The organism is Mesorhizobium sp. M0140, assembly GCF_040322475.1.
Lineage (GTDB): Bacteria > Pseudomonadota > Alphaproteobacteria > Rhizobiales > Rhizobiaceae > Mesorhizobium.
Window position 1 is genome coordinate 1 of record NZ_JAMYTM010000005.1, and the last position, 114,869, is coordinate 114,869.

At 62.9% G+C, this 114,869-nt stretch carries 104 protein-coding genes (1 of these 104 running past the window's edge); 36 read left to right on the forward strand and 68 right to left on the reverse strand.

Going from position 1 to position 114,869, the window contains the following annotated elements:
- Positions 1-146 precede the first annotated feature (146 nt).
- The 3 genes from NKJ37_RS06790 to NKJ37_RS06800 form a co-directional block, all read right to left on the reverse strand.
- A complete protein-coding gene (locus tag NKJ37_RS06790) occupies positions 147-896 on the reverse strand; it encodes an enoyl-CoA hydratase-related protein (RefSeq protein WP_013533649.1) in 750 nt (249 codons plus the stop codon).
- A gap of 14 nt (positions 897-910) precedes the next feature.
- Positions 911-1,549, reverse strand: coding sequence for an acyl-homoserine-lactone synthase (locus NKJ37_RS06795; protein ID WP_352773348.1), 639 nt, complete (start codon positions 1,547-1,549; stop codon positions 911-913).
- A gap of 96 nt (positions 1,550-1,645) precedes the next feature.
- Positions 1,646-2,377 carry a helix-turn-helix transcriptional regulator gene (locus tag NKJ37_RS06800; RefSeq protein WP_023811347.1) on the reverse strand — a complete coding sequence of 244 codons (732 nt, stop codon included), beginning with the start codon at positions 2,375-2,377 and terminating at the stop codon, positions 1,646-1,648.
- Between the two features lie 248 nt (positions 2,378-2,625).
- Between NKJ37_RS06800 and NKJ37_RS06805 the strand changes: the two genes are divergently transcribed.
- On the forward strand, positions 2,626-3,474 hold the full coding sequence (locus tag NKJ37_RS06805; protein WP_352773351.1) for an ABC transporter substrate-binding protein: 849 nt from the start codon (positions 2,626-2,628) through the stop codon (positions 3,472-3,474).
- Between the two features lie 61 nt (positions 3,475-3,535).
- Here NKJ37_RS06805 and NKJ37_RS06810 read toward each other — a convergent pair whose 3' ends face one another.
- Positions 3,536-3,985 (reverse strand): tellurite resistance TerB family protein, encoded by a 450-nt coding sequence (locus NKJ37_RS06810; protein ID WP_352719733.1) that lies wholly within the window; start codon positions 3,983-3,985, stop codon positions 3,536-3,538.
- A gap of 123 nt (positions 3,986-4,108) precedes the next feature.
- Here NKJ37_RS06810 and NKJ37_RS06815 point away from each other — a divergent pair, with 123 nt between their 5' ends.
- A complete protein-coding gene (locus NKJ37_RS06815; protein WP_352773354.1) occupies positions 4,109-5,755 on the forward strand; it encodes a lysine--tRNA ligase in 1,647 nt (548 codons plus the stop codon).
- Here NKJ37_RS06815 and NKJ37_RS06820 read toward each other — a convergent pair.
- From NKJ37_RS06820 to NKJ37_RS06855, 8 genes are all read right to left on the reverse strand, one after another.
- On the reverse strand, positions 5,721-6,572 hold the full coding sequence (locus NKJ37_RS06820) for a thermonuclease family protein (protein ID WP_352773357.1): 852 nt from the start codon (positions 6,570-6,572) through the stop codon (positions 5,721-5,723). The genes NKJ37_RS06815 and NKJ37_RS06820 overlap by 35 nt on opposite strands.
- A 9-nt stretch (positions 6,573-6,581) precedes the next feature.
- Positions 6,582-7,250 carry a S24 family peptidase gene (locus NKJ37_RS06825; RefSeq protein ID WP_352773360.1) on the reverse strand — a complete coding sequence of 223 codons (669 nt, stop codon included), beginning with the start codon at positions 7,248-7,250 and terminating at the stop codon, positions 6,582-6,584.
- Positions 7,251-7,365: 115 nt separating this feature from the next.
- Positions 7,366-7,920 (reverse strand): thioesterase family protein, encoded by a 555-nt coding sequence (locus tag NKJ37_RS06830; protein WP_352610729.1) that lies wholly within the window; start codon positions 7,918-7,920, stop codon positions 7,366-7,368.
- 65 nt (positions 7,921-7,985) lie between these two features.
- Positions 7,986-10,205, reverse strand: a complete 2,220-nt coding sequence (locus NKJ37_RS06835) for a 3-hydroxyacyl-CoA dehydrogenase NAD-binding domain-containing protein (RefSeq protein WP_352773363.1) — start codon at positions 10,203-10,205, stop codon at positions 7,986-7,988.
- A 14-nt stretch (positions 10,206-10,219) separates the two neighbouring features.
- Positions 10,220-11,428: an acetyl-CoA C-acetyltransferase gene (locus NKJ37_RS06840; protein WP_127295300.1), complete on the reverse strand. Its 1,209-nt coding sequence runs from the start codon at positions 11,426-11,428 to the stop codon at positions 10,220-10,222.
- A 33-nt stretch (positions 11,429-11,461) separates the two neighbouring features.
- Positions 11,462-12,631: an acyl-CoA dehydrogenase family protein gene (locus NKJ37_RS06845; protein WP_023811355.1), complete on the reverse strand. Its 1,170-nt coding sequence runs from the start codon at positions 12,629-12,631 to the stop codon at positions 11,462-11,464.
- Positions 12,632-12,752: 121 nt separating this feature from the next.
- Complete coding sequence (locus tag NKJ37_RS06850) at positions 12,753-14,564, reverse strand: acyl-CoA dehydrogenase (protein WP_352439632.1); 1,812 nt, start codon at positions 14,562-14,564, stop codon at positions 12,753-12,755.
- 270 nt (positions 14,565-14,834) lie between these two features.
- Complete coding sequence (locus NKJ37_RS06855) at positions 14,835-15,293, reverse strand: MerR family transcriptional regulator (RefSeq protein ID WP_128304373.1); 459 nt, start codon at positions 15,291-15,293, stop codon at positions 14,835-14,837.
- Positions 15,294-15,747: 454 nt separating this feature from the next.
- Between NKJ37_RS06855 and NKJ37_RS06860 the strand changes: the two genes are divergently transcribed.
- The 4 genes from NKJ37_RS06860 (at position 15,748) to NKJ37_RS06875 (ending at position 23,241) form a co-directional block, all read left to right on the forward strand.
- Entirely contained in the window at positions 15,748-19,809 is a 4,062-nt protein-coding gene (locus NKJ37_RS06860; RefSeq protein ID WP_352773367.1) for a peptidoglycan-binding protein, read from the forward strand.
- A gap of 191 nt (positions 19,810-20,000) precedes the next feature.
- The gene (locus tag NKJ37_RS06865) at positions 20,001-20,924 is read left to right on the forward strand and encodes a sulfite exporter TauE/SafE family protein (RefSeq protein ID WP_023811359.1); all 924 of its coding nucleotides are present in this window, start codon (positions 20,001-20,003) and stop codon (positions 20,922-20,924) included.
- Positions 20,924-21,715 carry a TIGR02186 family protein gene (locus tag NKJ37_RS06870; protein ID WP_027161734.1) on the forward strand — a complete coding sequence of 264 codons (792 nt, stop codon included), beginning with the start codon at positions 20,924-20,926 and terminating at the stop codon, positions 21,713-21,715. Before NKJ37_RS06865 ends, NKJ37_RS06870 begins: the two co-directional genes overlap by 1 nt.
- 269 nt (positions 21,716-21,984) lie before the next feature.
- Positions 21,985-23,241 carry an Hsp70 family protein gene (locus NKJ37_RS06875; RefSeq protein WP_352673599.1) on the forward strand — a complete coding sequence of 419 codons (1,257 nt, stop codon included), beginning with the start codon at positions 21,985-21,987 and terminating at the stop codon, positions 23,239-23,241.
- A gap of 144 nt (positions 23,242-23,385) precedes the next feature.
- Here the strand turns inward: NKJ37_RS06875 and NKJ37_RS06880 are convergent, their stop codons facing one another.
- Entirely contained in the window at positions 23,386-24,288 is a 903-nt protein-coding gene (locus tag NKJ37_RS06880) for a LysR substrate-binding domain-containing protein (protein ID WP_352439635.1), read from the reverse strand.
- A gap of 278 nt (positions 24,289-24,566) precedes the next feature.
- Between NKJ37_RS06880 and NKJ37_RS06885 the strand changes: the two genes are divergently transcribed.
- The 5 genes from NKJ37_RS06885 (at position 24,567) to NKJ37_RS06905 (ending at position 30,058) form a co-directional block, all read left to right on the forward strand.
- A complete protein-coding gene (locus NKJ37_RS06885) occupies positions 24,567-27,497 on the forward strand; it encodes a molybdopterin oxidoreductase family protein (protein ID WP_352773371.1) in 2,931 nt (976 codons plus the stop codon).
- Complete coding sequence (locus tag NKJ37_RS06890) at positions 27,494-28,228, forward strand: 4Fe-4S dicluster domain-containing protein (RefSeq protein ID WP_023811364.1); 735 nt, start codon at positions 27,494-27,496, stop codon at positions 28,226-28,228. The genes NKJ37_RS06885 and NKJ37_RS06890 overlap by 4 nt, the downstream gene beginning before the upstream one ends.
- A 3-nt stretch (positions 28,229-28,231) precedes the next feature.
- Positions 28,232-29,167, forward strand: coding sequence for a dimethyl sulfoxide reductase anchor subunit family protein (locus NKJ37_RS06895; RefSeq protein WP_352773374.1), 936 nt, complete (start codon positions 28,232-28,234; stop codon positions 29,165-29,167).
- A 117-nt stretch (positions 29,168-29,284) separates the two neighbouring features.
- Positions 29,285-29,908: a tetratricopeptide repeat protein gene (locus tag NKJ37_RS06900; RefSeq protein ID WP_352773377.1), complete on the forward strand. Its 624-nt coding sequence runs from the start codon at positions 29,285-29,287 to the stop codon at positions 29,906-29,908.
- A gap of 12 nt (positions 29,909-29,920) precedes the next feature.
- On the forward strand, positions 29,921-30,058 hold the full coding sequence (locus tag NKJ37_RS06905) for an SEL1-like repeat protein (protein WP_352773530.1): 138 nt from the start codon (positions 29,921-29,923) through the stop codon (positions 30,056-30,058).
- A 25-nt stretch (positions 30,059-30,083) separates the two neighbouring features.
- On the opposite strand, the gene pdeM is transcribed toward NKJ37_RS06905, so the two are convergent.
- From pdeM to NKJ37_RS06930, 5 genes are all read right to left on the reverse strand, one after another.
- A complete protein-coding gene (pdeM, locus tag NKJ37_RS06910) occupies positions 30,084-30,800 on the reverse strand; it encodes a ligase-associated DNA damage response endonuclease PdeM (RefSeq protein ID WP_352439639.1) in 717 nt (238 codons plus the stop codon).
- On the reverse strand, positions 30,797-33,346 hold the full coding sequence (locus tag NKJ37_RS06915; protein ID WP_352773381.1) for a ligase-associated DNA damage response DEXH box helicase: 2,550 nt from the start codon (positions 33,344-33,346) through the stop codon (positions 30,797-30,799). The genes pdeM and NKJ37_RS06915 overlap by 4 nt, the downstream gene beginning before the upstream one ends.
- A gap of 67 nt (positions 33,347-33,413) precedes the next feature.
- Positions 33,414-34,274: a C40 family peptidase gene (locus tag NKJ37_RS06920; protein WP_352631063.1), complete on the reverse strand. Its 861-nt coding sequence runs from the start codon at positions 34,272-34,274 to the stop codon at positions 33,414-33,416.
- A gap of 30 nt (positions 34,275-34,304) precedes the next feature.
- Positions 34,305-34,655, reverse strand: coding sequence for a MarR family winged helix-turn-helix transcriptional regulator (locus NKJ37_RS06925; protein WP_013533675.1), 351 nt, complete (start codon positions 34,653-34,655; stop codon positions 34,305-34,307).
- A 72-nt stretch (positions 34,656-34,727) separates the two neighbouring features.
- Positions 34,728-36,092, reverse strand: a complete 1,365-nt coding sequence (locus NKJ37_RS06930) for a leucyl aminopeptidase family protein (protein WP_352773384.1) — start codon at positions 36,090-36,092, stop codon at positions 34,728-34,730.
- Between the two features lie 116 nt (positions 36,093-36,208).
- On the opposite strand from NKJ37_RS06930, the gene NKJ37_RS06935 reads away from it, so the two are divergent.
- Positions 36,209-37,030, forward strand: coding sequence for a tetratricopeptide repeat protein (locus NKJ37_RS06935; protein WP_127295366.1), 822 nt, complete (start codon positions 36,209-36,211; stop codon positions 37,028-37,030).
- A gap of 84 nt (positions 37,031-37,114) precedes the next feature.
- Here NKJ37_RS06935 and NKJ37_RS06940 read toward each other — a convergent pair whose 3' ends face one another.
- From NKJ37_RS06940 to NKJ37_RS06980, 9 genes are all read right to left on the reverse strand, one after another.
- The gene (locus NKJ37_RS06940) at positions 37,115-38,137 is read right to left on the reverse strand and encodes a type II secretion system F family protein (protein WP_023811371.1); all 1,023 of its coding nucleotides are present in this window, start codon (positions 38,135-38,137) and stop codon (positions 37,115-37,117) included.
- 9 nt (positions 38,138-38,146) lie between these two features.
- Entirely contained in the window at positions 38,147-39,160 is a 1,014-nt protein-coding gene (locus NKJ37_RS06945) for a type II secretion system F family protein (protein ID WP_352439644.1), read from the reverse strand.
- A 29-nt stretch (positions 39,161-39,189) separates the two neighbouring features.
- Positions 39,190-40,692, reverse strand: a complete 1,503-nt coding sequence (locus NKJ37_RS06950) for a TadA family conjugal transfer-associated ATPase (RefSeq protein WP_352439645.1) — start codon at positions 40,690-40,692, stop codon at positions 39,190-39,192.
- A gap of 29 nt (positions 40,693-40,721) precedes the next feature.
- A complete protein-coding gene (locus NKJ37_RS06955; protein ID WP_032909185.1) occupies positions 40,722-42,011 on the reverse strand; it encodes a CpaE/TadZ family protein in 1,290 nt (429 codons plus the stop codon).
- A 38-nt stretch (positions 42,012-42,049) separates the two neighbouring features.
- Complete coding sequence (locus NKJ37_RS06960) at positions 42,050-42,787, reverse strand: CpaD family pilus assembly protein (RefSeq protein ID WP_352439646.1); 738 nt, start codon at positions 42,785-42,787, stop codon at positions 42,050-42,052.
- 14 nt (positions 42,788-42,801) lie between these two features.
- Positions 42,802-44,322 carry a type II and III secretion system protein family protein gene (locus NKJ37_RS06965; protein ID WP_023811376.1) on the reverse strand — a complete coding sequence of 507 codons (1,521 nt, stop codon included), beginning with the start codon at positions 44,320-44,322 and terminating at the stop codon, positions 42,802-42,804.
- Positions 44,319-45,131, reverse strand: a complete 813-nt coding sequence (gene cpaB / locus NKJ37_RS06970) for a Flp pilus assembly protein CpaB (RefSeq protein ID WP_352773387.1) — start codon at positions 45,129-45,131, stop codon at positions 44,319-44,321. The genes NKJ37_RS06965 and cpaB overlap by 4 nt, the downstream gene beginning before the upstream one ends.
- Positions 45,132-45,345: 214 nt before the next feature.
- The gene (locus tag NKJ37_RS06975; protein ID WP_023811378.1) at positions 45,346-45,864 is read right to left on the reverse strand and encodes an A24 family peptidase; all 519 of its coding nucleotides are present in this window, start codon (positions 45,862-45,864) and stop codon (positions 45,346-45,348) included.
- A gap of 172 nt (positions 45,865-46,036) precedes the next feature.
- Positions 46,037-46,219, reverse strand: a complete 183-nt coding sequence (locus NKJ37_RS06980; protein ID WP_023811379.1) for a Flp family type IVb pilin — start codon at positions 46,217-46,219, stop codon at positions 46,037-46,039.
- A 323-nt stretch (positions 46,220-46,542) separates the two neighbouring features.
- Here NKJ37_RS06980 and NKJ37_RS06985 point away from each other — a divergent pair, with 323 nt between their 5' ends.
- The 3 genes from NKJ37_RS06985 to NKJ37_RS07000 all read left to right on the forward strand — a co-directional run bounded on the left by NKJ37_RS06985 (position 46,543) and on the right by NKJ37_RS07000 (position 48,339).
- Complete coding sequence (locus NKJ37_RS06985; RefSeq protein WP_013533687.1) at positions 46,543-46,965, forward strand: pilus assembly protein N-terminal domain-containing protein; 423 nt, start codon at positions 46,543-46,545, stop codon at positions 46,963-46,965.
- Between the two features lie 137 nt (positions 46,966-47,102).
- The gene (locus NKJ37_RS06995) at positions 47,103-47,684 is read left to right on the forward strand and encodes a TadE/TadG family type IV pilus assembly protein (protein WP_023811380.1); all 582 of its coding nucleotides are present in this window, start codon (positions 47,103-47,105) and stop codon (positions 47,682-47,684) included.
- 37 nt (positions 47,685-47,721) lie between these two features.
- Positions 47,722-48,339, forward strand: coding sequence for a TadE/TadG family type IV pilus assembly protein (locus NKJ37_RS07000; RefSeq protein ID WP_352773391.1), 618 nt, complete (start codon positions 47,722-47,724; stop codon positions 48,337-48,339).
- Between the two features lie 30 nt (positions 48,340-48,369).
- Here NKJ37_RS07000 and NKJ37_RS07005 read toward each other — a convergent pair whose 3' ends face one another.
- Complete coding sequence (locus tag NKJ37_RS07005) at positions 48,370-49,299, reverse strand: phosphate/phosphite/phosphonate ABC transporter substrate-binding protein (RefSeq protein ID WP_352773394.1); 930 nt, start codon at positions 49,297-49,299, stop codon at positions 48,370-48,372.
- Positions 49,300-49,531: 232 nt separating this feature from the next.
- On the opposite strand from NKJ37_RS07005, the gene NKJ37_RS07010 reads away from it, so the two are divergent.
- From NKJ37_RS07010 to NKJ37_RS07050, 9 genes are all read left to right on the forward strand, one after another.
- The gene (locus NKJ37_RS07010; protein WP_023811383.1) at positions 49,532-50,773 is read left to right on the forward strand and encodes a phosphopentomutase; all 1,242 of its coding nucleotides are present in this window, start codon (positions 49,532-49,534) and stop codon (positions 50,771-50,773) included.
- A complete protein-coding gene (mutM, locus tag NKJ37_RS07015; protein ID WP_023811384.1) occupies positions 50,766-51,656 on the forward strand; it encodes a bifunctional DNA-formamidopyrimidine glycosylase/DNA-(apurinic or apyrimidinic site) lyase in 891 nt (296 codons plus the stop codon). Before NKJ37_RS07010 ends, mutM begins: the two co-directional genes overlap by 8 nt.
- A gap of 134 nt (positions 51,657-51,790) precedes the next feature.
- A complete protein-coding gene (locus tag NKJ37_RS07020) occupies positions 51,791-52,564 on the forward strand; it encodes an enoyl-CoA hydratase (protein ID WP_352439648.1) in 774 nt (257 codons plus the stop codon).
- Positions 52,565-52,746: 182 nt separating this feature from the next.
- Positions 52,747-53,013: a 30S ribosomal protein S20 gene (gene rpsT, locus NKJ37_RS07025; protein ID WP_013533694.1), complete on the forward strand. Its 267-nt coding sequence runs from the start codon at positions 52,747-52,749 to the stop codon at positions 53,011-53,013.
- A 924-nt stretch (positions 53,014-53,937) separates the two neighbouring features.
- Positions 53,938-55,413 (forward strand): chromosomal replication initiator protein DnaA, encoded by a 1,476-nt coding sequence (gene dnaA, locus NKJ37_RS07030; protein ID WP_023811386.1) that lies wholly within the window; start codon positions 53,938-53,940, stop codon positions 55,411-55,413.
- A 304-nt stretch (positions 55,414-55,717) separates the two neighbouring features.
- Positions 55,718-56,836, forward strand: a complete 1,119-nt coding sequence (gene dnaN / locus NKJ37_RS07035) for a DNA polymerase III subunit beta (RefSeq protein WP_023811387.1) — start codon at positions 55,718-55,720, stop codon at positions 56,834-56,836.
- Positions 56,837-57,020: 184 nt separating this feature from the next.
- Positions 57,021-58,166: a DNA replication/repair protein RecF gene (recF, locus tag NKJ37_RS07040; protein WP_023811388.1), complete on the forward strand. Its 1,146-nt coding sequence runs from the start codon at positions 57,021-57,023 to the stop codon at positions 58,164-58,166.
- 31 nt (positions 58,167-58,197) lie between these two features.
- Entirely contained in the window at positions 58,198-58,953 is a 756-nt protein-coding gene (locus NKJ37_RS07045) for a molybdopterin-synthase adenylyltransferase MoeB (RefSeq protein ID WP_023811389.1), read from the forward strand.
- 4 nt (positions 58,954-58,957) lie between these two features.
- Positions 58,958-59,446, forward strand: a complete 489-nt coding sequence (locus NKJ37_RS07050) for a GNAT family N-acetyltransferase (protein ID WP_023811390.1) — start codon at positions 58,958-58,960, stop codon at positions 59,444-59,446.
- A gap of 33 nt (positions 59,447-59,479) precedes the next feature.
- On the opposite strand, the gene NKJ37_RS07055 is transcribed toward NKJ37_RS07050, so the two are convergent.
- Positions 59,480-60,481, reverse strand: coding sequence for a 2-hydroxyacid dehydrogenase (locus NKJ37_RS07055; protein WP_352773398.1), 1,002 nt, complete (start codon positions 60,479-60,481; stop codon positions 59,480-59,482).
- A gap of 219 nt (positions 60,482-60,700) precedes the next feature.
- Here NKJ37_RS07055 and NKJ37_RS07060 point away from each other — a divergent pair, with 219 nt between their 5' ends.
- Complete coding sequence (locus NKJ37_RS07060) at positions 60,701-61,261, forward strand: SH3 domain-containing protein (RefSeq protein ID WP_023811392.1); 561 nt, start codon at positions 60,701-60,703, stop codon at positions 61,259-61,261.
- Between the two features lie 111 nt (positions 61,262-61,372).
- On the opposite strand, the gene NKJ37_RS07065 is transcribed toward NKJ37_RS07060, so the two are convergent.
- Positions 61,373-62,230 (reverse strand): LysR family transcriptional regulator, encoded by an 858-nt coding sequence (locus NKJ37_RS07065; protein ID WP_023811393.1) that lies wholly within the window; start codon positions 62,228-62,230, stop codon positions 61,373-61,375.
- 116 nt (positions 62,231-62,346) lie between these two features.
- Between NKJ37_RS07065 and NKJ37_RS07070 the strand changes: the two genes are divergently transcribed.
- Both NKJ37_RS07070 and NKJ37_RS07075 read left to right on the forward strand, forming a co-directional pair.
- Positions 62,347-62,886 (forward strand): carboxymuconolactone decarboxylase family protein, encoded by a 540-nt coding sequence (locus tag NKJ37_RS07070; RefSeq protein WP_023811394.1) that lies wholly within the window; start codon positions 62,347-62,349, stop codon positions 62,884-62,886.
- Positions 62,887-62,890: 4 nt separating this feature from the next.
- Positions 62,891-63,328 carry a DUF302 domain-containing protein gene (locus NKJ37_RS07075; protein ID WP_352439651.1) on the forward strand — a complete coding sequence of 146 codons (438 nt, stop codon included), beginning with the start codon at positions 62,891-62,893 and terminating at the stop codon, positions 63,326-63,328.
- A gap of 29 nt (positions 63,329-63,357) precedes the next feature.
- Here NKJ37_RS07075 and NKJ37_RS07080 read toward each other — a convergent pair whose 3' ends face one another.
- Both NKJ37_RS07080 and irrA read right to left on the reverse strand, forming a co-directional pair.
- Positions 63,358-63,486: a DUF4260 family protein gene (locus NKJ37_RS07080; RefSeq protein WP_245486205.1), complete on the reverse strand. Its 129-nt coding sequence runs from the start codon at positions 63,484-63,486 to the stop codon at positions 63,358-63,360.
- Between the two features lie 59 nt (positions 63,487-63,545).
- On the reverse strand, positions 63,546-63,977 hold the full coding sequence (gene irrA, locus NKJ37_RS07085) for an iron response transcriptional regulator IrrA (protein WP_024503471.1): 432 nt from the start codon (positions 63,975-63,977) through the stop codon (positions 63,546-63,548).
- 242 nt (positions 63,978-64,219) lie between these two features.
- Between irrA and fabA the strand changes: the two genes are divergently transcribed.
- The 4 genes from fabA to NKJ37_RS07105 all read left to right on the forward strand — a co-directional run bounded on the left by fabA (position 64,220) and on the right by NKJ37_RS07105 (position 68,582).
- Positions 64,220-64,735: a 3-hydroxyacyl-[acyl-carrier-protein] dehydratase FabA gene (gene fabA / locus NKJ37_RS07090; RefSeq protein ID WP_013527885.1), complete on the forward strand. Its 516-nt coding sequence runs from the start codon at positions 64,220-64,222 to the stop codon at positions 64,733-64,735.
- A gap of 50 nt (positions 64,736-64,785) precedes the next feature.
- Complete coding sequence (gene fabB, locus NKJ37_RS07095; protein ID WP_023811398.1) at positions 64,786-66,006, forward strand: beta-ketoacyl-ACP synthase I; 1,221 nt, start codon at positions 64,786-64,788, stop codon at positions 66,004-66,006.
- Positions 66,007-66,019: 13 nt separating this feature from the next.
- The gene (gene fabI / locus NKJ37_RS07100; RefSeq protein WP_023811399.1) at positions 66,020-66,832 is read left to right on the forward strand and encodes an enoyl-ACP reductase FabI; all 813 of its coding nucleotides are present in this window, start codon (positions 66,020-66,022) and stop codon (positions 66,830-66,832) included.
- Between the two features lie 205 nt (positions 66,833-67,037).
- Positions 67,038-68,582: a putative bifunctional diguanylate cyclase/phosphodiesterase gene (locus tag NKJ37_RS07105; RefSeq protein ID WP_352773401.1), complete on the forward strand. Its 1,545-nt coding sequence runs from the start codon at positions 67,038-67,040 to the stop codon at positions 68,580-68,582.
- Positions 68,583-68,656: 74 nt separating this feature from the next.
- Here NKJ37_RS07105 and NKJ37_RS07110 read toward each other — a convergent pair whose 3' ends face one another.
- The 10 genes from NKJ37_RS07110 to rimP form a co-directional block, all read right to left on the reverse strand.
- Positions 68,657-69,676, reverse strand: coding sequence for a class I SAM-dependent methyltransferase (locus NKJ37_RS07110; RefSeq protein WP_352554682.1), 1,020 nt, complete (start codon positions 69,674-69,676; stop codon positions 68,657-68,659).
- Positions 69,677-69,776: 100 nt separating this feature from the next.
- On the reverse strand, positions 69,777-71,924 hold the full coding sequence (gene pnp, locus NKJ37_RS07115) for a polyribonucleotide nucleotidyltransferase (protein WP_352773404.1): 2,148 nt from the start codon (positions 71,922-71,924) through the stop codon (positions 69,777-69,779).
- A gap of 276 nt (positions 71,925-72,200) precedes the next feature.
- Positions 72,201-72,512 (reverse strand): 30S ribosomal protein S15, encoded by a 312-nt coding sequence (gene rpsO / locus NKJ37_RS07120; RefSeq protein ID WP_269470859.1) that lies wholly within the window; start codon positions 72,510-72,512, stop codon positions 72,201-72,203.
- A gap of 140 nt (positions 72,513-72,652) precedes the next feature.
- Positions 72,653-73,747 carry a magnesium/cobalt transporter CorA gene (corA, locus tag NKJ37_RS07125; protein WP_352773407.1) on the reverse strand — a complete coding sequence of 365 codons (1,095 nt, stop codon included), beginning with the start codon at positions 73,745-73,747 and terminating at the stop codon, positions 72,653-72,655.
- 44 nt (positions 73,748-73,791) lie between these two features.
- Positions 73,792-74,799 (reverse strand): tRNA pseudouridine(55) synthase TruB, encoded by a 1,008-nt coding sequence (gene truB, locus NKJ37_RS07130; protein ID WP_352773410.1) that lies wholly within the window; start codon positions 74,797-74,799, stop codon positions 73,792-73,794.
- Positions 74,799-75,239, reverse strand: coding sequence for a 30S ribosome-binding factor RbfA (rbfA, locus tag NKJ37_RS07135; protein WP_352773412.1), 441 nt, complete (start codon positions 75,237-75,239; stop codon positions 74,799-74,801). Before rbfA ends, truB begins: the two co-directional genes overlap by 1 nt.
- Before the next feature lie 125 nt (positions 75,240-75,364).
- A complete protein-coding gene (gene infB / locus NKJ37_RS07140; RefSeq protein WP_352610752.1) occupies positions 75,365-77,935 on the reverse strand; it encodes a translation initiation factor IF-2 in 2,571 nt (856 codons plus the stop codon).
- Entirely contained in the window at positions 77,932-78,582 is a 651-nt protein-coding gene (locus tag NKJ37_RS07145; protein ID WP_352773533.1) for an RNA-binding protein, read from the reverse strand. Before NKJ37_RS07145 ends, infB begins: the two co-directional genes overlap by 4 nt.
- 38 nt (positions 78,583-78,620) lie before the next feature.
- Positions 78,621-80,216, reverse strand: coding sequence for a transcription termination factor NusA (gene nusA, locus NKJ37_RS07150; protein WP_013527896.1), 1,596 nt, complete (start codon positions 80,214-80,216; stop codon positions 78,621-78,623).
- A gap of 49 nt (positions 80,217-80,265) precedes the next feature.
- Positions 80,266-80,910: a ribosome maturation factor RimP gene (rimP, locus tag NKJ37_RS07155; protein ID WP_027161761.1), complete on the reverse strand. Its 645-nt coding sequence runs from the start codon at positions 80,908-80,910 to the stop codon at positions 80,266-80,268.
- Positions 80,911-81,205: 295 nt separating this feature from the next.
- On the opposite strand from rimP, the gene NKJ37_RS07160 reads away from it, so the two are divergent.
- The gene (locus tag NKJ37_RS07160) at positions 81,206-81,373 is read left to right on the forward strand and encodes a hypothetical protein (RefSeq protein ID WP_013527898.1); all 168 of its coding nucleotides are present in this window, start codon (positions 81,206-81,208) and stop codon (positions 81,371-81,373) included.
- A 66-nt stretch (positions 81,374-81,439) separates the two neighbouring features.
- On the opposite strand, the gene trmB is transcribed toward NKJ37_RS07160, so the two are convergent.
- From trmB to NKJ37_RS07250, 18 genes are all read right to left on the reverse strand, one after another.
- Positions 81,440-82,141, reverse strand: a complete 702-nt coding sequence (gene trmB / locus NKJ37_RS07165) for a tRNA (guanine(46)-N(7))-methyltransferase TrmB (protein ID WP_352773415.1) — start codon at positions 82,139-82,141, stop codon at positions 81,440-81,442.
- 23 nt (positions 82,142-82,164) lie between these two features.
- A complete protein-coding gene (metK, locus tag NKJ37_RS07170) occupies positions 82,165-83,430 on the reverse strand; it encodes a methionine adenosyltransferase (protein ID WP_023811409.1) in 1,266 nt (421 codons plus the stop codon).
- A gap of 168 nt (positions 83,431-83,598) precedes the next feature.
- The gene (locus NKJ37_RS07175; RefSeq protein WP_023811410.1) at positions 83,599-84,018 is read right to left on the reverse strand and encodes a helix-turn-helix domain-containing protein; all 420 of its coding nucleotides are present in this window, start codon (positions 84,016-84,018) and stop codon (positions 83,599-83,601) included.
- A 141-nt stretch (positions 84,019-84,159) separates the two neighbouring features.
- Positions 84,160-85,752, reverse strand: a complete 1,593-nt coding sequence (gene lnt / locus NKJ37_RS07180; protein ID WP_128304329.1) for an apolipoprotein N-acyltransferase — start codon at positions 85,750-85,752, stop codon at positions 84,160-84,162.
- A gap of 102 nt (positions 85,753-85,854) precedes the next feature.
- Positions 85,855-86,172, reverse strand: a complete 318-nt coding sequence (locus tag NKJ37_RS07185; RefSeq protein ID WP_245273216.1) for a VOC family protein — start codon at positions 86,170-86,172, stop codon at positions 85,855-85,857.
- A gap of 286 nt (positions 86,173-86,458) precedes the next feature.
- The gene (locus tag NKJ37_RS07190; RefSeq protein WP_023811412.1) at positions 86,459-87,571 is read right to left on the reverse strand and encodes a hemolysin family protein; all 1,113 of its coding nucleotides are present in this window, start codon (positions 87,569-87,571) and stop codon (positions 86,459-86,461) included.
- Positions 87,572-87,599: 28 nt separating this feature from the next.
- Complete coding sequence (gene ybeY / locus NKJ37_RS07195) at positions 87,600-88,100, reverse strand: rRNA maturation RNase YbeY (protein ID WP_023811413.1); 501 nt, start codon at positions 88,098-88,100, stop codon at positions 87,600-87,602.
- Between the two features lie 18 nt (positions 88,101-88,118).
- On the reverse strand, positions 88,119-89,111 hold the full coding sequence (locus NKJ37_RS07200) for a PhoH family protein (RefSeq protein ID WP_023758127.1): 993 nt from the start codon (positions 89,109-89,111) through the stop codon (positions 88,119-88,121).
- Between the two features lie 83 nt (positions 89,112-89,194).
- Positions 89,195-90,616, reverse strand: a complete 1,422-nt coding sequence (gene miaB / locus NKJ37_RS07205) for a tRNA (N6-isopentenyl adenosine(37)-C2)-methylthiotransferase MiaB (RefSeq protein ID WP_023811414.1) — start codon at positions 90,614-90,616, stop codon at positions 89,195-89,197.
- 72 nt (positions 90,617-90,688) lie between these two features.
- Complete coding sequence (gene olsA / locus NKJ37_RS07210; RefSeq protein ID WP_023811415.1) at positions 90,689-91,489, reverse strand: lyso-ornithine lipid O-acyltransferase; 801 nt, start codon at positions 91,487-91,489, stop codon at positions 90,689-90,691.
- A 21-nt stretch (positions 91,490-91,510) separates the two neighbouring features.
- Positions 91,511-92,005 (reverse strand): ribosomal protein S18-alanine N-acetyltransferase, encoded by a 495-nt coding sequence (gene rimI, locus NKJ37_RS07215; RefSeq protein WP_023811416.1) that lies wholly within the window; start codon positions 92,003-92,005, stop codon positions 91,511-91,513.
- Complete coding sequence (gene tsaB / locus NKJ37_RS07220; RefSeq protein WP_023811417.1) at positions 92,006-92,683, reverse strand: tRNA (adenosine(37)-N6)-threonylcarbamoyltransferase complex dimerization subunit type 1 TsaB; 678 nt, start codon at positions 92,681-92,683, stop codon at positions 92,006-92,008.
- A gap of 95 nt (positions 92,684-92,778) precedes the next feature.
- Positions 92,779-93,885 carry a DUF1513 domain-containing protein gene (locus NKJ37_RS07225; protein ID WP_352773418.1) on the reverse strand — a complete coding sequence of 369 codons (1,107 nt, stop codon included), beginning with the start codon at positions 93,883-93,885 and terminating at the stop codon, positions 92,779-92,781.
- A 352-nt stretch (positions 93,886-94,237) separates the two neighbouring features.
- The gene (locus NKJ37_RS07230; protein ID WP_352773421.1) at positions 94,238-95,317 is read right to left on the reverse strand and encodes an imelysin family protein; all 1,080 of its coding nucleotides are present in this window, start codon (positions 95,315-95,317) and stop codon (positions 94,238-94,240) included.
- On the reverse strand, positions 95,317-96,918 hold the full coding sequence (locus tag NKJ37_RS07235; RefSeq protein ID WP_352773424.1) for a di-heme oxidoreductase family protein: 1,602 nt from the start codon (positions 96,916-96,918) through the stop codon (positions 95,317-95,319). Before NKJ37_RS07235 ends, NKJ37_RS07230 begins: the two co-directional genes overlap by 1 nt.
- A 12-nt stretch (positions 96,919-96,930) precedes the next feature.
- Positions 96,931-97,416, reverse strand: coding sequence for a bacterioferritin (bfr, locus tag NKJ37_RS07240; RefSeq protein WP_013527914.1), 486 nt, complete (start codon positions 97,414-97,416; stop codon positions 96,931-96,933).
- Complete coding sequence (locus NKJ37_RS07245) at positions 97,382-97,693, reverse strand: (2Fe-2S)-binding protein (protein ID WP_023811421.1); 312 nt, start codon at positions 97,691-97,693, stop codon at positions 97,382-97,384. The genes bfr and NKJ37_RS07245 overlap by 35 nt, the downstream gene beginning before the upstream one ends.
- Positions 97,694-97,807: 114 nt before the next feature.
- The gene (locus tag NKJ37_RS07250) at positions 97,808-99,097 is read right to left on the reverse strand and encodes an imelysin family protein (protein WP_352773427.1); all 1,290 of its coding nucleotides are present in this window, start codon (positions 99,095-99,097) and stop codon (positions 97,808-97,810) included.
- Between the two features lie 433 nt (positions 99,098-99,530).
- Between NKJ37_RS07250 and NKJ37_RS07255 the strand changes: the two genes are divergently transcribed.
- On the forward strand, positions 99,531-100,784 hold the full coding sequence (locus NKJ37_RS07255; protein WP_352554671.1) for an NAD(P)/FAD-dependent oxidoreductase: 1,254 nt from the start codon (positions 99,531-99,533) through the stop codon (positions 100,782-100,784).
- 115 nt (positions 100,785-100,899) lie between these two features.
- On the opposite strand, the gene NKJ37_RS07260 is transcribed toward NKJ37_RS07255, so the two are convergent.
- Positions 100,900-102,177 carry a 4-aminobutyrate--2-oxoglutarate transaminase gene (locus NKJ37_RS07260; protein ID WP_352773430.1) on the reverse strand — a complete coding sequence of 426 codons (1,278 nt, stop codon included), beginning with the start codon at positions 102,175-102,177 and terminating at the stop codon, positions 100,900-100,902.
- Positions 102,178-102,420: 243 nt separating this feature from the next.
- On the opposite strand from NKJ37_RS07260, the gene NKJ37_RS07265 reads away from it, so the two are divergent.
- From NKJ37_RS07265 to NKJ37_RS07275, 3 genes are read left to right on the forward strand one after another with little or no spacing between them, the layout of a single operon-like run.
- A complete protein-coding gene (locus NKJ37_RS07265) occupies positions 102,421-103,560 on the forward strand; it encodes an efflux RND transporter periplasmic adaptor subunit (RefSeq protein WP_023811425.1) in 1,140 nt (379 codons plus the stop codon).
- Positions 103,557-104,636, forward strand: coding sequence for an efflux RND transporter periplasmic adaptor subunit (locus tag NKJ37_RS07270; RefSeq protein ID WP_352773433.1), 1,080 nt, complete (start codon positions 103,557-103,559; stop codon positions 104,634-104,636). The genes NKJ37_RS07265 and NKJ37_RS07270 overlap by 4 nt, the downstream gene beginning before the upstream one ends.
- Positions 104,633-107,728, forward strand: coding sequence for an efflux RND transporter permease subunit (locus NKJ37_RS07275; protein ID WP_352773436.1), 3,096 nt, complete (start codon positions 104,633-104,635; stop codon positions 107,726-107,728). Before NKJ37_RS07270 ends, NKJ37_RS07275 begins: the two co-directional genes overlap by 4 nt.
- Before the next feature lie 12 nt (positions 107,729-107,740).
- On the opposite strand, the gene NKJ37_RS07280 is transcribed toward NKJ37_RS07275, so the two are convergent.
- From NKJ37_RS07280 to NKJ37_RS07310, 7 genes are all read right to left on the reverse strand, one after another.
- A complete protein-coding gene (locus NKJ37_RS07280; RefSeq protein WP_128304325.1) occupies positions 107,741-108,079 on the reverse strand; it encodes a hypothetical protein in 339 nt (112 codons plus the stop codon).
- A 44-nt stretch (positions 108,080-108,123) separates the two neighbouring features.
- A complete protein-coding gene (locus tag NKJ37_RS07285; protein ID WP_352773439.1) occupies positions 108,124-108,873 on the reverse strand; it encodes an ABC transporter ATP-binding protein in 750 nt (249 codons plus the stop codon).
- Positions 108,870-109,715, reverse strand: a complete 846-nt coding sequence (locus tag NKJ37_RS07290; RefSeq protein WP_031213315.1) for an ABC transporter ATP-binding protein — start codon at positions 109,713-109,715, stop codon at positions 108,870-108,872. Before NKJ37_RS07290 ends, NKJ37_RS07285 begins: the two co-directional genes overlap by 4 nt.
- Entirely contained in the window at positions 109,712-110,638 is a 927-nt protein-coding gene (gene nikC / locus NKJ37_RS07295; RefSeq protein ID WP_352773442.1) for a nickel transporter permease, read from the reverse strand. Before nikC ends, NKJ37_RS07290 begins: the two co-directional genes overlap by 4 nt.
- A 298-nt stretch (positions 110,639-110,936) precedes the next feature.
- Positions 110,937-112,004 (reverse strand): ABC transporter permease, encoded by a 1,068-nt coding sequence (locus NKJ37_RS07300; RefSeq protein ID WP_128304323.1) that lies wholly within the window; start codon positions 112,002-112,004, stop codon positions 110,937-110,939.
- An 18-nt stretch (positions 112,005-112,022) separates the two neighbouring features.
- On the reverse strand, positions 112,023-113,666 hold the full coding sequence (locus NKJ37_RS07305) for an ABC transporter substrate-binding protein (RefSeq protein WP_128304322.1): 1,644 nt from the start codon (positions 113,664-113,666) through the stop codon (positions 112,023-112,025).
- A gap of 262 nt (positions 113,667-113,928) precedes the next feature.
- A protein-coding gene (locus NKJ37_RS07310) for a lytic murein transglycosylase (RefSeq protein WP_128304321.1) crosses the window boundary here: on the reverse strand, positions 113,929-114,869 show its 3' portion. 337 nt of this gene lie beyond the right edge of the window; only the last 941 of its 1,278 coding nucleotides appear in the window; its start codon lies off the right edge, out of view; the stop codon is at positions 113,929-113,931.

The window sequence follows — 114,869 nt, forward strand, 5'->3', positions numbered from 1 at the left end:
GTGCCATATGTGGGGGCCTTGCCCTAATGACGGCGAAGGTCCCACACCACGTTTCTGGGCTACGGGCGGTATTGCGTGGAAAACCCGTATTGTGGATCCGGGGCCGCGGGGGGTGGGCGGGGGGGCGCGTTCCTTGATGCTTTCGCTCAGGCCGCGAGCCGGGCGATGCGCTGCAATCGCCGCAGCGTGGTGTCGTCCTGCAGCGCCTGCTGGAAAAGCGAAATCTCCTGATCGATGCGGTCGCAGAGGGCCTCGGTGTTCCCCTTCAGCAAGCCGCGCGTCTGCAGCAAGGCGGCGACCGGCTTCTTGACGAGTTGTCTTGCCCGGCCAAGGGCTGCCTCCTCGACGGTGCCCCCCGGCACGATCTCCGCGACCAGGCCGAGCGCCCTGGCATCTTCGGCGCGAAGCGTGTCGCCGAGGCAGAAGAAGCGGAAGGCACCGGCATAGCCGAGCTTCTGCGGTGCCAGGATGCTGGTCGCCGCGTCCGGCACCAGGCCGAAATCGACGAACGGCACCCTGAACGTGCTCTCATCGGACGCGATCACCATATCGCAATGGAACAGGATGGTGCAGCCGACACCGACGGCATCGCCATCGACGCAGGCAAGGATGGGCTTGGGAAACGTCGCCAGCGTGCGGAACAGGTCGGTGACGGCGGCGATCAGTTTCTGGTGCTTGGTGGCGTCGAGGAATTCGGAGAAGTCGCCGCCCAGGCAGAAACAGCCTGCCAGGCCGCGCAGCACGACGACGCGAACCTCCTCATTGTCGGCGGCTTCATGGAAGGTCCTTGCCAGGCTTTCATAGGCCCTCCTGTCCAGCACCGGCCGGCCGTCACTCGACGACACGGTGACCACCAGCGTGTGGTTGCGAAGTTCAGGTTGCGGATGTGTGCTCATGACTGTCTCCGATCTCATGACGCACGCCTTTGCCCGAGCATGTCGGGATATCCCCTGGCCAGCACGGGAGCAAAATGATTGCGGCGCGACCGCACCACATCGAGGGTGTGTTCGTTGAAGGTCAGCAAGGTGGCGACCACCTGCTGGCTGCCATAGGTGCGCTGATAGCCCAGCGGGGTCGCCAGGAAATGCAGTTGCAAGGCGCGCAGCACCCACATCGGCTCGAACTCGATGATCACCTTGTCGACGCCGCGCTTCAGCCCCCACTCGACGAAACCGGCAATCAGTTCGGTGCCGACGGTCGAAACGCCGCGACGGCCGTCACGAAAACCGGGAGCCACCGCGTAGCGGGTCAATTCCCAGATGTTTGGACCCGATGGCGGCGTTCCTTCGGAAAGATCGGTCAAGACCTCGGTCAGCAGATGTGGCCGCGTCGTCGGCAACATCCTCTGATAACCCGCCACTTCACCGCCCCTGATGACGATCTGATGGACCGCCTCGTCGTGATCGAACTGGTCGAGTTCGAGCCCGTCGGGGCGCCTGAGGTCATCCCACCCCATCTCTTCGACGAATATCTTGTAGCGCAACCGATGGACGGCCTCCCAAAGGTCGGGACGCTCCATCAATTCCTGGGTTGTAAGGGAAAAAAGCATTCCGCCGTCTCCTGTGTTCAGAGGAAGATACGGCCGTGCTTTGATGAGAAAATTGCGTGATCGCGTAGGCAAAAATTCCAGGTCGGCACGGCCGACCTAACTAATGTAGCCGCGCCGTATCGCTTCCGCGACGGCCTGCACCCTGTTGACGGCACCTAGTTTGCTTTTGGCGTTAAGAAGATGTTTCTCCGAGGTGTGTTCGGAAATGCCGAGGATTTGCGAAATCTCCCATTCGGACTTGCCGACGGCGGCCCATTGCAGGCATTCGCGCTCGCGCGGCGTCAGCACGATATGATCGATGGTGCTGTTCGCCATGGTGTGGAGTTGCATGGCGCGGCCGACCGCGTAGGTCGAGACCAGCGACACCTGGCCGAATTCGGCGACGGACAATTCCACGGCCTCGCCGCCGAGCGACACCATGACGATCTGGCCGTCGAGCGTGATCAACGGAAAGGCCAATCCATCACGCAGTTTGAAGGCGCCGGCATCGCCCATCACTTCGCCGCTGCTCTTGTCGATCCGGATGCCCTGCGACGCCTCGTGCCATTGGAAGGGCGCCTGCAACTGTTTCATATGGCTGACGACTGGGTCATGATCGACATAGTTGCGCGCGACATAGCGCTCCAGCCACTCTCCCGGCCAATCGCAGAGAAGCACATGCTGCTTTTGCTGGCCGGCCGGCGTGCCTGGCTGCGGTACGGTTCCAGCCATCAGTGCGGTGAGACCGAAATCCGATGTTATGCCCAGCAGCCTTTCACAGACCGCCGCCGCCGTTGCGGCGTGCTGCAGTTGGTCTATGTATTCCAGCGTGCGATCGAACTGACCCATCGCAACATCAACCCCATGTTGCCTCGTGCATTGCGGCCAATGATGCGTGCCTGATTTACACTTCGCCACCGACCACGGATTGCAAATCGCATACTTATTTTGTGGCTTCCCTCACCGAGGCGGCCGGAGCTGATTTGCAAACCGGTTGAATCATATCCTGAAATCGGCGGGTTGAAATCAAAAACCATTGTGCCTGTACCATTTTCGTACCAAAATCGGTGCGAGCACGACTGTGGCGGAGTTTTATCTTGGCGTTCCGGTGGAGATCCTTCGCCTTTGCGATGCTGATCGGATTGCTGTCGTTCGCCGACGGCGCGCGCGCCGCGGCGCCTCAGGTTCCGATGCTGTGGGATGCCAAGGAGCGGCTGCCCAAACCAGACCTTTCGACGCTGCCCCGGCTGAGATTCCTGACCACCACGGACTTCCCGCCCTTCAACTTCCTCGACGGTGCGGGAAAGCTGTCCGGCTTCCATATCGATCTGGCACGCGCCATCTGCGCCGAGCTTGGCATCGTCGAAAAATGCCAGATCCAGGCCCTGCCTTGGGCCGAGCTGGAAGGCGCACTGCGCAAAGGCGAAGGCGAGGCGATCATCGCCGGCATCGCCGCAACACCGGAATCGCGCACGACCTACGCCTTCTCGCGCTCCTATCTACAGTTTCCAGCGCGCTTCATCATGCCGAAGAGCAAGGCACTGACCGAGCCCATCTTTGACAAATTGCACGGCAAGCGTGTCGGCGTGATATCAGGCTCGGCGCATGAGCGCATGCTGCGCGACTATTTCAGCACGGTTCAGGTCATCCCTTTCGACAGGCCGGAAGACCTCTATGCCGATCTCAAGGCCGGCAAGGTCGACGCCGCCTTCGGCGACGGCATGCGCCTGGCTTTCTGGCTGGGCGGCTCGGACGCGGCGGGCTGCTGCCGCTTTGCCGGCGGGCCCTATCTGGCGCCCGAATATCTGGGCACTGGCATGGCCATCGCCACCAAAGCGGACAATCCGGCGCTGGCCGCCGCGATCGATTACGCGCTGCAGGAAATTTCGATGAAAGGCACGTTCGCCGAATTTTATCTGCGCTATTTTCCGGTGAGCTTTTTCTGATCCGGTTCCGGTCAGCTTTGCCGGCCTGAGCTGAATCTCAACGACGCCCGGCCAAGGGCTTTCAGGTCAGCGTGCGCAGCCGCGCTTTGGCCGCGCGGCCTATGGCAGCGACCGTCAGCGTGTCGAGATCGAGCTGCCGACGGATCAGCTGCAGCACCCGCACCTCTTCCATGCGCATTTCGAGGTCGACGGCGGCAACCTCGAAGGCGGCGGCATAGGCGGTGTCGCGCAGCCGCTCAGGCAAGACCTCGGCGACTTCAGCCAGCACGCCCTCCAGCCCATGCTTTTCGTGCAGGCGCTTCTGGCAGTCCTGGGCGACGCCGACCAGCCTGTCGTGGTTGAAGTCCTCGAACACCGGCCAGGAGCGGACGACCTCGCCGATCCGCGCCAGTTCGACATCGGTCATGTCGCGGTCGGAGGCCGAGGTGATGACCATCAGATAGATCAGGGCTTCATGAGGTGTCGGCAATTTTTTCTCCTCGAACCGGACCTCGAAGTTAGGAACGCCCATTCTGCACCGCAAGGAAAAAGCGCCGCACGCGTTGACGCTCCGGCGCTGCACGCCTAGAGACCGGTTGAAAAACCCTTGCTGCGGCCCGCCTTCGGGCCGGCAAATGATTTGGAAAACTGTGACATGGCGGGATCAAACATCATCGATCTCAACCCCGAGCTGCTGGCGGCCGCGACCGAAAGCAAGGCGTGGCCGTTCGAGGAGGCCAAAAAGATCATCGAGCGCTACAAAGGCGCCGACTTCCCGCAAACAGTCCTGTTCGAGACCGGCTACGGGCCGTCCGGCCTGCCGCATATCGGCACGTTCGGCGAGGTGGCGCGCACCTCGATGGTGCGCCATGCCTTCCGCGTCCTGACGCAGGACAAGGTCGCGACCAAGCTGCTGTGCTTTTCCGACGATATGGACGGCATGCGCAAGATACCCGACAGTGTGCCGGACCGCGCCGCGCTCGAGCCGCATCTGCACAAGCCGCTGTCGTCGGTCCCCAACCCCTTCGGCGGCGACTATGCGAGCTTCGCCGACCACAACAACGCGATGCTTTGCCGCTTCCTCGACACGTTCGGCTTCGACTACGAGTTCGCCAGCGCGACGCAATACTACAAAGCTGGCCGTTTCGATGCGATGCTGCTGCGCGCCGCCGAACGCTATGAGCAGATCATGGCGGTGATGCTGCCGACGCTCGGGCCCGAGCGGCAGGCGACCTACAGCCCGTTCCTGCCGATCTCGCCGAAGAGCGGTCGGGTGCTTTACGTGCCGATGAAGCATGTCGACGCCAAGGCCGGCACCATCACCTTCGACGACGAGGGCACCGAGACGACGCTTTCGATCACCGGCGGCCGCGTGAAGCTGCAGTGGAAGCCGGATTTCGGCATGCGCTGGGCAGCGCTTGGCGTCGATTTCGAAATGTTCGGCAAGGACCACCAGACCAATGCGATGGTCTACGACCGCATCTGCAACATTCTGGGCGGACGGGCGCCGGAGCATTTCGTCTACGAACTGTTCCTCGACGAGAACGGCCAGAAGATCTCGAAGTCGAAAGGTAACGGGCTGACCATCGACGAGTGGCTGACCTATGCGCCGACCGAAAGCCTCGGGCTCTACATGTACCAGCGGCCGCGGCAGGCCAAGAAGCTGTATTTCGACGTCATCCCGCGGGCCGTGGACGAATACTATACGTTCCTCGCCGCCTATCCCCGGCAGGACTGGAAGGAACGGCTGGGCAATCCGGTCTGGCACATGCATGACGGCAACCCGCCCGCGATCGACATGCCGGTGCCGTTCTCGCTGCTGCTCAATCTGGTCAGCGCCTCCAACGCGCAGAACAAGGATGTGCTGTGGGGGTTCATTTCACGTCATACGCAAGGCGTGACGCCAAAGACGCATCCCGAGCTCGACCGGCTGGTCGGCCATGCGATCCGCTATTTCGACGATTTCGTGAAGCCGACGAAAACCTTCCGGCCCGCCGACGAGGTCGAGCGCGAGGCGCTGGCAGCCCTCGACGAAGCGCTTGGCGCGCTGCCGGCGGACGCCAGCGGCGAAGCGATCCAGAACGCCTCGCTCAATGTCGCACGCAGGATCGAGCGCTATCAGGATCATTCCAAGCAGAGCCCGGAAGGCGGCCCCGGCGTATCGGGCGCCTTCTTCCAGATGATCTACCAGGTGCTGATCGGCCAGGAGCGCGGCCCGCGCTTCGGCTCGTTCGCAGCACTCTATGGCGTTGCCGAGACACGTGCGCTCATTGAGCGGGCGCTGGCTGGTCAGCTGGCTTGAGCACGCCATCGACCTCTTCGAGGATCGAACTCGGCGCCTGAGGCGCCGGGCTCGGTGCGGCCGGCATCGCCGGCAGGCCGGAAAGGTTCGGCGCCGATCCGAAAATGCCCTTCTTCGCCGTGCGCGCCTTGTCGCCTGCCTCGATATAGGGGCCGCCCTTGGCGGCGCGCGCCCAGCCATTTTCGACCAGCCACTGACCGACATCCTGCTTGCCGATCCGGCACTCGGCTGCGATCAGGTCGCGGCCACCCTGCGGCGGCACCGTGCAGACCACCGCGCGGCCGCGCAGGAAGGCGCGGAACGCCGTCCGCGCCCGGACGCCGCACGGCCAGGGCTTGCCGTCCTCGCTGCAGGTCTCGTCCTGCCTGACGATGTCGATGCCGGAAACCGCGACCGAGTAACCCTTCGCCTCGATCAGGCCGGCGGCCGGCGCAACCGGCTGGAACAGCTTTGTGCCGTTCCAATCGTCAGGCATTTTCGGCTTGGGTGGCACAGCCAGCGCGAGCTTGCTCAACGGCTCGCGCGGCTCGACCCGTTCAAGCCCGTCGGCGGGCAGTTCCGGCGGCGCGACGATTTCGGGATCGATTGCCCTTGAATGCGGCCCCGGCTTCGGCGGCTGTGGAGCTGCGATGGCTGAGGTGGCCGGCTCCTGCGGCACCGTCCCGGCAGCCTGCTGCGCCATCGTATCGGCGCCCGGATCAAGCTGGTCCACGGCAATGACGCTTTCACTTCGTTTCAACGTGCGACCGCCGGTGACGACCATGGCCGCCATCACAGGGACCATCAGAACCGCCAGCGCATGATGGAGAAGCCGCACCAGCTTGACCTATTGGCTTGCCCAGACAATCCGCGCCACCCACTCGACATCGCGCATGGGAATGTCGCGGTCGGGATGATCGGGATTGAGCGAGACCAGCGCAATCGACTTGACGCTCTGGCGCTCGAGCACCTTGGCCATCACCTCGCCTGATGTGGTCTTGACAACGACGCGATCGCCCTTGCGGGTGACGGCGCCCGGTTCGACGATGAGGACGTCGCCATTGCGGTAGAGCGGCAGCATGGAATCGCCCTGCACCTGCAGCGCGTAGGAGCTCTCGGTCGATTGCGCCGGCAGTTCGACCAGATCCCAACCCTGCCCGACTGGAAAGCCGGCATCGTCGAAGAAGCCGCCGGCGCCGGCTTGGGCAAAGCCGAGCAACGGCACGGAGCTTCTGCGGGCGACCGAAGCGGCATGGCTGGTCGAAGCACCATTGCTTATCCCGGGCCGGCCTTCGATCAGACCGGTGAATTCGTCGAGTGAGGCGCCCGTTGCCTCGATGATCTTGGCCAGTGATTCGGTCGAGGGCCAGCGCGGCCGGCCATCCGACGACAAACGCTTCGACTTGTTGAAGGCAGTGGAATCGAGCCCCGCACGCTTGGCCAAACCCGAGGCCGAAAGCGAATAGCGCTTGGCAAGAGCATCGATGGCAGCCCAGACTCGGTCGTGCGAGAGCATGCTCGCTCTCCTTCGGTGCAGGAAAAAATACCTTTCCCTTCTAGTCTTGGAATGTCGTTTTGTCCACCGGTCGTGGAGTGGTTGCAAACGTTCCCGTCGATCGCGGAAAGTCCGATTACCGGGATCGATCGACGCCCTTGGCCAAGCTGCGCAGACCCTGGTGCGATGTCATGAAAATCCGCTCCGTTTGCGTCGGTGGCCGCGGGTTCACGGCACGACCAAGTGCCGAAACCACCTCGTCAATCTCAAGAAAGTTGCGAGCCTTGCGATCGTAGACGCCGGCTGTCGTCAGGATCAACGCGGCCGTCTCGCTATTGTCGAGGACGAAGCGGTGCTTGCCGACAACCTGGGTGCCTTCCCAGGTCTCGATCGAGGACACCACTTCGAAGCGGCGCCAAAGCCTGATCTCGCGTGCATAGACCGCCTGCAGTCCGCCCATCATCGGCGCCCAGCCATTCTTCCTTGCCAGCGTGATGAGGCCTGCACGAACAAACAGGTCGATGCGGCCGAGATCGGCCAGCATCATGTATCGCGCATTGTTGAGATGGATGTTGAAATCGATGTCGGTCGGCAGGCAGCGGAAAGCCAGCCGGCCTTCGCCGCCCATCACGTAGGGGCCACGGCTGCGTGCCGTGGCCATCATGCGCACCATGCGCGCCCAGACATACATTACAGCGCCCCGTGTCCTCTTGGACGCGCAAAGGTCGCTGCAAGACGCTTGATTTTGCTCATGCGTCAGGCTGCCTGCTTCACGTCGCCTTTCGCATAGGGATCGAAACGCTGGTAGAAGCTCTCGCCCTTCTCGGCCATGTCGAGCAGCAGCTTGGGCGCCTTGAACTCGGCGCCGTATTTCTTCTGCAAGCCCTTGGCGATCTTGACGAATGCCTTGGCGCCGATGCCGTCGATGTAGGACAGCGCACCGCCGGTGTAGGGAGCGAAGCCGAAAGCGAGGATCGAGCCGACATCGGCCTCGCGCGGGTCGGTGACGATGCCTTCTTCCATCACCCGCGCCGCTTCCAGCGCGATGGTGACCAGCAGCCGCTGCTGCAGTTCCCCATAATCGACCTTCTCGGGTGCAAGCTGCGGATAGAGATCCTTAAGGCCCGGCCACAGCTTCTTCTTGGCGGGCTTCGCCGGGTAATCGTAAAAACCCTTGCCGTTCTTGCGGCCGAAGCGGCCGTGATCGTCGACCATGGTGTTGATCAGCGCCATCTGCTTGGGATCGACCGCCTTGTCGCCCAAATCCCTGATGGTCTGCTTCATGATCTTCTGGGCAAGGTCGATGGCCGTCTCGTCGGTCAGCGCCAGGGGGCCGACCGGCATGCCGGCTGCCTTCGCCGCGTTCTCGATCATCGGCGCGGGAACGCCCTCGATCAGCATCTTGTAGGCTTCCGACATGTAGCGCAGCACGCAGCGATTGACGTAGAAGCCGCGCGTGTCGTTGACGACGATCGGCGTCTTCTTGATGGCGCGAACGAAGTCGATCGCGGTGGCCAGCGCCTTGTCGCCGGTCTTCTTGCCCAAAATAATCTCGACCAGCATCATCTTGTCGACCGGCGAGAAGAAATGGATGCCGATGAAATTCTTCGGCCGCGCAGAATTCTTCGCCAGGCCGGTGATCGGAATGGTCGAGGTGTTCGACGCGAAGATCGCCGATGGCTTCAGCACGGCTTCCGCCTGTTCGGTGGCGCTCTTCTTCACGCTCGAATCCTCGAAAACGGCCTCGACCACCAGATCGCAGCCGGCAAGGTCGGCATAGTCCGCCGTCGGCGTGATCAGCGACAGCAGTTTGTCCTTGTCCTCCGGCTTGGCGCGGCCCTTCTTAACCTGATCCGAGATCAGGCCGTCGGAATGCGCCTTGCCCTTGGTCGCCGACTCCAGATCACGGTCGAGCAGCACCACCGGGATGCCGGCCTTGGCGGTGACATAGGCGATGCCCGCGCCCATGAAGCCGGCCCCGAGAATGCCGATCTTCTTGAATTTGGTTTCCGGCACGCCGGCCGGGCGGCGGGCGCCCTTGTTCAGTTCCTGCAGCGACACGAACAGCGAGCGGATCATCGCCGCCGCTTCCCTGGTCTGCATGATCTCGGTGAAATAGCGCTGCTCGATGCGCAAGGCGGTGTCGAACGGCACCAGCAGGCCTTCATAGACGCATTTGAGGATCGCGGCGGCGGCCGGATAATTGCCGTAGGTCTCGCGACGCAGGATGGCGATGGCCGGTGGCCACAGATTGGCGCCCGCCACCGAGTAGATCGGGCCGCCGGGCAGCTTGAAACCTTTCTCGTCCCATGGCGCCACCGGCTTCAGGCCATTCCTGATCATCGCCTTGGCGGTCTCGACCAGTCTGACCGGCTCGGCGATCTCATGGATCAGGCCCATAGACTTGGCTTTCTGCGGCGACAGTGTCTGGCCGGAGGTCAGCATCTGCAGCGCCTGCTGCTGATCGGTCAGCCGCGGTACGCGCTGGGTGCCGCCGGCGCCGGGGAAGATGCCGATCTTCACCTCGGGAAGCGCCATTTTTACCTTGTCGCTGTCGGCGGCGACACGGCCGTGGCAGGCGAGCGACAATTCGAAGGCGCCGCCCATGCAGGTGCCGTTGATCGCCGACACCCACGGCTTTCCGCAAGTTTCCAGCTTGCGGAACAGGCCGGTCATCATGCCGGCATTGTCGAACAGCGCCTTGGTCGCCTTTTCGGCGTCCTTGCCCTTTTCCGCAGCGAAGGTCGTCAGCATCTTCTGCAGCAGGGTGATGTCTGCACCGCCGGAGAAGGTATCCTTGCCGGAAGTGATCACGGCGCCCTTGATGGCGGCATCACCAGCCACCTTGTCGACAATGGCGTTCAATTCCCGCATCGCCTCTTCGGTGAAAACGTTCATCGAGCGGCCAGGCATGTCCCAGGTGACCAGCGCAATGCCGTCGGCGTCGATGTCGAGGGTGAAATTGGTGTAGCTCATCGTTTCTCTCCCCGTCAGACGCGTTCGATGATGGTTGCGGTTCCCATGCCAGCGCCGATGCACAGCGTCACCAGAGCGGTGTTGAGATCGCGGCGCTCGAGTTCGTCCAGCACCGTGCCGAAGATCATCGCGCCGGTGGCGCCGAGCGGATGACCCATGGCGATAGCACCGCCATTGACGTTGATCTTGTCGTGATCGATGTCGAACGCCTGCATGTAGCGCAGCACCACCGAAGCGAAGGCTTCGTTGAGCTCGAACAGGTCGATGTCCGAGAGCTTCATCTTGGCGCGCTTCAACAGCTTCTCGGTGACGTCGACCGGGCCGGTCAGCATCAGCACCGGCTCGGAGCCGATGTTGGCGAAGGTGCGGATGCGGGCGCGCGGCTTCAGCCCCATCGCCTTGCCCGCCTTCTTCGAACCGAGCAGCACGGCGGCGGCGCCATCGACGATGCCGGAGGAATTGCCGGCATGATGGACGTGATTGACCTCTTCCACCTCGGGATGCTTCTGCACGGCGACGGCATCGAAGCCGCCCATTTCGCCTGGCATGACGAAGGACGGGTTGAGCGAGGCCAGCGACTGCATGTCGGTGGACGGGCGCATGTGTTCGTCATGGTCGAGGATGGTCAGGCCGTTCTGGTCCTTGATCGGGACGACGGAATTCTTGAAGCGGCCATCGGCCCAGGATTTGGCGGCGCGCTTCTGGCTCTCGACCGCATAGGCGTCGACGTCGTCTCTGCTGAAGCCGTATTTGGTGGCGATCAGGTCGGCCGAGATGCCTTGCGGCACGAACCAGCCGGGCAGGCCGACCGAAGGATCCATGAACCAGGCGCCGCCCGAGGCGCCCATGCCGACACGCGACATCGATTCGACGCCGCCGGCAATGACGATCTCATCGGCGCCCTGCGCGATCTTGGCGGCGCCGAAATTGATGGCGTCGAGCCCGGAAGCGCAGAAGCGTGAGATCTGCATGCCGGGCGCCTTGGTGTCGTAGCCGGCCTCGAAGGCGGCGGCGCGCGGAATGACCGAGCCGGCTTCGCCGACCGGATCGACGCAGCCGAAGATGATGTCATCGACATTGCCGGTGTCGAGCCCATTGCGGTCGCGCAGCGCCTCGAGCGTCTTGGCGGCAAGCCGCACCGCCGGCACCTCGTGCAGCGATCCGTCCTTCTTGCCCTTGCCGCGCGGTGTGCGCACAGCGTCATAGACATAAGCTTCAGCCATTTGCTTGCTCCTCGGGTTTGCCGGTCGTTGCCCTCAGAGAGAGCGGCCGATCAGCAATTTCATGATCTCATTGGTGCCGCCGTAGATGCGCTGGACGCGAGCGTCGCGGAACATGCGGGCGATCGGATATTCATTCATGTAGCCATAGCCGCCATGCAGTTGAAGGCATTCGTCGACGACTTTTCCCTGCAGGTCGCTGAGCCAGTACTTGGCCATCGACGCGGTCACAGGATCGAGGCCGCCGGCGATGTGGCGGGTGACGCAATCATTGTAGAAGACTCGGCCGATGGTGGCCTCGGTCTTGAGTTCGGCCAGCTTGAACTGGGTGTTCTGGAAATCGATGATCGCCTTGCCGAACGCCTTGCGCTCCTTGACGTAACGAATAGTCAGCGCCAGCGCCCGCTCGATCATGGCGATGGCACCGGTGCCGATCTGCAGTCGCTCCTGCGGCAGTTGCTGCATCAACTGTACGAAGCCCTGCCCTTCCTCGTGGCCGAGCAGGTTGGAGGTCGGCACGCGCATGTCGTTGAAGAACAGCTCCGACGTGTCGTTGGCCTTGAGCCCGATCTTGTCGAGGTTACGGCCGCGCTGAAAACCTTCGACCTCATCGGTCTCGACGACGATCAGCGAGGTGCCCTTGGCGCCCTTCTCCGGATCGGTCTTGGTGACGACGATGATGAAGTTCGCAAGCTGCCCATTGGTGATGAAGGTCTTGGAACCGTTGATCTTGTACTGGTTGCCATCCTTCTGCGCCCGCGTCTTGACGCCCTGCAGGTCGGAGCCGGCGCCGGGCTCGGTCATGGCGATGGCGCCGATCAGCTCGCCGGTCGCCAGTTTCGGCAGCCATTTCTTTTTCTGCTCCTCGGAGCCGTAGTGGAGGATATAAGGGGCGACGATCGAATTGTGCAGGCCGATGCCGAACCCGTCGACACCGACATGGCCGATGGCCTCGATGATAGCGCTCTCATGCGCGAATGTGCCGCCGGAGCCGCCATATTCCTCCGGCATCGAGGCGCAGAGCAGGCCGGCGGAACCTGCCTTCAGCCAGCTTTCGCGATCGACCATCTCGTTCTTCTCGAACTCGTCGTAGCGCGGCGCGATCTCCTCCGACATGAAGCGATGCGCCATGTCGTAGAGCATGCCGACCTCGTCCGCCGCCCAGGCGGGCTTCGGAAGGCCAAGGATTTCAGCTGGGTTGGTCATGCTGGTATGATACTCCTCCCGAGATGCATCATCGAAGCTGAAGTCGGCGCACTGCCGCAACGACCCCTCCCGGCCCTTCGGGCCACCCTCCCCTCGAGAGGGAGGGGGACGCAGGTCATCTTTAGAACGCTTCCGCCGGCAGTGCCATCAATGTGTCGGCGCCGCTCGAAATGCGGGCGAGATGCGCCGACGTCTCCGGCATGATCCGCTCCATGAAGAAGCGCCCCGTCACGACCTTGTTGTCGTAGAAAGCCACGTTGTTTTCATAAGAGGATTGCGCGCCATTGGCGCCCGTCTTGCCAAGTGCCACCTTGGCCATCTGCGCCCACATATAGCCCAGAGCAACCAGGCCGAAGAGATGCATGTAGTCGGTCGAGGCCGCACCGGCATTGTCGGGCTTGGCCATGCCGTTCTGCACCAGCCACATGGTCGCCGCCTGCAAATCGTTAAGACCTTTCTTCAGCGCCTTGGTGAATGGCGCCATTTTCTCGTCGGAGCGGTTCTCCTCGCAGAACTCACCGACCTCCTTGAAGAAGGCCTGCACGGCGCGGCCGCCATTCAGGCCGAGCTTGCGGCCGACGAGGTCGAGCGCCTGGATGCCGTTGGCGCCTTCATAGATCATGGCGATGCGGGCATCGCGCACGAACTGGCTCATGCCATGCTCTTCTATGTAGCCGTGACCGCCGAACACCTGCTGCGCCATGACGGCGTGGTCGAACCCTTTGTCCGTGAGCACGCCCTTGACCACCGGTGTCATCAGGCCGGTGTAGTCGTCGGCGGCCTGGCGGTCCTTGTCGTCACCCGAGCGGTGAGCGACATCGGACTTGATCGCCGTCCACAGCGCCAGCGCGCGGCCGGCCTCGTTGAAGGCTTTCATGGTCATCAGGCTGCGGCGGATGTCGGGATGGACGATGATCGGGTCGGCCTTCTTGTCCGGCGCCTTCGGCCCCGACAATGAGCGGCCCTGCAAACGGTCCTTGGCGTAGGACACGGCGTTCTGGTAGGCGATCTCCGACAGCGAAAGCCCCTGCAGGCCGACGCCGAGGCGCGCCTCGTTCATCATCGTGAACATCGCCTTCAGGCCGCCATTGGCCTCGCCGAGCAGCGCGCCCTCAGCCTCGTCATAGTTCATGACGCAGGTCGAATTGCCATGGATGCCCATCTTCTCCTCGATCGAGCCGCAGGAGACGGTGTTCCTGGTGCCCGGATTGCCCGACGGGTCGAGCTTGAGCTTCGGCACGATGAACAGCGAGATGCCCTTGACGCCTTCCGGCGCGCCCTCGATGCGGGCCAGAACCAGATGGACGATGTTGTCCGACATGTCGTGTTCGCCGGCCGAGATGAAGATCTTCTGGCCTGAAATTTTATAGGTGCCATCGCCGTTCGGCACCGCCTTTGTCCGCAACAGGCCGAGATCCGTGCCACAATGCGGCTCTGTCAGGTTCATGGTGCCGGTCCAGGCACCCTCGATCATCCTCGGCAACCATGTCGCCTTCTGCTCGTCGGTGCCGTGGGTGATGATCGCGGCGATCGCACCCTGCGTCAGGCCCGGATACATCATCAAGGACATATTGGCCGAGACCATATATTCGGCGACAGCGGTGTGCACGGCATAGGGCAGGCCCTGGCCGCCGAACTCGACGGGTGCGGCCAATCCCATCCAGCCGCCCTCACGATACTGGTCGAAGGCCTCCTTGAAGCCTTTCGGCGTGGTCACCGAGCCATCGTCGTGACGCACACAGCCTTCCATGTCGCCGACACGGTTCAGCGGATGCATGACGTTTTCGGCGAGCTTGGCGCCTTCGGCGAGGATCGCCTCGAGCACATCGGGCGTGGCATCGGCAAATCCGGGAAGGTTCGAATAACGCTGATAACCCAGAACCTCGTTGAGCACGAACAGCGTATCCTGGACCGGAGCCCTGTATGTCGGCATGCTTTTCTCCACCCTGCAAACCCGGTCCGAATACCCCCAAGACAGGCCAGGGCGGCATGCGGACCCATATTGGGAGCGGATAGCAAAAATTGACGTGTGCGTAAACGTCAATTTTTTCGATGCGACAAGATTCCCCGCCCACTGGAGCAATGAGCGTAGCGGCGCGACGTTGCGCAAGCCAGCGCCGAAAGGCCATAAGAGTGGGCCAGGACAACGAAAAGCCGCGTGGCAGGCCACGCGGCTTTGATCGTCAGACAATTGGCGGAGGACTTAGCTGGCGGCGCTCGCCTGCGGTGCCGAACGCTCGCTCAGCATCTGTCGCACCGCCGACATCGAGCCGCTCAGCTCGTTGATGGCGTCGTCGATCAGCGCCTTTTGCTTCTGCAGGCGGGCAAGCTGCTTTTCCGACTTGTCCAGCGCAAGCTTGAGCTGCTTGGTGTTTGAACCGGTCGGATCGTAGAGATCCATCATCTGCTTGACGTCGCGCAACGAGAACCCGACCTTGCGGCCAAGCAGGATCAGCTTGAGGCGGGCCTTGTCGCGGCGCGTGTAGAGACGGGTCGAACCGTCGCGCTGCGGGTTGAGCAGGCCTTTGTCTTCGTAGAAACGCAGCGTGCGCAGCGTCACTCCATATTTCTTCGCCATCTCGCCGATGCGGACGAGGTCCTCGCCGGCTTCGGCAGACATATTGGTATTGGCCGCGGTCTCGCCGGCCGAGATAAGCTTCATGGTCACTGGCTTCCCCGTCTGGTGGCGTCGCGGTCCCGGACCGTGCGTCGCCTGACTGGAAGCGGGGGCCTGCTTCCAGTCGTGGTTTCAACAAACAAATCGCAAACATGCGCTCAATGCGCCTTTTACGTTTACGTCAATTCTATACCGATTGCCGCATGATGACGCAAGGGCGTTCTGCGCGCCGCCCTTTATGCCGCACCGTCAGGCCAGCAGCCGACATCCTTTCAATTTCTTAAGTTTGGTTAACGCGTTGTTTACCACGTTGGGGGAAATGTGGGCGCGTCGGCTACCCGTGTTTATCCTGTATCGAATTTTTCACGGTTTTTCGGAGCGCGGGCGAGAGCCCGGGAAGCTCGTCTTCCGCCGCGGCATCGCCGCCGGTCGCCTTCGTTCCGATAGGGACCTGGGGGAACTGGCCGCGAGCCAGCCATTCTGAAAGACGGACGCACCGATGAACAGCAAGCGGTCCTATCTCGATACACTCAATGCCGGCAGGCAGCGCAGGCCGCAGACCACGCTCGAGCAGTTGAACCAGTCGCTGGAGACGCTGGAGCAGCGGCTGGAGCGGACGCGCGAGGATCCGATGGCACGTCCCGATCCCCGCCAACCAGATCTGCGCCAAACCGATCCCCGCCAATATGCTGCCGACGCGCGCTATCCCGCCGCCCGGCCCTCTGGCCAGCAGCGCTGGTATGAGGACCCGCAGCCCGCGCCGCGTCCGAAGAGCCCGCTGCAGGGAGCCGCCGCTTTCGAGCAGAATTACCAGGCCATTGCCCGCGATATCGATCGCGTGCGCGGCCAGGAGGATGGCGTTGCCATGGTCGGCAAGATCGCCGGCGAATTGCGCGGCATGCGCGAGGAACTGCGCCACCAGATGACCGCAGGTCTGCAGCGGGAATTCGAAGCGCTGCGCAAGGACATCGAGCGGGCTTTCCAGTCAGGCGCAAGGCCCGGTGCTTTGGCCAAGGGCAGTGCTGAACTCGGCCTTGAGTTCGAGCGGCTTTCGGGCGCCATCCAGACCCTGGCCGAGAAGAGCGACGACAGAAGCGTCAACATGCTGCGGCTCGAACTCGAACAGGTCAAAGCCGCACTCGACACGCTGGCACGCGAAGAGAGCGTGCAGAAGGTCGACCGCCGCTGGGACGATTTCGATCGCCGCTGGACGGCGTTCGAAGACCGCGTCGACGCCGACCAGCGCAAGCGCTCGGACGACCCGGGCCTGTCTGCTCTGACGGCCCGGCTGGAGCAAATCAGCAATGCCGTCAACAATTTGCCGGAATCGTTGTCGCTGCGCTCGCTGGAGGAGAAGGTGCGCACGCTTGCCGGCGCTGTCGACCATTTCGCCAGCCAGCAGGACAATCGCGGCAGCGACACACTTGGCATGATCGACGAGCGGCTGGACGAGATCTCCCGCGCCATCGTCGCATCCACGGTCGCGGCGCAAGCCAATTCATTCGACCACGAGGCTTTCGAGCGCATCGAGAGGCGGATCGACTCGCTTGCCAGCCAGATCGAGGAAGTGGCGCAGGATCGTCCAGGCAACGCGGTCATGGACCGGCTGAGCACGCTGTCCGGTCGGGTCGACGAGCTCGGCGGTCGCGCCAATCTGCCCGAGCAGGCGATGGAGCGCCTGGCCAAGCAGATCGCACTCATCGCCGACAAGATCGACCAGGCGCCCGCCATGCCTGACGCCGACTACATCTTCCATGGGCTGGAGCAGCGCTTCGACGTGCTGTCGAGCATGATGGAACGCCGCCAGGGTGACGCCATCGAACAGGGCAACATGCTGTTCCGCGATCTCGAGCGCAGACTGGACGAGGTTGCCGACAGGCTCGACCAGCGCATGCCGCAGGTCGACAGCGCCGGCATCATGGAAGCCATCGATGCCCGCTTTACGGCGCTCGCCAAGCGTATGGAAACGCGTGTGCCCGATCCCGCGGGCGAAGCCGCGATCCGCGGCCTGGAGAGCCGGCTCGAAGACATTTCAAGCCGGCTGGACGCGTCGGCCGCACAGGTCGCCGGCATCGATCCGGCGCTGATCCGCAGCCTGGAAGCACAGGTTGCCGGCCTGTCCGCTCATCTTTCCAAGCCCAGCACCCCGCTGCCGGAATTCGAGGACATCAGCCCGCGTCTCAACGAAATTGAAAAGTCGCTCGCAGGAACCCGCGATTCCATCCTTGGCGCGGCGCGCGAAGCGGCCGAGAACGCAGTGCAATCGCTGGCCGGTTCGAGCGCCAATACGACCGCGGTTTCCGGCCTCGCCCAGGATTTGAAGACACTTGAAACGCTGACGCGGCGCTCCGACGAGCGCAATTCGAGAACGTTCGAGGCCATCCACGACACGTTGCTCAAGATCGTCGACCGGCTAGGTTCGCTCGAACCCGGCGAGCCGGTCGAGGCGATGAGCGAATTGCTGGATGCGGCACCGGCCGAGCCGAGCAACTGGCGCGGCGCCCGGCGGCCCAAAATGGCTGTCGACGCGCCGTCGATGGATATCGATCAGCCCCTGCCATTGACCGGGGACATGGCCGATCTCGATGGCCGTGCCGCCGCCATCCTGCGCAACGAGCCGAGTGCGCGTGGCGACCTGGGTACGCGTGGCGACCTGGGTACGCGTGGCGACCTGGGTATTGGTATCGGCACGCGCACGCCGGCCGAGGCTGCGGCGGCGGCTGCCATGGCCGCGCTCGGTTCGGACACGATCGCCGAGAAAGGCGAACAGGCAGGCGGCCGCAAGTCGTTGTTCGGTGGCCTGGCTCGCGCCTTCAAGGGCAAGAAGGAGGCGGACATGCCGCCACTGGCCGGCTCGGCGCCGAGTGCCCCGATCCCGAGCGTCGATCTCGACGAGCCGCTCGATCCGAAAATGGCCAACCGGCCGCTGGAGCCCGGCTCCGGCGCACCTGACCTCAATGCCATCATGAAGCGCGTGCGTGACGAGCGCGGCCAGCCGGCCAAGCCCAGCGACACCGATGCCGCCAAATCGGATTTCATCGCCGCGGCCCGGCGCGCGGCGCAGGCCCCCGCCGCCGAGGCCGATGCGCTGAAGCGCCAGTCGACGGTGACCGGACCGGTGAAGGCGCTGCGGATCGGCGACCTGCTCAAGGCACGGCGCAAGCCAATCCTGATGGGGACAACCGCGATCCTGCTGGCGCTGGGCGCTCTGCAACTGGGCAAGGCCTTCTTCGCTGATCCGGCCCAGGTGGCGAGCAACGATGTCGCGCCGATCGTCGCCTCGCAGCCGGTGCAGACCGCCTCGCTCGATGCCGCGAGCCAGCCAAAGACGGACGCGCAGCCCGCGGCAGTGGAAAGCGCGCCGGACCATGCCGTCAGACAGGCCGAGCCGTCCGCACCGGCAACCAAGGACGACATGGCCGCGCAAAGCATGATTGCCACGCCGTCAGGCGCCGAGCCGTCGATGGGTGCCGCGCCGACCGCCGAGCCGGTTCCGGCGCCCGTCGCCTTGGCCACATCGGCCGATGCGAACCCAGCGGTGTCCGAGACAACAGCCCCGGCTGCGCCGCCCTCGACCGTTCCGGTCGCCCCGGAAGCTGCCGATACCGACACCGGCATCCAGCCTATGGCGGCAGAGCCGACCATCGCCAAGGACACCACGGGCGCGGTTCCGCCGGTGGACGCTTCGCCGGCGACGACGGCAAAGTTCGACATTCCCGCTGACGCCGGCCCGCCCGCCTTGCGTGATGCCGCCGCCGGCGGCGACGCCAAGGCGCTGTTCGAAATCGGCTCGCGCTATGCCGAGTCGCGCGGCGTCAAGGAAGACATGGCGGCAGCGGCCAAGTGGTACGAGAAATCGGCGGAACTCGGCTTCGCGCCGGCCGAATACCGCATCGGAAATTTCTACGAAAAGGGCGTCGGCGTCGCGCGCGACATCAAGAAGGCGAAGACCTGGTACCAGCTTGCCGCAGCACAGGGCAACGCCAGCGGCATGCACAATCTAGCCGTCCTGTTCGCCATGGCGGCAGACGGCGTGACCGACAATGAATCGGCCGCGCACTGGTTCCAGGCGGCGGCCGATGTCGGCGTCAAGGACAGCCAGTTCAACCTCGGCATCCTCGCCGCTAAGGGCGTCGGCATGAAACAGAACCTCGAGGAATCCTACAAATGGTTCGCGCTTGTCGCCAAGACCGGCGACAAGGATGCGGCGGCCAAGCGTGACGAGATCGCCAATGCGCTGCGGCCCGAGCAGCTCGAACGCGCCCGCGCCGCGACTGAGCTGTGGAAGGCCAAGCCGTTGGATGCGGCGGCCAATTCGGCCGACATTCCTGAATCCTGGCAGGACGGCACACCGCAGACGACAGCCAGCATCGACATGAAGAAGGCCGTCCAGAACATCCAGCGCATTCTCAACAAGAACGGCTACGACGCCGGCGGCGCCGACGGCAAGATGGGCCAGAAGACGAAGACCGCGATCATGGCTTTCCAGACCGACAACAAGATGCCGGCGACCGGCGAAGTCGATGAAAAACTGGTCAAGGCGCTGCTGGCGCGCAAATAACGGCGGAGGCGTCGTTTCCACGACGCCTCTGCCACACATTCGCCTGTTAACTGATTGAGATGTTTTTTGTTTCGGCGGCGTAGCGCGGTTTGACTTCGCAGCACCTCCGGCGCAAGAACGAATTGGCTTGTCGGTCCAAGATGCCCGCAACGGTTGCATTCGCCGACGGCAGAACTGATCGAGACTGACGGGTGGGCATCTATCTCCCGATCGCGGAAATTTCCGTCAATATCTTCGTCCTGCTGGCCATGGGCGCGGCGGTGGGTTTCCTGTCGGGCATGTTCGGCGTCGGCGGCGGCTTCCTCATCACGCCGCTCTTGATCTTCTACAACATACCCCCGGCGATCGCGGTCGCCACCGGCGCCAACCAGGTCATCGCCTCCTCCGTCTCCGGCGTCCTTTCGCACATGAAGCGCGGTACGCTCGATTTCAAGCTCGGCGGGGTGTTGCTGGCCGGCGGCATTGTCGGCTCCACCGGCGGCATCTACGTCTTCGCCTTCCTGCGCCGCCTCGGCCAGCTCGACCTGTTCATCTCGCTGCTCTACGTCGTGCTGCTCGGCACCGTCGGCGGGCTGATGTTGGTCGAAAGCGTCAATGCGCTACGCGCCACGCGCAGCGGTGCGGCGCCGGTGCTGAAGAAATCCGGCCAGCACAACTGGATCCACCGCTTGCCGCTGAAGATGCGGTTCAGGGCGTCAAAACTGTTCGTCAGCGTCATCCCCGTACTTGGCCTTGGCGCCGGTATCGGCTTCCTGTCGTCGATCATGGGCGTCGGCGGCGGCTTCATCATGGTGCCGGCACTGATCTATCTGCTGAAAGTGCCGACCAACGTCGTCATCGGCACCTCGCTGTTCCAGATCATCTTCACCTCCGCCTATACGACGCTGGTCCACGCCACCACCAACCAGACGGTCGATGTCGTGCTGGCCTTCCTGCTGATGGCGGGCGGCGTCGCCGGTGCGCAGTACGGCGCCAAGGCCGGCCAGAGGCTGCGCGGCGAGCAGCTCAGGGCGTTGCTGGCGCTGCTCGTGCTGGCGGTGGCGATACGATTGGCGATCGATCTGTTCGTCACCCCGCCCAACCTCTATTCGCTGTCTGCCGCGGGCCTCAACTGATGAGGGCTCGCAACACATTCGCAACCGCCATTGTCCTGTCGCTGCTTGCGGCCGCCGTGCCGGCGAAGGCACAGGTCCCGCTGACCGAAGGCATCCAGATCGGGCTCTCCACCGACAACGTCTCGATCACCGCCGGCTTTTCCGGGGCCGACCTGACCATCTTCGGTTCGCTGGAAAACCCGGATCCACTCGTCGCGCGCCAAGGCCGTTACGACGTCATCGTCGTGCTCGAAGGTCCGCCCAAGCCGGTGGTGGTGCGCCGCAAGGACAGGGTGCTCGGCGTCTGGGTCAATCTGGACTCCGAGACCTTCGAAAACGTGCCCGTCTCCTATTCGGTGGCGACGACGCGGCCGCTGCAGGACATCACCGAACCCAACAGCTACAAGCAGCTGTCGCTCGGCGCCTCCAACCTCTATATGCAGCCCGCCGATGCCGGCGACAGCCCGGCGACGATCGAGGAGTTCACGGCGGCACTGCGGGAGCGCAAGTCGGCGACCGGCCTCTACAGCGAGAATGTCGGCGGCGTGCAATTTTTGTCGCAGAACCTTTTCCGCGCCACCGTCAGGCTGGCACCGAATGTGCCAGTTGGAACCCATAAAGCCCGCGCGTTCCTGTTCAAGAGCGGCCTGTTCATCAAGGAAAGCTCGGCCCAGCTCGAAATCCGCAAATCCGGTTTCGAACAGTCGATCTTCCGTGTCGCGCACAATTATTCGTTCCTCTATGGCGTCTTCGCGATATCGCTGGCCATGCTGACTGGCTGGCTTGGAAGGCTGATCTTCCGGCGGGACTAATGCATGTCGCCCAAAAGTGGCCCCGGTTTTGGGAGAACGACATGCATCGAATCAAGACCTGAAGTGCGTCGCGTGAATCCGCTCAAACGCGACGCACTTCAGAACTTTCCCCGAAAAGTGGTTTCCCTTTGCCGAGGCATGCGGTAGACCGCGCTCCCCAGCCAAATGGCAGACACAAACAATTCGGTTCGGCAGAGCAGCCTGTCCCCGGGCAGCGCGCGATTTCTCGGCGCCTGTCGGCTCGCCGACGACAAATACAGGAACTTGTCATGCGACCAGCCTTCGGCGGCATCGACTTCGGGACTTCGAACTCCACCGTTGGCGTGGTCCGCAACGGGCAGCCGCGGCTCGTCGTGCTTGAGGACGGCCAGGTGACGCTACCCAGTGCCGTATTCTTCAACTTCGAGGACAACCGCACCTGCTTTGGCCGCCACGCCATCGCCAACTACACCGACAGCGTCGAAGGCCGGCTGATGCGTTCTCTGAAGAGCGTGCTCGGCAGTTCGCTGGCCCATGAAAAGACCCGCATCAAATCGCGGTCGATCGGCTTCCTGGAGATCGTCGGCATGTTCCTCGGCCATCTCAAGAAGAGGCTGGAAGCAGATGCCGGCGATACGGTCGAGACCGTCGTGCTTGGCCGGCCGGTGCAATTCGTCGATGACGATGCCGAGGCCGACGCGAAGGCGCAAAGCGAACTCGAGAACGCCGCGCGTGCCCAGGGCTTCAAGCACATCGCTTTCCAGTTCGAGCCGATCGCGGCGGCGCTCGACTACGAGCAGAAGGTGACGCGCGAGGAACTGGCGCTGATAATCGATATGGGCGGCGGCACGTCGGACTTCTCGATCGTGCGCGTTTCACCGCAGCGCTCCCGGTCGCTCGACCGCAAGGACGACATCCTGGCCAGCCGGGGCGTCCACATCGGCGGCACGGATTTCGATCGGCAGCTGAGCATCGCCCATGTGATGCCGCAGCTCGGCTATTTGACGCCAACCAAGGACGGCAAGCGCAATCTGCCGGCAAGCTACTTCATCGATCTGGCGACATGGCAGCGCATCAATCTGGTCTACACCGCCAGGGCGATGACGCATCTGCGCCAGATCCGCTACGAGGCCGAGCGCGCCGACCTGGTCGGCCGTTTCATCCACATCGTCGAACACCGCTATGGACACGCGCTGGCGGCACTCGTCGAGAAGGCCAAGATACAGCTGACCGACAGATCGTCCGCAGATGTCGTGGTGAAGCTGCCGGGTGCGGAGTTCGCCGCCGAAATCACGCGCAACGGGCTGGATGCCACGATCGCCAGGGATATCGAGCGTGTCACAGCAACGGTGGCGCAGACCATCCGTGACGCCCAGGTGAAGCCATCCGACATCACCGCGGTGTTCCTGACTGGCGGATCGACCGCGATCCCGCTGGCCAGACGAGAAATCCTGTCGCTGGTGCCGCAGGCGTCCGTCATCGAAGGCGACATGTTCGGCTCGGTCGGACTTGGGCTGGCGCTAGATGCCCAACGGAAGTTCGGCTGATCAGGGTCCATTGATATTCAGGTGATGCCGGCCTGCAAATGGCTGGTACCTGCGCTTCCGGTGCTCACGTACTTTAAGTACGCTCCGCTCCGGTTCTCGGCGTCAGCCATTTTCGACTCGGCCTGACCTGAATCTCAACGGACCCTATCTTGGCGCGGACCCGTTCATCTCCGTACCCAGATGTGCCTTGAGCGCCATCTGGGCCAGGCTTGCCTGGCGATCGCGATGAGTGATCATGGCGAAGTCGCGTTTCGGCAGTTCGAGCGGCACCGATCTCAGACCGCCTTCGGCCACGGCGCGGGCCACGACAAGCTCCGAAATGATGGTGGCGCCGGCTCCTGCCTCGACCGCCTGGCGGATAGCCTCATTACTCGGCAGCACCAGGAATATCTGGAGGTCGGCGAGCGAAATCCCTTCGTGGCGCGCCAGATCCTCCAGCACCTCGCGCGTACCCGAACCACCCTCGCGGATGATCCAGCGCAGACCCTTGATGTCAGGGCGGCCGGGCGCGACTTCGGGGATCTCCGGATGCGCGCTGGCAACCACCAGCATCAGCCTGTCGACGTCGACCTTGGTGCGGCGCAGTATGTCGGACTCGGTGCGGCCTTCGACCAGGCCGAGATCCGCAGCGCCATCGAGGACATTGGCCTCGACCTGCCTGGTGTTGCCGATGGAGACGCTCAGCCTGACGGCCGGATAGGCTTCGTGGAAGGAAGCCAGCCGGCGCGGCAGCCAGTAGCTGGCGATGGTTTGGCTGGCGGCGATCGAGAGGCTGCCGGTGACGGTCTGTGAGACATGCTCCAGCACATTGCGCGCGGCGGCGGCCCGCTCGAGCACGGCCTTGGCCTCCGGCAGGAACCGGTGGCCGGTCTGGGCAAGCTCGATGTTGCGGCCGACGCGGTTGAACAGATGGACGCCGTGCTGTTCTTCAAGCGCCCGGATGGCGGCCGATGCGGCCGACTGCGAAATGCCCAGCAGTTCCGCCGCCTTGGTCATATGGCCGCGCTCTGCGACGGCGACGAAAATCCGCAACTGGTCCAGGGTCATGTCTGCATTAAGAACCAATATCGATCGAATTTACAAGAACAACTGATTAGACAGATCGATAGCTTTATTCTAAGTTTTCGAACGAAGTTAGAAAAAATTCGCCGAGAGATCGCAGAGAACAGAATGATCGGGCGGTTCAGATCCCTGCTTGCGCATTGGACCCGCGGCATAAGACGGCGGCTGGCCGGCGATCGCTACCACCCGGAAGAGCATTACATGCGCGGCCCCGGACCGAAGACGCGGGCCAAATCCATGGGCCGTACAGGCGCCACCGGATCATGATGCAGGGACCGCCGCGCGGCGCGAATTCGGCACCATCGCAACGCCCGCTTGCCGACACGCGAGCGCCTGACGAAGGCGACGGCGTCGACACCTCGCCTGATGTTTCCGACAGCATCGCCAAGACGACCTGCTACATGTGCGCCTGCCGCTGCGGCATCGATGTGCACATCAAGGATGGCAAGGTCCGCTACATCAACGGCAACAAGGACCACCCGGTCAATCGCGGCGTGATCTGCGGCAAGGGCAGCTCCGGCATCATGCAGCACTACAGCCCGGCAAGGCTGAAGAAGCCATTGCTGCGCACCGGCCCTCGCGGCTCCGGCGAATTCCGCGAGATCGAGTGGGAAGAGGCGTTTTCGATCGCCACCGAACGGCTCTCGGCCATCCGCCGGACCGACCCCAAGAAACTGGCCTTCTTCACCGGCCGCGACCAGTCGCAGTCGCTGACCGGCTGGTGGGCGAGCCAGTTCGGCACGCCGAACTTTGCCGCCCATGGCGGCTTCTGCTCGGTCAACATGGCGGCCGGCGGTCTCTACACGATCGGCGGTTCGTTCTGGGAGTTCGGCGAGCCCGACTGGGACAACACCCGGTATTTCATGCTGTTTGGCGTCGCCGAGGATCACGATTCCAACCCGATCAAGATCGGCCTCGGCAAACTCAAGGCGCGCGGCGCCAAGGTCGTCTCGATCAATCCGTGCCGCACCGGCTACAATGCCATCGCAGACGACTGGATCGGCATCCGGCCCGGCACCGATGGGCTGTTCGTGTTCGCCCTCATCCACGAATTGCTCAAGGCGGGCCGCGTCGATCTCGATTACCTGCTGCGCTACACCAATGCCCATGTTCTCGTCGTGCAGGAGCCGGGTGCCGCCGATGACGGGCTGTTCGTGCGCGACGCCGACGGCAATCCCCTGGCGTGGGACAGGGTTGCGAAGACGCCTGTCGGCGCCACCGATGCCAGTGCGAAACCGGCACTGACGGGCAGCTTCACGATCGGCGGGCGCCACTGCGTCTCGGTGTTCCAGCTCATCGCCGACCGCTACCTCGATGAGAGCTATGCGCCGGATGCGGTCGCCGAGCGCTGCGGCATTGCCGCCGATACGATCCGCAGGATCGCCGCCGAACTTGCGCATGTCGCCTTCGAACAGACGATCGAACTGCCGATCGCGTGGATCGATTGGGCCGGGCGCCGGCACGAGACGATCAAGGGGCGGCCTGTTTCGATGCACGCCATGCGCGGCATCTCGGCCCATTCGAACGGCTTTCACACCTGCCGCGCCATCCATCTCCTCCAGGTGTTGCTGGGCACGGTGGATGTTCCCGGCGGCTTCCGTTTCAAGCCGCCCTACCCCCGCTCCGCTCCGCCCGGTCCCAAGCCAGCCGGCAAGACCGTCAAGCCGATGACGCCGCTTGACGGCATGCCGCTCGGTTTCGTCTGTGGGCCGGACGATTTGCTGGTCGATGAGGCCGGCACGCCGCTTCGCATCGACAAGGCCTATTCCTGGGACGCACCGCTGGCGGCACACGGCCTGATGCACACCGTCATCCGCAATGCCTGGGCCGGCGATCCCTACAAGATCGACACGCTGATGATGTACATGTCGAACATGGCGTGGAATTCCTCGATGAACACCGTTGAGACCATTGCCATGCTGACCGACAGCGACGAAGCGGGCAACTACAAGATTCCCTTCATCATCTATTCCGATGCCTATTATTCCGAGACCGTGCCGTTCGCCGACCTGGTGCTGCCGGATACCACCTATCTCGAGCGGCATGATTGCATCAGCCTGCTCGACCGGCCCATCAGCCATGCCGACGGACCGGGCGACGCCATCCGCTATCCCGTCGTCGAGCCGGACCGCGACGTCAGGCCGTTCCAGTCGGTGCTGATCGAACTCGGCGCCCGGCTCGGCATGCCCGGTTTCGTCGATGAGGACGGCACGGCCAAATACCGCGACTACGCCGACTACATCGTCAATCATGAGCGCACGCCCGGCATCGGCCCGCTCGCCGGCTGGCGCGGCAAGGACGGGACCTCGACCGGCAGGGGCGAGGCCAACCCGGACCAGCTGCAGCGCTACATCGACAATGGCGGCTTCTGGCATCACGATTTCGCCGACGACCAGCGCTACTACAAGATGGCCAACCGCTCCTATCTCGACTTCGCCGAGAGCATGGGCTTTATCCCCAAGGCCGAGCCGATCGTCTTCCAGCTCTACTCCGAACCGCTGCAGCGCTTCCGCCTTGCCGCGCGTGGGCATGGCCCTGTCTTGCCACCAAAGGGTGACCGCCAGCGCATCGAGACCTACATGGACCCGCTGCCCTTCTGGCACATGCCCTTCGAGGAAGCGGCCGTCGACCTGGAAGAATATCCGCTGCATGCGCTGACGCAGAGGCCGATGCACATGTACCATTCCTGGGGCTCGCAGAATGCGTGGCTGCGGCAGATCACCAGCCAGAACCGGCTGTTCGTGCATCACCGGACGGCAGCTGGCCTTGGCCTTGTCGATGACGACTGGGTGTGGATCGAAAGCATCAACGGCAGGGTGAAGGGGCAGATCAAGCTGATCGACGGGGTCAACGAAAGCACGGTCTGGACCTGGAACGCCATCGGCAAGCGGCGCGGCAGCTGGGGGCTGAAGGACGACGCGGCCGAGAGCAACCGTGGCTTCCTGCTCAACCATATCATCGGCGACCAGACCTCGGCTGACGCTCAGGGCAAGCGCTATTCGAATTCCGATCCGGTCACCGGCCAGGCGGCTTGGTTCGACCTGCGCGTGCGCATCGTCAAATGCGCAGCCGAAGAAGCCGGCTTCACCGAGCCGCAATTCGAGCGTTTCCGGCAGCCGCCGCATTTCGAACCCTCACCCGACATCCTTCGCTTCGGTGCCGAATTCCGCAGGGCAAGAGAGGCGACCGAATGACCTGTCTGCCAAGCCAAAGCGGCAAGAAGCTCGGCCTCGTCATCGATCTCGACACCTGCGTCGGCTGCCAGGCCTGCGTCACCGCCTGCAAGGAATGGAACACCGGCGGCCACATGGCACCGCTGACCGACATCGACCCCTATGGCGGCCATGTCGACGGCGTCTGGTTCAACCGCGTGCACGCTTACGAGCACACGACCGAGATGGGCGGGCGCACCGTCAATTTTCCGCGTTCCTGCCTGCATTGCGAGACACCGGCCTGCGTCACCGTCTGCCCGACCGGCGCCTCCTACAAGCGGGCCTCGGACGGCATCGTGCTGATCGACGAGGACAAGTGCATCGGCTGCAAATTGTGCAGCTGGGCCTGTCCCTATGGCGCGCGAGAATTCGATACGGACGTCGGGGTGATGAAGAAGTGCACGCTGTGCGTCGACCGCATCTACAATGACAATCTGGCCGAAGAGGACCGCGTACCGGCCTGCGTCGCCGCCTGCCCGACCAGCGCCCGGCATTTCGGCGATCTCGGCGATCCCCTATCGGCGGTTTCGCAACTGGTGGCGGAGCGTGGCGGCGTCGACCTGATGCCTGAGCTCGGCTATCGCCCGACCAACAAATACCTGCCGCCGCGCGCCCACACCACGCGCGCCGCATCGGTGGCAGCACCCGCACTCGAACCGGTGCGGGCCGAAGGCGGTTTCCTCGGCTGGGTCGACCGCATGCTTTCGAACTGACCCATGCATCCAGCCTTCTCCGTCGTCTTCTTCACCACCGCCACCGGCGCCGGCTATGGACTGCTGGCTCTGCTGGGCATGTTCGGAGGCTTCCAGATCATCCCGCCCGATTTCTGGCTGGGCTTCATCGGCATGGGGCTGGCGCTCGGCTTGATCGTAGCCGGACTGTTGTCCTCGACGGGTCATCTCGGCCGCCCCGAACGCGCCTGGCGGGCCTTCTCGCAGTGGCGCAGTTCCTGGCTGTCGCGCGAAGGCGTTGCCTCGGTCATTACTTTTATCCCGGCGGGACTGTTCGGCATCGGCTGGGTGTTTTTCGGCAGCAGCGGCGGTTGGGTGACGGTGGCCGGATTGCTGACGGCCTGTGGTGCCGTCGTCACCGTCTGCACCACAGGCATGATCTACGCGTCGCTGAAGCCGATCGCCCAATGGCACAGCCGCTATACGCTGCCGGCTTATCTGATCTTTTCGGCGATGACCGGCAGCATGCTTCTGAATGCGCTGCTGCAAGGTTTTGCTGTCGGCTCGAAAATTCTTCTGGTGGCTTCCATGCTCCTGACCTTGCTCGGCTGGAGCTGGAAGCTGGCGACCTGGCGCTACAATGACCGGCTGGAAATTCCGACCACCGCCAACACCGCGACCGGGCTGGCCGGCGGCACGGTGCGGTCGCTGGAATGGCCCCACACCGAGGAGAATTATCTACTCAAGGAAATGGGTTTTCGCATTGCACGCAAACACAGCGCGCGGCTGCGCCAGATCGCACAGGGTCTGGCCTTTGCCTTGCCCGCCCTGCTGCTCGCGGCTGCTTTCGCCCTACCCTGGCCCTTCGCAGCGGCGCTGTCGGTGCTCGCCGTGATCGTGCAGTTCGCCGGCATGTTGGTCGAACGCTGGCTGTTTTTCGCCGAAGCGAAGCACACCGTCACGCTCTACTACGGCGGGTAGGGAACGCCAACATGCCCTCGCAATTGCTGGATGTCAGTTAGTGTTGTCGTAAGTTGTGGCTCGGAAGAATGTGTCGTAGTTCTAGGAACGGCATCTTCCGGATTGGCATAGCAGGCGATGATCCTCACTCCCTTCAATTTAGCGTCGCATCTCGCACGAGGGGTTTGCGTTGCAGGCATTTTGGTTTTTGCCTCCCACGATTTAATAGCAGGCGCGCTCGAAGCCGACGCCGCCTTTGAGGCGAAGAATTATACAGAAGCGTACAAAGAATGGACGGCCCTCGCCTTAGGGGGCGATATCACTGCGCAGTTTAATGTCGGATTTCTGTATTCCAGGGGGCTTGGTGTGCCTCTGGATTATTCCAAGGCTGCCGAATGGTGGGATAAGGCGGCGGATCAGGACATGGCAGTGGCCGAGTTGAATCTTGGTCTTTTGTATTCTTGGGGAAAAGGCGTTCAGCAAGACGATGCGAAAGCGGTGGAACTTTGGCGCGGTGCCGCTGTTCAAGGTTTGGTCGAGGCTCAGCAATATCTTGGATACATGTATTTTCTTGGCAAAGGAGTACCCCAAAGCGGTGCCGATGGGGTTCTTTGGTCGACCAAAGCAGCGGAACAAGGCAACGTTGACGCGCAGGTAAACTTGGCCACTGCCTACCTGACCGGCGAGGCCGTGGATAAAAACGACAAGCTGGCCTTTTATTGGTACGAGAAGGCCGCGCAGCAAAATAACGGCAAAGCGTAGTTCAACTTGGGCGTGATGTACTTGAAAGGCGTTGGTGTCGAGAAGAATATCGAGCTTGCTGTCCAATGGCTGAAACGCTCCGCAGCGCAAGGGCATAATGGTGCGGAAGAGGCGCTCGACCGCATACAGGCAGCATTGAAGAAAACTTGAATTCCATCAAGACTAAGCGGCGACCTCAGCCCGGCCGCAGCATCGAGCCGGAAATGGCAAAGATGCGTTGGGCGCCCAGCATATAAGCCATCAGCGTGTCCAGCCGGAACAGCCCGGCATAGGCGCGGTCGAGCACGTTGAGCGAGCCGGTATAGGCGCCAAAGGCCGGCATGATCATGCGGCCGCCATCGCCGGCAAAGCAGCGGCGCCGCACCGAGCGGCCCTGCTGCACGATGCGGGCGCAGGGATGCAGATGGCCCGCTATTTCGCCTTCGACACGCTGCTTCGACGGCTCATGCCGGAACAGCAGGGAGCCTATAGCAAGTTCACGCACCGTTTCGCCGGGCAGATCGGCTGGAGCTTCCGGATCATGATTGCCGGCAACCCAGAACCATTGCCGGCCTGATATCAGCGCTTCCAGCCGCTCGCGGAAGCTTGCATGCATGCGCTGGGCGCCGCCGCCATCGTGAAAGCTGTCGCCCAGGCTGATGACGATCGAAGGCTGGTAGTCTGATATCACCGCCTGAAGCCGCAGCAAGGTCGCACCGGTGTCGTAGGGCGGGATCAACGTGCCGCGCCGTGCCAGCGACGAACCCTTTTCCAGATGCAGATCGGACACGGCCAGAAGCCGCAGATCCGGAAAATAGAGCACGCCGCGCGGGTCGCAGACAGCGCGCTCGCCGGCGATGCCGACGAGATCGGCCTCGGCGATCAGCGATATGCGCGCCAGCGAAAATTTCATTCCACACTCATTCCCGGCCCCATGGCCTCCTCGACCAATGTCGCCGCATCCATCAAAAGCGTTTCATCGGCTTCGCCATGGACCGGCATCTTGCCGATCTCGAGCATGATCGGCACGGCGAGCGGCGATATCTGTTCGAGTGCCTTATGCACGATTCGACCCTGGATGCGCGAGAGCATGTCGGCAAGTCTGCTGACATCGAGCAGACCGGTCGCTGCGTCGGCGCGTGTTGCCTGCAGCAGAATGTGGTCCGGTTCATGGCTGCGCAGCACATCGTAGATCAGGTCGGTCGAGACCGTGACCTGGCGACCACTCTTTTCTTGGCCCGGATGGCGTTTCTCGATCAACCCCGAAATCAGCGCGCAATTGCGGAAAGTGCGTTTGAGAAGCCAGCTGTCGGCCAGCCAGGCTTCGAGGTCGTCTCCAAGCATGTCCTGGTCGAAAAGCGCGCCAAGCGAAGGCTTCCTGGCTTTGAACATCGCGCCCATGTCGCCCAGTGACCATATCGCCAAAGCATAATCGGTGGCGACGAAGCCGAGCGGCCTGGCTCCTGCTCTGTCAAGGCGGCGGGTGAGCAGCATGCCGAGCGTCTGGTGCGCCAGCCTGCCCTCGAACGGGTAAGCCACCAGATAGTGGCGGTTGCCTCGTGGAAAGGTCTCGATCAGCAGGTCGTCGCGTTTGGGAAGCACCGATTTGTCGGCCTGGTATCGCAGCCAGTCGGCGACCTGCTCGGGCAGCTTCTTCCATCGCTGCGGGTCGTCCAGCATGATGCGGACCTGTTCGGCGAGATAGGTCGAAAGCGGGAACTTGCCGCCGCCATAGTAAGGCACCTTGGCATCGCTGCCGGGCGCGTTCGACACGAAGCATTCATTCTCGCGGATGCCTTCGAAGCGCAGAACCTTGCCGGCGAACATGAAGGTGTCGCCATGCGTCAACGTTTCGAGGAAGGCCTCCTCGATCTTGCCGAGAACCCGGCCGCCGCGCGAAGCCGCACCTTTGCCGCCGGCCTTGATATAGCGCACATTCAGCGCCGGAACCTCGATGATGGTGCCGACATTCAGCCTGTATTGCTGGGCGACGCGCGGATTGGACACCCGCCAGAATCCATCCTTGTTCAGGCGTATGCGGGCGTAGCGCTCGTAATTCTTGAGCGCATAGCCGCCGGTGGCGACAAAATCGATGACGCGGTCGAAAGTCGGCCGGTCGAGGCTGACATAGGGTGCTGCCGTTCGCACTTCCTCGAACAGATCATCGGCACGGAACGGCGCGCCGCAGGCGCAGCCGAGTACATGTTGCGCCAGCACGTCGAGACCGCCATCGATCAAGGGAGGCGTGTCCTGCGCGCCGAGATAGTTGGCGTCGAGGGCGGCCCGGCATTCCAGCACCTCAAAGCGGTTGGCCGGGATGAGGATCGCCTTGGACGGCTCGTCCATGCGGTGGTTGGCGCGGCCGATGCGTTGCGCCAGCCGGCTCGCCCCCTTTGGTGCGCCGACATGCACGACCAGATCGACATCGCCCCAGTCGATGCCGAGGTCGAGCGTCGAGGTGGCGACGATGGCGCGCAGTGCGTTTTCCCCCATCGCCTTTTCGACGCGCCGGCGCTGGGCGACGTCGAGCGAACCGTGATGCAGCGCGATCGGCAACGTATCCTCGTTGACCCGCCACAATTCCTGGAACAGCAGCTCCGCCTGGCTGCGCGTGTTGACGAACAACAGGGTCGTCTTGTGGCGCTTGATCTCTCGGTAGATCTCAGGCGTGGCGTAGCGCGCCGAATGTCCCGCCCATGGCACCCGCTCTTCGGAATCGAGGATAGAAATCTCCGGTTTCGCGCCCCCGGTGACGACGATCAGTTCCGCCATGTCATGGTCTGTCGAACCCTTGGGCGGATTCTGGCTGACCAGCCAGCGCCGCAACTCGTCCGGCTCGGCCACCGTCGCCGACAGCCCGATGGTTTGCAGACCAGGGACAAAGCTGCGCAACCGCGCCAGACCGAGCGCCAGCAGATGTCCGCGTTTCGACGTCACCAGCGAATGCAGTTCGTCGAGCACGACGTAGCGCAGATCCTCGAAGAAACGTTTAGCATCGCCGGCCGCAATCAGTAGCGCCAGTTGCTCGGGCGTGGTCAGCAGGATGTCGGGCGGCACCAGCTTCTGGCGCTGGCGCTTGTGGGCGGGGGTGTCGCCGGTGCGCGTTTCGATGGTGACAGGCAGGCCGATCTCTTCCACCGGCTTGCCGAGATTGCGCTCAATATCGACGGCAAGCGCCTTCAGCGGTGAGATGTAGAGCGTGTGGATACCGCGACGCGCCTGGCCCGGCTTTCTCTTGGGCCTGTTGGCCAGTTCGGTCAGCGAAGGCAGGAATCCGGCCAGCGTCTTGCCGGCACCGGTCGGCGCAATCAGCAGGACTGATTGCCCGGCCTGGGCTTTCGCCAGAAGTTCGATCTGATGGGCGCGCGGCGACCAGCCTTTCTCACCAAACCATCTGATGAATGGTTCGGGCAGGGCCACGGCGGCATTCTGTTCGGCAAGGCGCGGCTGCTCTGTCACCCGCCAGAGGTAGCGCGACGGCGGCTAATCGCCAAGAAGAATCGGAACAAAAGGGGATCGTTCTTCCCTAAGGCCGCCGAAACCCTGTCGGGCTGCCATAGAGATAGCCGATGCGCGCGACGGCGTCTTTCAATCCCTCGTGCGACACCAGCATGGTGTGGCCATTGGCGTGGATCATCGTGTCGGCATCCGTCATGACGGCGACATGGCCCTTCCAGAACACCAGATCGCCGCGTCGCAAGCCTGAGAAATCAGGTCCCGGTTCGAGCGGCTCGCCAAGTGTCGCCGCCTGCATGTCCGAATCGCGCAGCACGTCGCTGCCGGCCATGCGCATCGCCAGTTGCACTAGGCCCGAACAGTCGATGCCGAACCCGGAAGTGCCACCCCAGAGATAGGGCGTGCCGAGAAACGCCTCGGCAACCGCGACATAGTCGGAGCCAGCTTCACTGAGCGGCCGCAGGTGACCTGCGATCAGCGCCTCGCCGGAAGGCAGGACCGCATAATGCGTACCGCGCGTCTCGGCGGCCTCCGTCACTGTCACCGTCGATCCCATCGACAATTGTCCGGCGATCGGAAAGCGCAGATCCGGCCCGGGGTAAAGGAAGGTGCGCGGCACGCAGACGATGTGAGTGGCCGCGTGATCCCGGCCCCCGAGCATCGTGTCGGCGACATAGCCGACATAGCCGTCGCGTTCGGCCTGGACCCAGGCCCAGCCTTCAGCGACATCGAAGACCAGGACATCGTCGCCGAACAGCGCTTGCGTGTTGACGCCGGCATCAGGCCGCGGCGCCTTGCGCATATCGGCCACTGACGCGATGACCCGCGCCGGCCGGCCGGCGACGAAGCGGTCGGCGGCGACCTCGCCCTTCAGCCTTGCATCGGCGAGATCGGAGCGAAAAGCGTGAAGGCGGGCATCCCTGGCGGTCAAATCGAGCACTCTGTTGAAAAGGTAATTCGCTCACATCGGCAGTTCGAGCGCCTTGGCGATGATACCATCGCCGAAGCGCTCGACAAAGAGCGCGCCCTCGACCGTGCGCCTGATCAGAACATTGCGCTTGTCGAGTTCGTCGCGATGGCGCGAGACGAGTTTCAAAGCGCCCATCGTGTCGAGCGCGCGGGTGATCACGGGCTTGGTGACATTGAGGCGCGCGGCGAGCCCGCGCACGGTGTGCGGCGGCGGATCGAGATAGATGGTGAACAGGATTGCCGTCTGGCGCATGGTCAGATCGGGCGCGTCGTCGCGCACCTGCGACAGCATCACCTGCTGCCACAGTCGCAAGGCCTGGCTCGGGCGCATCGCAATCGACATCGCGCCAGCATGACGGCAAATTGTTTCGGTTCCGTTTCAGTCAAAGCGATTGCCGTCTCTCGCCTGCAACCGTCAGCCGTAGCGTTTCGCGATGATCCGCTCCAGCGCGCGGATGCCTTGTGCCTCACCGCCGGCGGGGCCATGCGGACGGTCAGCCGGGTTCCAGGCGAAGATGTCGAAATGCGCCCAGCCCGCGGTTTTTTCGACGAAGCGCTTGAGGAACAGCGCCGCGGTGATCGAGCCGGCGAAACCATCCGGGGTGACATTGTTGATGTCGGCGATCTTCGACGACAATTTTGCATCGTATGGCTGCCACAGCGGCATGCGCCACAGCGGATCCTCGACCGCGACGGAAGCCGCCGCAAGATCGGATGCCAGCATTTCGTCGCCGGTGTAGAACGGCGGCAGATCGGGGCCGAGCGCGACACGGGCAGCCCCGGTCAGCGTCGCCATGTCGATCAGAAGCTGCGGCTCCTCCTCGTCGGCCAGCGCCAGCGCGTCGGCCAGCACCAGCCGCCCCTCGGCATCCGTGTTGCCGATCTCGACAGTGATGCCCTTGCGGCTCGCAAGCACGTCCCCGGGCCGGAAGGCGTTGCCGGCAATCGAATTTTCGACCGCGGGAATGAGCACGCGCAGCCGCACATTCAGCCCGGCAGCCATGATCATCGAGGCAAGGCCAAGGACATTGGCGGCACCGCCCATGTCCTTTTTCATCAGCAGCATGCCGGACGATGGCTTGATGTCGAGACCGCCCGTGTCGAAGCAGACGCCCTTGCCGACCAGCGTTACCTTCGGCGCCCCTTGCTGCCCCCACTGCATATCGATCAGGCGCGGCGCGCCGGCCGACGCACGGCCGACAGCATGGATCATCGGGAAATTCCGGTCGAGGAGATCGTCACCCTTGACCACCGAGACTTCGGCCTTGTGCCTGGCAGCCAGGGTCCGCACCGCCTCCTCCAAATCTTCCGGGCCCATATCGCTGGTCGGCGTGTTGACCAGATCGCGTGTCAGGAAGACGCCATCGGCAATGCGGCGAACGCGCCCGGCATCGACGCCTGCCGGCAGGCCGAAGCGCAGCGCCCTGCCTGACTTCTTGCCGTAACGGGTGAAGACATAGCCGCCGAGCACCAGTGCGGTGGCCGCGAGTTCGGGCTCGACCGGCGCCGAGGCGAAATGCCAGTCGCCTTCCGGCAAGGCCTTCGACAGTGCGCCGAGGGCGAGCGCGCCCTCGCCATCGCCGACGCCGAACAAGGCGCCGCCGAGCGCCCCGTTTTCGCCGGGCACGACCAGCGTCCTGCCTGCCTCGCCGGAAAAGCCGTTGGCCCTGGCCCAGGCGACAGCGGCCGGCGCAAGGCCGGCCGCGTCCAGACCGTCCCTGGCGATCAGATGGACCGGCAGCGCGCCCGGCAATGTCTTCCCGACGAGTTCGACAGGCATGCGATGTTCTCCGTGTGAGTCGCCATTCTTAACCGTCCGTTAGGGTTAACAGAATATTTCTGCGGGAGGGAAGACGGCCACGCAATGGCCGCGCATGAATGGAGGCTTAGGTGGCCATGCCGACCAACCGCAGGATCGATGCCAGGGGAAAACGGCTCATCATCACGGCCCTTGTGCTGGCGCTGGCGGCGGGCGTCGCCGGTTGCGGAACCGACAAGCTCTCCACCGGCTCTATCGCACGCACCGGCGGCAAACCGCTGGAAAGCATGTCGGCCGGGGAACTGCACAATGCCACCGGCGCACTCGGCCAATCCTACGCGAAGAACCCCAACGACAAGCGGATCGCGACGAATTATGCGGCGGCATTGCAGATGGATGGCGACGCCGATCAGTCGCTCGCCGTGATGCGCAAGCTCGCCATCGCTTTCCCCAAGGATCGTGACGTGCTTGCCTCCTATGGCAAGGCGCTGGCCGCCAATGGCCAGTTCGAGGCGGCGCTCGACGCCGTGCGCCGCGCTCAAACACCGGAATATCCCGACTGGAAGCTGGTGTCGGCCGAAGCGGCCATTCTCGACCAGACTGGCCAGAAGGACGATGCACGCCAGCTTTACCGCAAGGCGCTCGACCTCAAGCCGAACGAGCCTTCCGTGCTCTCCAATCTTGGCATGTCGTATGTGCTGGAAGGTGACCTGCGCACCGCCGAAACCTATATGCGCTCGGCCGCGCAGCAGCCGAATGCGGACAGCCGCGTCCGCCAGAACCTGGCACTGGTCGTCGGCCTGCAAGGCCGGTTCGACGAGGCCGAGAAGATCGCCTCGCAGGAGCTCTCGCCCGAACAGGCGCAGGCAAACGTCGCCTATCTCAGGCAGATGTTGGCCCAGCAGAATGCCTGGAGCCAGCTCAAGGACCAGGACAAGCCGAAATCCGCGACCAACTGAGACCACAATCCCGATGCCCAACGAAGAAGCCGCGCTGCATGCGCGGCTTCTTCGTTTGAGGGAATGCAGGAATTTACCTCGCCGCTACTGGGCGTTTGTTGCCGGCGCCGCATGATCGCCGAAGATACCGCGTTGGCTGACCTGAATGCCGGCGGGACCCAAAATGATGGCGAAGAGCACCGGCAGGAAAAACAGGATCATCGGCACGGTAAGTTTTGGCGGCAGGGCGGCCGCCTTCTTCTCGGCCGCATTCATGCGCATGTCGCGGCTTTCGGCGGCAAGCACGCGCAGTGCATGCGCCACCGGCGTGCCGTAACGCTCGGCCTGGACGAGCGCCTGCGACACCGACTTGACCGAATCCAGGCCGGTGCGGCTTGCCAGGTTCTCGTAGGCCTGCTTGCGCTCCGGCAGATAGGAAAGCTCGGCGTTGGTGAGGATGAATTCTTCCGCCAGCGCCACCGATTGCGCACCGATCTCGTCGGCGACCTTGCGCAGTGCCGCTTCCACCGACATGCCCGATTCGACGCAGATCAGCATCAGATCGAGCCCATCCGGCCATGCCATCTGGATCGACTGCTTGCGCTTGGTGGCGCGGTTGTTGACGTAGATGACCGGTGCGTAGAAGCCGCCGTAAGCAACGAGGACGCAGACGAACAGCCTGATGACCAGTGGCTTGTCGGGCAGCCCTCCGAGCACGAAGATGTAGATTGCGGCCAGCGCGAAACCGACAAAAGGAAGCACGAGACGGAAGAAAAGGAACCGCGTCAGCGGATTCTGTCCACGAAAACCGGCCACCTTGAGTTTCTGCAATGTGCTCTCATCGGCGAGCGCGCGTCTCAGATCCAGCCGGTCGACAATGTTGCGCATGCCGATCGACTGTTCCTCGCGCAAGCCCTTGCGACGGCGGTCGGCCTCGACCGCAAGCCGGGCGCGCTGTTGCGCACGCAGTTCGTCGCGTTCCAGCGCAACGGATTTCATGCGTGACTTGAGCTGGTTTCCGCCAAACGCCGGCAGCAAGGTGAGGACGGTCGCAAACACCGCTATCGCGACCAGCATCGCGATCAGGAAGCTCGGATCCGTCAGGGTCTTGATGACTTGCTCGGTCATGCCAGCATCCTAGACTTCGAAGTTCATCATCTTGCGCATCACCAGGATGCCGATCGACATCCAGACCGCAGAGCAACCAAGGATCAGGTTTCCGACGCTGGTGTTGAAGAGCGGCATCAGGTAGGCCGGGCTCGACAGGTAGACGAGAAAGGCGACGATGAAGGGCAGCGCACCGATGATCGCGGCGGACGCCTTCGCTTCCATCGACAGCGCCGCGACCTTGGCTTTCATCTTCTTGCGATCGCGAAGCACGCGCGAAAGATTGCCCAGCGCCTCGGAGAGATTGCCGCCGGCCTGCGATTGAATCTGGATAACGATGCCGAAGAAGCTTGCCTCGGTGCAAGGCATGGTTTCGGGCATGCGCAAGGTCGCGTCGGGGATAGAGAGGCCCATCTGCTGTGAATCGACGATGCGGCGAAACTCGGTCTTCACGGGTTCGGGCGATTCGTTGGCGATCAAGCGCACGGCGTCGTTCAGCGGCAGGCCGGATTTGACCGCGCGCACGATGATGTCGAGCGCGTTTGGAAATTCGTTGAGGAATGCCTTGACCCGGCGGGCGCGACGAAACGTGACGAACCAGCGCGGCAGGCCCAGCCCCCCGGCCAACAGCACGCCCGGCAAGGCGATCAGCGGGGCTCCGGCCACAAAGGCGACCATCGTCAAAACGATGCCGCATATTGCGGAATATATATAGAAACGCTCGATGGTGGTCTTGAGGCCGGCCTGACGAAGCTGGGCTTTCAGCGGCGGTTTCTTGACGCGGCTGTCCTTGGTTTTCTGCTTGGCGTCGAGTTCGTTGAGAGAATCCTGAACCGATTTGCGCCGCTTGGTGGCTTCCGCCACGCGGTCGCGCGAGGCCTTGACGACGGAGCGATCCGTCTCGGCGGTCCTGATCGTTTCGAGCCGCTTGCCGGCCTGTTTCTCGTTGCTGATCCGGGTGAACAGAAATGCATAGGCGACGGCGCCGGCGCTGAAGCCGGCGAGCACGACAAACGCCAGTACTGTGCCGTCAATTCCAAACATTGGCCCGAACCCTTACACCCCAGCATACGTCAGTCAGCGCGTTTCTCCATCGCCTCGAGCGCAATGGCGAGACGCTGCTCCTCGCCGTAATAGCGTGCACGCTCCCAGAAATGCGGACGGCCGATGCCGGTCGATACGTGCTCACCCAGCAGCCGGCCGTTGGCGTCCTCGCCCTTGATGTTGTAGAGGACGATGTCCTGCGTGATGATGACGTCGCCTTCCATCCCGATCACCTCGGTGATGTGGGTGATGCGGCGCGATCCGTCGCGCAAGCGCGCCGCCTGGATGATCACGTCGATGGAGCCGACGACGATTTCGCGCACTGTCTTTTGCGGCAGCGAATAACCGCCCATGGCAATCATGGATTCGATACGGTTCAGGCATTCGCGCGGGCTGTTCGAGTGGATCGTGCCCATCGAGCCGTCATGGCCGGTGTTCATCGCCTGCAGCAGATCGAACACTTCGGGTCCACGCACTTCGCCGACGATGATGCGCTCGGGCCGCATGCGCAGACAGTTCTTGACCAGGTCACGCATCGTCACCTCACCCTCGCCCTCCAGATTGGGCGGGCGGGTTTCGAGGCGTACCACATGCGGCTGCTGCAATTGCAGCTCGGCCGAGTCTTCGCAGGTGATGACGCGCTCCTCGCGGTCGATATAGTTGGTCAAGCAATTGAGCAGCGTCGTCTTGCCCGAACCGGTGCCGCCCGAGATCACGATGTTGCAGCGAACACGGCTGATGATCTTGAGGACTTCGGCGCCCTGCGGCGAGATGGCGCCGAACTTGACCAATTGATCGAGCGTCAGCTTGTCCTTCTTGAATTTGCGGATGGTGAGCGTGGCGCCATCGATGGAGAGTGGCGGCGCGATGACGTTGACGCGGGAGCCGTCGGGAAGGCGCGCGTCGCAGATCGGGCTGGATTCGTCGACGCGGCGGCCAACCTGGCTGACGATGCGCTGGCAGATGTTGAGGAGCTGCTGGTTGTCACGAAAGCGGATGCCGGTCTGTTCGACCTTGCCGTTGACTTCGATGTAGACGTTCCTGGAGCCGTTGACCATGATGTCTGCGATGTCGTCGCGGGCGAGCAGCGGCTCGAGCGGCCCATAACCGAGCACGTCGTTGCAGATGTCCTCGAGCAGCTCTTCCTGCTCGGCGATCGTCATTGCGAAGTTCTTGATCGCGATGATGTCGTTGACGATATCGCGGATTTCCTCGCGCGCGCTTTCAGGATCAAGCTTGGAAAGCTGCGACAGATCGATGGTGTCGATGAGCGCGGAGAAGACCTGGCTCTTGGTATCGTAATAAGTTTCGCTCTTTTCGCGCTGTGCCCGCTTCGGCTCAGGCGCCAATGGCGGTGCCTCGACCGCACGGCGCGCCGGCGGTGCGACAGGCGCGCTTGGCGCCGCCGCGGGCCGGGTCAGAACCGCCGTGTCCATGGAACCTGCAGCCGGCGGCGCAACGGGCGCCGGTGCTGGCTGGCGAAATTCCGGCGTGAACCGGTTGCCGTCGTCGCTGCCTCTTTTACCAAACATGATCGACTACCGATTCCACTGCTGAAGCGTCACTTCTTGTTGCGCGAGAGCTTGCCGAGCAGGCTGCCGAGCCCGGCCTTCTTCTTGATCTTGATTTCGCTGCGCCCGGTCAGCACATGCGCCATTTCGTTGATCATCGCGACGACCGGGTTCTTGGCATCCATTTCGCCAAGCATGCGTCCGTTGTTGGCGGCATTGCCGAACAGCAACGGATCAAAAGCAATGACCGACATTGGCGACAAGCCGAGCGGCTCGGCGAAGTCGGACGGCGAAATCTCCGGGCGCTTCGGCACGCCGGCCTGGTTGATGATCAGCTTGGGCGGCGGATCATTGGGACGAAGCCGCTTGAGCATATCGACGAGGTTCTTGGTGTTGCGCAGATTGGCAAGTTCCGGTGTCGCGGTGATGACGATCTCGTCGGCCTTGACCAGGGTGTTCTTGGTCCAGCCCGTCCAGGCATGGGGGACGTCTAGCACCAGAAGCGGCACGCTGCGCTGGGCGGTGTCGATGAGCTGAACGAAGGCCTCGGGATCGAAATCATAGACCCGTTCGAGCGTCGAAGGTGCTGCCAGCAGCGACAGATGCTCGGCGCACTGGGTCAGCAGCCGGTCGAGATAGACTTCATCGATGCGTTCCGGTGAAAACACCGCCTCGGCGATGCCTTGCGCCGGATCCTGGTCGAAATTCATGTTGGCGGTGCCGAAAGCCAGATCGAGATCGGCGACGACCACTTCGGATTTGAACAGGGAGGACATCGCCCAAGCCACATTGTGGGCGATCGTCGAGGAGCCGACACCGCCCTTGGCGCCGACGAAGGCGATCGAGCGGCCGAGCGGCTCGGCTTCCGGATCGATAAAAATCGACGACACCACGCTGACGATGTCGGCCATCGAGACCGGCGCGATCACATATTCGGAAATGCCGTTGCGGATGAGCTCGCGGTAAAGGCCGACATCATTGTAGTGGCCGATCACCACCACCTTCGACGTCGGATCGCAATATTCCGAAAGCTGGGCGAGTTGTTCCAGCAATTGCTTGGGCTCGCTGCGCGATTCCAGCAGGATCAGGTTGGGCGTCGGCGCCGATTGGTAGAATTCGATGGCGGTGGGGACGCCGCCCATATGGACCTTGAGATGCGCCTTCGTCATGCGGCGGTCCTCGCCGGCGCGCTCGACCGGGTTGGCGACACCCTCGGTCTCGCAGAATGCCTGGATCGAGATGCGCGGGATCGGCCGCAACGCCTGCATCGCGGCGATGTCCTGCTGCGAGGTATCGCTGCCATCCACCGGGGCGTCGTAGGCAAGGTTGCTCATCGTCATGCTCTTTCCCGTGGCCTGTTCTATCCGAGACTGGCGGCTTAGTAGTCTACTTCCGAATTGCCCAGGAACTCATCCGAAATGCCTCTTGCACGGTAGACATCGATCACCGCGCCGCGATTTTCAGCATCGATTGTGGACGGCTTGCGCGGGCCGAGCAGATCGGCCGGGTTGGCCATCTGGGCGGCAAGATTGTTCTGATAGGAGCAGCCGAAGTCGGCATAGTGCTTATTCTCCGACGTATCGACGAGGTCGGCTGGCCAGCGTCCGCATTTGTCGGTCTGCGCCCTCACCGCAACATAAGCGACGCGGACCGGCGAGGATATCTCGCTCGAGGCGGCCTGGTAAGAGGTGACGACAAGCCGGTTGCGCTTGACGCCGCTGGCGATCGCGAGCCGGGCGAAATCACGGGCCGCCGCGGTCGCGGCGACCTCGTTGGCCGATCCGCTCGGGACCTGGATCGTCAGCGTCGGGGCGGCACTTCTGTCATAGCCATCGAGGAAGCCAAGAAGTGTATCGCGCTGAGAGCCGGTCATGCCGCGGTCACCGGCACCAACCGGGAGGTCGATCTTTTGATTCTTCTCGGCGATCACGATCGGATGGTTGGTGCGGTAATCGTCCGGAATGGCGCCGACCGTGATGCTGTCGCGCTGGGCGCAGCCGGCCAGCAGAGCCGCCACCGCAACCGCCAGGACAGGAACGGCTCCCCGGCAGACCCGCGAGCGGCCAAAGCGCATCGCTGCCGCGATGGTGCTTGCCTTCAATGCTGACTGAGACATGTCCGCTTCCCCGCTCACTTGTAGATGAAGCCGACAACGCCGTGGTAGCGGCCGTTGGGCTTGTCTGTCTGCATGGTGCCGTAGACGCGATTGACGCGGCCAAGGAACATGCCGGCGCCATCGCTGGCGGCGTTGAAATTGTCGTCCGGCTTGGCAAGGTCGTTGCGTGCTACCGGCTTCACCAGATAGGGCGTGATGATGATCACGAGCTCGGTCTCGTTGCGCACGAAGTCCCTGCTGCGGAAGAGCGCGCCGAGCACCGGTATCTTTGTCAGTCCGGGCAACCCATTGACGGCTTGCCTGACATCGTCGCGAACCAGGCCGGCGATCATCATGGAGCCGCCTGAGGGCAGTTCCACCGTCGTATCGGCAAGACGCTTGCGCAGCGACAGGGCATTCATTCCGGGACTGGTCACGCCCGAGGAGAGCGATACGGATCCCTCGGTTGTCGGCTCGGAAACCGACGTCCTGACCTTCAGGCTTATGCGGCCGGGAGACAACACCACCGGCTGGAATTCCAGGCCGATGCCGTACTCGATCTTGTCGAGGGTGTAGGTTTTCAGGCCAGTCTGGTTGTCGGAGGATACGTTCTGGGAGACGCTGCTCACCATATTGTATTCACCGCCGACCTTGAAGGTCGCCTTCTCGCCTGATACGGCGGTCAGGGTCGGCTCGGCCAAGGTCTTCATGACCCCGGACTGCTCCATGGCGTTGATATAGGCCTGCAGCCCCGACGCGCCGATCTGGAAGCCCGAATTCGACAGCTGCTTGCCAAGGCCGGTGAAGTTGTCGCTGATCGAGCCGTAGCTGATGCCGTTGCTGCCACCGCTGCCGACCATGTTGACGCCAAGTTGCTTCATCACCGAACGGCTGACTTCGGCGACCGTGACCTTCAGCGTGACCTGGTCGTCGCCAATGATCTGCAGCAGGTTGACGATCTTGCTGGTGCGGCGCTCCTGGTCCGGGTTGTTGATGTCGACACCGCTCTGGGCCGAACCGCCGGCCGCCGTCTGCGAATATTGTCCCGTCGTCGCTTCACCACCCGAAACGAAGATCGTCGCCAGGTCGACCGCGCGTTTTGCGTCCAGCGGCGTGTCGACCGTTCCGGTCAGGACGACGTTGTCGTTGAGCAGTTCCACCTTGATGGTGGACGTCGGCAGGAAGCGCCTGATATAATCCTCAAGGCCGGCAACATCGCGTTCGACAGCCAGGTCCAGGCTGACGATCTGCTCGCCATTCGGGCCGAAGACAAAAATGTTCGTCTCGCCGACCGCCTTGCCGAACAGATAGATGCGCCGCGCGGTGCGGGTCACCGCATCGGCAACTGCCGGGTTGGCAACGAGAATGTCGTAGGCATCGCTCGGCAGGTCGATGACCACAGACTTGTTGAGGCCGAGCTTGACGCGCTGGGTGGCCGTCGATGCCGTGACCTGCGCGTTCTTTGCCTCGACGACGCTGCCTTGCAAATTCGATCCGACGAGCAGCAGGCCGAACGCCGCGGCTACAATTGCCGGCAGTTTACCGCTTAGCCTCATTTCCTTGCTCCCACTTCGGAAACTTCGCCCGACTTGATCAGCCTCACCGTTCCCCTGCGGCCATTGCCGGAAACGAGATAGTCGGCCTCACCCAGATTCTTTTCCTGCGTGTCCGCGACTGCCCGCAGCGCCAGGGTCAGGCGATCCGCCATCTGTTGGGCGACGGTGATGATCTCCGCCTGCTTGGGCGTCAGTTCCAGCGTTGCAGTCTGACCTACCCTGGTCTTCTTGCCTTCCTCGTCCTCCTGAATGGTCTGGTCGATGGCCAGGACGCGGATGTTCTTGAGGATGGTCTCGGTGTTGAAGCCGGCGGCGCCGCTGGCGGCATCGGCCCTGCGGGTCATGATGACGTCGACGAAATCGTTGGGAAGAATGAAGCCGCCGGCCGACGTATCGGCCGAGATGGCCGTGGCGACCGCCCGCATGCCGGAAGGCAGGATCGACGACATGAAGCTCTGCCCCTCGCCGATCAGCTTGGACCGCCGCAGCGGTTCTCCGGCATACATCGCCACACGGGCAACGGAACTCTTCAGCTTGTCCAGTGCCTCGGGCTCGGCGGTGCGGGTGATGATATTCGCGTTGACGCCGTCGGCGGGCCAGGATTGCCAGGCGATGTTGTTTTGGATCGGGCTGCCCATCGGAACGTCGCCTGAAAGCACAAGCACATCCTGGAGTGCCACTGCCGGGGCCTGGGGACCGGAATCGACGACGACCTGGGGCGGCGGTGCCACCATGTTCTTCGCGACATAGCCAGCGCCACCCGCCGCAGCCACCGCCACGCTCAGAATTATCAATCGCGATGCTGGCATTTGTCCGAACCCTTGCCCTGGCAAACCACGTAGCCAAGCCGGACTTTGCAGCGGCAATCGTCAAAACAAGGTTAATGTAATGCTTACGATCGTGATTAATTTAAGGTTTACATAAATTAGCCGGAATGTGGTCTGGACGGCCAAAATGGCCGGGCCGGCCCTGTTGAGAACGGGGTTTCGGCAATGCTGACAGACAATAAAAATAAGATCGTGCTCAAGCCGCCAGCCTGGCAAGCGCCCATACCATCAAAGGCGAATCCGGATAGGTCAGCAACCCGCCAAGGCCGAGCGCGACGCCATAGGGGACACCTTTTGCCTCGTCGGCGAAATGGCGCAGAAACGGATTTTGGCCGGTAACGGCCGCAAGCAGCGACTTCCGGTAGAGGATGATGGCGAGCGTCAGCAGGCCGCCGATGATTGTCGAGGCGACAAAATATTCGACGAGATTGATATTGAGGCCCATCCACATCGCGCTGGCGGCCAGAAGCTTGGCGTCGCCGCCGCCCATGCCGCCCATTGCAAACAGGCCGAACGTCACAGCCAGGACCAGGGCGCCGGCGGCGAAATGTCCGCCATAGACCGCCCAGTCCATACCCGTCAGCGGCGCGACCAGCGCGAAAACGACGACGAGCAGCACCGGCACGCGATTGGCGATCGTCATCGACAGCATGTCGGAGATCGCGGCAAACAGCATGCAGAACGGAAAGACGACGAAGATCAGGGCTTCAAGCATCGGCGCTATGCCTATTGTCCGATTTCACGGGGCTCAATCTAAGTATGTTCGATTAACGATTGATGAGGCCAGGAACGAAAAGACGACCTATACTGGCGGCGGCATAGAAAAAGGGCCACCACGTGGCGGCCCTTTTCCAGAACGCAATCCAAATGCTCGGCGATAAGGCCGATCAGCTGCCGCTCGGCGTGCCGTTCAAGGTGGTTCCGATGTTGGTGAACTTAGCATTGAGCGCATTGCCGAGCGTGCCGGCGCCAGTGATGATGGCGAGCGCGATGAGAGCGGCGATCAGACCATATTCGATAGCGGTCGCGCCGGATTCGTCCTTCACAAAACGTGCGATGAGATTAGACATTCGAGAGCTCCTACTCCACGTGTTACAGCACTTCCGTCAACTTCTGTGATGGTTGATCGGATGCTGCCAATCTAGGGAGAAGCTCTTTCGATCGGCTTAAGAAACAGCCTTACCGATTCCTTTCCCGGTTCGAACATATTGCGTGGTTAACCTGGGGCTAATATACCACTGAGCCTTCTCGCCCCGGGTTTGTGGACTTCCGGACAGCGCCCGGCGGGCGTCCTTGTCTGCCATCGCATCATTGGCGACACCGCATGCTTAACCGTTGGTTCACCAATCTCGTTCATGTTCCGTTGATCAGTCCGCCTGCGTGGAGCGCCTCAATGGCCCAGCCGAGATCGTCAATCCTGATTGCCGCGCTTCTTGCCGTCTCGAGCTTCGTCGCGCCCGCCATGGCCGGCGCCGGCATCGAGGTCACGATGAACCAGGCCAAGATCGTCAAACTGTCGCGTCCCGCCGACACCATCGTGGTCGGCAACCCGGCAATCGCCGACGCTTCGGTGCAGGACGCTTCAACGATCGTGCTCACCGGCAAAGGCTTTGGGGTCACCAATCTGGTTGTGCTCGATACGGACGGCAGCCCCATCGTCGACGAGCAGGTTACCGTGGTGCGGCAAGCCGCCTCGTCCGTGCGCATCTATCGGCGCGCCGAAATCCAGACGATGTCGTGCACACCCTATTGCGAAAGCTCGTACAAGAGCGAAGCGGAGAAGTCTTCGGAAGCGGAGATGAGCGTCAGCCGATAGGTGGCGTTGCCGACTGCCGTTCCGGTTATTGGCTGGTTAAGAGGCCTGCGCCGACTTTAACGATCATCCAAACCGGACCTCAATCGGTTTGCGCTAATGCTCCTTCCGAGACCGCATAGAGATCGGCAGGATTGGACATGAGCACGGAATTCGGCTGCGCAGGCGACCACAGAGCGGGACGCCGAAGGTTTTTCGCCCGCTTCCTTCGTGACCGGCACGGCGCCACGGCAATCGAATTCGCGATCCTTTCAGTCCCCTTCGCGCTGCTTGTCTTTGCCATTCTGGAAAGCTGCATCTCGTTTGCCGGCCAGGAGGTGATGGCCAACGTCACCGACGATGTGGCGCGCAAGCTGCGCACCGGCCAGTTGAGGGCGGCTGACGTTGCCGGAACCAATTTGAGGGACATGATCTGCACGAAACTGCAGATCATCGTTTCCCAGGATTGTCCCAATCAACTGCTGGTGGATCTTCGCCAATATACGTCGTTCGCCGATGCGGCCACGGCTGGCTTCAAGATCCAGAACGGCGATGTCGTACTGACGAAAGGCACCGCAACCCAATCGTTCTCAGTGACAGCGGGTGCGGCGGAGTCGAGGAACATGCTTCGGGTCTTCTACAAGTGGCCTGTTATGACCGATCTGCTGGCGCAGTCGATGGGCGGCAACAAGACCCTGCATTTCGCATCGGTGACCTGGCAGAACGAGCCGTTCGACAACTGAGCGGAATGCACGAGCAGTATAAGAAAAGGGCAAGGGCATGATGCGTGCGGGGGCACATCTTATGATTACGGGAGTTTGGCGGAAAGCAAGTCGATTCTGGTCCGATCGCCGTGGCATCGCGGCGGTTGAATTCGCGTTGATCATGCCAATTCTGCTGATCATGTATCTCCTCACAATGGAAGCGTCGCAAGCCATCGAGACCAGCAAGAAGGTCAGCCGTATCGGCAGCATGGTGGCCGATCTCGTCACCCAGCAGACAAGCGTCCTCAAGGCGGATGTCGACGCCATCATGCAGATCGGCAGCGTCACCCTTCAGCCCTACAACCGCTCGCCCCCTAGCATCACCATCACGGCGATACAGGTTACGCCCGATGCGACGAGGGCACTGGTGGTTTGGTCACGCAAATTGGTCGCCGGCGTCGCCAGCCGTGGCGCCGGCGCCACCACCGAGACAACGATCCCGACGTCGCTCAGAGTCGCCAACACGTTTCTCATTCGCGTCGAAAGCAACCTCGGCTATACGCCAGCCATCGCGTGGAGCGCGAGCAGTCAACAGAAGCTTGGACTGACCTCGGCTTTCAGCAACATAACCATGGGCGAAACCTATTATCTGCGCCCCCGCAGAAGCGTGACGATCCCTTGCAGCGACTGTTGAACAGAACCAGCTAGGCCCTGCGCAGGGCCGCTACTGCTGCGGCTCACGGTCCGAAACGAAGCGCACGATAGCAGCGGCCATCTCGTAGTCTTTTGGCGCCACGCGAGCGAAGCCGCCGGAATGTCCCGATTCCAGGAGGGCGTAGATATCGGGCGTCGTCGACTTGAGGTTGGTGAGGAACACGGCAAGTCGACGCTTGGCTTCCGGGTCGAGATCGCTGCGGACCGCGTGCGGGCCGTATCTCAGCAGACCCGACGTCCACACGACACGAAGCGCCGTCACCGAGAGCCCTGCCGCCTCCAACCTGGCCTGCGTGCCCGACGGTTCTCGCGGGCCGTCGGCAGCGGCCGTCACCCAGCCAAACAGGCCATCAGCCTTGCCGTCGACCAGCATCGTCTCGGCCGCCGCGGCCGAATCGGCACGGGCCAGAAACGGTGCATCTTCCGCGATCTTGCGGCCTTCCGCGGCCAACGCCGCCAATGGCAGGAGAGAACCGCCGACGCTGTCCGAAGGCGCCATGGCCATACGATGGCGGTCCATCGCCGCAAGGTCGGGCAGCTTGCCGTCCCGCGTCAGCAGAACGGAGCGGATGCCGATCGCGCCGTCTGAATCGACCGGAGCGACAAGCGGTTCGATACATAAGCAGCGCTGCGAGGCCGTTGCATAGGCGGTGGCCGAATAGATCGCATATTCGATGCGGGAATCGGCCTGCGCCTCGATCAGCGCGGCATAATTGCGGGCAACGACAAACTCGACCTTCATGCCCAATGCTTTGGTGTAGGCGTCGGTCAACACAGCCAGCCCCGGAACGGCGTTGCCGGCACCTGGCTCGGCAACGATGCCTATGCGAAACGTGCCGATATCATCGCGCCAGTCGGCATGCGCCGGGTTGGACCAGAGCCCGACGAGCGCGCCCGGCCCCAGCAACAGAGCGGCATATGTCTTTAACGCAACCCTCATGACAGAACCGCCGTCTGTTTTCCCGGATCGATGCTCAGATCGTCATTCCCAAACCGCTGCGCACTTTTGGGCGACGCACTGCTTGCTTTGGGCAAGTCGTTGCCCCCAAAACCGCTGCGCACTTTTGGGCGATATGCACTGATTGTCACGCCTGCCCGTTGCCGTTTGGTTTCCGAATTGCCAATGAAGTCGCGGAACCCTATGTCTGGTCGGTCAAACTGGCAACAACTTGATGGCGCGCGCTTTCCTCTTCGTCCTGGATTCCTTCGGCATCGGCGGCGCGGCCGACGCCGACCGCTACGGTGACGCCGGCGCCAACACATTCGCGCACATCGCAGAGGCCTGTGCGGAGGGCCGTGCGGATCGCGAAGGGTCTCGTAGTGGACCGCTGTTTGTCCCTCATATGGCCTCACTCGGGCTTGGCAAGGCTGCCGAAACCGCGACGGGACTGGGATTTGCCAACAGCGGGGCGGATATGCTCCCAACTGCCTTTCACGGCGCCGCACAGGAGGTTTCGAGCGGCAAGGATACGCCATCCGGCCATTGGGAAATCGCCGGCCTGCCGGTGCGCCTCGACTGGGGCTATTTCCCGGATACGGTTCCGGCCTTTCCGGCCGAACTGACCGAGGCGATCATCCGTGAAGGCAAGGTGCCGGGCATTCTCGGCAATTGCCATGCGCCGGGCACCGAGATCATCGAGCGCTTCGGTGAGGAGCACATCCGGACCGGCAAGCCGATCTGCTACACGTCGGTCGACTCGGTCCTGCAAATCGCCGCGCATGAAGTCCATTTCGGCCTCGACCGGCTTTATGAATTCTGCCAGGTGGTGCGCAGGCTGGTTGACCCGCTGAGGATTGGACGGGTGATCGCGCGGCCGTTCGTCGGCGAAACCACCGCCACTTTCGAGCGGACATACAACCGTCATGACTACGCCGTGCCTCCGCCGGAACCGACCCTGCTCGACCGGCTGACGGCGCGTGGCAGCCGTGTCATCGCCGTCGGCAAGATCGGCGACATCTTCGCCCATCGCGGAATTTCGCAAGTGCGCAAGGCGGCAGGCAACATGGCGATGTTCGACGAGGCGCTGGGTGCGATCGATGATGCCGGCGACGGTGACCTCGTCTTCGCCAATTTCGTCGACTTCGACACCGAATTCGGTCACCGCCGCGATGTCGCAGGCTATGCTGCCGCGCTCGAGGCCTTCGACCTGCGGCTGCCGGAAGCATTTGCGAGGCTGCGGCAGGGCGATCTTCTCATCCTGACGGCCGACCACGGCAACGACCCGACCTGGGGCGGGACCGATCACACGCGCGAGCGCATTCCGGTGATCGGCACTGGACCGGGTCTCAAGGGCGGCGACATCGGACTGAGAACGACATTCGCCGACATTGGCGAGACCCTGGCCGAGCATCTCGGGCTGGCGCCCGGACGCTACGGCACTTCTTTCTATACGGCGATCGGCGGTCATGCCTGAATTGCCGGAAGTCGAAACCGTCCGGCGCGGACTTCAGCCGGTTCTGGAAGGCGCCACCATCGCCCGCGTCGAGGCGCGCCGACCGGATCTGCGCTTTCCATTTCCCGAGAAATTCGCGCAGCGGCTGACCGGCAAGACGATCACGGCACTCGGCCGCCGGGCCAAGTATCTGACGATGGACCTGGAAGGCGGGCCCGTGCTGATCTGCCATCTCGGCATGTCGGGCTCATTCCGCGTCGAGACGGCCGATGGCAGCGACATGCCCGGCATCTTCCGGCACGACCGCTCGAAAAGCTCCAATCACGACCACGTCGTCTTCCATGTCGAGTCTCCAACCGGTGCCCGGTCCCGCGTGATCTTCAATGATCCGCGCCGCTTCGGCTTCATGTTGTTTGCGGAGGGACTGCCGGACGTTCACCCGATGCTGGCTGGACTTGGCGTCGAGCCTACGGGCAACACATTGGACGGTGCGCTGCTCGCCTCATTGATGAAGGGGCGGCGATCACCACTGAAGGCAGCGCTTCTCGACCAGAGGCTGATCGCCGGGCTCGGCAACATCTATGTGTCGGAGGCGTTGTGGCGTGCCGGCCTGTCGCCGCTGCGCGAGGCGGGCACGATCGCCAGGCCCGGAAAGAAAGCCCAAGCCCAAAGCGAACACCTCGCGCAAGCCATTCGTTCGGTGATATCGGATGCGATCGCAGCCGGCGGCTCCTCACTGCGGGACTATATGCAGACCGATGGGTCGCTGGGCTATTTCCAGCACGCCTTCGCCGTCTACGACCGCGAAGGCGAGGCCTGCTCCAAGCCCGGCTGCGGCGGCCACATCGAACGGATCGTGCAGAGCGGCCGATCGACCTTTTATTGCCGGACATGTCAGCGGTGAGTTTGAGCAATTCCAGGAAAAGTGTGAAACGGTTTTCCGTCGAGAATTGCGTCGAGACAAGGAGATGGGAGCGGTTCTGCGTTTCCGTGAAACGATGAACCGCTCTAGACGAGCGTGAGCAAGGAGAAGCAGCCATGGCCTATGAGACGATCATCACCGAGACGCACGGCAAGGTTGGGCTGATCACGCTGAACAGGCCGCAGGCGCTCAACGCGCTGAATTCGCAGATTCTGACCGAAGTGGTGGCAGCCGTGAACGGGTTCAGCGCCGATCCAGATATCGGCGCCATGGTCATCACGGGTTCCGAAAAGGCTTTCGCCGCCGGCGCCGATATCAAGGAGATGCAGTCCATCTCCTACGCGGACGCCTACGCTCAAGACTTCTTCGTCGGCTGGGAGGAACTGACGCGGGCGCGAAAGCCTATTATCGCGGCGGTGGCGGGCTATGCACTCGGCGGCGGCTGCGAGCTGGCGATGATGTGCGATTTCATTATCGCCGCCGACACGGCCAAATTCGGCCAGCCCGAGATCAGCCTCGGCGTCATTCCAGGCATGGGCGGGTCACAAAGGCTGACCCGCTTCGTCGGCAAGTCGAAAGCGATGGACATGTGCCTGACCGGGCGGATGATGGATGCCGCCGAGGCCGAGCGTTCTGGTCTGGTGTCGCGGGTCGTGCCTGCCGGCGAGCTTGTCGAGGAGGCGCTGAAGGCCGCAGCCAAGATCGCCGCTTTCTCACTACCATCGGTGATGATGGCGAAGGAGGCTGTCAACCGCGCCTTCGAGACGACGCTTGCCGAGGGATTGCGGTTCGAGCGCCGGCTGTTTCACTCGCTGTTTGCACTGGACGATCAGAAGGAAGGCATGGCGGCCTTTGCCGAGAAGCGGAAGCCGAATTTCACCAACCGCTGACGCCAATCCCTTGGCCGCGAAGAAGATGGCTGTTGGCCGCCAAAAAGAAGACCGGGCAGCGTTGACGCGCCGGAAAAGCTGAACTATAAGCCGCACCAACCGAGGCGGCCCCGTGGCTGCCCGTTTGTTTTTTGCGCCCTGCGGCATTCCGCATGCGCCGACCAGATCAGAAGAGAGGCATCATGGCCAATACATCCTCGGCCAAAAAGGCAACGCGCAAGATCGTCCGCCGCGCAGCGATCAACAAGAACCGCCGCTCGCGCGTCCGCACCTATATCCGCCAGGTCGAAGAGGCGCTTGCCTCCGGCGACAAGGCTGCCGCACAGGCTGCCTTCAAGATCGCGGAGCCGGAATTGATGCGCGCCGCGACCAAGGGCGTGATTCACAAGAACACGGCGTCCCGCAAGGTGTCGCGACTGGCTCAGCGGGTCAAGGTACTGTCGGCCTGACATTACTTGCCTAGACTGACGTTCTTCGAACCCGGCCGTTTGTGCCGGGTTTTTTCGTTTGCCGGCAAGCACTTAAAAAGAATGTCCGGAAACGGCGTCTTAGGCGGATTTCACAATTGGGAATAGTTTGCCGGCATATGCATGCCTGCTGTTGATCGGCATGCTTGAAAAGGGCCAGCTTAATGATTCTTAACTGTCAGAAATAGCTTATAATTTTCAGACACTTACTGATGGTGATCCACAGCTTGTCCACACCGGGCCGACCCGATCGGGGACAAGTCGCTGTCAAGCGAATTATTTCAGAATATTTCTCTCAGCGTCCGGTTTTTCATATTCGCCGGAAAAGGGTTTGAATCACAATGGCTTTGTTAAAATGTGCCGTCACGGCACGCCACTCGAACCCGCCTCCAGTAACCAGATTCCTTAAAAATCCGTTAGACGTGGCCTTGCCCTATCCACAGCGATTTCGGTAGTGTCGATCTATCGAAAGGGACGGGCTCTGGCTCTTAACCCAAGCCTGAATCGGCCAGCTTAAATTGGCGGGATTTGCAACGCGGATCAAGTCCGCGGACGGGTTTGGTTTGTCTTTTTCGATACGGTAGGGGACTGGCGTAACTAGACATGGCAGGTAGACGGCGCGCCGGCGCTCCTTTCGCCGGACGGTGTTGTATTGCCCTGACATACCCAACGCGGACTGGCTTCCATGGGCCGGCACCGGTTCCCGCAGATAATGGGCGACGTTCATCTGCCGGCGGCGGCAGCGGACATCGTAGCAAAGACTTAGGTCGCCGGAACCGGATGCAGGAGGCGCATCCCCGGTGGAAACAGGTACGGAAGAACAAGGAAAAGATCATGCAGAGCGGCATCGAAAGGGAGCTTACGGGCGACCTCCCATTTCCTGGAACTTTGATCGGAGCAAACGACATGGCGGTGTCCAGCGACGCGGAACAGAAATTCGACCGGGTCAAAGCCCAGTTGAAGGCGCGCCTGGGAACCGAAGTCTATTCGAGCTGGTTTGGCCGCATGAAGGTCGCCGAGGCTTCCAAGGGCATCGTCCGCATCTCGGTGCCTACTGCCTTCCTGCGCTCATGGATCAACGGCCACTATCTCGACCTCATCTCCGAGTTGTGGAAGCAGGAGGATCCCGATCTCCTCAAGATCGACATCGTCGTGCGCACGGCAACCCGTCAGGGACGCAGCCAGGCCGAGCCAGAGGTAACGCCAGCACGCAGCAAGGTGACACGGCAGACGCAGACGGCGCTTGCCGCCGGCACAGTCAGCCCCAGCCGGGTGGAGCGCGCACCGGCTCCGCGTCCGGGCACACCGATCGAGAGCGAATTCCGCCACAACGTTTTGGGATCACCGCTCGATCCGCGCTACACGTTCGGCTCCTTCATCGAGGGACCGTCGAACCGGGTGGCCTTCGCCGCCGCCAAGGCAGTGGCGGAATCGCAATCGAGCGCGGTGCGCTTCAATCCGCTTTTCCTTCACGCAACCGTCGGGCTCGGCAAGACACATTTGCTGCAGGCCATCGCCGCGGAATCGCTGAAGCAGAACCCCAAGTCGCGCGTCGTCTATCTCACGGCCGAGTATTTCATGTGGCGCTTTGCCACCGCGATCCGCGACAACAACGCGCTGACGCTCAAGGAACAGCTGCGCGACATCGACCTGCTCATCATCGACGACATGCAGTTTCTGCAGGGCAAGTCGATCCAGCACGAATTCTGCCACCTCATCAACATGCTGCTCGACAGCGCCAAGCAGGTCGTCGTCGCCGCCGACCGGCCGCCATCGGAACTGGAATCGCTCGAACCGCGGGTCCGTTCGCGCCTCAATGGCGGTGTCGCGCTTGAAATGTCGGCGCCCGATTTCGCCATGCGCCTCGGCATGCTCAAATTGCGCCTTGCCACGGCCAGGAGCGACGACGCGTCGCTCGACATTTCGGAGGAGATCCTCAATCACGTCGCCCGCACCGTGACCGGCAGCGGACGCGAGCTGGAAGGCGCCTTCAATCAGCTTTTGTTCCGTCAATCCTTCGAGCCGCAGATCACCATCGACCGGATCGACGAAATCCTCGGCCACATCTATCGCACCGGCGAGCCGAAGCGTGTCCGTATTGAGGACATCCAGCGCATCGTGGCGCGTCACTACAATGTGTCGAAGACCGAATTGCTGTCCAACCGGCGCACGCGCACCATCGTCAAGCCGCGGCAGGTCGCCATGTACCTGTCGAAGGTGATGACGCCGCGCTCGCTGCCTGAGATCGGACGGCGTTTCGGCGGCCGCGATCACACCACGGTGCTGCATGCCGTGCGCAAGATCGAGGACCTTTCCGGCAACGACAACACGCTGGCGCAGGAACTTGAGCTTCTGAGGCGGTTGATCAACGACCAGGCCTGATCCTCCGGGGATGGCAGAGCCGGAACAATACCGGAATTCAATGGCTTGCCAGTGCGGCGCTGGGCCTGGATCGGGCTCGTGGCGCCGCCTGGGAGCGATCTGGATTTCGGTTTTACGACACTGGCTAGCGGACTTCGGGCGCGTTATCCCCAGAAAGCCCGCCTAGCCGGCCTGAACCGGTGGCGCGGGCTTGCGTTTGCTGGTTTTTTCCTGTCAGTTTACGCAGATTCTGAGCCTGTTCAGACCTTTCGCGGGACGCCGCCCACTGGTGACCCGTCATTCATTCAAGCGAGCCTGTTTCGTCATGCGTGTTATCCTGGAACGGTCAAATCTCCTGAAGTCGCTCAACCACGTCCATCGTGTGGTCGAGCGGCGAAACACCATACCGATCCTGTCCAACGTGCTGCTCAGCGCCGAAGGCGCCAGCCTTGAAATGAAGGCGACCGATCTCGACCTCGAGGTGACCGAAGCGACGCCCGCCAAGGTGGAGCGCGGCGGGGCGACGACAGTCCCGGCACATCTGCTCTACGACATCGTGCGCAAGCTTGCCGATGGCGCCGAGGTGATGCTGAAGACGGACGAGGACGGCAACGCCATGACGGTGACGTCTGGCCGCTCGAGCTTCCGCCTTCAGTGTCTGCCGCAATCCGACTTCCCGGAGCTCTCGGCCGGATCCTTCTCGCATATCTTCCGTCTCGACTCGGTTGCCCTGAAAGGCCTGATCGAGAAGACCCAATTCGCCATCTCCACCGAGGAGACGCGCTATTACCTGAACGGCATCTACCTGCACACGCATGAGGTCGGCGGCAAGCTGAAGCTGCGCTCGGTGGCGACCGACGGCCACCGCCTGGCGCGCGCCGAGATCGATGCGCCAGCGGGTTCCGAAGGCATGCCGGGCATCATCATTCCGCGCAAGACGGTGAGCGAGCTGCAGAAGCTGGTCGACGATCCGGATGTCGCGGTCACCACCGAACTGTCGGACACCAAAATCCGCTTCACCATCGGCAGCGTGGTTTTGACCTCGAAGCTGATCGACGGCACCTTCCCCGACTATCAGCGGGTCATTCCGACCGGCAACGACAAGAAGCTCATCATCGACCGCCAGAGTTTTGCCGCCGCCGTCGATCGCGTCTCGACCATCTCTTCCGAACGCGGCCGCGCGGTGAAGCTGTCGATCAGCGAGGGTCAGGTGACGCTTGCGGTCAACAATCCCGATTCAGGCAGCGCCACCGAAGAGCTGTCCGCCGACTATTCATCCGATCCGATCGAGATCGGCTTCAACGCCAAGTACCTGCTCGACGTTGCCGCGCAACTGACCGGCACGGAAGCCAAGTTCATGCTGGCCGACGCCGGTTCGCCGACGCTGATCCACGACATGGCCGACGAGACCGCACTCTATGTGCTGATGCCGATGCGGGTGTAGCGGCACGGTGTCAGCACTTCGGTCCTGTTGTGGACCGGCGGCAAGCGCGATATTTACGGCAACTCCTAGAGCAATTCCAGGAAAAGTGTGAAGCGGTTTTCCGTACGGAGTTGCGTCAAAACAAAGAGATAGAGCGGTCCTGCGTTTCCGTGAAACGATGGAGCGCTCTATAGGCGGATAGCGGTTGCCGGGACAGAACCATATAAGTAAGCTAACACTTACTAATTTCCGCAACTATGCGGCGCTGACGATCGATCTGGCGCCAGGTGCCGTGGTTTTTTCCGGCGACAACGGCGCCGGCAAGACCAATCTCCTCGAAGCGATCTCCTTTTTGACACCGGGGCGTGGCTTGCGCCGCGCCCCTTACGCGGATGTCGCACGCGAGGGCGGCGACGGCGGCTTTGCATTGCATGCCCGGCTCGACGGACCTGACGGCCAAGTCGAGATCGGAACAGGCATTTCCGGCGGCGACACCGCCGGCGAAGGCGGCAGGCGGGTGCGCATCAACGGAGCTCCGGCGCGTTCGGCCGAGGACATGCTGGAATGGCTGCGCGTGGTGTGGCTGACGCCGGCCATGGACGCGTTGTTCACCGGGCCGGCCGCGGATCGCCGGCGCTTTCTCGACCGGCTGGTGCTGGCGATCGATCCCGGCCACGGGCAACGTGCGATCGATTACGAGAAGGCGATGCGTGGCCGTAACCGCTTGCTTACTGAAGGCTCTCGAGACGACCGCTGGTTCGACGCAATCGAGACGCAGATGGCCGAAACCGGTGTGGCGATCGCCGCCGCGCGAGCCGAGATGGTGCGCCTTCTGACCGCCATGATCGACAGGCTGCCCGACACGGGGCCATTTCCGCAGGCCGATATTGGCCTTTCGGGAGACCTGGAAGCCGAAATTGCGACCGCGCCGGCAGTCGATGTCGAGGAGCGCTTCCGCCGAACCCTTGTCGAGGGTCGTGACCGCGATCGCGCTGCCGGGCGCACGCTCGAGGGCCCGCATCGTTCGGACCTGATGGTTCGGCACCGCCCCAAGGCGATGCCGGCCGAGCTTTGCTCGACAGGCGAGCAAAAGGCGCTGCTGGTCGGCATCGTGCTGTCGCATGCAAGGCTGACCGGCGAAATGTCGGGCATGACGCCGATCCTGCTGCTCGACGAGATCGCCGCGCATCTCGACAGCCGGCGCCGCACGGCGCTGTTTTCCATCCTGGAGGAACTGAACTGCCAGGCGTTCATGACAGGAACCGATGCTGCGCTGTTTTCCAGTCTCCAGGGACGCGCGCAATTCCTGACTGTCGACCATGGGACGGTTGGGCCAACCGAAGACCACTGACAAGGTTTTTCAGTCCCTGTATGATCAGGCAATGACCACTGCCGCCCTGACCGCAGACGAGATCGAACGCTATGCCCGCCACATCGTGCTGCCGGAGATCGGCGGAGCCGGCCAGCAAAGGCTGAAACAGGCCCGGGTGCTGGTCATCGGCGCTGGCGGGCTGGGCGCGCCGGTGCTTGAATATCTCGCCGCCGCCGGCGTCGGCACACTAGGCGTGGTCGATGACGACACCGTTTCGCTGTCCAATCTGCAGCGCCAGGTCATTCACGGTACCGACACTGTCGGCCTGCTGAAAACCGATAGCGCCAAGGCGGCAATCGTTCGCATCAATCCCAACACAATTGTTGAAGCGCACGCAATCCGGCTGACCACGGACAATGCGCCCGCCCTCGTCGCCCGCTATGACATCGTCGTCGACGGTTCCGACAATTTCGAAACGCGCTATGCCGTGGCCGATGCCTGCGCGAGCGAAGGCAAGCCGCTGGTGCATGCCGCCGTCGGACGCTTCGATGGTTCGGTAACGGTGCTGAAGCCATTCGAAGACGGCAAGGACGGCAAACCCAATCCAGGCTATCGCGATCTGTTTCCCGAGGCGCCGCCGCCGGGCCTGGTGCCGTCCTGCGCCGAAGCCGGCGTGCTTGGCGCGCTGACCGGCGTCGTCGGCACGCTGCAGGCCATGGAGGCGATCAAGCTGATCACCGGCGTCGGCGAACCGCTGGTCGGCCGGCTGCTGCTCTATGACGGGCTGGCGGCGCGCTTCGACACCATCCGCTACAAGAGAAGCTGAATTCTTGGACCGGATCGAAGCTGCCTCCATCACGCGGATCCCGACCGATTTCGACCGCTGGGACGATGTGCTCGCATTGATCATGCGCGCTTTCGCCTCGATGGACGGCGTCATCGACCCGCCCTCCTCGGCCCACCTTTTGACCACCGACACTCTGCGGGACAAGGCGCGGTGGGAGACCGGCTTCGTGGCGCTCAAGGGCGATCGGATCGTCGGCTGCGTCTTTGCCCTTGAAAAGGTGACAGAGTTCTATGTCGGCAAGCTCGCGGTCGCGCCGGACTGCCAGGGACAAGGCATTGGCCGGCGGCTGATGCAGGCGGTCGAAGACCTTGCCCGCAGCCGCGGCAAGGCGGCAATCGAGCTTCAGACGCGGATCGAGCTGACCGGGAATCATGCGGCCTTTGCTCGCCTCGGCTTTCGCGAAACTGAACGGACGGCGCACGAGGGCTATGCCAGGCCGACCTCGATCACCATGCGCAAAGCTATCCCGTAAGGTTTATCTTACGGTTTGTGGGCCGCGACAGCGTCAGGTCCTGAGCGGCAGCACGCGGTCTGGTGGGCGGTGGCCGTCAACGAAGGCGCGGATATTGATGATGACCTTTTCACCCATGTCGATGCGGCCCTCGAGCGTCGCCGAGCCCATATGCGGCAAAAGCACGACCTTGTTCTTGGCGGCGAGCTTCAGCAGCTTGCTGTTCAAGGCCGGCTCATGCTCGTAGACATCGAGCCCGGCGCCGGCGATCTTGCCGTCCTGGATCAGCTTGACCAGCGCTTCCTCGTCGATGATGTCGCCACGTGCGGTGTTGACGACATAGGCAGTCGGCTGCAGCAGCACCAGCCGCCGCGCCGAAAGCAGATGGAAGGTTGCCGGCGTCGAGGGACAGTTGACCGAGATGATATCCATGCGGGCCAGCATCTGGTCGAGGCTTTCCCAATAGGTCGCCTCCAACCCGTCTTCCACGGCCGGCAGCACGCGGTGGCGATTGTGATAATGGATCGACAGTCCGAAGGCCTTGGCCCGCCTGGCGACGGCGGTGCCGATGCGGCCCATGCCGACAATGCCGAGCCGCTTGCCCCAGATGCGCCGGCCCAGCATCCAGGTCGGCGACCAGCCGGCCCATTTCTTGTCACCGGTGAGCACATTGGCGCCTTCCGCCAGCCGCCGCGGCACCGCCAGCATCAGCGCCATGGTCATGTCGGCGGTGTCCTCGGTCAGGACATTCGGCGTGTTGGTGACGGTGATGCCCCTCTTGGCCGCGGCCGCGACATCGATCTTGTCGACGCCATTGCCAAAATTCGCGATCAGTTTGAGGTTGTCGCCGGCCTGGGCGATCAGTGCGGCGTCGATCTGGTCGGTTACCGTCGGCACCAGCACGTCGGCCTCCTTGACCGCCGCGACCAGTTCCGGCTGCGTCATCGGCCGGTCCTCGACATTCAGCCTTGCGTCGAACAACTCGCGCATGCGGGTCTCGACGGGGTCGGGCAGCTTTCGCGTGATGACGACGAGAGGCTTCTTTTTGCCTGCCATTGTTTCCCTCTCGAGTACTTGCCGCAATTCCGAACGCAAAACCGCTTCACACTTTTGCTGGAATTGCTTCTAACCCGATCTCGTTGAGACCTCTTTAACCAAGACCGGCGAAACTGAAAGCCGGTCGCGGTGCCGATTACTCCCTGTAACAAGCGGTGCCGCCGAAGACAAAGAAAAAGGGGCGCCGAGGCCGATGGGCAAGCGCCGAAAGGAATGAAAGTGTCTGGTTTCGCGTCGCTTCGCCTGACCCTCAGCGCAGCATTTCTCGGCGCTCTGCTTTATTCTCCGCTTGCGGGCGCGCAGAGTGCCGCAGCACCTGCCCAGGGCGTCGTCACGCTTGGTCCGAGCGGCCTGCCGCTGCCGCGCTTCGTCAGCCTGAAATCCGGCCGCGTCAACTCGCGCGTCGGTCCCGGGGCCAACTACTCGGTCGACTGGATGTATATGAAGGCCGGCCTGCCGATGGAGATCATCCAGGAATTCGACACATGGCGCCGCGTGCGCGATGCCGATGGTTCGGAAGGCTGGATCAACCAGTCGCTGCTTTCCGGCCGACGCACGGCAATCGTCGCACCATGGCAGCGCGGCAAGGGCGCCCAGATCGACCTTCTCAACAGTCCCGACAAGGACGCAAGAGTGGTCGCGATGATTGAACCTGGCGTCATGGGTACGATCAAATCCTGCGACGGCCAGTGGTGCGAAATGACGTTCGACGGCCACACCGGCTGGCTTGCCCAGTCGGTTGTCTGGGGCGCCTATCCCGGCGAACGGGTCAAGGACTGACAACTTCATCGCGAGGCTCGGAAGAACTCGGGATCAGAAATAGGCCGGCAATCACGGATACGGCAACAAGGTGCTTGCGCCTCCGCTTCATCAAACTCAATTGCAGCATTGTCATTCACGCCGCCGATCGCTCGCGTCCGTTGCGAATGCGGCAGCGATTGCGCCTCTCAGCGGGTTGCTCAACCGTGTCAGGAGCGTAATCCGGCTGGCTGGCAAATCCGGCAATCCATGCGACCGGTTCAGTATCACGCAATCGGCCGGTACCTGGCTCTGCCCGATCGCCGCCACTCCCAAGCCCGCGCTGGCGGCCGATTGCAACGCAGTCACCGAACCGCCGGTGAAGGCGAGGCGCCAGGCGGTATTGCTGCCATCGAGCGCGCGTTCCGCTGCCAGTCGGACGGTGCAGGATCCGGGCAATGCCAACAGCGGCAACGCGGCAGACGACCGCCAGACGTCAGGCGACCTTGCACACCAGACAAGCTGGTCTCGGTAGAGCGGGATGCCCTGGCGCCGGCTGATATCCATGCGCACGACGGCAAAATCGGCCTTGCCTGCGTCGTAGCGGGCCTGCATCTCGGCTGAGAGACCCACCGACACTTCCAGCAGCAATTCCGGAAAGACTTGGCTCAGACGCCCAAACGCCGACTCCAGAAGCGCACCGGCGGCGTGATCGCCGATGGCCGCCCGGAGCGTGGTGGTTTGCGTGCCAGCATCGAATGTAGCCACGGCCCGGTCATGAGCCTCGAGGACCTGCCGCGCCGAAGCAAGGAACCGCGCGCCTTCGGGCGTCAGCGAAACCGCGCGCGGCGTCCGCGCCAGGAGACGCCGCTCCATCGCTTGCTCGAGCTTGCGGACCCGCAGGCTGATCGCCGACTGGGTGGTCCCGAGAAGATCGGCCGCGGTGGTGAAGCTCTCGCAGTCGGCAACAAGCACGAAGCTGCGAAGCTGTTCGATGGCAAGATGCTTCATTTCGTACTCATATCATAGAGACAGCTACTATGACATTTCCAAATGCTCCTCGTCGAGTCATATGGATTCCGACGAAGCACGGCGGTTGCCGGCTGACCCGGAAGGAGAATGATTAGATGTCTCGCCTATCGCCAATAAACGAAGATTCCGACACGGAAGCCGGCAAGCTTCTGGCGGAAACGCGACGCCAGCTCGGACGCGTCCCGAACCTCTATCGCGTCCTGGCCAACTCTCCGGTCGCTCTCAAAGGTTATCTGCAATTTCGCGAGTCGCTGCAGAGCGGCCGTCTCAGTTCGAAATTGCGCGAGCAGATCGCCCTGATAACTGCTGAGGTGAACCGCTGCGAATACTGCGTTTCGGCCCACGCATTTCGCGGATCCAAGATCGGCATCTCCGATACGGAATTGGAGCTAAATCGCAGGGGCGATTCAAGCGATGCCAGAGTGGCGGCCACGCTGGCGTTGGCTGCGGATGTGGCGCGTAGCCGCGGAGCCGTCACCGACCAGGCATTCGGCGCCGCCAGGGCCGCGGGGCTCGACGACGAGGAACTGGCAGAGGTGATCGCGCATGTCGCACTCAACTTCTATTCCAACATCCTCAATCACTTCGCCCAGCCAGAACTCGACTTTCCACGGACAGTGCTTCTCAATGACTGACCTCGTGACCCTCGATCCGAGTTCGATGGCGACCATTCCGCGTCACCAGATCGTCGTTTCCTCCAGCTATGGTTTCGATGAGACACTGCAACGGCTTCGCGACGCCATCGCTGCTGCCGAGCTATGGATCATCCATGAGATCGATCCGCAGGCCCTGCTCAGGAAAGGCGGGATCTCCACCATTCGGCTCCGTCAACTGCTTTGGTTCCACCCGCGATACATGGCGCGCCTGTTGCTGACCGATCCTGGCGCCGTGCCCGAAGCGCCGTTCAAGTTCGTGGTCAGCGAACAAGCAGCCGGCGTGACGGTCTGCGCCTTGAACCCGATTTTGGTGTTCTCGCCATATCCCCGGCTTTTTGGTCTCGCCCATGAACTGTTCGACGCGACGGAGCGAATGCTCGAGACGGTTTCCACGATGCCGGTGTCGGGAGGCGATATCTAGCGGAGCCATGAGCGGTCCGGCCGCCTGCATCAGGCGTGGTCATCTAGTCCCGATGCGGCCGAGATGGTGTCCGGAAAGCCGGTCGACAGCTTCAGGCCATAGCCCAGCGCACGGTCAATGGCGATGTGGGCGATCCAGATCAGCAACCGCCATCGCATTGCCCCACATGTGCCCGGCGAGCAGCAACAGCGCGGGCACGGTCAGGGGGCCTCGCCGGTCATTCGCGGCGTTTGGGGCGCAGCCTCACCACGATGTCGACATTGGCGATCTCCATCCCTTCCGGAGGCTCCGGCAGGTTGGCAACCGTCACCGGACCGCTGTCGATGTCGAATATGCGGTTTTCGCCTTCGATGTAGAAATGGTGGTGGTCGGAGGTATTGGTGTCGAAATAGGTTTTCGCGCCCTCGACGGCGAGGATGCGCAAAAGTCCCGCCTGGGTAAACTGGTGAAGGGCATTGTAGACGGTGGCCAGCGACACCGGCACGCCGGCGGCAACCGCCTCCTCGTGCAGTTCCTCGGCCGACAGATGCCGGTCGCCCTTGGCGAAAAGCAGATCGGCCAGCGCAATGCGCTGACGCGTCGGCCTCAGGCCGGCTTCACGGACCCGCTTGTCCACAGCGACATTTTCCTTCCGGCCGTCCAGGTCCATCTTCTCGTCGAACCCCACAGTTCCGCCCCAAGACACGCCCAGAATGGCAAAAAAATGAACGTCTGCCGAAACCGGACCTCTCAGGACATATATTCTGTCGTCCGAATGCGATCAATAGCGCGCATTGACCCAGGCAGACGAGCAGGCTAAGCGCAAACGCCGGTTTCCGGCCTGAAACAGATTGTGTTAGGAAACCAACGACAAGGGCACCCGATAGCCCGGAACGATATGGGATGAGATTGATGGCGGGTAAATCCAGCTACGAGTACGACGAATTGCTGGCCTGCGCCCGCGGCGAACTGTTCGGACCGGGCAACGCCCAGCTTCCTTATCCGCCGATGCTGATGTTCGACCGCATCACCGAGATCAGCGAGACGGGCGGCGCCTTCGAGAAGGGTTTCATCCGCGCGGAGTTCGACATCAAGCCGGACCTGTGGTTCTTTGCCTGCCATTTCATCGGCAATCCGATCATGCCGGGGTGCCTCGGCCTCGACGCCATGTGGCAATTGACGGGCTTCTATCTTGGCTGGCTGGGCGAACCCGGCAAGGGGATGGCGCTGTCGACCGGTGAAGTGAAATTCAAGGGCATGGTCACGCCCTCGGTGAAGAAGGTCGAATATGGCATCGACTTCAAGCGCGTGATGCGGGGCCGGCTGGTGCTCGGCATCGCCGATGGCTGGCTGAAGGCGGATGGCGAACCCATATACGCGGCAACGGATTTGAAAGTCGGTCTGTCCAAGCAGTCGGCGGTTGGCTGACCGGCATCCCTGGCCAGCTCTCTGGCCAGCATCCCTGGAAGGAGTTGCGAATGAGACGTGTCGTAGTCACAGGCATCGGCGTTGTGTCGTCGATCGGCAACAATGCCAACGAGGTGCAGACCTCTCTGCATGACGCCAAATCCGGCATCAGCTTCTCCGATTCCTTCGCCGAACACGGCTTCCGTTGCCAGGTCTGGGGAGCGCCGACGCTCGATCCATCGGCCATGATCGACCGCCGTGCGATGCGCTTCCTGAGCCAGGGGGCTGCCTGGAACCATGTCGCCATGGATCAGGCGATCGCGGATGCGGGCCTCGGCGAGAGCGACATCACCAATGAGCGCACCGGCATCGTCATGGGATCGGGCGGACCATCCACCCGCACCATCGTCGAAGCTGCCGAAACGACGCTGAAGAATGGCAGTCCCAAGCGCATCGGTCCGTTCGCGGTGCCGAAGGCAATGTCATCAACCGCATCGGCAACGCTTGCCACCTGGTTCAAGATCCACGGCGTCAACTACTCGATCTCGTCGGCCTGTTCGACCTCGGCGCACTGCATCGGCAATGGCTACGAATTGATCCAGTGGGGCAAGCAGGACATCATCTTTGCCGGCGGCCACGAGGATCTCGACTGGACGATGTCGGACCTGTTCGACGCCATGGGCGCGATGTCGTCGAAATTCAACGACAAGGCATCGACCGCTTCCCGCGCCTATGACGCCAATCGCGACGGCTTCGTCATCGCTGGCGGCGCCGGGGTGCTGGTGCTGGAAGAGCTTGAGCATGCCAAGGCGCGCGGCGCCAAGATCTATGCCGAGATCGTCGGCTATGGCGCGACGTCGGATGGCTACGACATGGTTGCTCCTTCAGGCGAGGGCGCGGTCCGCTGCATGCGCCAGGCGCTGGCCACGGTTTCCACACCGGTCGACTACATCAACACCCATGGCACCTCGACGCCGGTGGGAGATTCCAAGGAAATGGGAGCGATCCGCGAGGTGTTCGGCCCAGAGATGCCGTATATCACCTCGACGAAGTCGCTGACCGGCCATTCGCTGGGCGCGGCCGGCGTGCAGGAATCCATCTATTCGATCCTGATGATGCAGGGCGGCTTCATCGGCGAAAGCGCCCATATCGAGACCCTCGACCCCGAATTCGAGGGCATGCCGATCGTGCGAAAGCGCATCGACGACGCCAGGATCGATACTGTCTTGTCCAATTCGTTCGGCTTCGGCGGCACCAACGCCACGCTCGTTTTCCAGCGCTATTCCGCATAAGGATTTGCCGGCCATGGACGGATTGATGAAGGGCAAGCGCGGGCTTGTCATGGGTGTCGCCAACGATCATTCGATCGCTTGGGGAATTGCCCGGAAATTGTCCGAACATGGGGCGGAACTCGCCTTCACCTATCAGGGCGATGCCTTCGGACGCCGGGTCAAGCCGCTGGCCGACAAGCTCGGCGCCTCGCTGGTGGTGCCGTGCGACGTCGAGGACAGCGCTTCGGTCGCCGCCACATTCGAGACCCTGGGCAAGGAATGGGGCGGGCTGGATTTCATCGTCCACGCCATCGGCTTTTCCGACAAGAACGAGTTGAAAGGCCTCTACGCCGACACCAGCCGGGACAATTTCGTCCGTACCATGGTGATCTCTTGCTACTCCTTCACCGAGGTCGCCCGCCATGCAGCCACCTTGATGCAGGACGGCGGATCGATGATCACGCTGACCTATGCGGGCTCCGTCCGCGTCATGCCGAACTACAATGTCATGGGCGTCGCCAAGGCAGGGCTGGAGGCGAGTGTCCGCTACCTCGCCAACGATTACGGTCCGCGCGGCATCAGGGTGAACGGCATATCGGCTGGACCGGTGCGCACGCTCGCCGGCGCCGGTATTTCCGATGCGCGCCATATGTTCTCCTACCAGCAGCGAAACTCGCCGCTGCGCCGCACGGTGACCATCGACGAGGTCGGCGGCTCGGCACTTTATCTGTTGTCGGATCTGTCTTCCGGGGTTACCGGCGAGATCCACTATGTCGATTCCGGCTATCACATCGTTTCCATGCCGACACTCGACGAATTGAAGCAGACCGACGGCGGACGAGACTAACGCCTGTCGCCCAAAGGTGCGCGGCGGTTTTGGAATGGCGACATTGAAGACACGAAGCTTAAAGCGCGCCAACTGAATCCATTTCAGCGCTAGGCGTATTGATCCGCTCAAGAAATACTTTCGGTCCAGTAAAATTGGATTCATTCGCGGAAACTCATTTTAAGGAGATATCCGCTAGAAAGCCCCGTACTCAGGGGAACTTTCAATGCTCGCCGTCAGCAACCCGAAGCGAACACCGGTGTTCCGACTGCTCACCATAGCGAGTTCGGGTCTCGGCAGTTTCGTCCTCGGGCTCTGGGGCTTGAAGCTCGGCCTCGGCGATGGTTTTGTCGGCATCTCCGCGGACATGATGGTCTCGGTGATGGCCGCTCTTTGCGCACTGGCGGCATCGGTCGCCGCGATGTCCTTCTTCGCCGGCGTCGATGAATCGGCGGATTTCGTCTTCACGGAAACCCATTTCGACAAGCTGACCGGCCTGGTGGCACGCCCGGCGATGGTCGGCAAGATTGCCGAGGCGGCATGCGCGACCAGCCGGACCGGCGAGCCGATGTTCCTCATCGATATCGACATCGACCGCTTCAAGCAGATCAATGACGCCATCGGCTACAGCCAGGGCGACGAGTTGATCCGCGCCTTCACCAAGCGCTTGAAGACGTGCGTGCCGCCGCGCGCGCTGATCGGACGCATCGGCGCCGGTGAATTCGCGATCCTGCTGCCCGACAATCAGGTGTCCGGATCGCTGGAAAGCACCGTCGAGAGGCTCATCGACGAGATGATGGAGCCCTATGATCTCGGTACGCACCTGCAATCGGTCAGCCTGTCGGTCGGCATCGTGGCGATGCCAAAGGACGGCGTCGATCCGGTCCTCATCCTGCGCCGCTCCAATCTGGCGCTGCAGAACGCGCGCGCCAGCGGCGTCGGCAACTGGTCGGTCTTCCATGCCGAAATGGGCAGGGTCGCCGACCATCGCCAATGGATCGAATCCGAACTGCATATAGCCTTCGAGCGTGGTGACTTCGACCTTCATTACCAGCCGCAGCTCGATCTCCCGACCGGCCGCATCGTCGGGTATGAAGCGCTTATCCGCTGGCGGCATCCGGAACGCGGCATGATCCCGCCGATGGAGTTCATTCCGATCGCGGAGGAAACCGGCATGATCGGCCCGATCGGCGAATGGGTGCTGCGCAAAGCCTGCAGCGACGCACAGCATCTGCCCGATGATTGCTTCGTCGCCGTCAACATCTCGCCCGTCCAATTCATGACCAAGGACTTCGTCGGCATCGTGCGCGACACTATGACGAGCACCGGCATCAAGCCGTCGCGGCTGGAGCTGGAAGTGACCGAGACGGCGATGATGCAGGACCGCGACCGCGCCGCCGCCATCCTGAAGGAGCTTGCGGATATGGGCATCTCGGTCGCCGTCGACGATTTCGGTACCGGCTATTCCAATTTGAGCTACTTGATCGATTTCTCATTCGGCAAGCTGAAGATCGACCGGTCCTTCGTCAGCCGCCTCGACACCGACTCCAGCTCCGGCGCGGTCGTCTCGACGATCGTCGGGCTTTCGCGCGCGCTCGGGGTCAGCATCATTGCCGAAGGCGTCGAGACCGAAAGCCAGGCGACGCTGCTCAGGGCAGCCGGCTGCGAGGTGGTGCAAGGCTACCTTTACGGCAGGCCCGCCCCCCTCAAGATCAGGATCGGCGACGCGCATGTCACCGATGACGTCCGGCACGTCGCCAATCTGCATTGAGTGCGACGCGATGTCTGTTTTCGTCTGAGCATGACCTTTTCCGAAAACCGGTATCCACTTTTCGGGATCATGCTTCAACGACGAGCGACAAGCACCTTGAACATGCCGTCGCGAGCGAGTTCGGCATGGCTCGAAAAAGCGGCCGCCAGGATCGGCTCATAGGGAAGCTGGCGGTTGGCGACCATGAACAGCCGCCCACCTGGTTTCAAGGCCTTGGCCGCCGCGCGGATCATGCCGGCGCCGATCTCCGGCTCGGCCGCCCGGCTGCGGTGAAAGGGCGGGTTCATGGCGATCGCGTCGTAACGCTTCTCGACCGGTTCCTTCAGCAGATCGATCCAGAAGAAATTCCTGGCGATCGACTGGCCGACTCCTGCCAGATTGAGCTTTGCGGCTTCGAGCGAGGCGAAATCGGCCTCATAGAGGTCGAGCGCCTGAACGCCGGGGGAGCAGGCGGCGATCTCGGCAGCCAGATACCCCCAGCCGGCGCAGAAATCGGCAACGCTGCCCCGCAGATCATTGGGCAGGTTCTCGACCAGCAATTTGGAGCCGGTATCGATCCGGTCGAAGGAAAACATGCCGGGCGCGGTGCGGAACCGGTTTTCAACCAGCAGAGCGGGATTGGCGGCGCGCAGTTCTTCCGCGACGGCGAGATCCGCGGGACGGCGTAACCAGAAGGCGATGCCGTGATATTTCGGCAGATGGCCCTCAAGGGGGACAAGTTCGTCAACGCGCTTGCGCAGGCTGGCAATGCCGTCATCCTTGCCGCCGGCAATGACGACCAAGGCGCCAGGCGCCACGCGCTCAAGCGCATCGGCGATGCGCACCTCGTTCAGGCCGCGATGCCGGCCGGCCAGCACAAGTGCCATATCGAAGCCATCGCCTTCCACTTGCGCGGTGACGACGAAGCCCGACGCCTGCAGCGCGCTAAAATGCGGCCGGAAGCCCTGTACGAGGTGAAGCGTCGCCTCAAAGCCTTCAGGCAGGCGAAAACCCGGCTCAGCGCCGAGAAACAGTGCGCGCGTGCCCTTTCCCGGCAGAGGAACAGCCTCCGCCTCGAAGGGATGGAAAAGCGTCTTCAACGGCTCGGCGGACATTGTTCGATCTCGACTTGTCTAAGCGCTTTGAAACCCAGGCTGAAAATGAAAACGGGCGCGACATAAGCCGCGCCCGTTTCGATTCATGGCCTCAGACCAATCAGGCGGCGTTTTCTTCGCCTTCGGTCTTCTTGTCGCGGGCGAGTTCCTTGCCGGTGGCCTGATCGACGACTTTCATCGACAGGCGGACCTTGCCGCGCTCGTCGAAGCCCATCAGCTTGACCCAGACCTTGTCGCCTTCCTTGACCACGTCCGAGGTCTTGGCGACCCGGTCGTTGGCAAGCTGCGAGATGTGGACGAGGCCGTCACGCGGACCGAAGAAGTTGACGAAAGCGCCGAAGTCCGCGGTCTTGACGACCGTACCTTCGTAGATCTCGCCGACTTCCGGCTCGGCGACAATGGTGTGGATCCACTTCTTCGCCGCCTCGATCTCCTTGGCGTTGGACGAAGCGATCTTGACCGTGCCATCGTCCTCGATGTTGATCTTGGCGCCGGTCTTTTCGACGATCTCGCGGATGACCTTGCCGCCCGAGCCGATCACGTCACGGATCTTGTCGGTCGGGATGTGCATCACTTCGATGCGCGGTGCGAACTCACCCAGTTCCGAACGCGCGCCGGTCAGAGCATGCGCCATCTCGCCGAGGATGTGCTGGCGGCCATCCTTGGCCTGGTCCAGCGCGATCTTCATGATCTCCTCGGTGATGCCTTCGATCTTGATGTCCATCTGCAGCGAGGTGATGCCGTTCGCGGTGCCGGCGACCTTGAAGTCCATGTCGCCGAGGTGATCTTCGTCACCCAGGATGTCGGAGAGAACGGCGAAACGCTCGCCTTCCTTGATCAGGCCCATGGCGATACCGGCGACGGGCTTGGCCAGCGGCACGCCGGCATCCATCAGCGCCAGCGAGGTGCCGCAGACAGTGGCCATCGATGACGAACCGTTGGACTCGGTGATCTCCGAGACGACGCGCAGCGTGTAGGGGAACTGGTCAGCGCTCGGCAGCATCGGGCGAATGGCGCGCCAGGCGAGCTTGCCATGGCCGATTTCACGGCGGCCCGGCGAACCCATGCGGCCGGTCTCACCGACGGAGTAGGGAGGGAAGTTGTAATGAAGGAGGAACTTCTCCTTGTACATGCCGGTCAGCGAATCGACATACTGCTCGTCCTCACCGGTGCCGAGCGTGGCAACGACCAGCGCCTGGGTCTCGCCGCGGGTGAACAGCGCCGAACCATGGGTGCGCGGCAGAACGCCGACTTCGGAGACGATCTTGCGAACCGTGCTCAGGTCACGACCGTCGATGCGCGAACCGGTGTCCAGGATGTTCCAGCGCACGACCTTGGCCTGGAGTTCCTTGAACACGCTGCCGATCTGCTCGGAAGTGTATTTGGCGTCTTCACCTTCGGCCGGGGCAAACGCTGCCTTGACCTTCGCCTTGACGGCGTCGACGGCGGCGTAACGCTTCTGCTTGTCGACGTTCTTGTAGGCATTGCTGAGTTCGTCGCCGACGATCTTCAGCATCTCGGCTTCAAGCGCGGAATAGTCCGGCGCGGTGAAGTCGCGCGGCTCCTTGGCGGCAACTTCGGCCAGCTTGATGATGGCGTCGATAACCGGCTGGAAGCCCTTGTGGCCGAACATGACCGCGCCGAGCATCAGCTCTTCGCCGAGTTCCTTGGCTTCGGACTCGACCATCAGCACGGCATCTGTGGTGCCGGCGACGATCAGATCGAGCTTCGATTCCTGCATCTCGTCGACATGCGGGTTGAGCACATATTCGCCGTTGATATAGCCGACGCGAGCGCCGCCGATCGGGCCCATGAAGGGAACGCCGGAGAGCGTCAGGGCGGCCGAAGTGGCAACGATCGACAGGATGTCCGGATCGTTCTCGAGATCGTGCTGGACGACGGTGACGACGATCTGGGTGTCGTTCTTGTAGCCGGAGGCGAAGAGCGGGCGGATCGGGCGGTCGATGAGGCGGGAAACCAGCGTTTCCTTCTCGCTCGGACGGCCTTCACGCTTGAAATAGCCACCCGGGATCTTGCCGGCGGCGTAGGTCTTTTCCTGGTAGTTGACGGTCAGCGGGAAGAAATCGAGGCCGGGCTTCGGCTCCTTCATCGAAACGACGGTGGCGAGAACCTTGGTCTCGCCGTAGGTGGCGAGCACCGCGCCGTCAGCCTGGCGTGCGATCTTGCCGGTTTCGAGGATGAGCGGACGGCCGCCCCATTCGATTTCCACTTTGTGGTGATTGAACATGTCTTGTCCTTAATATGAGGAAAGGGCCGCGCCGTTTCACGGTGCGCGGATGCCCTTTCCCTGGCTTCCTTTCTCGGGCAGCCACGGGCAAGACAACGGGAAGCTCGGGTGATTTCGGCGCGGTGCGCGCGCGAGCGTCCTGCAATCCTGCCCCATGACCGTCCATGGGCGGTTTCGAGTGCCCTCTGCACGATCGAAACCGGGTCTGGCCAGTCGATGCGACTGGCAGAATGCGCGACCGGCGGGCTCTCCTTCGAAAGCCCGCCGGTCAATTCGTCAACGGCGCAGACCGAGCTTCTCGATCAGCGTCTGGTAGCGCGCGTCGTCCTTGCGCTTGAGATAATCAAGCAGGCTGCGGCGCTGGGAGACGAGAGCAAGCAGACCACGGCGGGAATGGTTATCCTTCTTGTGGTCCTTGAAATGGTCGGTCAGGTTCTTGATGCGCTCGGAAAGGATGGCCACCTGGACTTCCGGAGACCCGGTATCGCCCTTGGCGGTTGCGAATTCACCCATCAATTCCTGTTTGCGCTCGGCAGTAATCGACATCGTGTTTTTCCTTATCTGTTTGAGGAAACGGGTCGCCCTCAGCCGGGATGTCGTCCAGCAGGGGCCGGTGCAAGCAAAACGTCATAGCGCTATGCTGCGGCGCATATAGTGCAATTCCCCGGAAAACACCAGCCCAATTCACAAGCCGGCTTTTCAGGCCAAAATGGCAGGTTTTAGCATTGTCAAAGCCATTTCTTCCATTTGAAGAAGGCGATCAGCCCGAACGCGACAAGCGCCATGAACAGCAGCGACAAGGGATAGCCATAATAGGCCTTCAGTTCCGGCATGTTCCAGGGCGAAGACTCCGGATCGAAATTCATGCCCCAGATGCCGACCAGGAAGGTGAGCGGCATGAAGATGACCGAGACGATGGTGAGATAGCTGATGACGTCGTTGGTGCGCGCCTGGCTCAGCGACAGGTGCATCTCGATCAGGCCGGTCAGCATGTCGCGCTGGGTTTCGACCAGCTCGATCAACCGTAGCGCATGGTCGAGCGTGTCGTTGAGGAAGATCTTGGTCTCGGCCTTCACATAGGGCACATCGTTGCGGATCAGCGTCGCCAGCGCATCGCGCATCGGCCACAGCACGCCTTTCAGCACGTTGGCGTCGCGCCGCAATTCATGCAGCTGCCGCATCTGATGCTTGTGCGGCGAATGCAGCATCTCGTCCTCGATGCTGTCGACCATGTCGCCGGCGGCCTCGATCGGCGGAAAGTAGCTGTCGACGATGGCGTCGATCAGCGCATAGGCGAGGTAATCGGCACCGCGCGCGCGCAACCGGTTGGGCGCTGAGCTTTCGATGCGCTTGCGCACGGGATCGAACGGATCGCCTTCACGCTCCTGGAAGGTGACGACGAAATTATTGCCGAAGAAGACGGCGATCTGCTCATAGCGGTGCGAGGCGACGTCGTCGATCATCCTGACGACGACGAAGGCATGATCCTCGAAAAAGTCGACCTTCGGCCGCTGGCCGGTGTTGACGACGTCCTCCAGCGCCAGCGGATGCAGGCTGAATATACGGCCGATCTCCTCGATCAGCGGGATGTTGGCGAGGCCGGTACAATCGAGCCAGAGGACCGGCCATTTATCGCAATGGGTGTTCAGGTCGTCGATGCTGGCATTTTCGATAGTCTTGAATTTTTCGGGCGAGATCAGCGTCAGCCTGAGTTCGCTGCGCCGCGCCGAGGGATCGGCGATCAGCGTGCCGGGCGACGCACCGACCGGCGGCCGCCGCGTTTTCACTGGTGCCCGCGTCTTCACGGTCTCAGCCTTTGCCATATGCCCCTCGTGCGAGTCCTCGCCTCGATATTAGACGACAGGAGTCACCCGGCAAAGACCCGCTTGGGCTTGAACATGCCTTGCTCGATGGCACCGATGGCGACCAGCTTGCCGCGCGCCGTGGCGCAGGCTTCCTCGGCTTCCACCGGTGCGTCGCGGCCACGGATGATGACCGGGTTGCCAAGGCGGATCTTGGTCGCCGCGTCGTCGCTGATGGCGATCTGCGGCAGGCAGTCGAGAGCCGCCGACGTATCGACCAGAAGCGCATCGATGGCGTCGAAGTCGATTGGTACTTCCACCTTGTCGACAGCCTCTGTCGTGTCAGCGGCTTCCGTTGCGTCAGTGACGTCCGTCGTGCTGTCTTCGTCCTGGACACCGAAACGGGCGGCTTCCAGTTCGGCGATGGTGACGAAATCCTCCGCCGTGAACGGCTCGACCTCGACCCGGCGCAATTCGGAAATGTGGCCGAAACAGCCCATGTCGCGGCCCATGTCGCGGGCCAGCGCGCGCACATAGGTGCCCTTGCCGCATTCGACCTCGAAAACAGTATGGTCGGCGCCATGCTCGACAACGTCCAGACGGCCGATCTCGATCTCTCGCGCGGGTATGTCGACTGTCGCGCCGTCGCGGGCCAGATCATAGGCACGCTCGCCCGCGATCTTGATGGCCGAGAATTGCGGCGGCGTCTGCATGATGACGCCAGTGTATTTCGGCAGCAGGGCGAGCACTTGGGCTTGCGACGGGCGCAGGTCGGACTCTTTCGTCACCGGACCCTCGAGGTCATCGGTGGAGCGCTCCTGCCCCCAGGCAACGGTGAAGCGGTAGATCTTTGCGCCGTCCTGCACGTAGGGAACGGTCTTGGTGGCCTCGCCAAGCGCGATCGGCAGCATACCGGACGCCAGCGGGTCGAGCGTGCCGGCATGGCCGGCCTTTTCGGCCTGGAACAGCCATTTGATCTTGGAGACGGCTTCGGTCGAGCCCATGCCGACCGGCTTGTCCAGGATCAGCCAGCCCGAGATCGGCCGGCCCTTCTTCTTGCCGCGGCGCGCCACTATTCGGTGTCCTTGTTGTCGTCTTTGCCCTGGTGCGCGTTTTCCTGGTCCTCAGGACCCAGATCGCGCGCCACTTCAGGTGACTTCAACAGGTCATTGATCCTGGCAAAATTGTCGAAGGAGGTGTCGAGCTTGAAGCGGAACTCCGGCATGAACTTCATCTGCCGCAGCGCGCCGGAGACACGGCCACGGACGAATTTCGCATGCTTGTTCAGCGCCTCGACCACCGCATCGGTATCCTTGGCGCCGAGCGGCGAGACGAAAGCGGTAGCGACCTTCAAATCGGGCGACATGCGCACTTCCGAGACCGACACCACGGTGCTCTCGATCAGCGGATCGATGATCTCGCCGCGCTGCAGGGTTTCGGATAGCGCATGGCGCACCTGTTCGGCGACGCGCAGCATGCGCTGGGATGGGCTGGATGTGGTTGGACGGGGCATTTTTCTCTATCCTGAAGCGTGAGGCGCGGGATGGGACCGTGCCGCATGTCTCATATGGGTCGTTCTCAATAGACCTCGGGCGGCGGCCTCTCGGCCACCGCCCGGTATGGACAAGTCACTCGAACTCAGAGTGTCCGGGTCACCATCTCGACGCGGAAGCACTCGATGACGTCGCCGACGCGCATGTCCTCGTAGTTCTGGAAGGCCATGCCGCACTCCTGGCCGCCGGGGACTTCCGAAACTTCGTCCTTGAAGCGCTTCAGCGTCTTCAGCGTCCCTTCGTGGATGACGACGTTGTCGCGGATCAGGCGCACCCCCGCACCGCGTTCGACCTTGCCTTCGGTGACACGGCAGCCGGCGATCTTGCCGACCTTGGTGATGTCGAAGATCTCGAGGATCTGCGCGTTGCCAATGAAGGTCTCGCGACGCTCCGGCGACAGCAGGCCCGACAGAGCCGCCTTCACGTCATCCACGAGGTTGTAGATGATCGAGTAGTAGCGGATCTCGATGCCAGCCGCCGCTGCGGCGGCACGTGCCTGGACGTTGGCGCGGACGTTGAAGCCGATGATCGCGGCACCCGAAGTCTCCGCCAGCGACACGTCGCTTTCGGTGATGGCGCCGGCGCCGGCATGGACGATGCGCGCACGCACCTCGTCGGTGCCGAGCTTGTCGAGCGCGGCGTTGATCGCCTCGATCGAGCCCTGCACGTCGCCCTTGATGACCAGCGGGAATTCCTTCAGCCCGCTTGTCTGCAATTGCGACATCATCTGCTCGAGCGACCCGCGCTGGCCGGCATGCTTGGCAACCGCCTTCTCGCGCGCCAGACGCTGGCGGTATTCGGTGATCTCGCGGGCACGGGCCTCGTTGTTGACCACGGCGAAGCGGTCGCCGGCCTGCGGTGTGCCCTGCAAGCCAAGCACTTCCACCGGCATCGCCGGCGGCGCTTCCTTGATCTGCGTGCCACGATCGTTGACCAGCGCACGGACCCGGCCCCATTCGTTGCCGGCAACCAGGATGTCGCCCGGCATCAGCGTGCCGGTCTGCACCAGCACAGTGGCGACGGGGCCACGGCCCTTGTCGAGCTGGGCTTCGATGACGACGCCTTCGGCGGTACGATCCGGATTGGCCTTCAGGTCGAGAATTTCGGCCTGCAGCAGGATCGCCTCGAGCAGTTTGTCGAGATTGGTGCCCTTGGTCGCCGACACTTCGACGTCCAGAACTTCACCCCCCATGGATTCGACGAAAACCTCGTGGCGCAGCAGCTCGGAGCGCACTTTCTGCGGATCGGCATCATGCTTGTCGATCTTGTTGATCGCCACGATGATCGGAACGCCGGCCGCCTTGGCATGGCTGATCGATTCGATCGTCTGCGGCATGACGCTGTCGTCGGCCGCAACCACCAGGATGGCAATGTCGGTCGCCTGGGCGCCACGAGCACGCATCGCTGTGAAGGCGGCGTGGCCGGGCGTGTCGATGAAGGTGATCTTGTGACCGTTCTTCTCGACCTGGTAGGCGCCGATGTGCTGGGTGATGCCGCCGGCTTCGCCGGAGACGACATTGGCGTTGCGGATCGCGTCGAGCAGCGAGGTCTTGCCGTGATCGACGTGACCCATGATCGTCACGACCGGCGGACGCGAAACCAGGTCCTCGGCACTGTCGGCGATGTTGAACAGGCCTTCCTCGATGTCGGACTCGGCGACGCGGCGGACCGTGTGGCCGAATTCGGTGGCAACCAGCTCGGCCGTGTCGGCGTCGATGACGTCGCCCGGCTTCAGGATCTGGCCCTGCTTCATGAAGAACTTGACCAGGTCGACCGCGCGCTCGGACATGCGTTGCGCCAGTTCCTGGATGGTGATGGTCTCTGGCAGGATCACTTCGCGCATGACTTTCTCGCGCGGCTCATTGTGCATCGCGCGCTTGAATTTTTCCTGGCGGCGACGCATCGACGACAGCGACCGGGCTCGCGCGTCTTCGTCGGACAATGCTGAATTCAGCGTCAGCTTGCCGCGGCGGCGGTCTTCCTCGGCCTTGGTCGGCTTGGCCGGACGCGCCACTTCGGGCGTGACCGGACGGCGCACCGGTGCGCCGGCACCAACACGTTTCGGCTTGGCCACTTCCTCGTCATCGACTGTTGCCAGTTCGGCGGCCAATGGCGCGCGTCGACGGGCCTCTTCCTCAGCCCGACGGCGGGATTCGGCCTCGGTCTGCAACCGCGCCTCTTCCTCGGCCTGGCGGCGTGCGGATTCATCGCGTTCGCGCTTGCGGCGCTCTTCGTCCTCGGCGCGACGCTTGGCATCCTCGGCGGCGCGCTGGCGGTCCTCGACCTCGCGAACCTTCGAGCCCTCGAGCGCCCTGCGGCGCGCTTCCATTTCACTGCGCGACAGTTCGTTCAGCACCATACCGCTGCGTTCGACCGGGGCCGGCGGCGGTGGTGGCGCCTTCGGTGCTTCCGGCACGACGACGGGTGCGGCCACGACCGCCGGCTTCGGTGTGAAGACGGGGGCGGCAACAGGCTCCGGCTTGTCGCCGGGCATCGAGAACTTGCGCTTCTTGGTTTCGACGACGACCTGCTTGGTGCGGCCGTGCGAGAAGTTCTGGCGCACAGTGCCCTGTTCCATACCGGGGCGCTTCAGCGTCAAGGTCTTCTTCGGCGTCACACTCAGCGTATTGTCGTCACCCGATTTCGTATCGCTCATTCCATATCCTCTGCGGCATCATCTTCGTCAGCAACAGCCGCAAGCATTGCCAGATCGTCCGGGGAACCGCCCCGATACCGGTCGAGCGCAACCATGCGCTTCTGGACCGCCCTGCCCGCGTCTCCCGCGAGAACGGCAGCATGTATCACATTTGTACCCCCCAATGCCAAGCTCAACTCGGCCTCGGAGAAAAGTTTGTAGGCAAGGATAGCGGGCCCGCCGAGATGGATTGTCGCCCGTCGCGCCTGGCTGATCTTGCGCACGCCGTCGTCGGACGCCTCGGTCGCGTGGAGCACGAAAAGCGCCAATCCACCGCGGACAGCACTTTCGACCTTGGTGGCACCCAGCGAAATTGCGCCTGCCTTGCGGGCAAGACCAAGCATGCCCAGAGCGTGCCTGGAAAGTAGCCCGTCGATCATGCCGCCAAGATCGGGCGGCACGACCACCTGTGCCTTGAAGGCGCGGGCAAAGAGGTTCTTCGCCGCAGCCTTGTCGATATGTAGGCGGTCGGCGCTCACCCAGCAACCGCGGCCGGGCAGATTTCTCTTAATGTCGGGAACGACGGCCGAATCCGGGCCGACGACAAACCGGATCAGATCATCCGGTTCGGCTTGTTTGCGCGTAACGATGCAGGTGCGATCGTTCATCTCGTCCAAGGGCGGGTTCGGTGCGATGCGGTTTCACCTCACGCACCAACGGCTTCGTCAGCCGAGACTTCTTCGGCTGCAAGCTCGTCTTCGGTGATCCAGCCGGCCTTGAGGCGGGCGGCCAGAACCATTTGTTCGGCGTCTGCGCGGGTCACGCCATGATTGGCCAGCACGCCCGGATAGACCTTGGTCTCACCGTCCTTGCGTTCCTTCCAGCCGGTCAGGTCGTCGGCGGCATAGCCGGCGAAATCCTCGATCGTCTTCACGCCGTCCTCGCCAAGCGTCACCATCATGGCGGTGGTGACGCCGGGGATTTCGCGCAATTCGTCCGAAACACCAAGCGCCTTGCGCTTGTCGTCGTGCTCGGCCTCGATCTTCTCCAGATATTCGCGGGCGCGGGTCTGGATTTCCGAAGCGGTGTCCTCGTCGAAACCGTCGATCGAGGCGATCTCGCCGGAATCGACATAAGCGACTTCCTCAACGCTGGTGAAGCCTTCGGAGGCCAGCACCTGGCCGACCATCTCGTCGACGTCGAGGGCTTCCATGAACAGCGACGAACGCTCGACGAATTCCTTCTGGCGGCGCTCGGATTCTTCGGCCTCGGTGAGGATGTCGATATCCCAACCGGTCAGCTGCGAAGCGAGACGCACGTTCTGGCCGCGGCGGCCGATGGCCAGCGACAGCTGGTCGTCGGGAACCACGACTTCGATGCGTTCGGCATCCTCGTCGAGCACGACCTTGGCGACTTCCGCCGGCTGCAGCGCGTTGACGATGAAGGACGCCGCCGAAGGCGACCACGGAATGATGTCGATCTTCTCGCCCTGCAATTCGCCGACGACGGCCTGGACGCGGCTACCGCGCATGCCGACGCAGGCGCCGACCGGATCGATCGAGCTGTCGCGCGAGATGACGGCGATCTTGGCGCGCGAACCTGGGTCGCGGGCGACCGATTTGATCTCGATGATGCCGTCATAGATTTCCGGCACTTCCATGGTGAACAACTTGGCCATGAACTGCGGATGGGTACGCGACAGGAAAATCTGCGGGCCGCGCTGCTCGCGGCGCACATCGTAGACATAGGCGCGGACGCGGTCGCCATATTTGTAGTTCTCGCGCGGGATCAGCTCATCGCGGCGGATGATCGCTTCGCCGCGGCCGAGATCGACGATGACGTTGCCGTATTCGACGCGCTTGACGGTACCGTTGACGATCTCGCCGATGCGGTCCTTGTACTCGTCATACTGGCGGTCGCGTTCGGCCTCGCGGACCTTCTGCACGATGACCTGCTTGGCCGACTGGGCGGCGATGCGGCCGAAATCCATGGGCGGCAGCTGTTCGGCGATGAAGTCGCCGAGCTGAGCGTCGGGATTGCGCTCGCGCGCCGAGGAAATGGCGATCTGCGTGGCGTAGTCATCGACCTTCTCGACCACTTCCATCAGCCGCTGCAGCTTCATCTCACCGGTGTTCGGGTTGATGTCGGCGCGGATGTTGGTCTCCTGACCGTAACGCGAGCGCGCCGCCTTCTGGATCGCATCGGCCATGGCGGCGATGACGATCGACTTGTCGATCGACTTTTCACGCGCGACCGCGTCGGCGATCTGCAGCAATTCAAGTCTGTTGGCGCTTACAACCATCGTTTTTCTCCCGAGCCTGTTTGCCGGACCTTTGCGCCCGGCAGCTCAATCATAGTTCCTGTTCGTGTTCTTCCGTGGCGTCCGCTTCCGCACCCGACTCGTCGTCGTCCGGTTCGCCGCGGCGTTTCTTGGCTTCCTTGCGCGCCCTGTTGTCCTTCGACAGGGCATCGCGGATAAGATCGTCTGTCAGGATCAAGCGCACATCGGCAATCGCATCATAGGGGACGCGCACCGTCGGCTCCTCGCCATAGGCGGCCTTGTCGCGCTCGATCAGCACATCGTCTTCGCCGGCTTCGGCGATCTTGCCCTTGAAGCGCTTGCGGTCGGCGACGACCATCGATGTTTCCATCTTCACCAGATGGCCCGTCCAGGTCGTGAAATCCGATTTACGGACCAGCGGCCGGTCGATGCCGGGCGACGAGACTTCAAGATGATAGGCCTTTTCAATCGGATCGTCGACGTCGAGCGCCGGCGACACCGCGCGGCTGACCTCTTCGCAATCCTCGACGGTCATGGTGCCGTCCTCGCGTTCGGCCATGATCTGCAGCGTCAGCCCGTTCTGGCCCGACAGATGCACCCGCACGAGGCGGAAGCCGATGCCACGCAGGACCGGCTGGACGATCAGCGCGATGCGCGCATCGATGCCGCTTTCGCGGATGATGCGATCGTCGCCCTCGCTTGCCGTTGCAGTCATTGAAGCCCTGTCGTTCTACCAAGTTATCGGCAGGTAATAAAAAAGAGCGGGACCGGGTGGACCCACTCTTCGTCATACCGACCAAGAATTTGAGGCTGATATAAACGATCATGGCCTGTGTTTCAAGCCCGCTATGCTGGTCGGGCAACGCCGCCATCGAGGCGGCCCGCGCCAGCGTTGCATGGGGCGCATGGCGCCTATGCGGCGATACCCATGGGATCGGCGCCGAAACGCACCTATTTATGTTGCGCCGCACAAATGTGGCCGTGCGTCAGACGTGCGAAAGGACATGATCATGAGCAATCGCAAGATATTTTCTGCAATAGGCGACTTCTTCACCGTATTCGGCAGCGCCGTGGCCGCTTCACGGGCCGTGGAAGCCGGTCGCAGGCCGCGCGCCGACGACCTGCGCAACCTCGGCGTCGAGCCTGCCGCCTTCGATCGCATCGGCCGCCGCTTCTAGCTTTGACGCAATTCCGGACGGAAAACCGTTTCACACCTTTCCTGGAATTGCTCTAAGACCGCGAGCCTATTTCCGAATGAAGGTAAGATAGGCCGGCCGCCGTCCCTCGCGAATGGCCTTCGCCTCATAACGGGTGCCCGGCCAACCATCATAAGGCCGGTGCCAGTCCGCCGCCTCGCAAGCCTGCCATGCGAACGCGCCATGCGCGCGGCAATGCAGCAGGGTCCAGTTGACATAGGTGTCGATGTCGGACGCAAAGCGGAATTTTGAACCAGGCTTCAGCACACGCGCGAACCGCTCCAGATTGACCGGGCTGACGAAGCGCCGTTTCCAGTGTTTCTTCTTCGGCCAGGGATCGGGGTAGAGCAGATCGATGCCGTCGAGCGAGGCTTGCGGCAGCCAGTCCAGCAGCCTTGTTGCGTCGTCGTCATAGACCCGCAGATTGGCGAGCGGTTTCTCGCGCACCGCCATCATCATCTTGGCCATGCCGTTGACGAAGGGCTCGACGCCGATAAAGCCGATCGCTGGGGCCTCGGTCGCACGATGCAGGAGATGCTCGCCACCGCCGAAGCCAATCTCGAGGCGAACCGCGCGGACATCCGTCTCAAACAAAGCGCTGAGATCAGCCGGCGGCTCGGCCGCCAGATCGAGCCGATATGTGCCGAAGCCGCTTTCCAGCGCGGCCGCCTGCTGCGGGCGCATGGTCTTGCCGCGCCGGCGACCGAAAAAGGCTTCGGTCGCGCGGCTTGGTCTGTCCTTCGGATCCATGGCGGGACTTTGCGGTGCCGCTGTCAGGCGGCGACCGCGTCCTTGAGTGCCTTGGCGAGATCGGTCTTTTCCCAGGAGAAAGACCCATCACGGCCGGCCTTGCGGCCGAAATGGCCGTAGGACGACGTCTTGGCGTAGATCGGTTTGTTGAGATCGAGGTGACGGCGGATGCCCGACGGCGACAGATCCATCACCGTGCGCAACGCGTCCTCGAGCTTTGCCTCGTCGACCTTGCCGGTACCGTGCAAGTCGACATAGACCGACAGCGGCTGAGCAACGCCGATGGCGTAGGAAAGCTGGATGGTGCAGCGGTCGGCGAGTTTCGCCGCCACGACGTTCTTGGCCAGGTAGCGCGCCGCATAGGCCGCCGAACGATCCACCTTGGTGGTGTCCTTGCCGGAGAAGGCGCCGCCGCCATGGGGTGCGGCACCACCATAGGTGTCGACGATGATCTTGCGGCCGGTCAGTCCGGCATCGCCGTCCGGCCCGCCAATGACGAACTTGCCGGTCGGATTGATGTACCACATGCAATCGTCGGCGATCTTGAGGTCGCCCAGCGCCTCTCGGATATAGGGTTCGACGACCTTGCGGACCTTCTTCGAATCCCAGCTCGCATCGAGATGCTGTGTGGACAGCACGATCTGCGTCGCCTCGGCGGCCTTGCCGTCGACATAGCGAACGGTGACTTGGCTCTTGGCATCCGGCCCGAGCTTGCCGGCTTCACCGCTGCCTTCGTGACGGGCGGCAGCCAGCAGTTCGAGGATCTTGTGGCTGTAGTAGATCGGCGCCGGCATCAGATCCGGCGTCTCGCGACAGGCGTAACCGAACATGATGCCCTGGTCGCCGGCACCCTCTTCGCCCTGACGGTCGGAGGCATTGTCGACGCCCTGGCCGATGTCAGGCGACTGGCCGTGCAGCAGAACCTCGATCTTCGCCGTTTTCCAATGAAAGCCGGCCTGCTCGTAGCCGATTTCGCGGATCGCCTTGCGGGCGACCGATTTGAACTTGGCCGGATTGACGACCGAATGCCCGGCGGCATCCTTGAGAATATTGCCGGCCTTGTCCCGCTTGAGCAACGTGTCGGGAACACGCACTTCGCCGGCGATCACGACACGGTTGGTGGTGGCCAGCGTCTCGCAGGCGACACGGACTTTCCACGGGTCCATGCCGGTCTTCTTGGCTTCGCGATACACCAGATCGACGATCTCGTCGGAAATCCGGTCACAGACTTTGTCGGGATGGCCCTCGGCAACGGATTCCGAGGTAAAGAAGTAGTTCTGCCGCGTCACGGGTGTCCCCTCTTGAAAAACGATCGGCAGGCTGCCGATTTTGGCGCGCCACGTGTTAGCGGGGCGAAGCGCCGCTCGTCAAGCGGTGCTTCGGTTCTGGCATGATGTCGATGCAGTTATCTTGTGCCACCGGCGGCAAGACGCCGCCAGTCCTGGCGTGATTGCCGATCAGTCGGGATCGTCGGTGGAGAGGGACTTGACCAGGTCTATGATCCTGCGGCGCACCTTGGCGTCCGCGATCTTGACAAAGGCCCGGTTGAGCTGGAGTCCTTCGGGACTGCCGCAGAATTCGACGGCGAAAGCCATCGACGCGTCCTCGGCAAATCCGCGGCCCGCCACGGGCTCCTGGCCGGGCGCATCCTCGAAAAAGAAGGCGACAGGCACGCCGAGTATGGACGCTATCGCCTGCAATCGGCTGGCGCCGACGCGGTTGGTGCCTTTTTCATATTTCTGAATCTGTTGAAATGTGATGCCGAGGTTTTCTCCCAGCTTTTCCTGGCTCATTCCCAGCATGTTGCGGCGAAGCCGGATGCGACTGCCAACATGGATGTCGATCGGATTCGGTTTCTTCTTGTTGTCTTCTGTCATTTTTTCCTCGCCGAATTTTTTCGGCTTTCTCTATTTTTTTCCTGCCCAAACAAAGCCGGAGGCAACTGCCCCAACAGAACGATCCACCGGCTTCGAGAAATTTTCAGGCACTTACAGTATGAGTTTCTAATGTGTGGGCTGTCAATTCACCCGTAGCCTTTGCCTTACGTTCAACAGCGCTGCCCCAACGGCAAACAGCAACATGATCAGCATTCCGTTAATGCGCCGTTGGCCGGGAGATATGAGCGCCTGTCCGGAAATCGGTATGTGGGCGTCGATGGCGCCGCGTGCGTCGATCGCAAGCGCATCGACGATGCGCCCACGCGGATCGACGACGGCCGAGATGCCGTTGTTGGCAGCACGCACCAATGGCAATCCATTTTCCACCGCACGGATCTGGGCCTGCCTGAAATGCTGATACGGACCCGGCGTGTCGCCGAACCACGCATCGTTGGTAACGTTCACAATAAGCTGCGCTGACGCAGCGTCAACTGCCACAAGATCGGGAAAGATCACCTCATAACAGATAAATGGCAGCGCACGGATGCCATCGGGCAGCGTGATGGCGTGGCGCTCATTGCCGGCCGCGAAACTCATCGGCCCGGCAACCAGTTGCTCGATGCCGAAACGCTGGAGCAGATCGGCGAAAGGCAGGTATTCGCCGAACGGCACCAGGTGAACCTTGTCGACGGCGTCAGCGATTTCACCCTTGTCGTCGATCGCCACCACGGAGTTGTAGTAACGGCTGTCGGCATTCGCGGCCGAACCGCCTTCCTCGCGAACGACGCCGGCAATCAGCATCTGGCCGGGTCCGAGCATGTCCCCCAGCGCCGTCAATGCGTCCGGACGCTCGGTGAAGAGGAACGGCACCGAGGTTTCGGGCCACAAGATCAGTTGCGGCTTTTGATGGCCTGGGTCCGGCGCCTTGGCCGAGAGCCCCATCAGGACCGCGAAGATGCGGTCGCGCACCGAGGCATCCCATTTTTCCGACAGGTCAACGGCCGGCTGGACGATGCGGACATCCAGGCTGCGTGAAGCTGGCGGTTCGGGAGCGGCAAGCCTGACATAGCCGAAGCCGACATGGGCGGCGGCGAGCACGACAAACAGTGCCGCGCCGAGGCGCAGATGCCGACGTGCCGCCAGCAGTGCCGGCAATGCGAAGACGAACACCGCGAGCGCGTTCATGCCGATCATGCCCGTCACCGAGACGCTCTGCATCAGCAGCGGCACGGGCATGGCCGCGTAGCCGACGGCATTCCAGGGAAAACCGGTGAACAGGAAATCGCGCAGCCATTCCGCCAGGCCGAAGCCGAAGGCAAGGGCGGCGATGCGGCCAATGTCGTTGCTCCACAGCAGCCGGGCAACGATTGCCGCAAAGCCGTAGAAAAAGGCGAGCATGAAAGGAATGCCGACCACCGCGAAGGGAAGCGCCCAGGCAAAACTGTCGGCCTCGACCAGCAGCGCCGAGCCGATCCACCAGAGGCCGGCGAGGAAATAGCCGAAACCGAACCACCAACCGACGGCGAAAGCCGGCCGCAGGCGCTGGAACAGGCTGCCGGAAGCTTCGCCGGTGGCGCCGTCGAGCAGCCAGACCAGCAGCGGAAACGAGACGAAACAGGCGGCGAAGAAATCGTAAGGCGCCTGCCCAAGCACGGCAAAAGCGCCTGCGAGAAACGCCACGAGCGCACGCCGCCAACCCCAAAGCAGAATTATCCGGCCGGTGAGGCGCTCCATGCATACTTCCGAGTCGCGAATCAGGACACAAGATTTAACAGGCTGCGCTCCGCGCTCCAAACGGCGGATGGGCTGGCTGAGATGCACAGCTTCGGCCCTGCCCTACCGGTGCCAACCCTCGATTTGGACGCCGCCCAGCCGCTCGGCCTCCTCGCGCGGAACCGAACGGATGGTCTGCGTGAAGGTCCAGACATGGCCTTCGGGGTCGCGTGCACGATACTGGCGCTCGCCGTAGAACTGATCCGCCGGCTCCTGGATTATATCAGCGTCGACCGCCCGCGCCTGCTCGCAATGCGCATCCAGGCCGCGCTTCAGCCTGACATAGATCGACTGCGTGTTCTTGCCCAAGACCGAAGCCGGGCTGGCAACATAATCGCTCCATTCGGAATCTACGATGATGTAGCTGTCGCCGAATCGCATCTCTGCATGGACGAGTTTCCCTCGGCATCGCTGACCACCATGCTGCGCGCGAAGCCTAAGGCTGCTTCCAGCCAGTCCAGCGCGGCACGAGGGTCCTTATAGAAAACACCGGACCCCAGACTTGGATGCTTGAAGGGGTCCTCGACCGCCATCCCTAAGCGCCTGGATTCTGGTTTTGCCGCATGATGTTCATTCGAAAAGTCTGCAACTTTTCGGCATCATGCTTAAGCCCTGGTTTTGCCGCATGATGTTCATCCAAAAAGTCTGCAACTTTTCGGCATCATGCTTACGCCTGTTCGGTGCGCGCGGTGGCGCGCCGGCGGCGCTCACCCTTCTGGCTCTGCACGATGCGCACGCGCTTGACGCGGCGCGGATCGGCGTCGAGGACGTGGAACTCGAAGCCGGGTATGGCCTGCACCACCTCGCCGCGGGCCGGAACACGGCCAAGCGTGTTGAAAATCATGCCGCCGATCGTGTCGACATATTCGCCATGTTCACCGGCGGCGAAATCCCCGCCGATCATCTTGGCGACGTCGTCGATCTCGGCCTTGCCGTCGACGATGAACACGCCGTCGCCGCTCTGGGTGATCATCGGCTCGTCGTCGTCATGCTCGTCCTCGATGTCGCCGACCACCATCTCGACGATGTCTTCCAGCGAGGCGAGGCCGTCGGTGCCGCCATATTCGTCGATGACCAGCGCCATCTGGGTGCGCGTCGTCTGCATGCGGCCCATCAGGTCGGAGGCAAGCATCGACGGCGGCACGAACAGCACCGGGCGGATCAGATTGAGGTCGCCAATGGTGCGTGCGAGGTCGACCTGGGCAAGATCGAGAACCGTGGCAGCGGGGGTTTTCCTGGTCGTGCGGCCCTTCTTGACGCGCGCGATCTTGGTGATGTGGGCCAGCACGTCACGGATATGGACCATGCCGCGCGGATCATCGAGCGTCTCGGAATAGACCGGCATGCGCGAATGGCCGGATTGTTCGAAAGTGCCCAGGAGATCGCCGAGCGTCGTCGTGATTTCGACCCCCTGAATGTCGGCGCGCGGTACCATGACGTCCTCGACGCGCACTTCGCGCAGCCGCAGGATGTTGTTGAGCATGGCGCGTTCGCCGGGCGAGAAGGCGCCGGCATCGCTCGTCGTCTCGGCTAGCGCGCCGGCAATTTCCTCACGCAGGCTGGTTCCGTTGCGTTGCCTGAACAGGCCCAGAACGCGGTCGAACAGTGAGGGACCGGCAGGCAACGTCTCGCTGGCAGCGCTGCCAGCACCGGCAGCAGCAGAGGTACTGCTAGCGCCAGACGTAACGGTACTCGGACTTGATCCCTCTTCCGACGTGTCGGAAGCCTTGTTCGCACTGCCGGCGTCGGGGCGGGCGGCAGTCTCTGGTTTGTCGTTCATCGTCGTCCGGTCAATTGATCAGATGTAGTTACGCGTAGGGGTCGGGAATGGCAAGCCTTGCAAGCGCCGCGCGTTCGACGGCTTCCATCGCCTCGGCCTCGGCCTCGGTCTCGTGATCGTAGCCCAGCAAATGCAGCAGGCCGTGGATGACGAGATGGGTGATATGGTTCTCGACCGGCTTGTCTTCCAGTGCCGCTTCATGGGCGACCGTTTCGGCGGCCAGCACGATGTCGCCCAGCATCGGCGGCAACGGACCGCCTTGCGCAAACGGAAAAGCCGGGAAAGACAAGACGTTGGTCGGCTTGTCCTTGCCGCGCCAGCCGGCATTGAGGAGCTGGACATGGGCGTCGTCGGTAAAAACGAGGCTGAGTTCGGAACGGCCCGCCACGCCGGTTTCGGCAAAAGCCGCCTTGACCGCGCCATCGACCAGCCGCGTCAGGCTTACCTCGTCGGGCCAGTTGCCCGCCTCAACCGATATGTCGATGTCGACGGGAACATTCCCGTCGCCGGATATTATGTCCTCAGGCATGAAGCCGCATCGTCAACATCAATTCTCGGCGCCGAGGCCGCGCGCCAGCTTGGCGTCCCGGTCGTAGGCCCTGACGATTTCCGCCACCAGTGGATGGCGGACCACATCGCCGTCGTTGAAGCGCACGGTGACCGCGCCCGCCACACCGTCCAGCACGCGCAAGGCTTCGACCAGGCCCGATTTGGTGTTGGAGGGAAGGTCGATCTGGGTCGGGTCGCCGGTGACGATCATGCGCGAATTTTCGCCCAGACGCGTCAGGAACATCTTCATCTGCATCGGCGTGGTGTTCTGCGCCTCGTCGAGGATGACGGCGGCATGCGCCAGCGTGCGGCCGCGCATGAAGGCGAGCGGCGCGATCTCGATCACTTCGGCGGCAATGGCGCGCTCAACCTTGTCGGCGGGCATCATGTCGTAGAGCGCATCATAGAGCGGCCGCAGATAGGGATCGACCTTCTCCTTCATGTCGCCGGGCAGGAAGCCCAGCCGTTCGCCGGCCTCGACCGCAGGCCGCGAGAGAATGATGCGCTCGACCATGCCGCGCTCGAGCAGCATCGCCGCATGCGCCACCGCCAGATAGGTCTTGCCGGTGCCGGCCGGGCCGATGCCGAACACCAGTTCCGACCGTTCCAGCGCCCGCATATAGGCGTCCTGGTTGAGTGAACGGGCATAGATCGTCTTCTTGCGGGTGGCGATCTGGGCGGCGGAAACCTTGCCCTTACGCTCCAGCGTCGGCAGGGTCAGCTGATCGTCGGCGGCAATCGCCATGCGCACGGCGCCATCGACGTCGGACTGGCCGATATCGACGCCCTTCTGGAGAATGCCGTAGAGATTGTCGAGCGCGCGGCGCGCCTGCTCGGCGGCCGACGCCGAACCCTTGATGGTCAGCTGGTTGCCGCGTGAGCGGATGTCGACGCCAAGCTTCTGCTCCAGCCTGGCGAGGTTTTCGTCGAACTGACCATAAAGGGCGCTGGCAAGCTTGTTGTTGTCGAAAGTCAGAACGATGTGCGCCATGTCAGAAGCCCCAGATGCCGGTACCGGGGGCAGGTTCTTCAGCTCTGCTGCGCTCAACCGTCTCTCCTCATCTGCCGAGACCCTCAGGCCAATTCGGCGAACAGGCTATTGTAGCCCGTCTTCGTGATTCGCACCTGGATAATGTCACCGATTTCGCCGGCCTTTTCATCAACAATAACCGGCTGCAGCCAAGGTGAGCGGCCAACCTTCTGGCCGGCCTGACGGCCGGGCTTCTCGATCAGCGTGTCGATGGTGCTTCCAACGAGGCTCAAGCCGAAATCCTGCTGCTGCTTCACAAGCAGAGCCTGCAGCCGCTGCAAGCGCTCGTCCTTGACCGTTTCGGGCACATGATCGGACATTTCGGCGCCCGGCGTGCCGGGGCGCGGCGAATATTTGAACGAGAAGGCCGAGGCGTAATTCACCTGACGCACCAACTCCATCGTCGCCTCGAAATCCGCTTCTGTCTCGCCGGGGAAGCCAACGATGAAGTCGCCGGAGAGCGCGATGTCAGGCCGCGCGGCACGGATACGGTCGAGCAGCGCCAGATAATCCCTCGCCGTGTGCCGGCGATTCATCGCCTTGAGGATGCGGTCGGAGCCGGATTGCACCGGAAGATGCAGATAGGGCATCAACGCCGGCAGATCGCGATGGGCCGCTATCAGTTCGTCATCCATGTCGCGCGGGTGGCTGGTGGTGTAGCGCAGACGCGCCAGCCCGGGGATTTCGGCCAGCCTGAAGAGCAGGCGGCCAAGGCCCCACTCCTCGGTCTTGCCCCCTTTGGCCTCGCCCCGGCCATGCCAGGCATTGACGTTCTGGCCAAGCAGCGTCACTTCGCGCACGCCGGCTTCGGCCAGGCGCTCAGCCTCCGCGACAATCTGCGCCACCGGCCGGGAGACTTCGGAGCCCCTTGTGTAGGGCACAACGCAGAAGGTGCAGAACTTGTCGCAGCCTTCCTGCACGGTGAGGAAGGCGGTGACGCCGCGCTTGATGACCTCGGCGCGCTTGGGCTGCGGCAGATGCTCGAACTTGTCCTCGATGGCGTAGTCGGTCTCGACGATCTTTTCGCCGCCGCGCACCCGCGCCAGCACGTCCGGGAGCCGGTGATAGGTCTGCGGACCGATGACCAGGTCGACGGCAGGCGAACGGCGGATGATCTCGGCGCCTTCGGCCTGCGCCACGCAGCCGGCGACGCCGACCAGCATCTCACGGCCGGCCAGGGCACGCTCGGCTTTCATGTCGCGGATACGGCCGAGCTCGGAATAGACCTTTTCGGCCGCCTTCTCCCTGATATGACAGGTGTTCAGCAACACCAGGTCGGCCTCGCCAATGGCATCGGTCGCGGAATAGCCGTCGGCAGCCAGCGCATCGGCCATACGCTGTGAATCATAGACATTCATCTGGCAGCCATAGGTCTTGATGAAGACTTTTCTCGCTGCCGCGGGAAGCACCGCCGGCTGTCCAGCCGTAGTGCCGATGTCGTCGCTTTCTATCGTGTTCAAGTCCATAAGGCGGCTTCTAACGCCTTTCCGTGACAAAAAACAGACGATTCTCGGCGCGCCAGCAAGGGCATGCCGGAGCTACCGGCTCGGCCGCGGGTCGGCAAGCGCCGCCTGCATCATCTCACGCACCTGGCTTTCCATCAGTTTCGACGTCTCCTTGCGGTTCGAACCCTTGGAAAAGGCGATTGCCTCGCCGAAATGCACCTCGACGTCGAGCGCGCCCTCAGCGAGCAATACCTTGAGATGCGGCATCAGATCCTCATCGCCGATCCAGGCGGCAAGCGGGCGATGCCGGCGGCCGAGCGGCACGCCGTGCAGACGCGTATAGGCGATCGCCACCGGCTGGATGAACACCTGTTCCGCCGCGCCTTCGGAAATCGCCATCGAGGCGGCGCCGAACAGCGTGCTCTTGAACGGCAGGACCATATTGCCGTCGCCGGTCGAGCCCTCGGCAAACAGCACCATCGCATCGCCCTTGGCCATGCGGCTGGCAATCTCGCTTGCCTGGTCGCCCGACGATCGCTTGCGCTCGCGCTCGATGAACACGGTGCGCTGCAGCTTCGACAGCATGCCGATCAGCGGCCAGCCTTCCATATCCGCCCTGGCGATGAACTTTACGTCGGCAAAAGAGCCGAGCACCATGATGTCGGTCCAGGAGATGTGATTGGACGCAACCAGCAGCGGGCGCTTGTCGGACAGCGTTCCCTTGACATGGATGCGCATGCCGAGCGCCCTGACGATCAGCCTGTGCCAGATCTTGAGGATGAAGGTTTCCGGCCACCAGCCGGTCTTCATCGACAGGATCTGTAACGGCACGAGGACCAGCGAACCGGCGACAACGAGGCCCAGCGCCAGGAAAATCCTGATTTTCTTGATCATCGCCTCATCCCGGCCGTGTCGCTAGCGAAGATCGCGGCGCATGACAAGCGCGCCGGTCGGTCCGTGTTCGGCCGATCTGTAGTAATTCGGCCGCTTGCCGACCTCATGGAAGCCCAGCCGACGATAAAGCGCGATCGCCGCGACATTGGTCTCATCGACCTCGAGGAACAGCGCTTCGGCGCGCTGCGCGTGCAGTTCGCGCAACACCGCGTCCATCAATTGCCAGCCCAACCCCTGGCGACGATGCGATCGCGCCACCGCGACGGTCAGGATCTCGCCCTCGCCTGCCGCAAGCCTCGCCAGCACGAAGCCGACGGGCGGCTTGGAGCCCTGCCCGGTTTCGCGCGCGGCATAGCCGAACACGGTGTCCTGTTCGAGCAGGGCGGCGAATTCGCCATCGGTCCAGGGGCGGACAAAGTCCTCGCGATGCAGCAGCGAGACCGCCGGACTGTCGGCGATCCTCAGCGGCTCGAGCGCGTAGTCCCGGCGGCGTGGTTGGAGAAAAGGTATGCGCATTTATCTTTCTTGCCTTGATAGAATAAAGCCAGCCTGCGGCTTGGCGTCGGCGCCGCGCATATAGAGTGGTTTCGGCCGTTCGCCTGCGCCCTTGGCGGCAGCCAGGCGGGCGTAGGTGACAATGTCGGCGGTGGCTGTCCGAGGGCCGACATCAAATTCGCGCCCGGCCGATGCGCTGATGAGCGCTGCCGCGGTGCCGGCAAGCACCGGAGACGTTTCCATCGCCATGGCCACCACGTCAGCCAGCGTGGCCACGGCCGGACCGTAAGCCAAGGCTGACGTTTCGTCGTAAAAGGCGGCGTGGATCTCCTCACGGCCGGCATCGAGCGCCGCCAGCACGGCGCGACCGGGAAATGCGGCTGCTGCTTCGGCGGCCAGCGCCTCCAGGGTCGTCACCCCGATCGCCGGTATCTTCAGCGCCAGCGCCAGGCCACGCGCGGTCGAGACGCCGACCCGCAGACCGGTGAAGGAACCGGGGCCGACAGAGACGGCAATGGCGCCAAGACCGGCATAGTCGGTTGCGCTTGCCTCCAGCGCTTCGGCTGTGACCGCCATCAGGTGCTCGGCATGGCCCTTGCCGAGATCGAGCACCGAGCGGCCAAGCTCCCGCTTCGCCACAGCATCATAGACGCAAGCGGCGCAAAGGTTGGCGGCACAGTCGATGGCAAGCAATTTCATGAGGCAACCGGTTCGAAAAACAATTCCCTGTGCCCGCCACGGCCCGCCACCGCAAGGGGATAGTGCATAATTCGTTAAACGGCTTCGCTGGTAGACTATGCGGCCTGTTCGATGCGCAGCATGTGGTTGTCCCAGACATAGTCCGGTTCGGAGCGTGTCGCGCCGCTGCCCTCGACGATCTCGCCGGCGCCGGTGGTGGCCATGAAGCCGGTTCCATCGGGGGCCACGCCGCAGACCTCGACCAACGCGCTGTTCGCAACGACCCGGCCGCTGGCCGCATCGATCACGACAAGCGAGTTGCCTTCCGGCGAGGAAACGGCGACGGTTCCGGCAGCCCGATTGGCCGCGACCGAGCCTATGTAGTTGCGGAAGCCGGACAAAACGTCCTGCGGCATGTCGAGCAACTGCAGATCCTTGCCGCGCGCGGCGCGACCGACCAGCAATGGACGATCGCTGCCCGGTCCCCGGTACTGGCAGCCGAACCAGACGGTTCCGGCCGGATCGGTGTCCATGTGGCGGATCGACAGCTGATGCAGTGCGGCCGGCAATTCGTGTTTCTCGATGACATAGCCGGTGACGCGGTCGATCAGCACATAGGACGGCTTCATGGTGGCGATGTTGAGCTCGGCGCGGCCGTAGTCCGGATGAGTCTCGATGCCGCCATTTGCAACCGCAATCGTCCTGCCGTCGCCCAGGAGCAGAAGCTCGTGCGGACCCATGCCATAGGTCGGGAACTCACTGATGCGGCTGAATTTCGCCCGCGCATCATAGACGCCGACGACGCCGGCGGCGTTGTCGAAGTCGTTTTCGGTGGCATAGAGCAGCGCACCGTCGGCCGAAAACACGCCATGGCCGAAGAAATGCCGGCCGGCGATGCTGGCGATCGTCAGCGGCGCGTCACGGCCCGAGTGATCGAAAACCACGGCGAAGGTGCCGGGCTGACGCGCGAAGACCACCGAGCGTTTCGATATGGGATCGAAGGTGACATCGTGGCCGCGATCGGGCAGGTCGATCGCATGCAGGAGCTTGCCGGCCTCGGACAGGACGGCAGCGCCAAAGCTGCCGTCGCGTTTGACGAAAGCGGTGGCGAAGACGGCGTCGGCCGCAAGCGTCGTTGCCCAGGCCGACGGCGCCATTGCCGCGGCAAAGCCGATACCCGCAGCCCTCAGGAAATCGCGGCGATCGATGAGGGAGGTTTTCAAGAGACTATCCTCCCCTGCACTGGCTCGCTCCAGGACACGGTGATTATTACGGATCGGAGCTGACGCTTGGCACCTACCGATTCTTGGAATGATCCATCGCAGACATTGGAAGTTGGCCGACGCCTCCGGAACTTCGTCATCCACGGGCGGAGCAGGAGCGAAGCTCCGTCGCGGAGACCCGAGGATCCATGCCGTGACCTTGACCGTCGGGTGCAACGGAGCAAAATTCTGGACCGCGGCAGCGCTTTGAAGTCGCGGCATGGATCCCGGGGTCTGCGCTGCGTCGCTTCGCTCCTTGCTTCGCCCCAGGATGACGAAGCTATGGGCGTTTCGGCCAATCTCAAGGTCATGCTCAGTCCCCATCCAGCGACGAGAAGCCGGCGGTCAGGCCGAATTCAGCGGTCAACCTGGTGCCGATCAAGGTCGACAGGCTGGAGGTGATCAGCGCGAAATGGTCGAGTTTGTCACGCAGTGTCGGATCGGCGAGCGCCTTGTCGATCGGGCCCTGAATGGACTTTGCGGTGGCGACACCGTTGACCAATTGGATATGGATCGATTGGGCCATCCAGCGCGCATCGGGCGGCAGGGCGTCGCCAAGCTTCGAGGCCTGGAACAGCGTGTCGATGCCGGAGAGATTTCCAGCCAGCGAATTGGTGGTGTTTTGCGAGCGCCAGTAGATCGCCTGTTTCGGCTTGTCCGCATCCGGCTTGCCGCCGAAAAACCCTTTCAGGCGCACGTCGCGGACCATTTCCAGCTCATTGATGAAGACGCCGACCAGTTCGGTCACCGCTTCGTTGCCGTCGCGGTAGAGCGGGTTCTGCGGCCCCGGATTGGCCCAAAGGGCTGGAAAGCCGTCCGGCTTGTTCCAGGCGGCGCTGACCTCGCCGGCCATGGTTTCGATGTTGCCGGCAACAGCAGTGCCATAAGCGCAGCGGTAGGGATCATCCTTGCCGGCAAGTGCATCGGCGCCGTCGCCGTAAAGAACGAATTCGAGCGCGCCCAGCCCCTGCATGGCAACGCTCTTGCCAGCCAGTTGTGCCGGATCGGTCGCGGTCGGATCCTTGTCGGACAGCGCCGCCTGTACCTGTTTCAGGCCGATGCTCTTGCGATCCGGCCAGAACAGCATGCGTTCCAGCCGGTTGTTCTCCTTGATCGGTCCGAGGGCGATGATTTCGGCTGACGACCAGGCATAGACGGTGGCGGAGAATTCGGCGCGTGCGGCATCGAGTTCTCCTTGCGAGGGCGCTTCGCAGAGCTTGTGCATCGCTTTCGTCAAGGCTTCCGCATGCTGATGCAGGCCGGCATAGGCCGGGCGGACAAAGCCATCGATCGCCCGCTGGATGATGTCGGAGGCTTTGACCGCCGCCGACGCCGGGACGACGCCCAGCAGAGCCAGCGGAAGAACGAGAAACAATGCAGAGCGCTTGAACATCACAGTGCCTCCAGGAATTTGAGCAGCGCATTGCGGTCGGCCGCATTGGCTGCGGCAAAGCGGTCGCGCGCTTTCTGCGCCTCGCCGCCATGCCACAGGATCGCCTCGGTCAAGCTGCGCGCGCGCCCGTCATGCAGGAAGAAGGAATTGCCGTTGACCGTCTCGGTCAGGCCGATGCCCCACAGCGGCGGCGTGCGCCATTCATTGCCCGTCGCATCTCCCACGGCCTGGCCGTCGGCCAGATCAGGCCCCATGTCGTGCAGCAGGAAGTCGGAATAGGGCCAGATCAGTTGGAAGGCCTGCGCCTTGTGGGCCGTGCCGCGACGGGTGACGAATTTCGGCGTATGGCAGGCGATGCAGCCGATCTCGTAGAAGATTTTCTTGCCAATGAGCACCTGCGGCGTGTCGAGGTCGCGGCGCGCCGGCACGGCCAGGTTCTGCGAATAGAAGGTGACGAGATCCATCACCGGCGGCGGCGCCTCGACCGGGCCAAGACGCTGCTGCACGCCGTTCGGCATGGCGATGCATTTTGCCTCCGCAGCAGTGCAATCGCCCCAATGCTTCGGCTCTTCGGGCGTCGAGATGCCGATGTCGCCGGCAAAGGCATCCGCTGCCTGCTGGCGGATCGACGCGGTCTGCGCCTTCCAGCCGAAGCGGCCGAGCGTCAGTTCCCCGCTCAAGCTATCGCGCACGATGTTCGGCCTGCCGGAAATGCCGTCGCCGTCCCTGTCGTCCGGATCGGCGTGGGCGAGAATATCAGCCGGCGCGATCTGTTCGATCAGGCCCAGGCCGATCATTGGCGGCGTCAGTCGCGGCGACAGCGTGGTGCGCGGGTCGAGTGGTCCATAGGCAGGGTCGACGACCGAATAGCTCGGTTTGCGCAAGGAAATCACGGTGCCGTCCGTCAGCTCCGCCTTACGTTCCTGGTAGTCGACATGCATCCCACCTTCGCCGCGCAGACCGGGTACGGCGAGCTCCTGCAATTGCGTGCCGTAGACCGGGTCGGGGAAGTTGAGCACCTTGTGTTCGGCAATCGCTGCCCTCTCTTCCGCGTTGCTGGCCTCCCGTGCCAGCCGCAGGAACATCGAGGTCGTGCCGGCGTCGCCTTGCGGCGGGCGGCCGCGGCCATCCTTCAGATGGCAGTTCTGGCAGGCACGTTCGTTGAACAGCGGGCCGAGCCCGTCCGAAGCCTGCGTCGAGGATGGCGACGACACCCAGTTCTTGCGGAAAAGGGCATTGCCGAGCTTGAAGTCGCCCTCTTCCTCGAAGGTGATGTTGGCCGAGGATTGCGAGAAGGAATCGCGGCTGACGTCCTTTCGGGACGTGCCGGCGCCACCTTGCATCAGTTCGAACTGCTCTGGCCTGGAAAAATCCATGGTCGGCCTGGTGACGGCGATGACGCGCGCCTGATCCTTCGCATTGAGGTCGGTGCGCTTGGTGGCGAGCCCTGCCGGCTGAAGATCACCGGCCATCGCCGAAGAGGCAAGCGCAAACACGAGCACGACACAGCGCCGACGCGCCAATCCGGCCGGCGTCTTCTCAGGGAGCGGCGAGCCGTCGGCCCGCCGCGAGCGGCGCACGAATTCTAGCAGGCGCCGCATTCCCGCATGCCCTTACTCCGCCTCGTCCGCCGATGCGGCGTTGAGCTGGCCGTATTTCTCCTCGCCGATCGAGGCAAGCAGGTCGAGCTGCGTCTCGAGAAAGTCGATGTGACCCTCCTCATCGGCCAGCAATTCCTCGAACAGCTTCATCGTCACGTAGTCGCCGGCGTCGTTGCAGATTTCGCGCGAGCGCTTGTAGGCGGTACGTGCGTCATATTCGCCGGCAAGGTCGGATTCGAGCACTTCCTTGACGTTCTGCCCGATGCGCAGCGGCGCCACGGACTGCAGGTTCGGATGGCCTTCGAGGAAGATGATGCGGGCAACGAGCTTGTCGGCATGGTGCATCTCCTCGATCGATTCCGCCCGCTCCTTCTTTGCCAGCTTGGCGTATCCCCAGTCCTCGAGCAGGCGGAAATGCACCCAGTACTGATTGACAGCCCCAAGTTCCAGAAAAAGGGCCTCGTTAAGCCGCTCGATGATCTGCGGATCGCCTTTCATGAATTCTGCTCCCGTATTGGACGCGCAGGCCTCTGACGCGATCCAGGTGTGAAACGACATCCACGCCGCTCGCCTCCGAGCGGGCGTGGTAATTTTCGGTGACCCGAATGATCGTTTCCACCACATTTGGGAAGCAGCCGCAACAGCGACCGCGCTTTTGCATGGCATGATAGATCTTCGCCGGCACGATCAGCTGCCAGGGATCCTGGTCCAGCAGCCCGACGATCGTCTGCTCGATCTCCTTCTCGGTGATGATATTGCAATGACAAATCAGCATTGGCTTGCTCGGCTGGCTGACGGCGTCTCCCGCGCCGTGTGGCTTGATTTTCTAGCGGAGGCCGTTCCAGAGCCGGTTTTCCGGCTCCCGGATCAGTCACCTGTCTTTCGACCCTTACTTGAACACCTTGTCCGGCGCGTCGAGGCTATCGGACCCTTCGAAGGCGATGGTGCTGAGCTTCAAGGAGCCGACGGCGCGCTCAATCGACTTGGTCTGATCGATCAGCGCATCGATCGCCGCCTGCACGGTGGCGTTGCCCTCAATGTTGCCCTCGGCGATCTGCTGGTCATAGGCCTCGCCGGCCAGTGCACGCGCCTTGATCGCCTCCATCTTGGCGACCGAAACATCGAGCTTGTCAGACAGTTCCTTGTCGATCGCCGGATCGGCCGCCTTCACCATATCGGCCACCGAGGGACCCGAAACGACGGTGCCGTCGAGACGCGTGTAGCTCGCATGATAGGCCGCGCGAATGCCGATGGCGTCGTAGAGATGCGAATTGTACGTGTTGTCGGAGAAGCAATCGTGCTCCTCTTCCGGATCATGCAGCAGCAGGCCGAGCTTCATGCGCTCGCCGGCCAGTTCGCCGTAGGACAGCGAGCCCATGCCGGTGAAGATGGTCGAGATCGCCGTGTTCGGCTCGCCATCGACAAGAGCCTTGCGGGCGGCGCCGTCTTCCTTCCAGTTGCCGACCATCTCCTGAATATCCGAAACCAGAAGGTCGCTGGCCGATTTCAGATACTCGGCGCGCCGGTCGCAATTACCGCCGGTGCAGTTCTTGAGGTCGTAGTCGGTGAAGGGGCGCTCGCCGGCACCCGGGCCGGTGCCATGCAGGTCCTGGCCCCAGAGCAGGAATTCGATGGCGTGGTAGCCGGTGGCGACATTGGCCTCGATGCCGCCGGCTCCCTGCAGCGTGCCGGAGAGGAATTCCGGCGAAAGCTTCGATGCATCGACCTTCTTGCCGTTGATCTCGATCTCCTTGTTGGCGATCACATTGGCCGTGTAGAGCGCATTCGCATCCGATTCGGTGCCGTAGCTCTTGGCGACGTAGTCGATCAAACCTTCATCCAGCGGCCAGGAATTCACCTTGCCTTCCCAGTCGTCGACGATCTTGTTGCCGAAGCGGTAGACCTCGGTCTGCTGGTAGGGAACACGTGACGCCTTCCAGGCATCGCGGGCGGCGTTGAGCGTCTCCGCCGACGGGTTGGCCAGCAGCGCGTCTACCGCCTTGTCGAGCGCCTGCGCGGTGGTCAGCGAATCCTCATATTTGGCGAGCGCGATGTCGGAATAGGTCTTGATGACGGCCTTTGAATCGGTTTCCGCCTTTGCCGGCAACACGAATACCGCCGCCGTCAGCAGGGCAGTGGCGCCGATCGCCGCAAGCCTGCTGCCATATCGTGCTGTCATAATCACTCTCCAGTTTCTCGGAAATTCTGTAAACGGCGCGCACAGCAACCGGCGCCAGGCCATCTGCGGGCCATTGGGCGCAAGAGATGCCGCGCTAGCGCGCGGTTCGCGGAAGAAAGACACCAAAATGCCTCCAATCGAAAGGGTTCAAGGCCCAGACATTAAAGGGATGCGCTGACGCGCGAGCTTCCATAAAGCTGCGACATCGTCGGATGTCAATGACAATCCGTAGGAAAAGTCAATTGAAACAACAGTTTAGAATTATTCTAAACTACGACTGTCAACTTATGCGTCTTTCTGCACCGGTCTTGCCGTTGAACTGTACGATTGACAGCTGCCATTCCGGGTGCGACCCGCAAAAGCTCTCTTGCGGCGGCACCAGACAATTGCCACTTGGCGAGACATCCTAGGATAGAAGCGGGATTGGAATGCGATGAAGAACGGTGTGGTCATTGTCGGCGCGGGTCATGCGGGCGTGCAAGCGGCCGCCAGTCTGCGCGAAGACGGCTATGACGGGCCGGTGATCCTCGTCGGGGATGAGGACGAACTTCCCTATCACAAGCCGCCGCTGTCGAAGACTTTCATCAAGGATGCCGAGGCCAAGCCGCAACCCTTGCGCGGCGAGGCCTTTTACACCGGCAGCGCCATCGATTACCGGCCTGGCGTCAGGATCGATCGGATCGACACCCGACGCCGCAGTTTGGATATTGCCGGCGGTGGTGCGCTGGCCTTTGACCATCTGATCCTGGCGACAGGCTCGCGCCCGCGCACGCTGCCGCTGCCCGGTGCCGACCTGTCCGGCGTGCTGTCGCTGCGCTCGCTGGCCGATGCGCGGCTGATCCGCGACCTCAGCGCGCAAAGCGACGAAATCGTCATCCTCGGCGGCGGTTTCATCGGGTTGGAGATAGCAGCCACACTGCGGGCCACCGGCCGCACGGTGACAGTGGTGGAGGCCGTGGACCGGCTACTCGGCCGCGCCGTGGCGCCGGTGGTGGCGAGCCACGTCCGGCAACGGCTGGAAGCGACAGGCGTGCGCATCCTCACCGGCACCTCGATCGCGAGGCTCGATGGCGAAAACGGTCATGTCACGGCCGCCATCACCTCGTCAGGCGAAAGGCTGCCGGCGCGCATGGTCATCGTCGGCATTGGTGCCATGCCGAATGTCGAACTGGCGCAGTCTGCAGGCCTCGGCATCGCCAACGGCATCCGCGTCGATCATCAGATGCGCACGTCGATGCCGGAGATTCTCGCCATCGGCGATGCTGCCTCCTACCGTCACTGGTTCACCGGCGGCGACGTGCGGCTGGAATCGGTGCAGAACGCCACCGATCAGGCGCGGCTTGCCGCGCGCACGATATCAGGCCACACCGACGCCTATTCGGCGGTGCCATGGTTCTGGTCGGACATCGGCGACATGAAATTGCAGATGGTCGGCCTGACCGCCGGCGGCGACAGCCATGTCGTGCTGGGCGACCTGCCCGAAAACAAATTCTCGATCTACCACTATGCCGGCGACCGGCTGCTCGGCATCGAATCGGTCAACCGCCCCGGCGACCACATGCTTGGCCGCAAGATGCTCGGCGCCGGCTTTTCGCCGACGCCGGAAACGGTTGCTGAGGGACCTGACGGTTTGAAGGCGGCGCTGGCCGCGTTTCAGCAGGATGAGCCTGCCAGGGCTGCGGGCTAGCCCCCGCTTACCCTTCCTTGTGGGGAGGGTCGCTGTGAAGCAGCGGGGTGGGGTCTGCGCGAGGCGCCCCACCCGGACCTTCGGTCCGACCTCCCCACAAGGGGGAGGTAGAAGTTCAGGCGGCGCAGACTTCGCGGATCGAGCTTTCCAGGATGTCGAGTGCTTCGTTCATGACTTCGTCCTGGATGGTGATCGGCGCCAGGAAGCGGATGACGTTGCCGTAGACACCGCAGGTCAGCAGGATCAGGCCCTTGTCGAGCGCCTTCAACCGGATCGCATTGGCGATCTCGGCCGACGGCAGGCCCTTCTTGACGTCGTTGAACTCGACCGCGTTCATGAAGCCGAGGCCTCTGATGTCGACGATCTCGGGCACGTCGTCGCGGATCGACTGCAACCGCTGCTTCAGCCTTGCGCCCAGCGTGTTGGCGCGGTCGCACAGGTTTTCGTCCTCGATCACGTCCAGCACGGCGTGCGCGGCGGCAACGCCGATCGGGCTGCCGCCATAGGTGCCGCCTAGCCCGCCGGGGCCGGGCGCATCCATGATTTCGGCGCGGCCGGTGACCGCCGCCAGCGGAAAACCGCCGGCCAGGCTCTTGGCCATGGTGGTGATGTCGGCCGCCACCTCATGGTGATCCATCGCAAACATCTTGCCGGTGCGGGCAAAGCCGGTCTGCACTTCGTCGGCAATCAGCAGCATGCCGTGCTGGTCGCAAAGCTTGCGCAGCGCAACCAGGAAGTCACGCGGCGCCTCGTAGAAGCCGCCCTCGCCCTGAACCGGCTCGATGATGATGGCGGCGACGCGGGCCGGGTCGACATCGGCCTTGAACAGCCGGTCGAGTGCCGCCAGCGAATCGGCGACCGAGACACCGTGCAGCGGCACCGGGAACGGCGCATGGTAGACATCGCCCGGCATGGCGCCGAAGCCGACCTTGTAGGGCACGACCTTGCCGGTCAGTGCCATGCCCATGAATGTGCGGCCATGGAAACCGCCGGCGAAGGCGATGACCGCCTGACGGCCGGTGGCATTGCGGGCGATCTTGATGGCGTTCTCTACCGCCTCCGCCCCGGTGGTGACGAAGATCGTCTTCTTCTCGAACTTGCCGGGCAGCATGCCGTTCAGCCGTTCGGCCAGGCGCACATAGCTCTCATAGGGCACCACCTGGTGGCAGGTGTGGGTGAAGCGGTCGAGTTGTGCCTTGACCGCTTCGATCACCCTGGGATGGCGATGCCCGGTGTTGACGACGGCGATGCCCGACGAGAAATCGATATAGCGACGCCCCTCGACATCCCAGATTTCCGAATTTTCAGCCCGGCCGGCATAGATCTGCGTGGTCATGCCGACACCGCGGGAAATCGATTGGTTCTTGCGTTCGGAAATGGCTGAATTCTTCATCGTATCCCTCACCGGGCCGGCGCCCGTCCTGTTTGATGCCGTTGAGACGTCTTCTGACCTTATTTCACGTTTTCCTCAAGTCGGCACCACCGGCAGGCGATTGGGCCTGCGGTGGGCAGATCCCGGCGCTTAACCAGTCAGGCGATACACGTACGAGACCGGTTTCCTTTTCCCGGGGATCGACTATCCTCTGGATGTCCACGAGGCATCGCGACCAGCGAGCCGCCGCGGCCGGGGGAGCCCATGAGCAGGAACGTGACTTCGCCCGTCTCGCAGCCGTCGGTCCAAGCTCCCGGTCTTTTGTCTTTTCCAGCCGCCCCGGCGCTTTTCGCCTGCACGGCTGCGCTGCTTTTGGTCGGCTGCCAGAAGCAGGAAGCGGTGGACAAGAAACTGCAGATCATGGTGCGCACCGAAACGGTGGCGATGGCCGACTATGCGCCAAGGACCTCGCTGACCGGGGTGATCGCGGCGCGTACGCTGAACAATCTGTCGTTCCGGGTCGGCGGTCGCGTCGCCGAACGGTTTGTCGATGTCGGCCAGCATGTCGATCAAGGCACGGTGCTTGCCCGGATCGATCCGCAGGAGCAGGAATCCGATTTGCGCTCGGCGCAGGCCGATCTCGACGCGGCACAGGCGCAATTGACCCAGTCCGCCGCCGCCTTCGAACGGCAGAAGACGCTGCTCGCCCAGGGTTTCACCACCAGGCGCGATTATGACGCCGCGGACCAGGCCCTGAAGATGGCACAAGGCAGCGTCGATGCCGCGCAGAGCGCTTTCTCCAACGCCCAGCAAAACCTGTCCTTCACCGAACTCAAGGCCGGTGCCGCCGGCGTGATTACCGCCCGCCAAGTCGAAACCGGCCAAGTGGTGCAAGCCGCGCAAACCGTCTTCACCGTCGCCGAGGACGGGGACCGCGACGCGGTATTCAACGTGCAGGAGACGCTGATCGCCAAGACACCGGCATCGCCTGCGGTGACGATCACGCTGTTGTCCGATCCGCAGGTCAGGGCGACGGGCAAGGTCCGCGAAATCTCGCCTGCGGTCGACCCGGCTTCGGGCTCGATCCGGGTCAAAGTCGCCATTCCCGACACGCCCGCCGGCATGCCGCTGGGGGCAGCCGTCATCGGCTCGGTAAGCGCCAAACCGGCGAAGGCGATCCTGCTGCCTTGGCAGGCGCTGACGTCCAGCGGCGGCAAGCCGGCGGTCTGGATCGTCGATCCCTCGACCAAGGCGGTGACGATGGCGCCGGTCGAAGTGCTGGCGTTCAATTCGGGCACGGTCGTGATCGCCAAGGGGCTGGACGCGGGCCAGAGCGTCGTCACCGCTGGAGGACAGCTGCTCAGCCCTGGACAGACGATCGAAATATCGGGAGCGGGCCAATGAGCCGAACGCCACGCATCCTGCTCGGCGTGCTCATGCTCGGTGCGCTGGCATCCTGCTCCAAGTCGGAGGAAAAGCCGCCAGAGATCATCCGACCGGTGCTGTCGATGGTGATCGAGCCGCGCACCACGCAAATCTTCGGTTTTGCCGGATCCGTCGAACCGCAGGTCAGCGCCGACCTGGCCTTCCGCCTGCTTGGCCGGGTCGTCTCGCGCGACGTCCAGGTCGGCGACATCGTCAGCAAGGGCACGACGATAGCGGCACTCGATCCGACCGCGCTGGAGTTGGGCCTCCAGGCGGCCAAGGCGGAACTGTCCAATGCCGAGGCGCAGCTCGCCAACGCCGCCGCCAGCGAGGAACGGCAGCGCCAGTTGCTCGCCTCGGCCAACGCCACGCAAGCTGTCTTCGATGCCGCGCAGCAGGCGCGCAAAGCTGCGGAGGCAGGTGTCGAGCGGGCCAAGGCTTCGCTTGCCAAATCGCAGGAACAGCTCGACTATGCCAGGCTGTTCTCTGATTTCGACGGTGTCGTCACCGCGGTCGGCGCCGAAGTTGGCCAGACGGTCTCGCCCGGCCAGACCATCGTCACCGTGGCGCGTTCGGACCTGCGCGAGGCGGTGGTCGACATTCCCGACCAATTGACCGGTGATCTTGAGGCCGGCACGCCCTTCCAGGTGATCCTGCAGTCGCTGCCGACGATCCAGACCGGCGCCAAGCTGCGCGAGATCGCACCGCAATCCGAGGGCTCGACCCGCACGCGGCGCGTCAAGCTGACGCTCACGGATCCGCCACAGGCCTTCCGGCTCGGCTCGACGGTGACGGCGACCCGCGTGACCAAGGTGGCACCGACGATCGAACTGCCCACGTCGGCGCTGTTCGAAAAGAACGGTTCCGCGAAAGTGTGGATCGTCGACCCGCAGACATCCAGCGTGAACGCACGCGACATCAAGATCGCGTCGAAGAATGGCGTTATCTTCACCGTGGCCGAAGGGCTTGACGCGGGCATGCGTGTCGTCACGGCGGGCGTCCACAGCCTGAGCGAAGGCCAGAAGGTGAAAGTGCTCGAGGGAGGCGCCTCATGAAAGGCTTCAATCTCTCCGACTGGGCGCTCAACCACCGCTCCATGGTCTGGTATTTCATGCTGGTCTTCGTCGTGGCTGGCGTGTTCTCCTACCTCAATCTCGGCCGTGAAGAAGACCCCAACTTCACCATCAAGACGATGATCATCCAGGCCAACTGGCCGGGCGCCTCGGTCAAGGAAACCGTGCAGCAGGTGACCGACCGTATCGAGAAGAAACTCGAGGAACTCGACAGCCTCGACTACACCAAGTCCGTCACCACGGCCGGCCAGACCGTCATCTTCGTCAACCTGAAGGACACCACCAAGGCACGCGATGTCGTGCCGAACTGGATTCAGGTGCGCAACATGGTCAACGACATCGGGGCGCAGTTTCCGCAGGGGGTGCAGGGACCGTTCTTCAACGACCGCTTCGGCGACGTCTATGGCAACATCTACGCCTTCACATCGGACGGGCTGACGCCGCGCCAGTTGCGCGACTATGTCGAGGACACCAGAACAAAAATCCTGACCGTGCCCAACGCCGGCAAGGTCGACCTGGTCGGCGCCCAGGACGAGGCGATCTATCTCGAATTCTCGACCCGCCAGATCGCCGCCCTCGGCCTCAACCAGCAAGCGATCGTGGCGAGCCTGCAGGCGCAGAACGCGATTACGCCGTCCGGCGTCATTCAGTCCGGGCCGGAGCGCATCAGCGTGCGTGTCGGCGGGCAGTTCACCTCCGAGGACAGCCTGCGCGCCATCAATCTGCGCGTCAATGACCGCTTCTTCCGCCTCAGCGACGTGGCGACGATCACGCGCGGCTATGTCGATCCGCCTACGGCGCTATTCCGCTTCAACGGCCAGGACGCGATCGGGCTCGCCATCGGCATGAAACCCAACGCCAACCTGCTCGAATTCGGCGAGGCGCTGCACAAGGAGATGGACAAGGTGCTGGCCGACCTGCCGGTCGGTGTCGGCGTGCATCTGGTGGCCGACCAGCCGGTCATTGTCGAGGAGGCCGTCTCGGGCTTTACGCGCGCGCTGTTCGAGGCGGTCGCCATCGTGCTCGCGGTGTCGTTCATCAGCCTCGGCATGCGCGCCGGCTTCGTCGTGGCGCTGTCGATCCCGCTGGTGCTGGCCATCACCTTCACGGTCATGGCCTATCTCGGCATCTCGCTGCAGCGAATTTCCCTGGGTGCGCTGATCATCGCGCTCGGGCTTCTGGTCGACGACGCGATGATCGCGGTCGAGATGATGGTGGCGCGGCTGGAGGTCGGCGACAATCTGCGCAAGGCGGCGACTTATGTCTACACATCGACCGCCTTTCCGATGCTGACCGGTACGCTGGTGACGGTCGCCGGCTTCATCCCGATCGGCCTCAACAACAGCGCCGCCGGCGAATATACCTTCACCCTGTTCGTGGTCATCGCCGTTTCGCTGCTGGTGTCATGGGTCGTGGCGGTGCTGTTTGCGCCACTGCTCGGCGTCACCATCCTGCCGGCGACGATGAAAACCAAGCATCACGACCAGCCCGGCCGCTTCACCTCGCTTTTCCGGCGCGTGCTTGTCGGCTCGGTGCGCCATCACTGGCTGACCATCATCGTCACCGTGCTTTTGTTTGCCGGCTCGATCGCCGGCTTCGGGCTGGTGCAGCAGCAGTTCTTTCCGCCATCGGACCGGCCGGAGCTGATCGTCGACTGGAACCTGCCGCAGAATGCCTCGATCGCCGATACGCGCGACCAGATGGAGCGGTTCGAGCAGCGGGCGCTGGTCGGCAATCCCGACATCGACCATTTTTCGTCCTATATCGGCCAGGGCGCGGTGCGTTTCGTGCTCGCCTATGACGTGCAGCCGGCCAACCCCTATTTCGGCCAGACCGTCATCGTCACCAAGAGCATCGCGGCCCGCAACCGGGTCAAGCCGGCGCTTGAAAAACTGCTGCGCGAGGAGTTCGTCGGCACCGACGCCTTCGTCAAGCCGCTCGAACTCGGGCCCCCGGTCGGCCGCCCGGTGCAGTATCGCATCGGCGGTCCCGACATCCAGACGGTGCGCGAACTGGCGCAGCAATTCGCCGGTGTCATCTCCGCCAATCCAAAGCTTGCCGCGCCTACCTTCGACTGGAACGAGCCGCAACGCGTGCTGAGGGTCGACGTGCTGCAGGACAAGGCACGCCAGCTTGGCATCACCTCTTCCGACATCGCCAGCGCGCTCAACAGCACCGTCGGCGGCGCTACCATCACGCAGGTGCGTGACGCCACCTACCTGATCAATGTCGTGGCGCGCTCGCGTGGGTCCGAACGCGGCTCGATCGAAACGTTGCAGAACATGCAGCTGCCGACCAGTACCGGCGAGGCGATCCCGCTCGCGGCCGTCGCCAACTTCCGCTACGATCTGGAGCAGCCAACGGTGTGGCGACGCGACCGCATCCCGACCATCACCGTGCGCGCCGGACTGGTCGGCGACGTGCTGCCGGCCACCGTCGTCAACGAATTGAAGCCGTCGGTCGATGCCTTCACCGCCAAGCTACCGCCGGGCTATTCGATCGCCACCGCCGGCTCGGTCGAGGAGAGTGCCAAAAGCCAAGGACCGATCGCCGCCGTCGTGCCGTTGATGCTGTTCGTCATGGCGACGATCCTGATGGTGCAATTGCAGAGTTTCCAGAGCCTGTTCCTGGTGGTGGCGGTGGCGCCGCTCGGCCTGATCGGCGTTGTGGCGGCCCTGGTGCCGAGCGGCGCGCCGCTCGGCTTCGTCGCCATCCTCGGCGTGCTGGCGCTGATCGGCATCCTGATCCGCAACTCGGTCATCCTGATCGTGCAGATCGAGGATCTCGTCCGGGAAGGCAAGGACCGCTGGGCGGCCGTCATCGAGGCGACGGAACACCGCATGCGGCCAATCGCGCTGACGGCGGCGGCCGCAAGTCTCGCCCTGATCCCGATCGCGCGCGAAGTGTTCTGGGGCCCGATGGCCTATGCCATGATGGGCGGCATCATCGCCGGCACGGCGATCACGCTGCTGTTCCTGCCAGCGCTTTATGTGACGTGGTTCAGGATCAAGGAGCCGAAAGCCCAGGAAGAGCTACCCGTGGAGAGCGGCGAACCGGTGCAAGCTCAGACTTAAGGCTTTGCCGGGTCATTCGTTGTCGTTGGAGGGTACGGGGCGTGACTTGGCGCGTTGCCACGGCGACGATTTTGAGGTGCGCCAGGCATGCCAACCTTTCGGCAAATCGGCCAACTCCACGATGGTTTCATCCAGTTGAACCACCTCTTGCAGGCCTACGAGCATTACCTCGCGTTCATCCCAATCTCGAGTGTCGCTGCTGTAGAATTGCCAACTGCCACCTTCGTCGTTGTAGCTGTCGTCGTCGTCATCTTCATGCACAACGTATGCGATCCAGTCGCCACGTTTAAATAGGCTCTTGTCCGACAACACCGCGAGGTTGGGCGGATCCGCAAACTTCCATTCCTCCATCGGAATCCCTGAAGACGGTTGGTTCTGCACACAGGAAGACGAATTCAGGCGGTTCTCACAAACCCGTCGCTCGCTCTCAGCAGGTTGCGAGTATAGTCCTTCGTCACGCGACGTTCGACGAGATCCGCCGCCGCCAGGTTCTCAACCGCCCCGCCGCTTTGCATCACCATCAGCCGCTCGCACATATGGGTGATGATGGCGAGGTCGTGGCTGACCATCAGGAAGGTCAGCTTGCGCCGCTTGCGTACCTCTTCCAACAGGTTGAGCACTTCCGCCTGCACCGAGGCATCGAGCGCCGAGGTCGGCTCGTCGAGCAGCAGGATCGACGGTTCGAGAATGAGTGCACGCGCGATCGCCACGCGCTGGCGCTGGCCGCCAGAGAGCTGGTGCGAATAGCGGAAGCGAAAGCCGTTTCCCAGCCCGACCTCGTCGAGCGCCCGCTGGATGCGCTTTTCGCCGTCGGCAAAGCCATGGATGGCAAGCGGCTCCTGCAGGAGGCGGTCGACGGTCTGGCGCGGGTGCAGCGAGCCGTACGGATCCTGAAAGACCATCTGCACTTCGCGGTAGAAGGCCTTGTCGCGGCGCGCGCCGAGCATCTTGCCGTTGACGGCGATGCTGCCCGATGCGACCGGCGCAAGGCCGGCGATGGCCCGAAGCAGCGTCGATTTGCCGGAGCCGGATTCACCGACCAGGCCAAAGGATTCACCCGGCTGCACGTCGAGGCTGACGCCCTTCAGTGCGCGAAAACGGTCGAAGATCACTTCCAGCCTGTCGACGGCAATCGCAGAAGTCATGCCGCCCACTCCGGCTTGCGGTCGAGCACCGGCAGCGGGTGGCGGTCGGCACCGATCTTGGGCATGCAATTGAGCAAGCCGCGCGTGTAGGGATGCTGGGCATGGCCGAGTTCGGACGCCTTGAGCTGCTCGACCACCTTGCCGGCATACATGACGATGACGCGGTCGCAGAAGGATGAGACCAGGCGCAGATCGTGCGAGATGAAGATCAGCCCCATGCCGCGCTCACTGACCAGCCGGTCGAGAATGCCGAGCACATCAAGCTGCACGGTGACGTCGAGCGCCGAGGTCGGCTCGTCGGCGATCATCATTTCCGGACCGGCGATCAGCATCATGGCGATCATGGCGCGCTGGCCCATGCCGCCGGACACTTCATGCGGATGCAGGTTGAAGACGCGAGAGGGATCACGGATCTGCACCGCCTCCAGCATGGCCAATGCGCGGTCGCGCGCCTCGGCCTTGCCGACCTTTTCATGCGTGCGCAGCGTTTCGACGATCTGGCGGCCGATGCTCATCACCGGGTCGAGCGAGTATTTCGGATCCTGCAGGATCATGGCGATGCGCTTGCCGCGCAGCGCCCGACGTTCGCGCGGCGAGACGCTGAGCAGGTCGATGCCGTCGAAGGCGAGCTTGTTGGCCGATATCCGCGCCTGCGGCGGCGTCAGACCCATGATGGCGCGGCCGGTCTGCGATTTGCCGGAGCCGGATTCTCCGACGATGCCGAGCCGTTCGCGGCCGAGCGAGAAGGAGACGCCGCGAACCGCCTCGATCAGCCCGGTGCGGGTCGGGAAGGTGACGCGCAGGTCGTCGACCTCGAGCAGCGTCTTCGTTTCCCTGCTCATTGGTCACCACTGCGGGGATCGAGCGCGTCGCGCAGGCCGTCGCCGAGCAGGTTGAAGCCGAGGCTGACGATGAGGATGGCGAAGCCCGGCGCACCGGCCACCCACCACTGGTCGAGCACGAAGCGGCGGCCCGACGCGATCATCGTGCCCCATTCCGGCAGCGGCGGTTGCGCGCCGAGGCCGAGGAAACCGAGCCCGGCGGCGGTCAGGATGATGCCGGCCATGTCGAGCGTCACCCTGACGATCAGGGACGAAATGCAAAGCGGCATGATATGGCGCAGCACGATGCGGAAGGGCGAGGCGCCCATCAGCTGCACCGCCTTGATGTAATCGGAATTGCGCACCGTCAGCGTCTCTGCCCGCGCGATGCGGGCGTAAGGCGGCCATGAGGTGATGGCGATGGCCAGCACCGCATTCTCGATGCCGGGGCCAAGTGCTGCAACAAACGCCAGCGCCAGGATCAGCTTGGGAAAGGCGAGAAAGATGTCGGTGATGCGCATCAGGATGGCATCGGTCCAGCCGCCGGCATAGCCGGCCACCGTGCCGACCAGAAGGCCGATCGGTGCCGCGATGATGGCGACCAGGATGACCACATAAAGGGTCCAGCGCGAGCCGTAGAGGATGCGCGACAGGATATCGCGGCCGAGATCGTCGGTGCCGAACCAGTGCTCGGCGCTCGGCGCCAGCAGGCGCGCGTTCTTCAGGTCGCCGAACGTCGGAGAATAAGGCGCCAGCACACCGGCAAGGGCGGCAACGATCAGCAAGGCAATGATAATGAGCAGGCCGAGAAAGGCCAGCCGGTTGGCGGAAAAGCGCCGCCACGCCACATAGGCGCGGCCGAGCCTCGCCTGGGTGCGCGAGGCCGGCCGCTCGCTGAGCAGCCAGTCGCGACGAGAGAGAGGACGGGCGTCGGAGGCGGTCATGATGATGCCTCTTGGAGCTGTCGACCCCCACTCCGGCCTGCTTCGCAGACCACCTCTCCCCCGCTCGACGGGGGAGAGGAAAGGCGCGAAGCGTGCGACCGGCTTTTCCTCTCCCCCGGGCAGGGGGAGAGGTGACCCGAAGGGCCGGAGTGGGGGTGATTGGCCGCAGCTGGAGCAATTCCAGGAAAAGTGTGAAACGGTTTTCCGTCCGGAATTGCGTAAAAACAAGGAGTTAGAGCGGGTAGCCGTTTCCGTGAAACGGTGAACTGCTCTAGGCCCGAAAGTGGAATACCTCTGCTCATTGAACCTTCGTCCTCGGATCGAGCACCCGATACAGAAGGTCGGAGAGGAGATTGATGGCGATGAACACCGAGCCGATGACTATGGTGCCGCCGAGCACCGCATTCATGTCGGCGTTCTGCAGCGAGTTGGTGATGTAGAGGCCGATGCCCGGCCATGAGAAGACGGTCTCGGTCAGCACCGAACCTTCGAGCAGCCCGGCATAGGAGAGCGCGATCACCGTCACCATCGGCACCGCCGCATTGCGCAGCGCGTGGCCCCAGATGATGCGGGTTTCCGACAGGCCCTTGGCGCGCGCCGCGACGATATATTCCTGCGACAATTCGTTGAGCATGAACGAGCGCGTCATGCGGCTGATATAGGCGAGCGAGAAATAGCCGAGCAGCGAGGCCGGCAGGATGATGTGGCGGAAGGCGTCGTAAAAAACGTCCCACTGCCCCTGCATCGCAGAGTCGAGGAGATAGAAGCCAGTGATCGGCGTAAAGGTGTATTCGTAGACGATGTCGAGCCGCGCGGGGAAGGCAACCCATTGCAGCTTGGCGTAAAACAGCACCAGCGCCAGCAGTCCCAGCCAGAAGATCGGCACGGAATAGCCGATCAGGCCGATGATACGCACGATCTGATCGATGAAACTGCCGCGCCTGACCGCGGCCAGCACGCCAAGCGGTACGCCGAACAGCGCGCCGATCAGCGTCCCCAGCGTCGCCAGTTCCGTCGTGGCCGGAAGCGCCCGGCGAATGTCGGTCATGACAGGATTGGTGGTCAGCACAGAGACACCGAAATTGCCGTTCAGGGCATTTTTCACATAGATGTAGAACTGCTCGACCAGCGGCAAATCGAGGCCCATCTCGCGGCGCGTGCGCTCGACGACATTGGCCGGCGCCCGGTCGCCGAGCACCGCCAGCACCGGGTCGATCGGGATGACGCGACCGATGAAGAAGGTGACCGCGAGCAGACCAAGATAGGTCGTGATCGCGATGACCAGGAAACGGCCAAGCGATGATGCAATAGCGACGGCACGGGCGCTGCCGCGCCCCGCCGCCACTTCCTTTTCAACCGTGCTCATGCGGCGTGTCCGCGAGCACTATTCCTTGGACACCGGCCCGACGAAATTGCTGTCGAAGCTCGGGCCGAGGGCAAAGCCCTTGAGGTTCTTGCGCAGGCCGGCCACTTCCAGCTGCTGGTGGATGACGACGAAGGGGCTGGTGTCCAGGATCTTCTTCTCGAGATCCTTGTACATGTCAGCGCGCTTGCCGGCGTCCTTCTCGAGCAGCGCTGCTTCCGTCTCCTTGGTCAGGTCCGGAATGTCCCAGGCGTTGCGCCAGGCCAGCGTCTTGGACTTACCCGCATCCGAGTTGTCCGGATTCGAGGCAAAGGTCTGGGCGTTGGAATTCGGGTCGAAATAATCCTGGCCCCACTGGCCGATATAGATGTCGTGGTTGCGGGCGCGGTACTTGGTCAGCGTCTGCTTGCCGTCGCCCGGGATGATCTCGAGCTTGATGCCGGCCTGTCCGAGCGTCTGCTGGATCGATTCCGCCATGCCGGTCGTCGGCTGACCGGTGCGTACGTCCATGGTTACGCTGAAGCCGTCGGGCAGACCGGCCTTGGCCAGCAATTCCTTGGCCTTGGCGACATCGAACTTGAACGGATTCTCATCCAATTCGCCGAGCACACCCTTCGGCAGGAAGGTCTGGTGGATTTCGCCGATGCCCTTGAGGATCGTCGAGCTCAGCGCATCGTAGTCGACCAGGTATTTGAAGGCTTGGCGGACCTCGGGCTTGGCGAGGTTGGCATTCTTCTGGTTGAGGCTGATGTAATAGACCGTGCCCTTCGGCGCGCTGGTCGAGATGAGATCGGCGTTCTTGGCGATGGCGTCGAGGTCGTTCGGCTCGAGATTGCGGGCAACGTCGATGTCGCCGGCCTCGAGCGCCAGGCGCTGGCCCGAGCTTTCCTTCATGTTGCGGTAGATGACGCGGGCAAGCTTGGCCTTCTCGCCGTAGTAATTATCGTTGCGCTCGAGAACGACCACCTCATTGGCCCGCCATTCGCGCAGCTTGAAGACGCCGGAGCCGGCATAGCCGGTCTTCAGCCAGGCATTGCCGAAATCATTGTCCCATTTGTAGTCGGCGCTCGGCGTCACCGCAGCGACATGTTCCTTGACCAGCTTGGCGTCGACCACCGATGCAACCGTTGCCGACAGGCAGTTCAGCACGAAGCTCGGCGCATAGGCCTTGTCGACGGTGAACTGGAAGGTGGTCTCGTCGACCGCCTTGGCCTTCTCGGCGACGTTGTCGCCGCTGATGCCGAATTGGCCGATGATGAAGGCCGGGCTCTTGTCGAGCTTGACGGCGCGTTCGAACGACCAGGCGACGTCGGCCGCGGTGATCGGATTGCCGGAAGCGAATTTCAGGCCGGGCTTGAGCTTGAATGTGTAGGTCAGGCCGTCATCGGAGACGGTCCAGCTTTCGGCAAGGTCTCCCTTGACCTTGGAGGTGTCGCTGAGGTCGAGACGGACAAGCAGATCATACGTGTTGCCGGTGACCTCGGCGGTCGACAGCTCGAACGCCTCGCCCGGATCCATGGAGATGATGTCGTCGATCGCGAAACCTTCGACCAGCGTGTCGGCGGGCGTGACCGCACCGGCGGGCGCGCCGGCCAGAAGCAGCGCGGACATGGCTGCACCCGCCAGCAGGAAGCGAGAGCGTAGAGCAAACTTTTCCATCATCATCGTGATTGTTCCCTGTTTTGTTGTTTGTTGACCTGAGTTCCCGGCTCAGGATTGTGCAATTCTTTTCGGGCCTGGAGAAGGCCCCAGTGATCTCTTACCGTTGCGGTTTTTGTCCAGTTGGTCAACACCATATCCGGCAGCCTCGTGGCGGGCAACGAGCATTTATACGATGGCTCAATGGGCCAGAAAGGCCGGTGGGATGTCGACGCATCGGCCAGCCAATCGAGGCTGCCGATCGAGGATAATCTGGCGAATGTCGCGGCTATCTCAGCGCCGCGACCAGGCTGGTGTCAGGGAAGCAGGTGGCGGCGCGGCCGTTCTTGGCTTGCCAAATGCCGATCGAACGGCGGGTCTTGAAGCCGGGCAGGCCATCGGCGCTGCCGACGTCATAGCCCTTGGCTTCCAGCGCGCGTTGCAGAGCGGCTATGTCCGAACGGTGGAGCCCGCCGACCGCGCCCCAGCTGCCGGCAAAATTCGAATCGCCATGGGCGATGCGATCGGCGCCATGGCCGATGAACAGCGCGTAGAGGTCGCTGGTGTTGTACTGCTTCAGCACGTAGAAATTGGGCGTGGCGATAAAGGCCGGACCGCTGCGCCCTGCCGGCATCAGCAGGAAGCCTTCGGCCTTCATCTCACTCGCTGGAAACGGCTTGCCGCCGACGCGCCTAACGCCCATTGCCGCCCATTCGGAGATTTTCTTGCCCTGGTCCGGGCCTTCCAACGAACAGGAAACGCTTTCCGGCACCATCACCTCGAAACCCCAGCCACGGCCCTTTACCCAGCCATAGTGGACGAGATAATTGGCGATCGAGGCCAGCACGTCCGGCGTCGAGTTCCAGATGTCGGCGCGGCCGTCGCCGTCGAAATCGACGGCATGTTTCAGGAACGAGGTCGGCATGAATTGCGGCTGGCCGAGCGCTCCGGCCCAGGACGATTTCATCGCGCCGACCGGAGCCAGCCCGCGCTCGACGATCTCGAGTGCAGCAAGCAGTTCGGTGCGGAAGAAGTCCTTCCTGGTCGACATGAACGCTTTGGTGCCCAGCACTTCGAAGGCGTCGTAGGGCATCTTCGCCGCGCCGAATCCGGTCTCGCGGCCCCAGATCGCCAGCAGCACTTCGCCCGGCACGCCGTAGCGCTTTTCGATAGATGCAAGTGTCCTGGCATTGGTGGCTTCGCGCGCCCGGCCGCCCGCCGTCACCGCGC

Excerpts from the sequence above, each read along its gene's own strand:
- NKJ37_RS06790 (WP_013533649.1), bottom strand. The coding sequence starts at position 896 with ATGAGCACACATCCGCAACCTGAACTTCGCAACCACACGCTGGTGGTC.
- NKJ37_RS06795 (WP_352773348.1), bottom strand. The coding sequence starts at position 1,549 with ATGCTTTTTTCCCTTACAACCCAGGAATTGATGGAGCGTCCCGACCTT.
- NKJ37_RS06800 (WP_023811347.1), bottom strand. The coding sequence starts at position 2,377 with ATGGGTCAGTTCGATCGCACGCTGGAATACATAGACCAACTGCAGCAC.
- NKJ37_RS06810 (WP_352719733.1), bottom strand. The coding sequence starts at position 3,985 with ATGGGCGTTCCTAACTTCGAGGTCCGGTTCGAGGAGAAAAAATTGCCG.
- NKJ37_RS06815 (WP_352773354.1), top strand. The coding sequence starts at position 4,109 with ATGGCGGGATCAAACATCATCGATCTCAACCCCGAGCTGCTGGCGGCC.
- NKJ37_RS06825 (WP_352773360.1), bottom strand. The coding sequence starts at position 7,250 with ATGCTCTCGCACGACCGAGTCTGGGCTGCCATCGATGCTCTTGCCAAG.
- NKJ37_RS06830 (WP_352610729.1), bottom strand. The coding sequence starts at position 7,920 with ATGTATGTCTGGGCGCGCATGGTGCGCATGATGGCCACGGCACGCAGC.
- NKJ37_RS06835 (WP_352773363.1), bottom strand. The coding sequence starts at position 10,205 with ATGAGCTACACCAATTTCACCCTCGACATCGACGCCGACGGCATTGCG.
- NKJ37_RS06840 (WP_127295300.1), bottom strand. The coding sequence starts at position 11,428 with ATGGCTGAAGCTTATGTCTATGACGCTGTGCGCACACCGCGCGGCAAG.
- NKJ37_RS06845 (WP_023811355.1), bottom strand. The coding sequence starts at position 12,631 with ATGACCAACCCAGCTGAAATCCTTGGCCTTCCGAAGCCCGCCTGGGCG.
- NKJ37_RS06850 (WP_352439632.1), bottom strand. The coding sequence starts at position 14,564 with ATGCCGACATACAGGGCTCCGGTCCAGGATACGCTGTTCGTGCTCAAC.
- NKJ37_RS06855 (WP_128304373.1), bottom strand. The coding sequence starts at position 15,293 with ATGAAGCTTATCTCGGCCGGCGAGACCGCGGCCAATACCAATATGTCT.
- NKJ37_RS06860 (WP_352773367.1), top strand. The coding sequence starts at position 15,748 with ATGAACAGCAAGCGGTCCTATCTCGATACACTCAATGCCGGCAGGCAG.
- NKJ37_RS06870 (WP_027161734.1), top strand. The coding sequence starts at position 20,924 with ATGAGGGCTCGCAACACATTCGCAACCGCCATTGTCCTGTCGCTGCTT.
- NKJ37_RS06875 (WP_352673599.1), top strand. The coding sequence starts at position 21,985 with ATGCGACCAGCCTTCGGCGGCATCGACTTCGGGACTTCGAACTCCACC.
- NKJ37_RS06880 (WP_352439635.1), bottom strand. The coding sequence starts at position 24,288 with ATGACCCTGGACCAGTTGCGGATTTTCGTCGCCGTCGCAGAGCGCGGC.
- NKJ37_RS06885 (WP_352773371.1), top strand. The coding sequence starts at position 24,567 with ATGATGCAGGGACCGCCGCGCGGCGCGAATTCGGCACCATCGCAACGC.
- NKJ37_RS06890 (WP_023811364.1), top strand. The coding sequence starts at position 27,494 with ATGACCTGTCTGCCAAGCCAAAGCGGCAAGAAGCTCGGCCTCGTCATC.
- NKJ37_RS06895 (WP_352773374.1), top strand. The coding sequence starts at position 28,232 with ATGCATCCAGCCTTCTCCGTCGTCTTCTTCACCACCGCCACCGGCGCC.
- NKJ37_RS06900 (WP_352773377.1), top strand. The coding sequence starts at position 29,285 with ATGATCCTCACTCCCTTCAATTTAGCGTCGCATCTCGCACGAGGGGTT.
- pdeM (WP_352439639.1), bottom strand. The coding sequence starts at position 30,800 with ATGAAATTTTCGCTGGCGCGCATATCGCTGATCGCCGAGGCCGATCTC.
- NKJ37_RS06925 (WP_013533675.1), bottom strand. The coding sequence starts at position 34,655 with ATGTCGATTGCGATGCGCCCGAGCCAGGCCTTGCGACTGTGGCAGCAG.
- NKJ37_RS06930 (WP_352773384.1), bottom strand. The coding sequence starts at position 36,092 with ATGCCTGTCGAACTCGTCGGGAAGACATTGCCGGGCGCGCTGCCGGTC.
- NKJ37_RS06935 (WP_127295366.1), top strand. The coding sequence starts at position 36,209 with ATGCCGACCAACCGCAGGATCGATGCCAGGGGAAAACGGCTCATCATC.
- NKJ37_RS06940 (WP_023811371.1), bottom strand. The coding sequence starts at position 38,137 with ATGACCGAGCAAGTCATCAAGACCCTGACGGATCCGAGCTTCCTGATC.
- NKJ37_RS06945 (WP_352439644.1), bottom strand. The coding sequence starts at position 39,160 with ATGTTTGGAATTGACGGCACAGTACTGGCGTTTGTCGTGCTCGCCGGC.
- NKJ37_RS06950 (WP_352439645.1), bottom strand. The coding sequence starts at position 40,692 with ATGTTTGGTAAAAGAGGCAGCGACGACGGCAACCGGTTCACGCCGGAA.
- NKJ37_RS06955 (WP_032909185.1), bottom strand. The coding sequence starts at position 42,011 with ATGACGATGAGCAACCTTGCCTACGACGCCCCGGTGGATGGCAGCGAT.
- NKJ37_RS06960 (WP_352439646.1), bottom strand. The coding sequence starts at position 42,787 with ATGTCTCAGTCAGCATTGAAGGCAAGCACCATCGCGGCAGCGATGCGC.
- NKJ37_RS06965 (WP_023811376.1), bottom strand. The coding sequence starts at position 44,322 with ATGAGGCTAAGCGGTAAACTGCCGGCAATTGTAGCCGCGGCGTTCGGC.
- cpaB (WP_352773387.1), bottom strand. The coding sequence starts at position 45,131 with ATGCCAGCATCGCGATTGATAATTCTGAGCGTGGCGGTGGCTGCGGCG.
- NKJ37_RS06975 (WP_023811378.1), bottom strand. The coding sequence starts at position 45,864 with ATGCTTGAAGCCCTGATCTTCGTCGTCTTTCCGTTCTGCATGCTGTTT.
- NKJ37_RS06980 (WP_023811379.1), bottom strand. The coding sequence starts at position 46,219 with ATGTCTAATCTCATCGCACGTTTTGTGAAGGACGAATCCGGCGCGACC.
- NKJ37_RS06985 (WP_013533687.1), top strand. The coding sequence starts at position 46,543 with ATGGCCCAGCCGAGATCGTCAATCCTGATTGCCGCGCTTCTTGCCGTC.
- NKJ37_RS06995 (WP_023811380.1), top strand. The coding sequence starts at position 47,103 with ATGAGCACGGAATTCGGCTGCGCAGGCGACCACAGAGCGGGACGCCGA.
- NKJ37_RS07000 (WP_352773391.1), top strand. The coding sequence starts at position 47,722 with ATGATGCGTGCGGGGGCACATCTTATGATTACGGGAGTTTGGCGGAAA.
- NKJ37_RS07005 (WP_352773394.1), bottom strand. The coding sequence starts at position 49,299 with ATGAGGGTTGCGTTAAAGACATATGCCGCTCTGTTGCTGGGGCCGGGC.
- NKJ37_RS07010 (WP_023811383.1), top strand. The coding sequence starts at position 49,532 with ATGGCGCGCGCTTTCCTCTTCGTCCTGGATTCCTTCGGCATCGGCGGC.
- mutM (WP_023811384.1), top strand. The coding sequence starts at position 50,766 with ATGCCTGAATTGCCGGAAGTCGAAACCGTCCGGCGCGGACTTCAGCCG.
- NKJ37_RS07020 (WP_352439648.1), top strand. The coding sequence starts at position 51,791 with ATGGCCTATGAGACGATCATCACCGAGACGCACGGCAAGGTTGGGCTG.
- rpsT (WP_013533694.1), top strand. The coding sequence starts at position 52,747 with ATGGCCAATACATCCTCGGCCAAAAAGGCAACGCGCAAGATCGTCCGC.
- dnaA (WP_023811386.1), top strand. The coding sequence starts at position 53,938 with ATGGCGGTGTCCAGCGACGCGGAACAGAAATTCGACCGGGTCAAAGCC.
- dnaN (WP_023811387.1), top strand. The coding sequence starts at position 55,718 with ATGCGTGTTATCCTGGAACGGTCAAATCTCCTGAAGTCGCTCAACCAC.
- NKJ37_RS07045 (WP_023811389.1), top strand. The coding sequence starts at position 58,198 with ATGACCACTGCCGCCCTGACCGCAGACGAGATCGAACGCTATGCCCGC.
- NKJ37_RS07055 (WP_352773398.1), bottom strand. The coding sequence starts at position 60,481 with ATGGCAGGCAAAAAGAAGCCTCTCGTCGTCATCACGCGAAAGCTGCCC.
- NKJ37_RS07065 (WP_023811393.1), bottom strand. The coding sequence starts at position 62,230 with ATGAAGCATCTTGCCATCGAACAGCTTCGCAGCTTCGTGCTTGTTGCC.
- NKJ37_RS07070 (WP_023811394.1), top strand. The coding sequence starts at position 62,347 with ATGTCTCGCCTATCGCCAATAAACGAAGATTCCGACACGGAAGCCGGC.
- NKJ37_RS07080 (WP_245486205.1), bottom strand. The coding sequence starts at position 63,486 with ATGCGATGGCGGTTGCTGATCTGGATCGCCCACATCGCCATTGACCGT.
- irrA (WP_024503471.1), bottom strand. The coding sequence starts at position 63,977 with ATGGACCTGGACGGCCGGAAGGAAAATGTCGCTGTGGACAAGCGGGTC.
- fabA (WP_013527885.1), top strand. The coding sequence starts at position 64,220 with ATGGCGGGTAAATCCAGCTACGAGTACGACGAATTGCTGGCCTGCGCC.
- fabB (WP_023811398.1), top strand. The coding sequence starts at position 64,786 with ATGAGACGTGTCGTAGTCACAGGCATCGGCGTTGTGTCGTCGATCGGC.
- fabI (WP_023811399.1), top strand. The coding sequence starts at position 66,020 with ATGGACGGATTGATGAAGGGCAAGCGCGGGCTTGTCATGGGTGTCGCC.
- NKJ37_RS07105 (WP_352773401.1), top strand. The coding sequence starts at position 67,038 with ATGCTCGCCGTCAGCAACCCGAAGCGAACACCGGTGTTCCGACTGCTC.
- NKJ37_RS07110 (WP_352554682.1), bottom strand. The coding sequence starts at position 69,676 with ATGTCCGCCGAGCCGTTGAAGACGCTTTTCCATCCCTTCGAGGCGGAG.
- pnp (WP_352773404.1), bottom strand. The coding sequence starts at position 71,924 with ATGTTCAATCACCACAAAGTGGAAATCGAATGGGGCGGCCGTCCGCTC.
- corA (WP_352773407.1), bottom strand. The coding sequence starts at position 73,747 with ATGGCAAAGGCTGAGACCGTGAAGACGCGGGCACCAGTGAAAACGCGG.
- rbfA (WP_352773412.1), bottom strand. The coding sequence starts at position 75,239 with ATGCCCCGTCCAACCACATCCAGCCCATCCCAGCGCATGCTGCGCGTC.
- infB (WP_352610752.1), bottom strand. The coding sequence starts at position 77,935 with ATGAGCGATACGAAATCGGGTGACGACAATACGCTGAGTGTGACGCCG.
- NKJ37_RS07145 (WP_352773533.1), bottom strand. The coding sequence starts at position 78,582 with ATGAACGATCGCACCTGCATCGTTACGCGCAAACAAGCCGAACCGGAT.
- nusA (WP_013527896.1), bottom strand. The coding sequence starts at position 80,216 with ATGGTTGTAAGCGCCAACAGACTTGAATTGCTGCAGATCGCCGACGCG.
- rimP (WP_027161761.1), bottom strand. The coding sequence starts at position 80,910 with ATGACTGCAACGGCAAGCGAGGGCGACGATCGCATCATCCGCGAAAGC.
- NKJ37_RS07160 (WP_013527898.1), top strand. The coding sequence starts at position 81,206 with ATGAGCAATCGCAAGATATTTTCTGCAATAGGCGACTTCTTCACCGTA.
- trmB (WP_352773415.1), bottom strand. The coding sequence starts at position 82,141 with ATGGATCCGAAGGACAGACCAAGCCGCGCGACCGAAGCCTTTTTCGGT.
- NKJ37_RS07175 (WP_023811410.1), bottom strand. The coding sequence starts at position 84,018 with ATGACAGAAGACAACAAGAAGAAACCGAATCCGATCGACATCCATGTT.
- lnt (WP_128304329.1), bottom strand. The coding sequence starts at position 85,752 with ATGGAGCGCCTCACCGGCCGGATAATTCTGCTTTGGGGTTGGCGGCGT.
- NKJ37_RS07185 (WP_245273216.1), bottom strand. The coding sequence starts at position 86,172 with ATGCGATTCGGCGACAGCTACATCATCGTAGATTCCGAATGGAGCGAT.
- NKJ37_RS07190 (WP_023811412.1), bottom strand. The coding sequence starts at position 87,571 with ATGAACGACAAACCAGAGACTGCCGCCCGCCCCGACGCCGGCAGTGCG.
- ybeY (WP_023811413.1), bottom strand. The coding sequence starts at position 88,100 with ATGCCTGAGGACATAATATCCGGCGACGGGAATGTTCCCGTCGACATC.
- NKJ37_RS07200 (WP_023758127.1), bottom strand. The coding sequence starts at position 89,111 with ATGGCGCACATCGTTCTGACTTTCGACAACAACAAGCTTGCCAGCGCC.
- miaB (WP_023811414.1), bottom strand. The coding sequence starts at position 90,616 with ATGGACTTGAACACGATAGAAAGCGACGACATCGGCACTACGGCTGGA.
- olsA (WP_023811415.1), bottom strand. The coding sequence starts at position 91,489 with ATGATCAAGAAAATCAGGATTTTCCTGGCGCTGGGCCTCGTTGTCGCC.
- rimI (WP_023811416.1), bottom strand. The coding sequence starts at position 92,005 with ATGCGCATACCTTTTCTCCAACCACGCCGCCGGGACTACGCGCTCGAG.
- tsaB (WP_023811417.1), bottom strand. The coding sequence starts at position 92,683 with ATGAAATTGCTTGCCATCGACTGTGCCGCCAACCTTTGCGCCGCTTGC.
- NKJ37_RS07230 (WP_352773421.1), bottom strand. The coding sequence starts at position 95,317 with ATGTTCAAGCGCTCTGCATTGTTTCTCGTTCTTCCGCTGGCTCTGCTG.
- NKJ37_RS07235 (WP_352773424.1), bottom strand. The coding sequence starts at position 96,918 with ATGCGGCGCCTGCTAGAATTCGTGCGCCGCTCGCGGCGGGCCGACGGC.
- bfr (WP_013527914.1), bottom strand. The coding sequence starts at position 97,416 with ATGAAAGGCGATCCGCAGATCATCGAGCGGCTTAACGAGGCCCTTTTT.
- NKJ37_RS07245 (WP_023811421.1), bottom strand. The coding sequence starts at position 97,693 with ATGCTGATTTGTCATTGCAATATCATCACCGAGAAGGAGATCGAGCAG.
- NKJ37_RS07250 (WP_352773427.1), bottom strand. The coding sequence starts at position 99,097 with ATGACAGCACGATATGGCAGCAGGCTTGCGGCGATCGGCGCCACTGCC.
- NKJ37_RS07255 (WP_352554671.1), top strand. The coding sequence starts at position 99,531 with ATGAAGAACGGTGTGGTCATTGTCGGCGCGGGTCATGCGGGCGTGCAA.
- NKJ37_RS07260 (WP_352773430.1), bottom strand. The coding sequence starts at position 102,177 with ATGAAGAATTCAGCCATTTCCGAACGCAAGAACCAATCGATTTCCCGC.
- NKJ37_RS07265 (WP_023811425.1), top strand. The coding sequence starts at position 102,421 with ATGAGCAGGAACGTGACTTCGCCCGTCTCGCAGCCGTCGGTCCAAGCT.
- NKJ37_RS07270 (WP_352773433.1), top strand. The coding sequence starts at position 103,557 with ATGAGCCGAACGCCACGCATCCTGCTCGGCGTGCTCATGCTCGGTGCG.
- NKJ37_RS07275 (WP_352773436.1), top strand. The coding sequence starts at position 104,633 with ATGAAAGGCTTCAATCTCTCCGACTGGGCGCTCAACCACCGCTCCATG.
- NKJ37_RS07280 (WP_128304325.1), bottom strand. The coding sequence starts at position 108,079 with ATGGAGGAATGGAAGTTTGCGGATCCGCCCAACCTCGCGGTGTTGTCG.
- NKJ37_RS07285 (WP_352773439.1), bottom strand. The coding sequence starts at position 108,873 with ATGACTTCTGCGATTGCCGTCGACAGGCTGGAAGTGATCTTCGACCGT.
- NKJ37_RS07290 (WP_031213315.1), bottom strand. The coding sequence starts at position 109,715 with ATGAGCAGGGAAACGAAGACGCTGCTCGAGGTCGACGACCTGCGCGTC.
- nikC (WP_352773442.1), bottom strand. The coding sequence starts at position 110,638 with ATGACCGCCTCCGACGCCCGTCCTCTCTCTCGTCGCGACTGGCTGCTC.
- NKJ37_RS07300 (WP_128304323.1), bottom strand. The coding sequence starts at position 112,004 with ATGAGCACGGTTGAAAAGGAAGTGGCGGCGGGGCGCGGCAGCGCCCGT.
- NKJ37_RS07305 (WP_128304322.1), bottom strand. The coding sequence starts at position 113,666 with ATGATGATGGAAAAGTTTGCTCTACGCTCTCGCTTCCTGCTGGCGGGT.